Source organism: Ammoniphilus sp. YIM 78166 (assembly GCF_004522215.1).
Taxonomy (GTDB): Bacteria; Bacillota; Bacilli; order Aneurinibacillales; family RAOX-1; genus YIM-78166.
Genome location: NZ_SDLR01000005.1, coordinates 1 through 115,343, shown reverse-complemented (window position 1 = coordinate 115,343; position 115,343 = coordinate 1). Strand labels below are relative to the sequence as shown.

Annotated in this window: 103 protein-coding genes and 7 pseudogenes (1 of these 110 running past the window's edge); 88 read left to right on the top strand and 22 right to left on the bottom strand. The window is 43.3% G+C overall.

Annotated elements, in window-relative coordinates; all coding sequences use genetic code 11:
• From EIZ58_RS21710 to EIZ58_RS21700, 3 genes are all read left to right on the top strand, one after another.
• On the top strand, window positions 1-676 hold the 3' portion of the coding sequence (locus tag EIZ58_RS21710; RefSeq protein WP_134703031.1) for a PAS domain S-box protein. It extends 1,130 nt beyond the left edge of the window; only the last 676 of its 1,806 coding nucleotides appear in the window; its start codon lies beyond the left edge, outside the window; it ends in the stop codon at window positions 674-676.
• Window positions 673-2,052, top strand: coding sequence for a sigma-54-dependent transcriptional regulator (locus EIZ58_RS21705; protein WP_134703030.1), 1,380 nt, complete (start codon window positions 673-675; stop codon window positions 2,050-2,052). Before EIZ58_RS21710 ends, EIZ58_RS21705 begins: the two co-directional genes overlap by 4 nt.
• A gap of 155 nt (window positions 2,053-2,207) precedes the next feature.
• Window positions 2,208-3,527 (top strand): short-chain fatty acid transporter, encoded by a 1,320-nt coding sequence (locus tag EIZ58_RS21700; protein ID WP_134703029.1) that lies wholly within the window; start codon window positions 2,208-2,210, stop codon window positions 3,525-3,527.
• 226 nt (window positions 3,528-3,753) lie between these two features.
• Here the strand turns inward: EIZ58_RS21700 and EIZ58_RS21695 are convergent, their stop codons facing one another.
• On the bottom strand, window positions 3,754-4,236 hold the full coding sequence (locus tag EIZ58_RS21695) for a CHRD domain-containing protein (protein ID WP_134703028.1): 483 nt from the start codon (window positions 4,234-4,236) through the stop codon (window positions 3,754-3,756).
• Window positions 4,237-4,880: 644 nt separating this feature from the next.
• On the opposite strand from EIZ58_RS21695, the gene EIZ58_RS21690 reads away from it, so the two are divergent.
• Entirely contained in the window at window positions 4,881-5,576 is a 696-nt protein-coding gene (locus EIZ58_RS21690) for a hypothetical protein (protein ID WP_134703027.1), read from the top strand.
• Between the two features lie 104 nt (window positions 5,577-5,680).
• Here the strand turns inward: EIZ58_RS21690 and EIZ58_RS21685 are convergent, their stop codons facing one another.
• Window positions 5,681-7,012: a hypothetical protein gene (locus EIZ58_RS21685; RefSeq protein ID WP_134703026.1), complete on the bottom strand. Its 1,332-nt coding sequence runs from the start codon at window positions 7,010-7,012 to the stop codon at window positions 5,681-5,683.
• Between the two features lie 186 nt (window positions 7,013-7,198).
• Between EIZ58_RS21685 and EIZ58_RS21680 the strand changes: the two genes are divergently transcribed.
• A complete protein-coding gene (locus tag EIZ58_RS21680; protein WP_134703025.1) occupies window positions 7,199-7,753 on the top strand; it encodes a CBO0543 family protein in 555 nt (184 codons plus the stop codon).
• A gap of 155 nt (window positions 7,754-7,908) precedes the next feature.
• Here the strand turns inward: EIZ58_RS21680 and EIZ58_RS21675 are convergent, their stop codons facing one another.
• Both EIZ58_RS21675 and EIZ58_RS21670 read right to left on the bottom strand, forming a co-directional pair.
• Window positions 7,909-10,089 (bottom strand): ATP-binding protein, encoded by a 2,181-nt coding sequence (locus EIZ58_RS21675; protein ID WP_134703024.1) that lies wholly within the window; start codon window positions 10,087-10,089, stop codon window positions 7,909-7,911.
• The gene (locus EIZ58_RS21670) at window positions 10,067-10,765 is read right to left on the bottom strand and encodes a response regulator transcription factor (RefSeq protein WP_134703023.1); all 699 of its coding nucleotides are present in this window, start codon (window positions 10,763-10,765) and stop codon (window positions 10,067-10,069) included. Before EIZ58_RS21670 ends, EIZ58_RS21675 begins: the two co-directional genes overlap by 23 nt.
• A 290-nt stretch (window positions 10,766-11,055) precedes the next feature.
• On the opposite strand from EIZ58_RS21670, the gene EIZ58_RS21665 reads away from it, so the two are divergent.
• The 4 genes from EIZ58_RS21665 to EIZ58_RS21650 are packed head-to-tail and all read left to right on the top strand — an operon-like array spanning window position 11,056 to window position 15,127.
• Window positions 11,056-12,192, top strand: a complete 1,137-nt coding sequence (locus EIZ58_RS21665; RefSeq protein WP_205672296.1) for a glycoside hydrolase family 88 protein — start codon at window positions 11,056-11,058, stop codon at window positions 12,190-12,192.
• Window positions 12,193-12,210: 18 nt separating this feature from the next.
• Window positions 12,211-12,744, top strand: a complete 534-nt coding sequence (locus EIZ58_RS21660) for a TRAP transporter small permease (protein ID WP_370297776.1) — start codon at window positions 12,211-12,213, stop codon at window positions 12,742-12,744.
• The gene (locus EIZ58_RS21655; protein WP_134703022.1) at window positions 12,741-14,018 is read left to right on the top strand and encodes a TRAP transporter large permease; all 1,278 of its coding nucleotides are present in this window, start codon (window positions 12,741-12,743) and stop codon (window positions 14,016-14,018) included. The genes EIZ58_RS21660 and EIZ58_RS21655 overlap by 4 nt, the downstream gene beginning before the upstream one ends.
• Before the next feature lie 44 nt (window positions 14,019-14,062).
• Window positions 14,063-15,127, top strand: a complete 1,065-nt coding sequence (locus EIZ58_RS21650) for a TRAP transporter substrate-binding protein (RefSeq protein ID WP_134703021.1) — start codon at window positions 14,063-14,065, stop codon at window positions 15,125-15,127.
• Between the two features lie 42 nt (window positions 15,128-15,169).
• Here EIZ58_RS21650 and EIZ58_RS21645 read toward each other — a convergent pair whose 3' ends face one another.
• Window positions 15,170-16,210 carry a TRAP transporter substrate-binding protein gene (locus EIZ58_RS21645; protein ID WP_134703020.1) on the bottom strand — a complete coding sequence of 347 codons (1,041 nt, stop codon included), beginning with the start codon at window positions 16,208-16,210 and terminating at the stop codon, window positions 15,170-15,172.
• A gap of 265 nt (window positions 16,211-16,475) precedes the next feature.
• Here EIZ58_RS21645 and EIZ58_RS21640 point away from each other — a divergent pair, with 265 nt between their 5' ends.
• From EIZ58_RS21640 to EIZ58_RS21580, 14 genes and pseudogenes are all read left to right on the top strand, one after another.
• Window positions 16,476-17,591, top strand: coding sequence for an amidohydrolase family protein (locus EIZ58_RS21640; RefSeq protein WP_167577869.1), 1,116 nt, complete (start codon window positions 16,476-16,478; stop codon window positions 17,589-17,591).
• On the top strand, window positions 17,588-17,941 hold the full coding sequence (locus EIZ58_RS21635; RefSeq protein WP_134703018.1) for a Rieske (2Fe-2S) protein: 354 nt from the start codon (window positions 17,588-17,590) through the stop codon (window positions 17,939-17,941). The genes EIZ58_RS21640 and EIZ58_RS21635 overlap by 4 nt, the downstream gene beginning before the upstream one ends.
• Window positions 17,942-17,978: 37 nt before the next feature.
• A complete protein-coding gene (locus EIZ58_RS21630; protein ID WP_134703017.1) occupies window positions 17,979-19,157 on the top strand; it encodes an iron-containing alcohol dehydrogenase in 1,179 nt (392 codons plus the stop codon).
• Between the two features lie 23 nt (window positions 19,158-19,180).
• Window positions 19,181-20,632: an alpha-ketoglutaric semialdehyde dehydrogenase GucD gene (gene gucD / locus EIZ58_RS21625; protein WP_240689303.1), complete on the top strand. Its 1,452-nt coding sequence runs from the start codon at window positions 19,181-19,183 to the stop codon at window positions 20,630-20,632.
• 42 nt (window positions 20,633-20,674) lie between these two features.
• Window positions 20,675-21,799, top strand: coding sequence for an amidohydrolase family protein (locus EIZ58_RS21620; RefSeq protein WP_240689387.1), 1,125 nt, complete (start codon window positions 20,675-20,677; stop codon window positions 21,797-21,799).
• Window positions 21,799-22,170, top strand: coding sequence for a Rieske (2Fe-2S) protein (locus tag EIZ58_RS21615; RefSeq protein ID WP_134703014.1), 372 nt, complete (start codon window positions 21,799-21,801; stop codon window positions 22,168-22,170). The genes EIZ58_RS21620 and EIZ58_RS21615 overlap by 1 nt, the downstream gene beginning before the upstream one ends.
• Window positions 22,171-22,220: 50 nt before the next feature.
• The gene (locus EIZ58_RS33685) at window positions 22,221-22,364 is read left to right on the top strand and encodes a hypothetical protein (protein WP_167577868.1); all 144 of its coding nucleotides are present in this window, start codon (window positions 22,221-22,223) and stop codon (window positions 22,362-22,364) included.
• A complete protein-coding gene (locus EIZ58_RS21610; protein ID WP_134703013.1) occupies window positions 22,361-23,872 on the top strand; it encodes a sodium/proline symporter in 1,512 nt (503 codons plus the stop codon). Before EIZ58_RS33685 ends, EIZ58_RS21610 begins: the two co-directional genes overlap by 4 nt.
• Window positions 23,873-24,146: 274 nt before the next feature.
• Window positions 24,147-24,446 carry a hypothetical protein gene (locus EIZ58_RS35360; protein WP_240689302.1) on the top strand — a complete coding sequence of 100 codons (300 nt, stop codon included), beginning with the start codon at window positions 24,147-24,149 and terminating at the stop codon, window positions 24,444-24,446.
• A 655-nt stretch (window positions 24,447-25,101) separates the two neighbouring features.
• Entirely contained in the window at window positions 25,102-26,253 is a 1,152-nt protein-coding gene (locus tag EIZ58_RS21600) for a GNAT family N-acetyltransferase (protein WP_167577867.1), read from the top strand.
• An 825-nt stretch (window positions 26,254-27,078) separates the two neighbouring features.
• Window positions 27,079-27,340: pseudogene (locus EIZ58_RS21595) on the top strand (hypothetical protein); the annotation flags it as partial.
• Between the two features lie 14 nt (window positions 27,341-27,354).
• Complete coding sequence (locus EIZ58_RS21590) at window positions 27,355-27,837, top strand: SRPBCC family protein (RefSeq protein ID WP_134703011.1); 483 nt, start codon at window positions 27,355-27,357, stop codon at window positions 27,835-27,837.
• A gap of 86 nt (window positions 27,838-27,923) precedes the next feature.
• Window positions 27,924-28,349: an SRPBCC family protein gene (locus EIZ58_RS21585; protein WP_134703010.1), complete on the top strand. Its 426-nt coding sequence runs from the start codon at window positions 27,924-27,926 to the stop codon at window positions 28,347-28,349.
• 240 nt (window positions 28,350-28,589) lie between these two features.
• The gene (locus EIZ58_RS21580; RefSeq protein ID WP_134703009.1) at window positions 28,590-29,108 is read left to right on the top strand and encodes a GyrI-like domain-containing protein; all 519 of its coding nucleotides are present in this window, start codon (window positions 28,590-28,592) and stop codon (window positions 29,106-29,108) included.
• Window positions 29,109-29,884: 776 nt separating this feature from the next.
• On the opposite strand, the gene EIZ58_RS21575 is transcribed toward EIZ58_RS21580, so the two are convergent.
• Window positions 29,885-30,613, bottom strand: a complete 729-nt coding sequence (locus EIZ58_RS21575; protein WP_134703008.1) for a GntR family transcriptional regulator — start codon at window positions 30,611-30,613, stop codon at window positions 29,885-29,887.
• A gap of 478 nt (window positions 30,614-31,091) precedes the next feature.
• Between EIZ58_RS21575 and EIZ58_RS21570 the strand changes: the two genes are divergently transcribed.
• The 3 genes and pseudogenes from EIZ58_RS21570 to EIZ58_RS21560 form a co-directional block, all read left to right on the top strand.
• The gene (locus tag EIZ58_RS21570) at window positions 31,092-32,084 is read left to right on the top strand and encodes an N-acetylglucosamine kinase (RefSeq protein WP_134703007.1); all 993 of its coding nucleotides are present in this window, start codon (window positions 31,092-31,094) and stop codon (window positions 32,082-32,084) included.
• Window positions 32,071-33,402, top strand: coding sequence for a 6-phospho-beta-glucosidase (locus EIZ58_RS21565; protein ID WP_134703006.1), 1,332 nt, complete (start codon window positions 32,071-32,073; stop codon window positions 33,400-33,402). The genes EIZ58_RS21570 and EIZ58_RS21565 overlap by 14 nt, the downstream gene beginning before the upstream one ends.
• 28 nt (window positions 33,403-33,430) lie before the next feature.
• Window positions 33,431-33,523 (top strand): annotated as a pseudogene (locus EIZ58_RS21560) (DUF2975 domain-containing protein); the annotation flags it as partial.
• A gap of 45 nt (window positions 33,524-33,568) precedes the next feature.
• Here EIZ58_RS21560 and EIZ58_RS34915 read toward each other — a convergent pair.
• Complete coding sequence (locus EIZ58_RS34915) at window positions 33,569-33,697, bottom strand: hypothetical protein (protein WP_255438404.1); 129 nt, start codon at window positions 33,695-33,697, stop codon at window positions 33,569-33,571.
• Between the two features lie 32 nt (window positions 33,698-33,729).
• Window positions 33,730-33,927 carry a hypothetical protein gene (locus EIZ58_RS21555; protein WP_134703005.1) on the bottom strand — a complete coding sequence of 66 codons (198 nt, stop codon included), beginning with the start codon at window positions 33,925-33,927 and terminating at the stop codon, window positions 33,730-33,732.
• A 711-nt stretch (window positions 33,928-34,638) separates the two neighbouring features.
• Here EIZ58_RS21555 and EIZ58_RS21550 point away from each other — a divergent pair.
• The 11 genes and pseudogenes from EIZ58_RS21550 to EIZ58_RS33680 all read left to right on the top strand — a co-directional run bounded on the left by EIZ58_RS21550 (window position 34,639) and on the right by EIZ58_RS33680 (window position 42,401).
• On the top strand, window positions 34,639-35,760 hold the full coding sequence (locus EIZ58_RS21550; protein ID WP_134703004.1) for a GerAB/ArcD/ProY family transporter: 1,122 nt from the start codon (window positions 34,639-34,641) through the stop codon (window positions 35,758-35,760).
• Between the two features lie 464 nt (window positions 35,761-36,224).
• Complete coding sequence (locus EIZ58_RS21545) at window positions 36,225-36,659, top strand: MarR family winged helix-turn-helix transcriptional regulator (RefSeq protein WP_134703003.1); 435 nt, start codon at window positions 36,225-36,227, stop codon at window positions 36,657-36,659.
• A 205-nt stretch (window positions 36,660-36,864) separates the two neighbouring features.
• On the top strand, window positions 36,865-38,076 hold the full coding sequence (locus EIZ58_RS21540; RefSeq protein ID WP_134703002.1) for a Bcr/CflA family multidrug efflux MFS transporter: 1,212 nt from the start codon (window positions 36,865-36,867) through the stop codon (window positions 38,074-38,076).
• A 30-nt stretch (window positions 38,077-38,106) separates the two neighbouring features.
• The gene (locus EIZ58_RS21535; RefSeq protein WP_134703001.1) at window positions 38,107-38,931 is read left to right on the top strand and encodes an aldo/keto reductase; all 825 of its coding nucleotides are present in this window, start codon (window positions 38,107-38,109) and stop codon (window positions 38,929-38,931) included.
• Between the two features lie 294 nt (window positions 38,932-39,225).
• Window positions 39,226-39,576, top strand: coding sequence for a DUF2200 domain-containing protein (locus tag EIZ58_RS21530; RefSeq protein ID WP_134703000.1), 351 nt, complete (start codon window positions 39,226-39,228; stop codon window positions 39,574-39,576).
• 161 nt (window positions 39,577-39,737) lie between these two features.
• On the top strand, window positions 39,738-39,962 hold the full coding sequence (locus EIZ58_RS21525; protein WP_240689300.1) for an Rpn family recombination-promoting nuclease/putative transposase: 225 nt from the start codon (window positions 39,738-39,740) through the stop codon (window positions 39,960-39,962).
• 197 nt (window positions 39,963-40,159) lie between these two features.
• A pseudogene (locus tag EIZ58_RS21520) lies at window positions 40,160-40,456 on the top strand (GNAT family N-acetyltransferase); the annotation flags it as partial.
• 91 nt (window positions 40,457-40,547) lie between these two features.
• Complete coding sequence (locus tag EIZ58_RS21515; protein ID WP_240689383.1) at window positions 40,548-40,889, top strand: GNAT family N-acetyltransferase; 342 nt, start codon at window positions 40,548-40,550, stop codon at window positions 40,887-40,889.
• A gap of 74 nt (window positions 40,890-40,963) precedes the next feature.
• Window positions 40,964-41,713: a DUF6904 family protein gene (locus EIZ58_RS21510; protein WP_134702997.1), complete on the top strand. Its 750-nt coding sequence runs from the start codon at window positions 40,964-40,966 to the stop codon at window positions 41,711-41,713.
• 119 nt (window positions 41,714-41,832) lie between these two features.
• A pseudogene (locus tag EIZ58_RS21505) lies at window positions 41,833-42,192 on the top strand (nucleotide pyrophosphohydrolase).
• Window positions 42,189-42,401 carry a hypothetical protein gene (locus EIZ58_RS33680; RefSeq protein ID WP_167577866.1) on the top strand — a complete coding sequence of 71 codons (213 nt, stop codon included), beginning with the start codon at window positions 42,189-42,191 and terminating at the stop codon, window positions 42,399-42,401. Before EIZ58_RS21505 ends, EIZ58_RS33680 begins: the two are co-directional and overlap by 4 nt.
• 216 nt (window positions 42,402-42,617) lie before the next feature.
• On the opposite strand, the gene EIZ58_RS33675 is transcribed toward EIZ58_RS33680, so the two are convergent.
• A complete protein-coding gene (locus EIZ58_RS33675; protein ID WP_167577865.1) occupies window positions 42,618-43,853 on the bottom strand; it encodes an extracellular catalytic domain type 1 short-chain-length polyhydroxyalkanoate depolymerase in 1,236 nt (411 codons plus the stop codon).
• Between the two features lie 323 nt (window positions 43,854-44,176).
• On the opposite strand from EIZ58_RS33675, the gene EIZ58_RS21495 reads away from it, so the two are divergent.
• The 5 genes from EIZ58_RS21495 (at window position 44,177) to EIZ58_RS21475 (ending at window position 49,286) form a co-directional block, all read left to right on the top strand.
• On the top strand, window positions 44,177-45,238 hold the full coding sequence (locus tag EIZ58_RS21495; RefSeq protein ID WP_134702996.1) for an AAA family ATPase: 1,062 nt from the start codon (window positions 44,177-44,179) through the stop codon (window positions 45,236-45,238).
• 3 nt (window positions 45,239-45,241) lie between these two features.
• A complete protein-coding gene (locus EIZ58_RS21490; RefSeq protein WP_134702995.1) occupies window positions 45,242-47,038 on the top strand; it encodes a vWA domain-containing protein in 1,797 nt (598 codons plus the stop codon).
• Window positions 47,039-47,417: 379 nt separating this feature from the next.
• Window positions 47,418-48,215 (top strand): hypothetical protein, encoded by a 798-nt coding sequence (locus EIZ58_RS21485; protein ID WP_134702994.1) that lies wholly within the window; start codon window positions 47,418-47,420, stop codon window positions 48,213-48,215.
• A 4-nt stretch (window positions 48,216-48,219) separates the two neighbouring features.
• Window positions 48,220-48,600: a GntR family transcriptional regulator gene (locus EIZ58_RS21480; RefSeq protein ID WP_134702993.1), complete on the top strand. Its 381-nt coding sequence runs from the start codon at window positions 48,220-48,222 to the stop codon at window positions 48,598-48,600.
• Entirely contained in the window at window positions 48,597-49,286 is a 690-nt protein-coding gene (locus EIZ58_RS21475) for an ABC transporter ATP-binding protein (protein WP_134702992.1), read from the top strand. Before EIZ58_RS21480 ends, EIZ58_RS21475 begins: the two co-directional genes overlap by 4 nt.
• Before the next feature lie 221 nt (window positions 49,287-49,507).
• Here EIZ58_RS21475 and EIZ58_RS21470 read toward each other — a convergent pair whose 3' ends face one another.
• From EIZ58_RS21470 to EIZ58_RS34550, 3 genes are all read right to left on the bottom strand, one after another.
• Window positions 49,508-50,317, bottom strand: coding sequence for a WYL domain-containing protein (locus tag EIZ58_RS21470; protein WP_134702991.1), 810 nt, complete (start codon window positions 50,315-50,317; stop codon window positions 49,508-49,510).
• On the bottom strand, window positions 50,292-51,617 hold the full coding sequence (locus EIZ58_RS21465) for a helix-turn-helix transcriptional regulator (RefSeq protein ID WP_134702990.1): 1,326 nt from the start codon (window positions 51,615-51,617) through the stop codon (window positions 50,292-50,294). The genes EIZ58_RS21470 and EIZ58_RS21465 overlap by 26 nt, the downstream gene beginning before the upstream one ends.
• Window positions 51,618-51,692: 75 nt before the next feature.
• Window positions 51,693-51,965 carry a hypothetical protein gene (locus EIZ58_RS34550; RefSeq protein ID WP_240689402.1) on the bottom strand — a complete coding sequence of 91 codons (273 nt, stop codon included), beginning with the start codon at window positions 51,963-51,965 and terminating at the stop codon, window positions 51,693-51,695.
• Between EIZ58_RS34550 and EIZ58_RS21460 the strand changes: the two genes are divergently transcribed.
• Entirely contained in the window at window positions 51,846-53,201 is a 1,356-nt protein-coding gene (locus EIZ58_RS21460) for an RtcB family protein (RefSeq protein ID WP_240689382.1), read from the top strand. The two genes, EIZ58_RS34550 and EIZ58_RS21460, sit on opposite strands and share 120 nt — an antisense overlap.
• A 503-nt stretch (window positions 53,202-53,704) precedes the next feature.
• Window positions 53,705-54,814: a slipin family protein gene (locus EIZ58_RS21455; RefSeq protein WP_134703615.1), complete on the top strand. Its 1,110-nt coding sequence runs from the start codon at window positions 53,705-53,707 to the stop codon at window positions 54,812-54,814.
• A gap of 87 nt (window positions 54,815-54,901) precedes the next feature.
• On the opposite strand, the gene EIZ58_RS21450 is transcribed toward EIZ58_RS21455, so the two are convergent.
• The 3 genes from EIZ58_RS21450 to EIZ58_RS21440 form a co-directional block, all read right to left on the bottom strand.
• A complete protein-coding gene (locus tag EIZ58_RS21450; protein ID WP_134702988.1) occupies window positions 54,902-56,038 on the bottom strand; it encodes an acyltransferase in 1,137 nt (378 codons plus the stop codon).
• Window positions 56,039-56,077: 39 nt separating this feature from the next.
• A complete protein-coding gene (locus EIZ58_RS21445; RefSeq protein ID WP_134702987.1) occupies window positions 56,078-56,275 on the bottom strand; it encodes a hypothetical protein in 198 nt (65 codons plus the stop codon).
• A 124-nt stretch (window positions 56,276-56,399) separates the two neighbouring features.
• Complete coding sequence (locus tag EIZ58_RS21440) at window positions 56,400-56,747, bottom strand: hypothetical protein (RefSeq protein WP_134702986.1); 348 nt, start codon at window positions 56,745-56,747, stop codon at window positions 56,400-56,402.
• A 350-nt stretch (window positions 56,748-57,097) separates the two neighbouring features.
• Between EIZ58_RS21440 and EIZ58_RS21435 the strand changes: the two genes are divergently transcribed.
• The 18 genes and pseudogenes from EIZ58_RS21435 (at window position 57,098) to EIZ58_RS21350 (ending at window position 79,247) form a co-directional block, all read left to right on the top strand.
• Window positions 57,098-57,427, top strand: coding sequence for a nucleotide pyrophosphohydrolase (locus tag EIZ58_RS21435; RefSeq protein ID WP_134702985.1), 330 nt, complete (start codon window positions 57,098-57,100; stop codon window positions 57,425-57,427).
• A gap of 15 nt (window positions 57,428-57,442) precedes the next feature.
• On the top strand, window positions 57,443-59,386 hold the full coding sequence (locus EIZ58_RS21430) for a DUF2075 domain-containing protein (RefSeq protein WP_134702984.1): 1,944 nt from the start codon (window positions 57,443-57,445) through the stop codon (window positions 59,384-59,386).
• Window positions 59,387-59,496: 110 nt separating this feature from the next.
• Complete coding sequence (locus EIZ58_RS34545; RefSeq protein WP_134702983.1) at window positions 59,497-59,607, top strand: putative holin-like toxin; 111 nt, start codon at window positions 59,497-59,499, stop codon at window positions 59,605-59,607.
• 466 nt (window positions 59,608-60,073) lie between these two features.
• A complete protein-coding gene (locus EIZ58_RS21420; RefSeq protein WP_134703614.1) occupies window positions 60,074-60,445 on the top strand; it encodes an HIT family protein in 372 nt (123 codons plus the stop codon).
• A 93-nt stretch (window positions 60,446-60,538) separates the two neighbouring features.
• Window positions 60,539-62,977 carry a DEAD/DEAH box helicase family protein gene (locus tag EIZ58_RS21415; protein WP_134702982.1) on the top strand — a complete coding sequence of 813 codons (2,439 nt, stop codon included), beginning with the start codon at window positions 60,539-60,541 and terminating at the stop codon, window positions 62,975-62,977.
• Between the two features lie 38 nt (window positions 62,978-63,015).
• Window positions 63,016-63,792, top strand: coding sequence for an NERD domain-containing protein (locus EIZ58_RS21410; RefSeq protein ID WP_134702981.1), 777 nt, complete (start codon window positions 63,016-63,018; stop codon window positions 63,790-63,792).
• A gap of 77 nt (window positions 63,793-63,869) precedes the next feature.
• The gene (locus EIZ58_RS21405; RefSeq protein ID WP_240689298.1) at window positions 63,870-66,575 is read left to right on the top strand and encodes an MrcB family domain-containing protein; all 2,706 of its coding nucleotides are present in this window, start codon (window positions 63,870-63,872) and stop codon (window positions 66,573-66,575) included.
• Complete coding sequence (locus tag EIZ58_RS21400) at window positions 66,547-68,964, top strand: restriction endonuclease-like protein (RefSeq protein ID WP_134702980.1); 2,418 nt, start codon at window positions 66,547-66,549, stop codon at window positions 68,962-68,964. Before EIZ58_RS21405 ends, EIZ58_RS21400 begins: the two co-directional genes overlap by 29 nt.
• 552 nt (window positions 68,965-69,516) lie before the next feature.
• Window positions 69,517-71,391: a GmrSD restriction endonuclease domain-containing protein gene (locus tag EIZ58_RS21395; protein ID WP_240689296.1), complete on the top strand. Its 1,875-nt coding sequence runs from the start codon at window positions 69,517-69,519 to the stop codon at window positions 71,389-71,391.
• Between the two features lie 170 nt (window positions 71,392-71,561).
• Window positions 71,562-72,275, top strand: a complete 714-nt coding sequence (locus tag EIZ58_RS21390; protein WP_134702979.1) for a hypothetical protein — start codon at window positions 71,562-71,564, stop codon at window positions 72,273-72,275.
• Between the two features lie 201 nt (window positions 72,276-72,476).
• A complete protein-coding gene (locus EIZ58_RS21385) occupies window positions 72,477-73,829 on the top strand; it encodes a hypothetical protein (protein ID WP_134702978.1) in 1,353 nt (450 codons plus the stop codon).
• Between the two features lie 248 nt (window positions 73,830-74,077).
• A pseudogene (locus EIZ58_RS21380) lies at window positions 74,078-74,407 on the top strand (nuclease domain-containing protein); the annotation flags it as partial.
• Between the two features lie 94 nt (window positions 74,408-74,501).
• Window positions 74,502-75,479 (top strand): IS4 family transposase, encoded by a 978-nt coding sequence (locus tag EIZ58_RS21375; RefSeq protein ID WP_240689295.1) that lies wholly within the window; start codon window positions 74,502-74,504, stop codon window positions 75,477-75,479.
• Between the two features lie 1,654 nt (window positions 75,480-77,133).
• A pseudogene (locus EIZ58_RS34540) lies at window positions 77,134-77,241 on the top strand (helix-turn-helix transcriptional regulator); the annotation flags it as partial.
• A gap of 39 nt (window positions 77,242-77,280) precedes the next feature.
• Window positions 77,281-77,457, top strand: a pseudogene (locus EIZ58_RS21365) (PfkB family carbohydrate kinase); the annotation flags it as partial.
• A 167-nt stretch (window positions 77,458-77,624) separates the two neighbouring features.
• Complete coding sequence (locus EIZ58_RS21360) at window positions 77,625-78,257, top strand: hypothetical protein (RefSeq protein ID WP_134702976.1); 633 nt, start codon at window positions 77,625-77,627, stop codon at window positions 78,255-78,257.
• A 442-nt stretch (window positions 78,258-78,699) separates the two neighbouring features.
• Window positions 78,700-79,002, top strand: a complete 303-nt coding sequence (locus tag EIZ58_RS21355; protein WP_134702975.1) for a hypothetical protein — start codon at window positions 78,700-78,702, stop codon at window positions 79,000-79,002.
• Complete coding sequence (locus EIZ58_RS21350) at window positions 78,999-79,247, top strand: type II toxin-antitoxin system death-on-curing family toxin (protein ID WP_370297773.1); 249 nt, start codon at window positions 78,999-79,001, stop codon at window positions 79,245-79,247. Before EIZ58_RS21355 ends, EIZ58_RS21350 begins: the two co-directional genes overlap by 4 nt.
• Before the next feature lie 714 nt (window positions 79,248-79,961).
• Here EIZ58_RS21350 and EIZ58_RS21345 read toward each other — a convergent pair.
• Together EIZ58_RS21345 and EIZ58_RS21340 are read right to left on the bottom strand one after the other, a co-directional pair.
• Window positions 79,962-80,363, bottom strand: a complete 402-nt coding sequence (locus tag EIZ58_RS21345) for a type II toxin-antitoxin system HicB family antitoxin (RefSeq protein ID WP_134702974.1) — start codon at window positions 80,361-80,363, stop codon at window positions 79,962-79,964.
• A gap of 48 nt (window positions 80,364-80,411) precedes the next feature.
• Window positions 80,412-80,555: a type II toxin-antitoxin system HicA family toxin gene (locus tag EIZ58_RS21340; protein ID WP_134702973.1), complete on the bottom strand. Its 144-nt coding sequence runs from the start codon at window positions 80,553-80,555 to the stop codon at window positions 80,412-80,414.
• 701 nt (window positions 80,556-81,256) lie between these two features.
• Between EIZ58_RS21340 and EIZ58_RS33670 the strand changes: the two genes are divergently transcribed.
• From EIZ58_RS33670 to EIZ58_RS33660, 19 genes are all read left to right on the top strand, one after another.
• A complete protein-coding gene (locus EIZ58_RS33670; protein ID WP_167577863.1) occupies window positions 81,257-81,490 on the top strand; it encodes a VOC family protein in 234 nt (77 codons plus the stop codon).
• A gap of 798 nt (window positions 81,491-82,288) precedes the next feature.
• A complete protein-coding gene (locus EIZ58_RS21325; protein ID WP_134702971.1) occupies window positions 82,289-84,271 on the top strand; it encodes a sigma 54-interacting transcriptional regulator in 1,983 nt (660 codons plus the stop codon).
• A gap of 258 nt (window positions 84,272-84,529) precedes the next feature.
• Window positions 84,530-85,531 carry a TRAP transporter substrate-binding protein DctP gene (gene dctP, locus EIZ58_RS21320; RefSeq protein WP_134702970.1) on the top strand — a complete coding sequence of 334 codons (1,002 nt, stop codon included), beginning with the start codon at window positions 84,530-84,532 and terminating at the stop codon, window positions 85,529-85,531.
• A 97-nt stretch (window positions 85,532-85,628) separates the two neighbouring features.
• A complete protein-coding gene (locus tag EIZ58_RS21315; protein WP_134702969.1) occupies window positions 85,629-86,204 on the top strand; it encodes a TRAP transporter small permease in 576 nt (191 codons plus the stop codon).
• Window positions 86,205-86,238: 34 nt separating this feature from the next.
• Window positions 86,239-87,564 (top strand): TRAP transporter large permease, encoded by a 1,326-nt coding sequence (locus EIZ58_RS21310; protein WP_134702968.1) that lies wholly within the window; start codon window positions 86,239-86,241, stop codon window positions 87,562-87,564.
• Window positions 87,565-87,609: 45 nt separating this feature from the next.
• Window positions 87,610-89,109, top strand: a complete 1,500-nt coding sequence (locus EIZ58_RS21305) for an aldehyde dehydrogenase (protein ID WP_205672294.1) — start codon at window positions 87,610-87,612, stop codon at window positions 89,107-89,109.
• 30 nt (window positions 89,110-89,139) lie between these two features.
• Window positions 89,140-90,225 carry a zinc-binding dehydrogenase gene (locus EIZ58_RS21300; protein WP_134702967.1) on the top strand — a complete coding sequence of 362 codons (1,086 nt, stop codon included), beginning with the start codon at window positions 89,140-89,142 and terminating at the stop codon, window positions 90,223-90,225.
• An 88-nt stretch (window positions 90,226-90,313) separates the two neighbouring features.
• On the top strand, window positions 90,314-91,666 hold the full coding sequence (locus EIZ58_RS21295) for an MmgE/PrpD family protein (protein WP_167577862.1): 1,353 nt from the start codon (window positions 90,314-90,316) through the stop codon (window positions 91,664-91,666).
• Between the two features lie 267 nt (window positions 91,667-91,933).
• Window positions 91,934-92,698 carry a fumarylacetoacetate hydrolase family protein gene (locus EIZ58_RS21290; RefSeq protein WP_134702965.1) on the top strand — a complete coding sequence of 255 codons (765 nt, stop codon included), beginning with the start codon at window positions 91,934-91,936 and terminating at the stop codon, window positions 92,696-92,698.
• A 104-nt stretch (window positions 92,699-92,802) separates the two neighbouring features.
• Window positions 92,803-93,723, top strand: coding sequence for a hydroxymethylglutaryl-CoA lyase (locus tag EIZ58_RS21285; RefSeq protein ID WP_134702964.1), 921 nt, complete (start codon window positions 92,803-92,805; stop codon window positions 93,721-93,723).
• 25 nt (window positions 93,724-93,748) lie between these two features.
• Window positions 93,749-94,534, top strand: a complete 786-nt coding sequence (locus EIZ58_RS21280) for an enoyl-CoA hydratase/isomerase family protein (RefSeq protein ID WP_134702963.1) — start codon at window positions 93,749-93,751, stop codon at window positions 94,532-94,534.
• A gap of 30 nt (window positions 94,535-94,564) precedes the next feature.
• A complete protein-coding gene (locus tag EIZ58_RS21275; RefSeq protein ID WP_134702962.1) occupies window positions 94,565-95,722 on the top strand; it encodes an acyl-CoA dehydrogenase family protein in 1,158 nt (385 codons plus the stop codon).
• Between the two features lie 39 nt (window positions 95,723-95,761).
• Window positions 95,762-96,859, top strand: a complete 1,098-nt coding sequence (locus EIZ58_RS21270) for a CaiB/BaiF CoA transferase family protein (protein WP_134702961.1) — start codon at window positions 95,762-95,764, stop codon at window positions 96,857-96,859.
• A 128-nt stretch (window positions 96,860-96,987) separates the two neighbouring features.
• Window positions 96,988-99,057, top strand: a complete 2,070-nt coding sequence (locus EIZ58_RS21265) for a (Fe-S)-binding protein (protein WP_134702960.1) — start codon at window positions 96,988-96,990, stop codon at window positions 99,055-99,057.
• Window positions 99,058-99,086: 29 nt separating this feature from the next.
• Window positions 99,087-99,854, top strand: a complete 768-nt coding sequence (locus EIZ58_RS21260) for an electron transfer flavoprotein subunit beta/FixA family protein (RefSeq protein ID WP_134702959.1) — start codon at window positions 99,087-99,089, stop codon at window positions 99,852-99,854.
• A 29-nt stretch (window positions 99,855-99,883) separates the two neighbouring features.
• Window positions 99,884-100,858 carry an electron transfer flavoprotein subunit alpha/FixB family protein gene (locus tag EIZ58_RS21255; protein ID WP_134702958.1) on the top strand — a complete coding sequence of 325 codons (975 nt, stop codon included), beginning with the start codon at window positions 99,884-99,886 and terminating at the stop codon, window positions 100,856-100,858.
• A gap of 64 nt (window positions 100,859-100,922) precedes the next feature.
• Window positions 100,923-101,063 (top strand): hypothetical protein, encoded by a 141-nt coding sequence (locus EIZ58_RS33665; RefSeq protein WP_167577861.1) that lies wholly within the window; start codon window positions 100,923-100,925, stop codon window positions 101,061-101,063.
• Between the two features lie 35 nt (window positions 101,064-101,098).
• Window positions 101,099-101,587: a PaaI family thioesterase gene (locus EIZ58_RS21250; RefSeq protein WP_134702957.1), complete on the top strand. Its 489-nt coding sequence runs from the start codon at window positions 101,099-101,101 to the stop codon at window positions 101,585-101,587.
• Between the two features lie 408 nt (window positions 101,588-101,995).
• Window positions 101,996-102,160 carry a hypothetical protein gene (locus tag EIZ58_RS33660; RefSeq protein ID WP_167577860.1) on the top strand — a complete coding sequence of 55 codons (165 nt, stop codon included), beginning with the start codon at window positions 101,996-101,998 and terminating at the stop codon, window positions 102,158-102,160.
• An 11-nt stretch (window positions 102,161-102,171) separates the two neighbouring features.
• On the opposite strand, the gene EIZ58_RS21245 is transcribed toward EIZ58_RS33660, so the two are convergent.
• Window positions 102,172-102,960 carry a glycosyltransferase family 2 protein gene (locus EIZ58_RS21245; RefSeq protein WP_167577859.1) on the bottom strand — a complete coding sequence of 263 codons (789 nt, stop codon included), beginning with the start codon at window positions 102,958-102,960 and terminating at the stop codon, window positions 102,172-102,174.
• A complete protein-coding gene (locus EIZ58_RS21240; protein ID WP_167577858.1) occupies window positions 102,961-103,242 on the bottom strand; it encodes a glycosyltransferase family 2 protein in 282 nt (93 codons plus the stop codon).
• Window positions 103,243-103,629: 387 nt separating this feature from the next.
• Between EIZ58_RS21240 and EIZ58_RS21235 the strand changes: the two genes are divergently transcribed.
• Together EIZ58_RS21235 and EIZ58_RS34180 are read left to right on the top strand one after the other, a co-directional pair.
• Complete coding sequence (locus EIZ58_RS21235; protein WP_370297772.1) at window positions 103,630-104,190, top strand: reverse transcriptase domain-containing protein; 561 nt, start codon at window positions 103,630-103,632, stop codon at window positions 104,188-104,190.
• Window positions 104,166-104,438, top strand: coding sequence for a hypothetical protein (locus EIZ58_RS34180; RefSeq protein ID WP_205672292.1), 273 nt, complete (start codon window positions 104,166-104,168; stop codon window positions 104,436-104,438). The genes EIZ58_RS21235 and EIZ58_RS34180 overlap by 25 nt, the downstream gene beginning before the upstream one ends.
• Before the next feature lie 357 nt (window positions 104,439-104,795).
• Here the strand turns inward: EIZ58_RS34180 and EIZ58_RS21225 are convergent, their stop codons facing one another.
• A complete protein-coding gene (locus tag EIZ58_RS21225; protein WP_134702954.1) occupies window positions 104,796-106,241 on the bottom strand; it encodes an IS4 family transposase in 1,446 nt (481 codons plus the stop codon).
• A 489-nt stretch (window positions 106,242-106,730) separates the two neighbouring features.
• Between EIZ58_RS21225 and EIZ58_RS21220 the strand changes: the two genes are divergently transcribed.
• The 5 genes from EIZ58_RS21220 to EIZ58_RS35195 all read left to right on the top strand — a co-directional run bounded on the left by EIZ58_RS21220 (window position 106,731) and on the right by EIZ58_RS35195 (window position 110,979).
• Window positions 106,731-107,909, top strand: a complete 1,179-nt coding sequence (locus EIZ58_RS21220; protein WP_134702953.1) for an HlyD family secretion protein — start codon at window positions 106,731-106,733, stop codon at window positions 107,907-107,909.
• Window positions 107,906-108,658: an ABC transporter ATP-binding protein gene (locus EIZ58_RS21215; RefSeq protein ID WP_134702952.1), complete on the top strand. Its 753-nt coding sequence runs from the start codon at window positions 107,906-107,908 to the stop codon at window positions 108,656-108,658. Before EIZ58_RS21220 ends, EIZ58_RS21215 begins: the two co-directional genes overlap by 4 nt.
• On the top strand, window positions 108,655-109,815 hold the full coding sequence (locus tag EIZ58_RS21210; protein ID WP_240689294.1) for an ABC transporter permease: 1,161 nt from the start codon (window positions 108,655-108,657) through the stop codon (window positions 109,813-109,815). The genes EIZ58_RS21215 and EIZ58_RS21210 overlap by 4 nt, the downstream gene beginning before the upstream one ends.
• 16 nt (window positions 109,816-109,831) lie before the next feature.
• Window positions 109,832-110,497, top strand: coding sequence for a TetR/AcrR family transcriptional regulator (locus EIZ58_RS21205; RefSeq protein ID WP_134702951.1), 666 nt, complete (start codon window positions 109,832-109,834; stop codon window positions 110,495-110,497).
• 236 nt (window positions 110,498-110,733) lie between these two features.
• Entirely contained in the window at window positions 110,734-110,979 is a 246-nt protein-coding gene (locus tag EIZ58_RS35195) for an HTH domain-containing protein (protein WP_370297796.1), read from the top strand.
• A gap of 1,097 nt (window positions 110,980-112,076) precedes the next feature.
• On the opposite strand, the gene EIZ58_RS21190 is transcribed toward EIZ58_RS35195, so the two are convergent.
• Together EIZ58_RS21190 and EIZ58_RS21185 are read right to left on the bottom strand one after the other, a co-directional pair.
• Entirely contained in the window at window positions 112,077-112,766 is a 690-nt protein-coding gene (locus EIZ58_RS21190) for a BsuPI-related putative proteinase inhibitor (RefSeq protein WP_134702949.1), read from the bottom strand.
• Between the two features lie 724 nt (window positions 112,767-113,490).
• Window positions 113,491-114,597: a stalk domain-containing protein gene (locus EIZ58_RS21185; RefSeq protein WP_134702948.1), complete on the bottom strand. Its 1,107-nt coding sequence runs from the start codon at window positions 114,595-114,597 to the stop codon at window positions 113,491-113,493.
• Window positions 114,598-115,343: the final 746 nt, after the last annotated feature.

Here is a 115,343-nt window from a genome sequence, read left to right as displayed (position 1 = left end):
AGAGCGGATGCGCCGTGCCGATCAAATGAGAGCTCTAGGGGAGCTGGCAGCCGGGATGGCTCACGAAATTCGAAATCCTTTGACCTCCATTAAGGCTTTTAGCCAGATTGTAGAGGAAGGCCTCCAGGATCCAGATCCAGAGGCGAACCGGGAATATTTGTCAATTATTGCCAAAGAAGTGGATCGCATCAACCGTTTGGTGGAGCAACTGCTTCTTTTTGGGAAGCCGTCGATCCAACAGGAAAGTCCCGTCCGACTTATTGAGGTGTTTGAGCGATCCTGGCTGCTCATCGAGCACGATGCCCGAAAAAAGAGACTGGCGGTTCAAAGAGAGTGGGAAGCCGTGGTCATGCAAGCTGATTTTCACCTCCTGCAGCAAGTGGTGATCAACTTGCTCATGAATGCCGTTCAAGCCGCTGAACCGGGAGGAGACTTGATCCTGCGGATATTTCAAGTGAACGAAGTCCGAGGCTTTTCTGTGTTTAATACGGGTGGGCCTGTTCGAGACGACTGCTTTCAGCCTTTTGCCACGAGTCGGTCGGAGGGAACCGGATTGGGGCTTTCCGTCACGCAGCATATCGTTTCCCTTTACGGAGGGCGGATTTTCTTTGATAATCAAGAAAAAGGCGTTTTATTTCAAGTGGAATTTCCTATGAGAACGGAGGAGAGGGTGTGACCCGTTTATTAATTGTGGATGACGAGTTCCATGTGCGCAAAGCGTTAGGGACCGTGTTTAAGCGAGAGGGCTTCCTAGTGGAAGAAGCGACAAATGGAAGGGAAGCCTTAGGGTTCCTGAAGGATAACCCTGGCCAATATGAGCTGATGCTACTCGATCTTCATATGCCCGAGATGGGAGGGATGGAACTCTTGCGCACCGTCCGCGAGGCATTTCCTACCTTATTAGTTATCGTGTTCACAGCTTATAATACGGCGGAAACGACCATGGAAGCAATGCGCCTGGGAGCCTATGATTACATCGTGAAACCCTTTGATATCTCCCATATTAAAGAGATCGTCGCTAAGGCAAGAGAACGAAAACGCCTCATAGAAGAAGTGAAGGATTTGCGAAAGAGTGTCGCTGTTCAGCCGGATGGACTGGTGGGGCAATCTCGATCCATGCAGGAAATCTATAAGCTAATAGGAAAAGTGGCCGCTTCCTCAATCACTGTACTCATCGAAGGGGAAAGCGGCACGGGAAAAGAGTTATTAGCTAGACAAATCCATTTGAATAGTCCACGCGCGGCCCATCGTCTCGTGACGGTGAATTGTGGAGCGATTCCAGAGAACCTATTAGAAAGTGAATTGTTTGGCCATGAAAAAGGGGCTTTTACCGGTGCTGTGACTCGGAAATTGGGAAAAGCAGAATTAGCGGATCAAGGGACCTTGTTTCTCGATGAAGTGGGTGAAATGCCCTTGTCTCTTCAAGTGAAGCTGCTTCGTTTTCTACAAGAAAGAGAGATTGACCGCGTCGGCGGTGACCATACCGTGAAGGTCGACGTGCGCCTCATTGCTGCCACCAATCGAAATTTAAGAGAGATGGTAGAAGCCGGACAGTTTCGAGAGGATCTCTATTATCGACTTCATGTAGTGAACCTTCAGGTTCCTCCCCTGCGGGAGAGAATGGAAGATTTAGAAGAGCTTATTCAGCATTTTCTGAGTCGATATGCAAAAGAAATGGAAGTGGAGCTCCCTTACCTGGCACCGGAAACGTTGAAGCAGCTGCGCGCTTATACTTGGCCAGGGAATATCCGTGAACTGCAGAATGTGATTTGCCGCTCGATGATTATGGCTTCAGGGGACATTCTCTTACCTGAGCACCTGCCCGAATTAGGAGCGGTTCAACAGGCTGCAGCTAGTAGCCACGCGTTTACTTTACAAGAAACCTTTTCTTATGGATTTACCCTTCGAGAGGTGGTTGAGCGGGCTGAGATGCAGGCGATGCAATGGGCTCTTAGAGAAACGGAAGGAAACAAAGCTCAGGCCGCAAGACTTCTGCAAATGTCGCGGAAAGCCTTCGTGTATAAGTGTCAGGATTACGGCCTAGCCGATTAAGTGAGTAAATTTTACCCAGCTGCTGGCGAATCTTTACTCGGTTGAATGGCCTAAAGCTCTCCTATCAGTCTATAGAAAGGCTTTAAAGACCTTGGCATCCTTTTTGCTTTAGATAGATGGGAAATCATTTCTATCATCTAAATAGGAGGGAAACTATGTTTAGAGCCATGACTCAAGCCAGTGTCAGCCTGGTCAATCGTTTTTTGCCTGATCCGTTTTTATTTGCTGTCATTCTAACTGTCGTCGTGTTTGGATTTGGGCTGTTTGCAGGGAATACGCCGATCCAAATGGTTCAATTCTGGGGAGAAGACTTTTGGAATCTCTTAGCTTTCTCCATGCAAATGTTGCTGATACTCGTAACGGGATACACGCTGGCCAAGACGCCATTGTTCAGCCGACTTTTGCAAGCGATTGCTTCTACGGCTAAAACACCAGGTAGAGCCATCATCTTGACAACCGTTGTATCAGCCGCTGCGGCATGGTTAAACTGGGGCTTTGGTCTGGTCATTGGAGCGCTGCTTGCGCGCGAAATCGCCAAGAAAGTAGACGGGGTTGACTACCGCCTGTTAATCGCAAGCGCTTACAGTGGGTTTATCGTTTGGCACGGGGGCTTCTCCGGCTCCATTCCTTTAACCATTGCCACAGATAAGCATATCGTGGTCGATCTCATTGGGGTCATCCCAACCAGCCAGACGATTTTTTCGCCGATGAATTTGTTCATTCTTGCTGCTTTGTTCATCACATTGCCGATCGTGAATCGATTGATGATGCCGGAAAAAGGAAAGGCTTTTGTCTTCCGTGGTATCCAAGACGAGCCTGTGGAGAAAAAGGAGGTCGCAGCGGCAACTGCTCTAACGCCAGCTGATCGTCTTGAAAACAGCCGTCTCGTTTCGCAGATCATTTCAGTTATGGGCTTCGGCTTTATAGTCTATTACTTTGGAAAAAACGGCTTTAAATTAAATCTGGATATTGTCAATTTCGTCTTTTTGTTCTGCGGTATTTTGCTTCATGGCACTCCTCGCAAATTTCTCGATGCTGCCGCTGAAGCAGTAAAAGGAACCACAGGGATCGTGATTCAGTTTCCATTTTACGCTGGAATCATGGGGATGATGGTCTCTTCAGGCCTAGCCGCAAGCATGTCGCAATGGTTCGTCAGCATTTCCAATGCCACGACATTCCCGCTCCTGTCCTTCTGGGCTGCCGGATTAGTCAACATTTTCGTTCCTTCCGGCGGCGGACAATGGGCGGTTCAAGCCCCTATCATGATGCCTGCGGGAGCGGAGTTAGGTGTTGATGCAGCCAAAACAGCCATGGCCATCGCTTGGGGCGATGCCTGGACGAACATGATCCAGCCATTCTGGGCACTTCCTGCTCTTGCCATCGCAGGACTTGGCGCAAGAGACATCATGGGCTATTGCTTGATCGTGTTATTTGTCTCGGGAGCGGTGATTTCGTTAGGATTTTTGCTTTTTTAACTCGCAGAACGTCCACTGGCCTATGGAGAGTCAGTGGACGTTTTATTTCATTTCTAGGATAAACCACCCACTATATGACCCTTGCTCGGAGGAAGGGACTGTCCCCTTTTATTAGGTAAAGCACGGAGCGCTTTACCGATGGCGATCATAGAAAAATTGCCAATGAATGGCAGTTTTTTTACATTTATTCATTTTAAGCAGCTAGACCAGCTGCTTTAAGGGGTGGCTAACTCCCACACCCGCAAGCGCTGTATCCGCCACCGCCGCGTCTACGTCTGCGGTGTCTGCGGCGTTCATCGTCTTGGCGCAGATGCACAATCTGCCCCCTGATCTCTCCCGGGGGATTTTGTACCGTATGCACATTAACATACGCGTTTCCCCTCCTCATTTCACGGATTAGCGCAGCGAGAGACCGTCCTGCTAACGGCCCAACTAGATCAGCTCTTGTAATCGTACCGCGGACCACTCCGCGGCCAACCGTAACTCCCCTTTGAATGGGGCCAAACAGGAACACAACAACAGGACCGTTTTCCCCTCTTCTCCCGAGATGGATGTGGGCCTCCGTTGCTCTGCGGATATTTTCCACTTCCAGTATAAATCGAAGCCTCCTGCCATCTCGGCTTAATCGGAAGAAGCTTCTTCCTCTTGCAGCAGTAGCCACGGGAGGAACTTCTTCAGAACCTCTTAAGCGAGCAAAAAAGTTTTGCAAATAGATTTCCACCTTTCCATAAGATGGTATAATCTATTCTTTGAGATGAGAGGTGGAAATAATAGAATGGCCTAAAAACCTTACATTAGACTTTATTCCACTCGAAAATTGTATCTGATTCTATTTCGCCAAAAAAAGAGCATAGAGAACCCGATCTCTACACACTATACTCGCTTCGGGGATACCCCCTCAGGCAAGGGACTGTCCCTTTTTAAACGGCAAAGCGCTGAGCGCTTTACCGTTGGCAGTCTGAAGGAAGACCCGCTAGAGGCAAACCGCCTAGTAGTCGTGGTCATCCGAAACACCTACCGAACCCTCATTTCTCAGGTAGAGTCAACTATTCGTATGAAAAAAAATGAGTTTTTTAAGCCGGTAATGGGGTGGCGGAGGAGGGGGAGGAGTATAAGATCCTAGAATGTATGAACTACGGGATTTTGGTCTATATTTATGATAGGGAATAGATGTTCTATTCTTTTTGGTCATGTATGTCAGAATGGCAAAAAGCTTTATCTCCAGAAATGGAGGTAAAGCTTTTTGTTTTTTTGTATTCGGACCAAGCAGGGACTTATTACCTCTAGAATCTTCTTTTTAAATTAGGTAGTGTTTGGGGGAGCACGGATATTTTAGCGGAAAGGCGTTCCATTGTGAAACGAAATCCTTATTTCATTACCCTTGTTATTTTGCTGGTACTCGTCACGATTTTTTCTTTCTTTCAGCACCGATTGATCCGGGAGCAAAAACAACAGCTCACATGGTACCAGGACAAAAATGATTATACTTTTCTATATCTCCTAGAAGATACCCCCTCCCTTGTTTCATTGGCCGGACTGCTTGAGAAACTGAGCAAGGTAGATGAAAGGGACGAGAAAGCTTTTTGGGACCTGCTCTCCCACGCAAAGAATATGAATCAAGCCTGGGAACATCGTCTCTACAAGCTGATCCATTTAAGCGATGACAATTCCCAGCCCTTGAAGACCGAATACGGTATAAATCATCAGATCATGACTTCAGCCTTGCAGCAAGATCTCTGGCTACTAGCCTTTCGAGCGGACACAAGAAATGTCCTTTATGTTATGGGATACCAGTTCAAGGATAAGGCTTCTACGAATTTGGATAGTAAAACGAGAGAAACCTTGAAAGGGATCTCAGAACAATTACTGCTAATGGATCAAAGTATTCATGAATACCAACAATTGGCGGGAGGACGCTGGGGGGATGTGCACTTTCAGGAGGAGTTTAAACGCAGATTTTTGCAGGACATGAGGCCCTATCTTGAGACAATCAAAGACCTCTCTGAAAACTACCAGACCCATATTTCCACTAACCAAGGAAATCATTAGCGTGAGTGAAATGGTCCATCCCAAAAGAAGATGTAAAATTTGAAAGTAGCCCCTAACAATAAGGGGCTACTCTTTATCATTTATTATAGATTGCAGTCCTTAACCTAGTGAAAAAAAGTAAGGATAGCAATTCCAATCGTACACATACTGAGCAGAAACCATCCATTATCCCGAGTCCCGACTTCAATGCTTGTCCTCTTCACTAGCGTGCTTACCAATAGGTTGACGGGGTTCACTGGACTTAAAACTGAAGAAGTGGCCCATGCCAGCATAATGACCAGCGCTAAAATTTCTTTCGTTGTACCCATTAAAACGGGGTCCATTTGTGTCGCAAGTACGGTCACTACAACGACTTGATGTATCCCCATATAAGTTACGCCCACCATAGTGATCAGGATAAACAAAGCAAACAGTAAGAATGAATGCTGTGCTAAGTCTATCATGAATTTACTCAACCCATACCCAAAGCTTGTCCCCGTAAGGGATTGACCAAAAAAGCCAGCACTAATGTACATTATGATTTCATTGTTCATAATAGGAACAGAGTGATCTCGGTAATCCAGAAGATATTGCTTCAATGTTTTCCACTGATTGGAACATAAGGTCCATAACACAGGGAAAAGAATGGCTACAAAACTAACGAGTACAAGCATGGACCAATGGGTAATCATTTCAGCGATAATGGTTACAGCCATTAAGCAAAAGATAATCAAAGCCAGGAGCTTTATTCTTTGTCTGTGCTTAGGAGAGACGGGTTCTGCATCGGGTTTCGCTGTGCCAAACTTTTGCTTTTTAGCCCACAGACTAAACATGAGGTTCCCTAGGATTAAAAACAAAATCGCTAGCCCTAATCCATAAGGTACATAATCAGCAATCGACACCTGCAAATACAGCAAGGTAATCGCTACGGCAGCATAGTAAGGTGACCATAATATAGTGGATGAAAAACCAACCAGGTAAGCCTTGGACAAAAAAGTGGAGTTCAATTTTAATTTTTGAGCGAATTCATGAACAATGCGAATGGCGCCGATGTTGAGGATCGGACTTAAAAAGAAGAGGACGGTCGTAATTCCCAGAAACAGTTTTCTCGGTTGGTTCTCAAACTGTTTAAGATAAGACAAAATGGAATCAAAAAAACCACCCATCTTCAGTGGAATGGATAGCAACGGAACAAGAACAAGGAGGGTCAACAAGGGAAGATTGGCGGTAATGCCTTGTACAGCAGCTTCCACTCCGTCTCCTTTTAAAATCGTAAAAACCATTCCAGCCAAAAACATCAGGATGCTAAAAAACCGCGGCGTGCGCCGGGCAAGAGTAATGCTCCCTAAGAAAGCAATCGTGGCAAAGATGGCTAATGCATATTGTAAGACCTGTGAACCCACAAAATATTGAATTAAAAATAAACAACACATCGCAAGGATAAAATAACTACGCAACACAACCACCTCTTACTACAGATTGTATATTGTATACCTAGAAATTAACAAATATTCTTTGTTGAATTTGGTATGCAATATACTGATAGTTTACCGAATTTTATTTTATTTCGTCAATGAAATTATTTGATGTAAGCATAATAGTAACAGTGCAATGTATCTGAAAATAGGAAAAGGGTGAACCAGGTGGAAGTAGTATATGAGGAGTCTTTATTGCGAGTGAGAGAGTTGCAAGATCAACTGGTTCAACTTGATGTCGAGCGTTGGTCACTATATGCATTTCAAGCATGGAACTGGTGGCTGCTAGTCGTTTTTCTGATTGTTCCGTGGATCATCTGGATCAAGCTGGTTGATAAGAAGAGAGTTGTAGAAATTTTGCTTTTTGGTATGGTCATTATTTTGATTACGGTAAATCTAGACTCATTGGGAACTCACTTGGGTTTTTGGCTATATCCCGTGAAGCTTATTCCTATCATTCCTAAGTCGTTACCCTTCGATGCAAGTGTTGTCCCTGTTGCGTATATGCTTATTTACCAATACTTTCGCAGCTGGAAATCGTACACCCTAGCTCTGGTTGTTATGGCGATTGTGTATGCATTTTTCGGGGAGCCGTTAGCCCATTGGTTAGATCAAGCCCTTTATCTGAAATGGAGATACACATACTCTTTCTTCTTTTATATCGTAACGGGAATTGCTGTGAAGTGGGCGGTTGATAAATTGGTTAAGTTAGCGAAAGAGTAACCGACCAACGTATACTTGGTGGTCTATTCCAGAAGAGACAAGGTTCAAAGAACGGGTCAAAGATTCTGTGATATCGGAAGCGAGTTTATTTGGACAACTAAAATGCCCTATCATGTGATGTCCATGACATCATGAATAGGGCATTATATATGTTCTTAGCTGCCTTTAATGACTGCTCCTTCCTCACCCTCAGTCTCCATTTCATCCATTACGGGCAACCTTATGGTCATGGTCGTCCCTTGATCGATTTGACTCTCGACGAGGATGTCTCCGTGATGGGCATGAATGATCTTTTGCGCAATCGTAAGTCCCAATCCGCTTCCCATGGTTTTTTCGCTTTTGGCTCGCTGATCCCTGAAAAAGGGGGTAAAGATATTCTTGATGTTTTCTTCCGTAATCCCTATGCCTTGATCTTTAAATTGAATATAAATCTCTTGATCTTGCTGGAAGACTTTAATATCGACCATGATTTCTTCTTTATTTCTTGAATATTTGATGGCGTTTTCCAAAATATTGACGAAAGCTCGATTGATTTTCTTGCCATCCACAAAGAGCAAGGGGAGATCCGGTTCAATTTGCGAGTGGACGGTAATCTTTTGCTTTGGGGTATTTGCTATGACCATGTCCAAAGAGTGTTCCAGCAAAAATTCAATCGGGATCCATTCTTTTTCAAAGTGCATCTCATTGATGTCCATTGCGGTAATGTCAAACAAATCATTGACGAGCTGGATCATATGGTTAAGCCGAAGCGAAATCAGCTTCATGAATTCCCTTTTTTGTTCCTCGGACAGTTGATCATATTTCATCAGGACTTCATGGTAACCTTTGATGGAAGTTAAGGGCGTCTTGAGATCATGAGAAATCTGGATGATGAGCTCGGAACGGAGTTCTTCCGAATTCTTAAGCTTCTTATAGGTCTCCCTCAGCTGACTGTTCGCATCCTCCAACTCTTTCGTTCGCTCTAACACTTTATCTTCGAGCTGATCGGCTCGATCATGTAGTTCGTTGATTAACTGCTGGATCGTGCTGTTCATGAAATTAAATGTCTCGGTTAGCTTGCCGATTTCATCCTCTTGTTGAACAGGGATTTTCTTTCCAAGGTGTCCGCTTGCACTCTCCTTGAGAGCCACCGTTAACTGCTTGATTGGATTCGTAATAGTTTTCGAGAAACGATAGGAAAATATTACTAGCACGAATGTGCCAAGTACTAACAATAAAAATAGTTTTTGAGAAAAGGAAAGGATTTGCATCGATGTTTCTTTTTTTACATCATTAACGATAGGATCGATAATATCTGATTCCGGGACCGCAAAGCTTAAGATCCATCCGTTGTTTTTGATCGGCGTGGACAGCAAATAGATATTTCCTTCATCGAGCTTTACTTCCGATATTCCTTTCTTGGTGTTCAGCGCCGCATTTATTAATTCGGGCTTCTGGGCATCATCGGGATTGTTTCGCTGCCCACCGATGAAATGGCCCTGCTGGTCGATGATAAAGGCAAAGGCATGGGGTTCCTCAAAGCGAATGTCATTGAGTTTCATTTTGATATATTCGATCGGAAAATGGACTCCTACTACTCCTCTTAATTCCCCAGAGGGGAGATACACCGGGGCTGCTGCTGCGATGACCCAGTTCCAATGGGAAATATCCTGAAAAGGCTTCGTCCATTTTACGGTTCTGCTCGGGTTATGCTCCCTGTCTGCAATATGATAGAATTCATAGTCTTGCAATCGAATGTTTGGCGGAAGCTTATGGGTTGCCACCTCGAAATCGATATTCATGGCCGGATAAGTAAGCCAGGCCGATTCGGATAAAAAGAGGTAAGCGGCTTTTAGAATGGATTCGTTTTTAATCGTCTGTTTTAGCAAAGGCTCTAGCTCCTTTGCTTTTTTCAGATCTGTCATGATGGCAGAGGCATCGGCCGCACGGGAGCTGACAAAAAAATTGGCCTTATCATACCTATCGATGATATGCTGAGGTTCCCTTAAATACCCTTGAGTGCTTTTCACCAGTTGGATGTCGGGCTCGTGTGAGAACGTGTGATTCTCCTTCGAAAATACCATTTCCGCTTGCTTCTGAATTAATTTTAGATTATTTTCTACTTTTACTAATTCAAGGCTTACAGTTTGAGCTTCTTTTTCCAAATAGGAGAATTTCTGGGATAATACGCTGGCTTTGGTCTTCTCAATTTGTTGATGCATAATCTTCTCAGATAAATGTTCTACTTGGATCAGGCTGTAGACACCTAATAAGAGAAAAGGCAAGAACGACAGCAAGGTGGTGAAGAATAGGATTTTTAGAAAGAATGACTGTTTAATGGTTTTGATTACCGGCAAATTTATATCCCACCCCTCGTACCGTCACAATATATTTGGGGTTTAGCGGATCTTCTTCAATTTTTTTTCGCAGATTCGAAATGTGAACGATTACAGTCCTCTTCTCACTAAAGGAATCAATACTCCAAATTTTGTCCAAGAGCTGCTCCGGTGAGAACACTTGATTAGGGTGTTGAGCGAAAAAGGTGATCAGATCAAATTCTTTGGTCGTAAGGTCAATGATTTCTCCATTCCGGTACAATTCGCGGGAGGAAGTATCGATCACAATGTTGTCGAACGCAAGCTGACGGGAACTTGTTTTTTGCTTCTGAATAATTCGATTTCTTCGCAAGTGAGCGCGGATTCGAGCCAAAAGAACACTCGTGCTGAAGGGCTTCTCAATGTAATCATCCCCACCGAGACTAAATGCAAGTACCTTGTCGCTATCTTTATTGTTGCAGCTGATGAAAATAATAGGGGAAGAGGTCAAGAATCGAATTTGCTCGCATACTTGCATTCCGTTCATATCCGGAAGCATAATATCGAGCAATATGAGATCAGGAACTTTCTTCTTCACGCTGTCAATGGCGTCTTGGCCAGTGGACACTATAGAAAAGGGAATTCCCTCTTGCTCTAAACAAATGGAGAATAATCTTTGAATATCTCGATCATCTTCTACGATAAGTATTTCCTCCAATGCTATTCACCTTCTCTCGTTGAAATGGAATGGATAGAGAACCTTAACAGCGTATTTATAGTGTTTATTAAATAATTATAATAGTAAAACATTATTAATCAAGGATGAAGAAGAGAATTGTTTCTTTCTCTTCTTTTTCCTTTTTTAAACTTAATCAAAACTTGATCTAAACTTGACTGTAAATTTCCTAAAACTTTAAATAGTTGCATTACAATGAACCGCAAGACAAAGTTTAAACAGTGATTGAAAACGCTTAATATTTTGCATCCGGGATGCAGAGGAGTGAATCAATGGACAAGGAAAGAATGAAAGAGGCTTTTCAACAAATGCTTGAAGGAATAAAATGGACAGCTATGAGTGCGGGGAAGCAATTTCCGCATTATGCTGACGGAAAAACGGGAAAGTGGGTCTTTAGCCCAAACGGTGATTGGACGGGTGGGTATTGGTGCGGCATGAATTGGTTGGCTGCAGCCGCAACAAAGGATGTCCTGTACCACCAATGGGCCCAGAAATGGATTGGCCTCTTGGATGAGCGTGTACATTCCAGAACGGTATTCCGCGGGTTTTTATTCTATTATGGCGCTGTACTTGGAAGTATTCTGCTTAAAGATGAAAAGGCAAGAGATCTGGCCATTCGCGCAGCCAGGTCCGTATATTCGGCCTATGATGAGAAGGCTGGATTGATCCCGCTGGGGGAGGAGGCAGAAGAAGCGAGCAATGTTGGAAATGCGGAGGCGAATATTGATGGCGTTTGCGCAACTCCCTTATTGTTGTGGGCTTCCCGGGAAACAGGGGAGCGTTCCTTGGCTGAAGTTGCAATTCACCATGCCCTGCAGCATCTGAAACTATGTGTCCGCAAGGATGGATCCGTATGTCAATCAGCAACTTTTGATCCGTCAGGAAACCTGGTTAGGCGCTACACCCATAAAGGCTATAGTGAAGAAAGCACTTGGGCGCGTGCACAAGCTTGGGCCATGATGCATTACACAGTTGCTTATCAATGGGCTCCACAAGAAAAGAAACTATTGGAAATCTCGCTTCATGTTTCAGAATGGTGGATCAGCCATCTTCCGGAAGACGGTGTAGCCTTTTGGGATTTCGATGATCCTGAAATCCCCCATGCCAATCGCGATACCTCTGCCACCGCGATTGCAGCTGCTGCCTTGCTGAAGCTTAGCCATCTTGTAGGAGATGAGGAGAAAAGCGAGAGGTACAAAGCGGTTGCTCTTCAATCCATTGAACGGCTTGTTAGCCACTACCTTACTCCCACGTCGAAGGGAGACGGAAGGAGACCAGGTATGCTATTGGAAGGATGCTTTAACAAGAAATTAGGGGTGGCTCTGGAAAGTGAACTCATTTGGGGGGACTACTACCTCTTGGAGTGCTTAAGCCATTTGTTGGGGCATACAGAGCCTACCATGTTTTAGGATCGGGGAGGAGATTATGTGAAAAAAACAACTGTATTTTTGGGGAATTTGCTGAATGTGCTGATGGCGGTTTCCTTAGCGGTAATGGCCGTTCTTGTTTTTGGCAATGTAGTTCTTCGTTACTTGTTCAATTCAGGGATTACCTGGTCAGAAGAAATGGCACGCTTCTTGTTCGTTTGGATGGTATTCCTGGGGGCAATCGGTGCGCTGTCGGATCGCAATCATTTAAGTGTCGATATGGTGGTTAAAAGATTGTCACCGAAGATGAAAAAAGCAGCATACGTGATCACTCACGTCTTGATGCTTTATATCTTATGGCTTGTTTTGGATGGAAGCTGGAAAATGACGATGATGAGTCTCGGGACTAAAGCACCTGCAACGGGATTGCCTCAGGCCTTCATCTACGGAATCGGGATCGTGATGAGCGTCAGCATGTCTTTTATTATATTAAGGAATGTCTATCAAACGTTATTTCCGCGCACCGTGAAAGTTGAGGAAAAGGTGGTCACTGCGCCTTATCAGCAAGCAGCTCAAGGAGGAGGCTCGTCATGACATTAGGCGTTTTTTTAGGATCATTGCTCGGCGCCATGGCACTCGGAATGCCTATTGCATTCGCCTTATTGTTCAGCGGGGTCACCTTAATGTATTTTTTGGATTTGTTTGACAGCCAGATCATCGCGCAAAATCTGATTAGCGGTGCGGATAATTTCCCCCTCATTGCCATTCCCTTTTTCATCCTCGCTGGGGAATTGATGAATGCGGGAGGGATTTCCAAACGGATCGTAAATTTCGCGATGTCTCTTGTCGGACATATTCGAGGCGGGTTGGGCTATGTTGCCATCATGGCTGGTGTGCTCTTTGCCGGGCTCTCCGGTTCTGCGGTTGCCGATACGGCGGCACTTGGAGCGATTCTGATCCCCATGATGGTGAAGGCCGGTTATGACCGAAACCGTTCCACCGGCTTAATCGCAGCGGGAGGGATCATTGCGCCGATCATTCCTCCCAGCATCCCGATGATCATCTTCGGGGTGACCAGCGGAGTATCCATTACCAAGCTGTTTATGGCGGGGATTGTTCCGGGTCTTCTCATTGGTTTGGCATTAGTCATCGCTTGGACTATTGTCGTTCGAAAAGATAAGGTTCAAGTGTTCCCGAAGAAATCCGCAAAAGAAATGTGGGTAGCCACCAGACAGGCGGTATGGGCGCTTCTCTTGCCGGTCATCATCGTCGGCGGATTGCGGGGAGGGATTTTTACTCCAACGGAAGCCGCGGTTGTTGCCGTATTCTATGCCTTGTTTGTCGGGCTTGTTGTTTACCGTGAGCTCAAGATCCGTGAACTCTATCAGGTATTGGTAACTTCGGCGAAAACGACGAGTGTCGTGATGTTCCTAGCTGCAGCGGCCCTGGTTTCGGCTTGGCTTATTACGGTGGCAAACATTCCGGCAGCCATCACCGAAATGCTTGGACCACTGATGGAGAAACCATTGTTACTCTTGTTGGCCATCAATCTATTGGTATTTCTTGTAGGGATGGCCATGGATATCGTGCCTTCAATCCTAATTTTGACTCCCGTCCTCATGCCGATCATATTGGAGGCGGGAATTGATCCGATCTATTTCGGTGTGCTGTTCATATTGAATTGCTGCATTGGATTAATTACTCCACCGGTAGGGACGGTGCTCAATGTCGCTTGCGGAGTAGGAAAGATCGGTATGGAAGATGTGATCAAGGGAATATGGCCGTTCTTGCTGGTGGAAGTGTTAATTTTAATCTTGCTGATTCTGTTCCCTTCCATTGTGACGGTCCCGCTGGGCTGGCTGACGTAGTTTGGGAAGGCTGAATAAAAACCAAAAATTGAGGAGGAATAATCATGAAAAAATGGGCAAAAAACTTAACGATTAGTTTGGTGATCCCGAGCTTGCTTCTTCTTGGAGGATGCGGGGCCGGAAACAACGCGGGAAATGCCAGCGAAGCAGGGGCAAGCCAAGAAGCTGCCAACAGCATTCAAAAGAGGACGGTCAAAGCTGGAATTGTTCTGCAGCAAGATCACTCGACAGGCAAAGGCTTAAAAAAGTTTGCCGAGCTAGTGGAGCAAAAGAGCGGAGGCTTGATGAAGGTCCAGCCCTTCTATTCCGGCCAGCTCGGGGATGAGAAGAAGATGATCGAAGCCGCGCAAGCCGGCATGCAGGAGGTTGCAATCACGACAACTCCGCCCCTTCGGGCGAATATAAAGGAATTTGGCATCTTTGATTTGCCTTTCGTATTTTCTAACGTGGATGAAGGAGCGGCTGTTCTGGATGGTCCCGTCGGGCAAAAGCTTATCGACAAACTCCCGGATCAGAATCTAGTCGGACTCGCTTATTGGGAAAACGGTATGCGTAGCCTAACGAACAGTAAACACCCCGTCGCTTCAGTCAAGGATTTCCAGGGACTAAAGATTCGAACGCAGCAGAATGAGATCCATCTTGGTGCTTTCAAGGCACTGGGGTCCAATCCAATTCCAATGCCTTACACGGAAGTATTTACCGCAATGGAGAGCAAAACCATTGACGGAGCTGAAAATGCGCTGCCTGTCTTCGAATCGGATAAATATAATGAAGTTCAAGAGTACTTAAGCCTAACGGAACATCTCTACTCCTCCTTTATCGTTTTGGTGAGCAAGAAGTTCTGGGACCAGCTGTCACCAGAAGAACAAAAGATTATGGAAGAGGCGGCCGCAGAAGCTCGCGATTTCCAGCGCGAAACGAACCGGGCAGACGTGAACCAGTCGCTTGATAATTTAAAGGCAGCAGGAATGAAGGTCAATGAGATTTCACCGGAGGAAAAGAAGAACATGCAGGAAGCGGTTCAGCCGGTGGTTGATAAGTTTGCCAAGGATCTTGGCGAAGAGCTAGTCCGCGAAATGTATGATGAGGTAGAGAAGGTACGCAAGTAAGAATCAAGATTTACCAAAAGGGGTCGAGGACATTTCCTCGACCTATTTTCCCGTTTGCACGATCATATCCGATATTCCGTATTTTTCCCCTAGATAGCCCCTAACCGGCTTCACCGCTTCGGCCATTCTCGCCCTTTCTTTCTCGCTGACCATATGAATTTGGACCCCTTCGCTTTCCAGCTTTTTCATCTGTTCTCCTTCCAGCACAGGGTAATAATCCAAATAGTCCTTAGAGACTTCTAATGCCGTCTCTTGGATCACCTGGCGAATATCATCCGGAAGGGATTCCCAGAACATATTGTTGATGACAATGGCTTGGGTGATTAAAATATGCTGGGTTGTGGAAACATGCTTTGTTACCTTATAGAACTTGCCCGTATAACCCAGATCATAAGGGGCCTCCGCAGCCGCAACCACCTTGTTTTCTAATGCTACATAGACCTGTGGCCAGGCGAGGGGAAACGGATTGGCTCCGAGACCGTTGAATGCGTGGAAGTAGGCGTCCGATTCAGGGGAACGAATCTTCAGCCCATTCCAATCCTCCAGGGTGAGAATCGGATGTTCGGCTGAAAAAACGTTGCGAAAGCCTTCCGCAAACCAGGTAAGAACGCGGAGTCCCTTTTCATTCAAGAGATCATTATTCAGTTGCTTGCCAATCTCTCCATGCAACATGGAATAAGCGAACTCATTACTCTCCCAAAGATATGGCACATTCAGCAAATTAAAGCGAGGGGAGAGCCCTCCTAGAATGGGGGCAGAAATTTCCGACATCTGGATGGTTCCCGTGATTACGTTTTCATTGACATCCTGTTCCCCGCCCAGTTGGCCATCGGGGTATAGATCGATTTGTACTTTTCCATTCGTTCTTTCATGGACCAATTTGGCAAATTTTCGAATGGCCGTTCCGCTGCCGCTGCTATCGGACATGTGATGGGCAAATTTGATCGTAATCTTATCCGTTTCTTTCATTCCAGAAGTCTTCCTTGCATTGCCCTCATCGGGAGAGTCGGCTGAAAAATTGCATCCTGTGATTAGTAAAATCAAGCCTATCGCAATCCCTGCTAAAATCGTCACTCTATTCACGGAAAAATCTCCTCATTTCGCTAAAGATAGCGGTTTCAAATTTAGCAAAAAACAGTAAATGATAGCTATGAGCAATATTATAATAGTTGGAATCTAAAATCAAAAGAAAATTATTACAACTTAATCTATTCTTGATGTTCATTTAACCTGCTCTTTACCTGCCGATGATACTATTTATTCAAGCAACATCACAGTTTATATACAAATGAAACCGTTTTTAGAATGTTGTTATGTCCCAAATTCATCAAAGGAAAGGTCGGAAAATATGGAGTTATCGACAAAGAAATCTAAATCCGTGCTCAAACAAGGGGTGATCGATTGTGATTTCCACCAAACCCTTAAAAGCTTTGACGACTTGAAGCCTTATCTTCCCCGGGTCTGGTGGCCGCGATTAAGTGAGCCTGAGGCCACCTTGCCCATTACTATTTATAAACCCGTTCCTCTATCACGCCGGGATGCAGCGCCTGGGAAAGGACTTCCCCCGGGATCGGACCCCCAATTTGCCATAACGGATGCACTGGATCGCTACAATATATCCAAAGCGGTACTGACCGGGAGCTTGCTTACCGTGTCGGCGCACAACAATCCGGACTATGCGGCAGCGGTGGCCTCTGCGTTCAATGATTATACGTTTGACACCTGGCTTCCCACAGATGAGCGTTGGCTTGCTTCCATCCTCATTGCGACGCAAGACCCCATCCTGGCAGCGAAAGAAATTGATCGACTAGGCAAGCACCCGAGGGTGGTTCAGGCCATTTGTACAGTATCGTCGCGGGAACCTTTCGGGCAGCGCCGCTTTTATCCCATCTATGAAGCTTGCGTTCGCAATAATTTGGTTCTTGCCCTCCACGGCGGTGGCGAAGGAGATGGGATCAATCCACCGATTTCTGCCGTCGGTACGCCAACGACCAATTTTGAACGTCACAATATTTTGGCTATTCACCACATGTCCCAGCTGAACAGCATAGTTTGCGAGGGCGTGTTTGAGAGATTCCCAACCCTTAAAGTTGTTTTCGTTGAAGGCGGATTGGCATGGGTTCCGCATCTAATGTGGAGAATGGACAAGAATTTCCTCGGCATGCGCAAGGAAGTTCCGTGGCTGAAAAAGAAGCCAAGCGAATATATCATCGAGCATTGCCGCTTTACGACGCAGCCGATCGAAGAGCCGAACAATGAGGAACTTGTCCAGATGCTTCGCATGATGCGGGCGGAGAAAACGGTGATGTTTGCGACCGATTATCCGCACTGGGATAATGATACTCCGACCTTTGTGCTGAATAAACTACCGGAGGATTTGCGCACGCGAATCGGGTATGAAAACGCAGCTGAACTTTATCAGCTAAACAGCAGCCAGCTTGAAAAGGAAGGTGAACTCGTATGATAAAACACGAGGTAGCGGAAGTAGGAGAGATTGAAAAAGGAAGCTGCAAGATTATGAAAATCGAAGGACGAAGCATCGGCATCTATTTCGACGGCGAGAATTATCATGCCATCCGCAACGTGTGCCCACATGAACAAGCGGAGTTATGCAAAGGCAAATTTACCGGAACCACCTTGACCTCGAAGCCGCATGAATATATTTACGGCATGGAAGGGGAAATTCTCGTTTGTCCTTGGCACGGGTGGGAATTCGATGTTAAGACAGGCAAGTCGCTGGCGGATCCTGATCGGTATAGGGTAAAGATCTATGATGTATCTGTTGAAGATAACCGGATTCTAGTACACATCTAGTAGGTGAACAATTCAAAACGAGAGGATGTAATGCAAGATGTCATCATTGCCGTACAAGTATCTGATGCCGACGCGAGTGGAATGCGGGAAGGGTATTGCTGAAAAAACGGGGGAATTGATTCGAGATTTAGGCGCTTCCCGTGTACTAATCGTAACGGATAAAGGCGTGCGTGCTGCCAATCTATTAGGAGTAATTGAAAGATCTCTTCAGTCTGCCGGCTTGCCCTATGAAATTTTTGATGAGGTAGAGCCCAATCCATCCGCGCAAACGATTCGAAAAGGGACTCAAGCGTTGAAGCAGAATGAAAGCGATGCCGTACTTGCGGTTGGCGGCGGAAGCAGCATCGACACGGCCAAGGGAGTTGCCCTCATGGCGAAGAATCCTGGCGATATTCTGGAGTATGAAGGGGTAGGAAAAATCGAGGTTCCGCCGCTTCCGATCATTGCCATACCGACGACGGCTGGAACGGGAAGCGAAGTGACGAATTCCACTGTTGTGACGAATAAAGAGACTTCCTTCAAAACGGCAGTGATCAGTCCTTACTTGTTCCCGACACTGGCGATATTGGATCCGGCCCTAACGCTGAATCTTCCTCAGCCGATTACAGCGGCAACCGGTATGGATGCGTTAACCCATGCGATCGAATCTTATACATCCAAGGCTTCCAGCCCAATTAGCCAAGCCTTCGCTATCCATGCGATTAAAATGATTGGCGAAAATCTCATCCCTTCTTATTTCGTGGGAACGGATATCGAGCAGAGAGAAAATATGCTGGTCGCTTCCATGATGGCTGGGGTTGCTTTTGCCCAGTCCCGCTTGGGGAATGTGCATGCGATTTCCCATACATTTGGCGGCGTATTCAATGTTCCGCATGGCATCGCCAACGCAGCCCTGCTGCCTTTTGTCATGAAATTCAATCTTCCGGCATGTCCGGAACGGTTCAGGGATATTGCCGTTGCATTAGGAAAGGATGTTGCCGGGTTATCCCCGATGCAAGCAGCTGAAAAAGCCATCGAGGCCGTCCTGGAGATGAACCAGGCGATGCAAATCCCGAACAATATCAAAGATTTAGGAGTCTCCTTGGAGCTCCTGCCGAAATTGGTGGAAGACTCGATGAGAAGCGGAAATGTGCTTGTGAATCCACGACTGACCCGAGCAGCCGACATTCAGATGATTATTGAGAAAGCGTACGCTGGTAGTTTACAAGATTTATAAAGATAGTATGGGAGGGAAATCAATTGAAAACTTATAGGAACTATATTAATGGCGAGTGGGCAGCTGCTTCTACGAATGAAGTTATTGCGAGCGTGAATCCGGCCAACCGAAATGAGATCGTAGGCTATGTTCAGAAATCGGGAAAAGCGGAGCTGGATCAAGCGGTAGAAGCTGCCAAAAAGGCTCAGGTCTCGTGGAGAAAATTATCGGGATCAGCAAGGGGAGACTTGCTCTATCGAGCAGCCAACGTGCTCGAGAGCCGGTTGGATGAGATCGCGAAGACAATGACCGAGGAGATGGGCAAGACGTTTCCCGAAGCGAAGGGGGAAACAGCTAGAGGAATTGCCATCCTGCGTTACTATGCAGGGGAAGGCCTTCGGAAAAATGGAGACGTGATCCCTTCCACTGACAGCGAGGCTCTCCTGTTTACCACCCGTGTTCCCCTTGGTGTCGTCGGGCTGATTACTCCTTGGAATTTTCCCGTTGCGATTCCCATATGGAAAATGGCTCCTGCCCTCATTTATGGGAATACTGTGGTGTTAAAGCCTGCCCAAGAAACATCCGTAACGGCGGCGAAAGTTGTGGAATGCTTTGCCGAAGCCGGATTGCCGTCTGGAGTTCTTAACTTGGTTACGGGTACAGGGTCAGTGATAGGGCAAGGCATCATAGATCACCCTGGCATTAACGGTATTTCGTTTACCGGATCTGATCAGATTGGCAAGCAAGTGGCACTGGGAGCTGTAGCGAGAGGGGCAAAATTCCAGCTGGAAATGGGCGGGAAAAATCCAGTGATTGTGGCCAATGACGCGGACCTAGATCAAGCAGTGGATGCGACGATCAGCGGAGGACTGCGGTCTACAGGGCAAAAGTGTACGGCAACCAGCCGAGTCATCGTTCAAAGTGAAGTGTACGAGGAATTCAAGGCTAAGCTTCTCGCGAAGGTAAAAGAAATTAAGGTGGGCCATGGGTTGGATGCGGACACGTGGATGGGTCCTTGTGCAAGTGAAAGTCAATTGAAGACCGTACTATCCTATATTGAAAAAGGCGTTGCTGAAGGAGCCACTCTTCTTCACGGAGGTCAACGGGCGGAAGGATTCGGGTTGGAGCAAGGATTTTTTGTAGAGCCTGCGGTTTTCGAAGATGTAAATTCCAGCATGAGTATTGCTCAAGAAGAAATCTTCGGGCCAGTGCTTGCCCTGATTAAGGTAGATTCCATCGAACAGGCGCTGGAAATCGCGAATGATGTTCAATATGGCTTAAGTGCGTCGATTTTCACCCGAGATATAGGTAATATGCTTTCCTTTATACAAGATATGGACGCTGGGCTCGTGAGAGTCAATGCGGAAAGCGCAGGGGTGGAGTTGCAGGCTCCGTTCGGCGGCCTCAAGCAGTCGAGCTCCGGTTCCCGCGAGCAAGGGCAAGCTGCGATCGAGTTCTTTACCGCGATTAAGACCGTGTTCGTCAAAGGTTCCTAACGTGAGCTTATAATTCTACTAGAAGGAGTGATACTCGTGGAAATGACCGAAAGCAAGAAATCAGAGAAAAAGTCAAAGATGAAACGAAGCATTATCGATGTAGACATCCATAACTATACCCCATTGGATGAAATCAAGAACTATTTGCCCCGAGCGTATCGCGATCAGATCGATCTGTGGGGATGGAGGCTTCCAGGCTCATTGTATCTAAACGGAGGGATCCGAGTGGGCCAGATGGCCGACTCCATTCCTCCGGGCGGAGGCTTTCCCGGAAGCGACCTGGATTTTATGAGAGAACAATTATTAGATCCATTTGATATCGAGTACGGAATATTAACTGGCAGCGATTACTCAAGCCAAGCCACGCCTGATTTGGATTACGCGGCAGCGATGAGCCGGGCCATCAATGACTATACATTTGAGCATTGGCTAGCGAAGGACAGCAGGCTGAAAGGGTCCATATTTATTCCGAAGCAGGATCCCTTACAGTCAGCACAAGAGATCCGACGGGTGGGCTCCCATCCGGACATGGTTCAAGTAATCGTTTCGAGCGGAGCAGAAAAGCCGTACGGAAACCGGATGTATCATCCGATATACGAGGCTTGCGTGGAGCATAATCTGCCTTTTACCATTCATGTCCTGATGGAAGGAGTCGGCATTAATGGGCCTAACACCGGAGCCGGTTATGTTACTTACTACCCCGAATACCGGGCTAGCCGACCCATGGTGATGGCGGCGCACCTGGCAAGCTTTATCTATGAAGGCGTATTCGAAAAATTCCCGACACTAAAAGTGGTTCTTCAGGAGGCCGGCGTGTTCTGGCTAGCGCCATATTTATGGAAGATGGACGAAGATTGGAAAGCGTTGCGCTTCCAAACGCCATGGGTGAAGAAAAAGCCGAGTGAATATTTCCGAAGTAACGTGAGAGTGTCTTCCCAGCCATTGGAGCCCACGCCGAATCCAGAGATGTTCCGCCAAATGATGAATGCGGTTTATGCGGATGAGACACTCATGTTCTGCAGCGATTACCCGCATTGGGATTTTGATTCCCCGTTGTTGGCTTTTCCTAAATTAGAAGACTCTTTATGGGAAAAAATCTTCTATCAGAATGCAGCTGACTTGTATGGTTTTCCTTCAAGAGGAGTGGGAAAGGGAGGGGCGGTGTAATGTCCGGTTATTTAGTGGGAAAGGCATCCGAGATACCTGTAGGAGAGAAGAAGATCATTGAAGCGAACGGACGAAGCATCGGTGTTTACAACATCGGAGGAGAATTTTTTGCCATCCGCAACACTTGCCCGCATCAGGGTGCACCGCTTTGCAAAGGGATTAAGACTGCGTTCATTACCTCTAAGGGTCCTGGAAACTTTGATTACGAACGCGATGGAGAAATCGTGCGGTGCCCCTGGCACCAATGGGAATTCGACATTAAGACCGGGTGTATGGTCGTGGACCCGAAAATGAGGACGAAGAGTTATGAAGTGACCGTGGAACGATACGATGTCTCCATTGAAGAAAATAACGTCTATGTTCACCTTTAACCAGATATGTACTCAAAAATAAAAACGGTTTAGGAAAGGAGGAGTGATGGATGAATTTTGGAATTTTCTTTTCATTATTATTAGTGCCCTTGCTCATACTCGCGCTTGCTTATTACTGTTTCATCGTCACCCGAGAGGATGAGGAGGAATCCTACGTCAGCATAGGAGACAGAGAGGAGGTTGAAGTGCAATGAGTACGAGTTGGATAGCGATAAGCGTCATCGTCTGCTATTTAGTTGGGCTGCTAGTGATTGCTTTTACCAGTTCCAAAAAAAGTGCGGGAGGCTTGGACGACTTTTTCTTAGCCGGCAGGAGCTTAAACAAATGGACGGTTGCCCTGTCAGCGGTGAGTTCCGGACGAAGCGCTTGGCTCGTTCTTGGCGTTACGGGCACGGCTTATGCGACAGGTCTTAATGCTATGTGGTCGATTGCCGGATACATTACGGTTGAAGTTCTCATGTTCTTCTTTGTCGCCAGACGCTTCAGGAACTATAGCGAAAAGATGGGGAGCATTACGGTTCCCGACATTTTGGAATCACGCTTTCAAGATAAAACCAATATATTAAGGCTTGTCAGCGCGTGTATTATTATCTTCTTTATGGTTGCCTATGTTGGAAGTCAGTTGGTAGCCGGCGGGACTGCGTTTTCCGCAAGCATGGGCGTGTCTTCCTCCACAGGAATGTTGATAACCGCAATTATTTTATTGGTTTACACGATGTTGGGCGGATTCCATGCCGTCAGTAAAACGGATGTGTTGCAAGCGGGTTTCATGTTTACCTCCTTAGTAGTATTACCTATCATCGCCATTTTTGGTTTAGGCGGCTTCGGCCCGATTCTTGAAACGATGAATGCTCAGCAAGCGGGCTTCATCGATCCGTTCACGTTTGGTTTTGGCGCCATCATGGGTTTGCTGGGAATTGGTTTTGGAAGTCCTGGAAATCCTCATATCCTTGTCCGTTACATGTCGCTTAAAAATGTCAAGGAAATGAGACAAGCGGCATTCATTGCCACGGTTTGGAACGTTGTGATGGGGTGGGGGGCCATCATGATCGGATTGGCAGGACGCGTTTATTTCCCGAATATCGAAGCTCTTCCCAATGCAAACAAAGAAGCCTTGTTCACCACGCTAGGAGCCGAAATCCTGCATCCGTTCTTCTTGGGCATCTTGCTCGTTGCGATCTTAGCGGCGATTATGTCCAGTGCGGACAGCCAACTTCTAGTCGGGGCAAGTGCGGTTGTAAGAGATATCTATGATAAATTAATCGGCAAAGGAAAAGAAATTCCTCCAAAGAAGCTCGTTCTTTACAGTCGCTTGTCCATTTGCGCCATTATGCTCTTATCGATTTGGCTTGCCTTCTCCGCTCAGGAATTCGTATTTTGGATGGTGCTGTTTGCTTTCGGAGGGTTAGGGGCTTGTTTTGGACCGGCTCTCTTGCTTACCCTCTATTGGAAAGGTGTCAGCAAGGCCGGGGTACTGTTCGGAATGATTACAGGATTAGTTACGGTTATTCTTGTCAAAAAACAACCCGAGTGGACCTTTACCTTCTTGCCTGATGTAAAAGCATTGGTGGGAAAAATTCTATTCGGCATCACTTATGAAGCCGTTCCCGGTTTCCTTGTTGCTTTAATCGTGACCGTTGTTGTCAGTTTATTCACGGAAAAGCCAAAGAACGCTGAGGAGTTACTCAACAGCATTAAATAAGGATGTAAGAATATAAGGCGTGTCATAAGACCTAAAAAATAGACCTAAAAAAGGCAACTGTCACTACAGTTGCCTTTTTCTCTATTTATATTTGCATAAAGAGTTTCGTTTTAGTTAGGAATAAATAAGAGAGAACGATGCTTTTTGCCAACCTGTTGTTGCATATGAGGAAGGATAGGCTGGGTGCGTTTTAAAGTTTAAGTACTGCTTGCCTTGATCGTACAATTCCTTCCGGAATGGATTCAGTCTCTGCTTGGCCATAGGTAAGTCGGATATGACCGGTTGGGGAACCGAGCAAGCCGCCTGGGACAAAGTTAACCTCATTTCTCATAGACTCTTTGAGCAGTCGATATTATATATCCTCAATTCCCATAAGTTTAGAATCGCCAATATGGATCGGGGACCCGTGCATATTGGGGTATTTAGCCGTAATTTCTACAGCTGCCTGTTCATTGAAATGCCCACTCTTGTCCTCGCTGAGGGGATGAAACCAAGAATCTATCAGGGGTTAGCCTATTCTTCCGTTAATACCGCTACGGCCAACTATCGGAGAATGAACAAAGGTTTACATTAAGGGGATGGACCATATCGTTAATATCGAACTTTTTATTGTCTTGAATAGTTATTTCATTATAAATAGGGGAGATAGGGAAATGTAAGATAGGGGCTACGTAAACCCTCCATGGAAAGACTCGGTTTTTCCTACTACTCTTTAGATAAGACAATAAGCTATGAACCATGAATATATCTTGTCAGATAGATGCTGAATCAGTTTTACAAGCTCCTGTCTTTTTTCAGTCGCTCCTATTGTTATCACCTTCTTAACCGTCAACGGCAAAGGCTTCGCACCTTACCTTATGATGAGGGACAGTCCTTCAGTTGAGTAAAGCACGATAGTGCTTTACGATCGCGTTTAATATACCTGAGAGTAGGAAAAGGGGGAACCAGGTGGAAGTAGTATATGAGGAGTCTTTATCGCGAATGAGAGAGTTGCAAGGTCAAGCTTATTCCTATCATTCCTAAGGCGTTACCTGTCCCTGGTTGTTATAGCGGTTATGTCTTCATTTTTCGGGGAGACGTTAGCTCATTGGTTCGATCAAGCCCTTTATCATGGAGATATACATACTCTTTCTTCTTTTATATCATAACGGAGGAGTTCCTTAAGCGGTCTAGAATAAAGAAAGTACAGGACGGTTTAAAGCGATCAATGGATGAAAGGAAAAACAACAATGATTAGAAAATTAGAAGATCAGGACATAGAGCAAAGCTTAGCGTTTTCTCAATATGCTTTTCAATATCATCTGAGCCCTGAGCAAGCGGTGGAAAGAAGGGAAAGAGCGAAGCTTCATGAAATTTGGGGAGAATTTGAGGGGGAGCAATTAATTTCAAAGCTTCATATTTTGCCTCTGAAGATCTACATAGCCCATAAGAGCTTTAGCATGGGAGGGGTTGCCGGAGTGGCGACTTGGCCGGAACATCGGAGAAAAGGGAGCGTCAGTCGGCTGATTAGGCAGGCCCTGGTTTCCATGAAAGAAACCGGACATTCAATCAGTCTGCTTCATCCCTTTAGCTTTGCCTTTTATCGTAGGTATGGGTGGGAATGGTTTGTTTCCTATAAGACTTATAAGCTTGACGCAGCCCATCTGACCTTGTTGACTCGTACAAAGGGAAGAGTAGAAAGGCTAACGGACAGGAGCGGCACAAGCCTCTTGCAAGAGATGTATCAGCGGTTTGCCTTGGGCTATTCCGGCATGCTGGATCGGTCGCTGGACTGGTGGGACTATCATGTCAAGCCATTCAGCTACCAAGTAGGGGTGTATCGCAACAGCGAGGATCAACCTAGGGGGTATGTGCTCTATCAGGTCAAGGATCGTGTGCTGGAGGTGGAAGAATATATCTTTTTAAACGAAGAGGCTAGAATAGGGATGTGGAATTTCTTGTGTCAGCACGATTCTATGGTGGATCAGATCAAAATGAGGGTGGCGGAGGATGACCGTTTGCCTTATCTGTTGGCTAATCCGAAATTCCAGCAGGAAGTCACCCCTTATTTTATGGCTCGAATCGTAGATGTAGAGGTGTTTTTGCGTCATTATCCTCTGGCAAAGCAAGCGGGGTCTGTTTCCATTCAAGTAGAGGACCCATGGGCCAAGTGGAATGAAGGTATCTATGAAATCCAAGATGGACAGGTGTCAAGGATTCATGCCACACACGCGAAGGCAGCCTTAACTTGTGACATTAGTACCCTAACCGCCATCTTTCTTGGAGTGCAAAGCGCGAGCTTTTTCTATGAGTTAGGTAGGCTGAAAGGGGAGAGCGCCGATGTAATCGAGCTGGAGCGCCTCATTCCGAAGCAAGCGACCGCTCTCTTTGACTTCTTCTAGCATCCAAACTTAGGCGGATAACGTGTAAGCTTTTGCCCCTTCTTAGGTAGTAAATTGCTGAATATTTAAGAGAGAGTATAAGCAGACCCGTTACCTAGGGTGTGAAAGAGGGGGAAGGGTATTAGATTTTAGCATTGCCCTTCTCACATTTATGACCAAAAAGGAATTGACCACCTATGAGCCAAAAACTCCGTGGTCTATTTCTTTCTAAACTGAGCAGCCCCCAGATTGGGGCACGTCTGTTGTACCTGACCGATATTTTGCTAGCTACGGGAATACCCCCTTAGGTAGGGGACAGTCCCCTTTTATAAGGTAAAGCGCGGAGCGCTTTACCGTTGGCGAGTAAAATTTCGCTTAGTGTACGTTTTCCGAGTTTTGTCGGCCGTATCCGTTAATTACTTGAAAGCACCATTCCACTTCAATTTTCGAGCGCTTTCGATGAAGAACGCTGAGCTGTTTATGCAGCTCATTTTTTAATAAACGGGCAGCAGGATAACAGAATTAAGTTCAAGAATTTATGAAGATGGATGGAAATGTTGAAAAGAGGTAGTAAAAATATGGGATGACCTTTCTGTTTTCCTGGATCAGATACAGAACACTGAGTCGTTCTCAGTAATAAATATTGTTTATTCGTTCAAAAACCTCAACAAGTCTTATTAGGTTCAGGTTTAATTGTACCAAGAGTACACAAGTAAAATGGATTTGATCTAACTTCTCTCGAATGGCAAACTACTTTTGATCTTTTACATCAAGTTAGAGCATTGCTTGATAAAGAATATTAGTTAGATGGTTACAATGAAGTGGGTATGATTATAAAGGAAGGTTATGCAGGAACTGAAAGCGCTCGGCAAGGAACGAATTAAAAAGACTTACATAAGCAATGGTGCACACGAGCCGCTTTCTGACGTGGCTACAGGCGAAATGAAGCCACTCGCAAGCCGAGGAGCTTAGAATGTCGGCAGGCTGGAGTTGTTACTGCTGGTTTTTGGGTAATCGCCTGGACAGTGAATTTAGCGCAAGCAAGATTACCAGTATGCTTGATGAGGTGGAAAATACGATTCACGATTCTCCTGATCGAACTAAATCCTAAGGAGGTATTGCATGTTAGCGGTTGTACAGCAGGTACAGAATGGATATGTTGCTCGGTTCGAGCGTAATCTAAAGCACACAGTTGAGAAAATATGGTCTTCGTTGACGGAGAATGATAAGTTGGAGAAGTGGTTCTCTGAGTTACAGATCGACGACCTCCGAGAAGGAGGAATAATTAAGTTTGACATGCAGGATGGTACATTTGAGGAACTTGAAATTATAGAGCTTAAACCAAACTCCGTTTTGGAATATACATGGGGCGAAGACCGTGTTCGTTTTGAGCTATATCCTGAGTCCGATGGAAGTCGCTTAGTCTTAATTGAAAAGATTAATAAGATAACAAACCATACTTCAAAGGATCTTGCCGGCTGGCATGTATGTTTGGATGTCATTAACGTATTGTTGGATGGAAGGGCAATACAATCACGTGAAAACGAATGGAAAATATGGCATGAGAAATATGAACAGCTTCTCGAGAACTTCCCTAAAGACTAGGTCAAAAAATATATCCGATAGACCTCAGGTTCATCGTTTTGCGCAAAAACATATAATAGGACATGATAGACTACCGGGAGGTATAAATGAAGAAGCTCCTTGTTGAAAAATCAATTGAAATCAATGCTCCGGCTGCGAAGGTTTGGCAAGTTTTGACGAATCCGGCTCTCAGCAAACAGTGGATCGAGCAATTTTGGCCTGGTTTCGGTGCACTGGAATCTGATTGGAAAGTCGGCAGCGCCATGTATTGGAAAACCGCCGAGGGAACTATCGACATCGAGGGGAAGATTCTCGGGATCGAGCCGGTGAAAATGATCCGTTACAGCTTCACGATGCCGCAAGACATTGTCATACTCACGCTCGATGAACGAAACAGAAACACCGTATTGTCCGTTGTGCACGGTGATTTTGCGGAAAAACCGGATGGTGAAGAGTGTTACCTCGGTGCGCTTGCGGGCTGGGATATGAACTTGCCGAAAATCAAAGAGCTCACGGAGAGGCTAAACATTTGAAAGCCGTCGGACTGTCGACCACTTTCTAAGTAGTAATGTAATTAGGCTTTTCTTGGCTCTGCCCAAAAAATAGATTTTGTTAAAGTGGACAAATATGATGTTTTTCTTCTTCACCCATCCTGAGCGGGTGGTCGCTCGGTCGATGTTAGTGGAATTACTCTAAGGATTCGCGGTGAATTTGAATGCGATTTATGAACATAACGGGAGATACAATGCTTTGGTATCAGAGTGATGCAAATAATGGAAAGATTTTTTCAAGTAAATCTGGAAGGAGCAGAACAGAGGAAATATCAGATTGTTAAAAGAGATGCTTTCCAAGCCGTTGGTGTAAAACGTGAATGTTCTTGTGGCGCGGAGGCAGGAGCTCAAGGTATTCCAGAACTTTGGGATGAAGTAAATAATAATGGAACAGCGAACATGTTAGTTGAATTAATGAATGGAGAATTTAAAGGTTTATTAGGGATTACTGACAATTATGACGCAGAGAAAAACACGATTGATTACTGGATTGCTGCAGAACATATTGGAGAGTTGCTAAATGGTTTATCGATCATTCAATTTCCCGCATCCAAATGGGTCGTTTTTGAAGTGTATGGACCAACCCCAATCGCAATGCCTAAGGCTTGGAAACAAATTTTTTCCGAATGGATTCCGTCAAATAGGTATGACGTGGCTGAAATACCAGCCATAGAAGCCTATATTGATCCTGATCCACATCGTGCCGATTCATCGAATCAAATCTGGCTTGCAGTAAAATAAGATCTTGGTACTAAAACCTCGAGATCACTATGGCTTGAGAAACAAGAGTTCCTTGATGACAGGAGGCTGCCAGATCAATGGCACCTGCTGAACTATCGGGCAGTTTAACGAAACAGTACCAATGAATATTAGAAGATGTGGATGTTTGGAGTACGAGATTGTGATACATCGAGTTGATTTTAAATAGTGGTAAAAAGTCCACTTATCCGAAAAAATAAGAGGAAAAAAAGCAAAATAAGTGGAGAATCAACAACTAATGCTTGAAAACATCAAATAAATATGGCTTTCAGAGCAAATAGTTGGAGTTTTTCCACCTATATGATGAGGTTTCTATTTAATTTTTAATCATAGGTGGAGAATTTCCATCTATTCATCCTTGGTTTTATTACATGTCTACCATCAGTGTACTTTTGCCAATTATTGTCTTTAAAAATACCCTGTAGGGGGTATATTAATTTTAGTCATTTATTAAACGACGGGAATCGATAGTTCAATAACACAGATAAAATTAAAGCAGGGCTTCTTCCAACATAACAGTTGAGAGAAGTCCTGCTTTTGTGATTTAAACTGCGAAGTTTGATGTGATTATAGTGGTGAAAACACCTTGAAAACGGACTTGAAAATCGGTTGTGTATACCATTGCTTGCACCTCTAAATGGAACCCGTTACTCTTAAGCAGCCCTCTTTGTTGTTTTATCCCGTAGGTTTACATGCATAAACCTCTAAGTTCACGACAGAAATTTTCCAGTGGTTACTTTTAGGGTCCATAGTCCCAATTAATGATAATAATGTTCCATTGCAAATTTAATTTGTTCGCCACGGGTAATACCGATGGAATATTCTATCGGCTGATCATCCTTGTCATAGGTTGTTGATTTTAATAGAAGGGATGGCGAGCCTGCAGGGACATGAAGCAGCTTGCTCATGGCCTCATCAATTAAGAAGGGTTCAACGGATTCGACTGAACGGTGTATATTCACTCCATATTTGGTCCGAAGAAGCTGAAATAAAGAGCCGGAACAATCCTTTTGCTGGAGTCCGGGTGCCACTTTCCAGGGGACGAAGGACGTTAGCAACTGCAGCGGTTCTTCATTGGCAAAGCGCAATCTCTCTAATTTAAACACGGGATCCTTTTCATCTATTTGCAATATTCCAGAAATTGGAAGGGGAGCAGGGATGACTTCAAAATGGATTACCTTCGATTTGGGATATAAGCCAATATCTTTTATTTGTTCAGAGAAGCTTTTACTAATGGTACTGAATGTGTGCTGGATTTTGGGTTGTGCTACAAAGGTGCCTTTACCCTGAATTCTCTGTACTCGGCCCTCTAATTCCAATCGTTGCAAAGCTAGCCGTATTGTCGTCCTGCTTACGCCCAGCTTTGTGCATAATTCATGTTCCGTAGGCAGTTTATCCCCTATCTCCAGCTTGTTCGAGTGAATCATTTCTAAAATTTTTTCCTTAACGAGATAATATAGGGGTATTCCAGGACCTTCTTTTGTCATACAATTCCTCCGGTTGGGTAACTAATTGGTTGTAACAACACTCGGATTGTGTACCCAATTTTGATACAAGTTAGAATAATATTACCACTATGTATCGAATATAGCTAGGTAATGTTGAAGGTATAGTAATCATTGGAGGATGTTATTGTAATAACAAATTCAAGATGTGTTGAATTATGATGTTTTTATAGGTTTTTTTATTTTTATTGACTTCGTATACAATTGTAGTTACAATTCAGTTAATGTTATAACATATTTAAAAAATAAGGGAGATTAGTAGTGAGGTTACTACCATTTTCCTCTAGGCTCACCAAAGCTATGAGCTCTACTCTGATAAGTGTTTTGACAGCGTTTTCTCTTGTGGGCTGCGGTGACGATTTGGGAGTTTATCGGAAAGACCGCAGTGCCCATAGCTTTATTTTTTTACCGCTATAACTTAGGCGGGATATACAACTGGAGGAGTAAAGGAGGAATCTGCATGAGATACATTATGGGAGTTGATGCAGGGGGGAGCAAAACCTACACCGTCATCACCGATGAACAGGGGAATACGCTTGGGGAAGGCCTTTCAGCAGGAGGGAATCATGAGGTCTTTGGACTTGAAAAAGCGCTAACCCATGTGAAGGAATCGATCGAACAAGCCTTGGCAAAGGCTCAACTGAGGTACGTTGACATATCGTTCGTCCAATACGGGTTTGCAGGGGCGGACAGGGAATCGGACTTTCTCATTCTTCAACCCGCATTATTCAACCTTTTTCCTTTTGGGTCCTGGAATCTTGTCTGCGATGCCTTGGTGGGTTTGAGATTAGGCAGTCCGAGTCATACGGGTGTCGTTCTGATCTGCGGAAGCGGTACGAATGCAGTGGGCAGGAGCAAGGAGGGCAAGGTGGTACAAACTGGGGGGCAGGGTTACTTATATGGAGATGCGGCAGGCGGAAAAAAGATGGCACTGGAGACGTTCCGATCTGCCGTTAGATCGTGGGACTACCGGGAAATTCCATCTGTTTTAACGGACCTCGTGCCGAAGTTCTTTGAATTTAAAAATATGGAAGAAATGCTCAACCACTTTTTGGATCGGGAAGTGAAAGAGGTTCCAGGCCAATTAACGTTGATTTTGCATGAAGCCGCAGACTTAGGGGATGAATTGGCCATTCGCATTCTCCGTAATACAGGGTATGAATTGGGGATTTCGGCAAATTCAGTCATTAAAAGGTTAGGCCTATCCAGTGAGGAGGATATTCCCGTTGTTTTGATCGGGAGCGTTTTGCAACAGGGAAAGAACCCTTATCTCCTGGGAACCATGCGGGAGACGATTTTACAAGAAAATAAAAAGGCTCATTTGGTTACACCAAGTGTGGAGCCTGTTTATGGGGCGATCCTGCTTGGGATGGATCATCTGAAGATTCCAGTAGGGCCGGAGATATATAGGAAATTTGATCTTTACGGAGGGGTAGCGGGTGAGAAAAGGTAGCCTTAAAATTGCGGTTATTGGCGGTGGATCTTCTTATACTCCCGAGCTGATAGAGGGTTTTATAAAACGATTCCATGAGTTGCCTGTTAGTGACCTGTATTTGGTAGATATTGAGGCTGGCAAACAAAAATTGGAGATTGTCGGGGCTCTAGCCAAACGAATGATAGAAAAGGCCAATGTGCCGATTAACTTGCATTTAACCCTAAATCGCCGGGAAGCCATTGAAAATGCCGACTTTGTTACAACTCAAATGCGAGTGGGTTTACTGGATGCCCGTGCGCGTGATGAGAGAATTCCCTTGCGCTATCAATGCATTGGCCAAGAAACGACTGGTGCGGGCGGGTTTGCCAAGGCGCTTCGGACCATTCCGGTCATTCTGGATATCTGCAAAGATATCGAGGAATTGGCTCCTAATGCCTATATGATCAATTTTACAAATCCCGCGGGTATCGTGACGGAGGCTGTCATCAAGCATTCACAGGTGAAAACAATAGGCCTTTGCAATCTTCCGATCGGAACCAAAATGCAAATGGCTTCGTTAATGGATACCGAAGTATCGAAAGTCGAAATTGAAATGGTCGGCATTAACCATCTCAACTGGACTACACAGATTTATGTGGACGGGAAGAACGTAAAGGATGAAATCCTACAAAAAGTTAGCGAAACCAAGGGAATAACGGTGAAAAATATACCCGATTTTGGTTGGAATCTCGATTTCCTTACATCTTTAGGGGCTCTTCCTTGCAGTTATCATCGCTATTATTATATGAAGGAAAAAATGCTAGAGGAGCAATTGGAGTCCTTAAAGGCCAAAGGGACGAGGGCGGAAGCCGTAAAAAAGGTAGAGGAAGAGCTGTTCGAGCTGTATCAGAATGAACAGCTTGCCGAAAAACCCGCTCAGCTGGAGAAACGGGGGGGTGCCTATTACTCTGAAGCTGCGGTTAACCTCATGGCCTCCATTTATAATGATAGGAAAGATATCCAGACGGTGAATGTAAAAAACAATGGAGTCATTACTTGCCTGCCGGATGACGTCTCTATTGAAGTAAACTGCATCATTGATTCGAACGGGGCTCATCCTGTGGCCATCCAAACACCGCTTCCCCCGCAAATTCGTGGATTATTGCAAGTCGTGAAAGCCTACGAGGAATTGACGGTGACCGCAGCCGCAAAAGGGGATTATCACGCTGCATTGCAAGCTTTATCGATCCACCCGTTAGTCGGTTCGGCAAACATGGCAAAAAAGCTGCTAGACGATATCCTTGAAGAAAATCGGGAATATTTGCCGCAGTTCTCGGCTGTTTTAGGGGAAATTTAAGACGTGAATATTCGAATATTTGAGAACTATGAAACGGGCAACAACACTCTTTTTGAAGATGGCTGTTATTCTTATAGAAATACCAATGCTCGCTTTGTGCATATTTTTAGTGCCTAAGATTAAAGCAAATCATTCTGTATTACCACCATATGAATACAAAAACTCCTCATCCTTCTTTCGGAAATGAGGACTTTTTGTATTCTTCCATTAAATTTTGAATTAATGTTTGTAATCCATCTTCTGTTTTAACCATATCTAAAAATTCCTTGAGGGTGTCTGGCAGTAAGGAATTCAATGGATGCCCCCTCCTTACACATACTGTCTTGATTATATTTTCCTTAACGCTACTCTCCCTTTGGGTGTAATTTCATATTCATTCTTTCCAACTTCATTTATGTATCCACTTGATCTTAAAAATGTTAATCGCTCATCGATCCGTGTATCTTCGAGTGCATCGGCTAAGGTAATGGTATCCAAGATTTCATGCTGATTTAATAGATATAAAATCATTTTGGCTAAAATCATATAATATTACTCCTATAAACATACTTGGAATTAGGTTTGAATTGATTATACACTAAGGATTCATATATGAAAAGATTAAAAAGATACAATCGAATTACAGTAAGTAAGTATGAATCGTGAAATTCATAGTTCCGTATAACTCCAAAAACAGCACCTTCTTTATTGATCTCATCGATCAGTGGAATGTTGCTGTACGGATGATAAAAAACCATGGGTTTGGAATTTTATCATTATTTAAAGAATTACATGTCTACCATGAGTGAACTTTTGCTGATTAATGTCTATGAAAATACCCGGTAGGGGGTATGCATGGTTTAGTCATTATTCCGCTATGGGAATCGATAGCGCAGAAAGGCTGCATCAGCAGTCTTTTTTTATTTAGGTAATGGAAAAGCACAATTCGATTAAAACCACCTTATACTTGGTAATCCTATTAGTGAACAATACAACGAAAGGTAAAAGTTGGACTGTGAACATTTAATTTTTGAAAAAGCACAGAAAATTAAAAAATAAAAGGATGACCAGAATGGTAATGTTGGTTGAAAAATTACTCGGTTATATTCCTCCGGGTCTTTTTCCTTAATGTATGGGCTTTTTCTCCCTTTGCTATTGTTAGGTATAGCTATATACGGAAAAATGGCACAAAGTTAACGGACAACAAGCCGAATACTAAGATGATATTCGGATATGGGGTAAAAGGGGCTGTAGGATTTGCAAAAAGAATATATTGATAAATATCAATTATTTGCCTTGATTATTATATTTCAAATAGGAAGTACCACCTTATTTGCTTTGGGGATTGATGCCAAACAAGATGCTTGGATGGTAATTTTAATCGCTCTTGGCGCTGGGTTAGGTTTAACTTGGCTTTATACTGAAATACAGAAACATTTTCCTCATCAAAATTTAATGGAAATTTTAGTTTCTGTTTTAGGAAAATGGATCGCAATCCCATTTATTATCTTGTATGCGATCTTTTTTTTCTATATCTCAACCTTCATTTTGTATGAATTTGCCCAATTTATGATAATAAATTTTTTTCAGGAAACACCCATTCAAGCAATCCTACTTATTACCATATCGCTTGTGATGTACTGTCTGTTCTTAGGGATTGAAGCCAAGGCTCGTTCTAGCCAAATCGTTTTCCCCTACCTTATGTTTTTTATATTGTCCATTTACTTTCTTTCTTTGATTTCAGGTATTGGGAAAATTGAACAATTATCGCCAACTTTAGAAAATGGAATCATGCCCATTATGAAAGCAACACCTTCAGTAATTACTTTTCCTTTTGGGGAAATGATTGTATTTCTCATGTATTGGTGCTATGTAAACAATAAGCAAGAAATCCGGAGGATATCTTTATTGGCAGTTGGTATTTCAGGGATACTTTTAACCATTTCGCTGGGTTTTATGATAGCTGTATTAGGGGTTCATGGAGCTGCTACGGCACAATTTCCACTTTTCAAGATAATACAAAAAATTAATATAGGGGACTTCATTCAAAGATTGGATGCCATTGGAGGAGCAATTCTTTTTATCGGTGGCTTTTATAAAATGACCTTATATTTCAATGCCTCCCGACTAGCAGTGGAAACACTTATAAACAAAAAAAATCAAAAATGGTTGATGGTCTTAATGGGCGTTTTATGGTATTGGTTCATCCTTGTGTATTTTCCTACTTTCTCTTTTTATCGTGAGGTAGCGATCAACGTAATTAACCCATATCTTATGCTCCCATATCAGTTCATACTTCCATTCTTGCTCCTAATGATTATCAAATTAAAGATAAAACTACAACAAAAGCAAGGGCGTAATATCCATGTTAGATCTTAAAACATTAAATCAAGCGGGAATCACTCCAACTATCCTAGTTTTTGGTGGACTGTTATGTGCCGTCCTTCTCTGTTTCGTTTTGATTTATTTCCTCTGTTTGCTACTTGTTAAACGTATTAAAAAAAACGAATCATAATAATCTTTGTGAAATTTCCAATAGTTGCATTGGCTATTTTTATTTTATTGAGTTATGGAGTCAGCTGCCTATTGAATCAGACATATCAGTCAATTAAGGAAGGACATTGAACATATGGATTCCATTAAAATAAGTTTAATATTAGTGTGGTTCCCCCTTAGCGCTTCTGACCATGTACGATCATCGAACGATTCATGTTCAAAAGTAGGGGAGCAAGGTCCCGTTTGACTCTTGAAATGTTTACTTGTTACTATAGAGTAGGAAACCAATGAATGAGCAGGGATAAAGCATTGCGAGAGTTAACTTGTGCCTAGAATAGGTGGGACGAATGGAATCAAACCAAAATAAACAATTGATAACGAATTGGATATCATTAACCCATATTCAAATGAAAATCACGAATAAATTAGAAATCATACTTCAAGAAAATCATCAATTATCATTAAACGAATTCTACGTGCTTTTATTTTTATCTGAAGCCCCGGAAAAAAAATTAAAGTTACAACAATTACAGAGTATGGTGGGGCTTAGTCAAAGTGCTATGTCAAGACTGGTCAGTCGATTTGAAGCAAAAGGCTGTGGAACATTAAAGCGATATGTTTGCGGAGACGATCGAAGGGCCATCTACACTTCCTTAACAGCTGAGGGAGAGGAAAAGCTTAAAAAGGCGACCGTTACGGTTCATGAAACCCTTGAAAAGGCTTTTTCTCAAGATATGATTCATAAAGAACTGCAGCGATTATTTGACCAATTAAGACCATGATGGGGTAACAGGACTTAAAACGCTCCGTATGTTATCGTTGACGAAGTGTTTTGTCATATGCTAATTTATATGCATGCACATACATTTAAGAGTTAAGTGCTTTTTCCTTCTTTAGTTAAACTGCCTGCGCCTATATGAGTGTAAAATCAAGCAAGCTCTTAACATCCTAATGGAAAATGATTGTTGATAGAAAGGCGAGAAATACTTGAATAAATTAGCCGGGAAGAAACGATTACAACTTGCTTTACTCTTAGGTTCACTGGGACTCTTAGGTCCTTTCACCATTGATATGTATTTACCTGCATTCCCTACTATCGTAAAGGAATACCATACTACTGCTTCTTTAGTCCAGATTAGTTTAACGACGTGCCTTTTAGGATTGGGATTAGGCCAACTGATTATTGGACCCATGAGTGATGTTCAAGGACGCCGTAAGCCCATGAGGATTTTCCTCATCCTGTATTTAATCGCTTCTGTTATTTGTGCGTTTGCCCCCAATATTTACACCTTTATTGGGGCTCGTTTTCTACAAGGTTTTGCAGCAGCAGGTGGCCTTGTTATATCTAGAGCCATTGTTCGCGATCTATACAGTGGAAGGGAACTCACCAAGTTCTTTGCTTTATTGATGTTGGTGGGGAACCTTGGGCCGATTGTGGCACCAATTGCTGGAGGTATAGTATTGGCGTTTACCAATTGGTCAGGAGTTTTTCTTGTTCTAGCTTGTATAGGTATTATTTTGTATTTCATTGTTTCATCTAAACTGGAAGAAACGTTACCAGAGGAAAAACGCGTCCCAAGTAATTTTTCACAAATAATGAAGAATTTTGGCACTTTGTTAAAAGATCGCCAGTTCATGGGATATGCGCTTACTCAAGGTTTCATCATTGCAGGTATCTTTGCTTATGTTTCGGGTATTCCTTTCGTCTATCAGAATATTTATGGGGTAACGCCCCAGGTGTTCAGTCTATTATTTGGATTGAATGGAGTTGCCTTAATCATTGGAACTCAGGTGGTTGGCCGCTTTACAGGTGTCATAGCTGAGAGAACCTTCTTAAAGATTGGGTTATTGATTTCGAATCTAGCAGGTGCTGTTTTACTAGTGGCTCTATTATTAAAAGCACCGCTTATAGCAGTCGTGATTCCCATCTTCTTTTTTGTTATGTCGATAGGAATCATTGCTTCAACTTCTTTTTCTTTAGCAATGGAAACACAAGGACATATTGCCGGTAGTGCTTCTGCACTATTAGGACTCCTGCCCTTTGTATTAGGGTCATTAACGGCTCCACTCGTAGGATTAGCCGGAGAATATTCTGCCATTCCCATGGCAATGATTATTTTATTAGCAAGCTTAATGGCTTTCCTTTCTTATTATGGATTAGTAGGAAAATCTTCTTTAAGGGTTCAAGTTTCAAAATAATATCTCGAATAATAAAAGGAGAATTGGACGATGAATTTGGTTACGCTGAATAATGGTTTAAAAATGCCACAGCTTGGATTTGGTGTATGGCAGGTTGCAGATGATCAAGCCGCACAAGCCGTTGCTACTGCCATTAAAGTTGGCTACAGATCGATTGATACGGCGATGATCTATAAGAATGAAAAGGGCGTTGGGCAGGCTATTGCTGAATCATCTGTTCCTCGTAATGAGTTATTTATTACAACAAAAGTTTGGAATAGTGATCAAGGGTTTGAAAATACGTTACGTGCATTTGACGAGAGCTTGGAAAGATTAGGTCTTGATTATGTTGATATATATTTGATCCACTGGCCTACTCCGCAATTTGACCAGTATATCGAAACCTATAAAGCGTTAGAAAAGCTTTATCATGATGGCCGAGTAAAAGCAATTGGGGTTTGTAACTTTGAAATTGAACACTTAGAGCGACTTTTAAAAGAATGTGAAGTGGTACCCGTATTGAATCAGATTGAGTGTCATCCCTACCTTGCTCAAAACGAGTTAAAAGATTTTTGTTCAAAACATAATATCTTCGTAGAAGCTTGGAGTCCTCTTGACCAGGGAGGAGAGGTGTTGCAAGACGAAGTCATTCAAAAGATTGCTATGTCACATAGCAGAACGCCAGCTCAAGTGGTGCTGCGCTGGCATTTACAAAATAACACCATCGTCATACCGAAATCTGTAACACCATCAAGAATTGAAGAAAACTATCATGTATTTGATTTCGAATTAACTTCAAATGAAATGAACGAGATAAATCAACTGAATCGTAATCGACGTAAAGGTCCACATCCTAGTGAGATGAATGTTCGATAAAAATAACACAAGGATCCTAACCCATTCTAGCTTTCCGTTGGAATGGGTTTTTTCAATGATGGAATATTTTTCTTTAACGGATGTAAGATTAATTGATTAAATTTGTTTGATCATTCATTCATACAGTAAAGAAAATGTTAGAATGAAATACAAACTGAAGACGAACACCCAAATGTAAAGAGTTTGCAAACCAAAACGGGGGAGATGAAAGCTACTCCCGATGGATACAAATATGATTACCGATTAGAATTCTTCGTAGTGAGTCCTCAATAGAAGAGTAGGAGTTGTTAATGTATGACTAAACATAAGATCTATACCATGAGTGTCGCAAGTGTCTATCCACATTATGTTACGAAGGCAACAAGAAAAGGACGGACGAAAACAGAAGTAGATGAGATCATCCGTTGGTTGACAGGCTATAGCCAGGAAGAGTTCGAAGCACAACTGGAAAATGAGACAGACTTTGAGACTTTCTTTGCGAAGGCTCCCCAACTAAATCCTTTACGAACTTTGATTAAAGGAGTGGTATGCGGTGTCCGAGTTGAAGACATTGAGGAACCCACGATGCAGGAAATTCGCTATTTGGATAAGCTGATCGATGAGTTAGCAAAGGGAAAAGAGATGGAGAAGATTTTGCGGAAGTAGCAGAAAGTCCACTCCCAGCGAGCAGCTGATTACATCCTTGGGGTAACAATCCAGGAAACCGAATAAAAACGGCCCGCGCTTGTTAAGCACGGGTTTTATCATGGTATTAGAAGTTTCATATGGTGAGGCCATCTTGCATCTTTTGTAGTTCGATGAATTTGTTGACAGATGCTTTAGAGATTCATTTCATGGAGCTGCCTAAGTTGTTAATTAAATGGCGAAATGGGGAAGTGAATCCACGGGAAAATCGTTTGGTACGTTGGTTATTATTACTTGAAGCCTCTGAAAATGAGGAAATCACGCAAATATTGGAGGAGATCGCTATGCAAGAAGATCAAACCCTAAAATTCACTTGTGTGTGGTTCACATTAAATGTCATGAAATAAATGCTAGGATATAATACACATTATTTATCTAGTTATTTGTGGATATTGAATGATACACAAATTTCGTTGTGTATCATTCGTAAAAATCGTGCTGATCGACGATATACCACTAAACGGTTCATTCAACCGGATATAGGAGCCGATTAAGCCGACTCGAGATCGTGTAAACTGCTGCTTTTGTTAAATTAGAATATCAGGACATAGAGCAAAGCTTAGCGCTTTCTCAATATGCTTTTCAATATCAGCTGAGCCCAGAGCAAGCGGTGGAAAGAAGGGAACGAGCGAAGCTTCATGAGATTTGGGGAGAATATGAGGGGGAGCAATTAATTTCTAAGCTTCATATTTTGCCACTGAAGATATACATAGCCCATAAGAGCTTTAGCATGGGTGGGGTTGCCGGAGTTGCGACTTGGCCGGAGCACCGGAGAAAAGGGAGCGCCAGTCTGCTGATTAGGCAGGCCCTGGTTTCAATGAAAGAAACCGGACATTCATAAGCTTGACGCAGCACATCTTACTCTGCTGACTAGGACAAAGGGAAGAGTAGAAAGGCTAACGGACAGGAGCGGCACAAGCCTCTTGCAAGAGATGTATCAGCGGTTTGCCTCGAGCTATTGCGGTATGCTGGATCGGTCGCTGGACTGGTGGGACTATCATGTCAAGCCATTCAACTATAAAGTAGGGGTTTATCGCAACAGTGAGGACAACCCTAGGGGGTATGTGCTTTATCAGTTCAAGGATCGTATGCTAGAGGTGGAAGAATATATCATTTTAGACGAAGAGGCTAGAATAGGGTTGTGGAATTTCTTGTGTCAGCACGATTCTATGGTGGATCAGATTAAAATGAGGGTTGCGGAGGATGACCGTTTGCCTTATCTGCTGGCTAATCCGAATGGTGAGGAACCGCGTCAACCATCTTCCCGGAAGTAACATTCAGGTAAAGATCGAATTACTGTTGGCTATACTAGGCAAGAAACCTGTGGTTAAAGAAGGGATCTGAGAAAATGATTTTTGCTAAAAATACCCCGAATAATATGGGCATAGCTGTCTATGGGGATTATTTGGATATTGAAGAACTCTACGAAGCGCTCCATGCGATAGTGGGAGAAGAGGAAGAATACCCCGCATACGAAACAGCTCGCTTAAGAGTGCTGGGCGTTTGCTATGACATGCGCCATGCGTTGATGGGAAACCGAGAAATGGAGTTTGTGGAGAATGGGTTGGATGATGAAAAAAAGAAATGGCTGGGAGTTATCGCTCCTGACAAAAATATATACTTAAAATTTCATGTCTTTTGGCCCGAAATGCTGTTTGTATTGATGGCACTCAATGATTTTGTAAAGCTTTATGCTCGGAAGAATGCAAAAAAGAGTTATGATGTCATGGTAGACAAGCGTAATATATGGGACCCTTCCATTGCCATGGTGAGAGTGTTCCAGTCATCGGTCATAAAATGTATTAAAGAGACCGTTTCCGATGCTTCCTTTCCCCGCATGATGAATCTGATGAATAAGGACTATACGTGGTTTGATCATTATGCGACGCAATATGTTGACATCCTGAACTGCAGGTTTATGGACATGGACAAAGATAAACGAATCAAGAGTATACCTACCATGGCAAAAAGGTTAGCGGAGTTTGGGGATGAATATCAGCAAGTCAAAAACCATGTTTTCGTTGTTGCGAGGGAGTATAATTGTCCGATATCTGCGATAAGGCCAAATGTGGAATATCCCGAGGAATTTGAGTGGTAAAGAGCAGCCAGTAGGAAGCATGTCACCCCCCCTTTTTATCCTTATTACTTTATTCCTAAGGTGAGAATACATTCCAGAGATTGTATAATAGATCAAAACATACCCCTGGAGGAAAACCTGTGCAAGAACTCATCCATGAATTATTAGCCTTTCGAAAAGAAAGAGACTGGGAACAATTCCACACTCCCAAGGATCTTGCGATCTCGATCTCACTAGAAGCGAGTTAATTGCTAGAGAACTTTCAGTGGAAGGATAGCCAAACAGCGGTGGAACAGAACCTTCCCAAGATCAAAGAGGAGCTCGCGGACGTTCTCATCTATGCGTTATACCTCGCTCATGATTTAGATATCAATATTCAGGAAGCGATCGAAGAAAAGATCGAGAAAAACAAGCAAAAATACCCGGTGGGTAAAGCCTTCGGATCCAATAAGAAATACAACGAGCTTTTAAAGGGAAGGGTCGGCCATGATTGTATATGAAGTCAACGAAAAATCAGGGATGTTTCAAAACCTGGGAGAAAACCAAACCAAAGAAGTCATTGAAGCAGCATGTGAGGTTAAAAGATACCGGTAGTCTAGCTGACATTCAGAAGTACGCCAAACAAAACGGGGCCGTCATTAACATCATGAATTTAGGCGTGTTCACATTAACGGACATACATGACCAAAAAGAAATAGACCACCCGTGAGCTGACAACTCTGTGGTCTATTTCTTCCTAAACTGAGCCGCCCCCAAATTGGGGAACGTCTGTTGTACGTGACCGGTAGTGTTCGAGCACTGTCGGTCTCTTTTTTATTGTTGTGACTAGTTAATTATATTATACCTTGGAGATAGGGAGGATGTAAAATAGAGGGTCGCATCAAATCCCCTTTTCATTCTTTTTCCTCACGCAGTCTCGTGATATTTACTTAAAAAATTTCCATATATGCTCGGTTGCTTTTGGACCGAGGAGATCGGTATAAGAACCTTCATCACTTCCACCAGACCATTTATGCTCTAGCCCTTCGATCATCCGAAGTTGGACTAAGGGGTATCCACTTTTATCTTTATAGATATATTCTTTATATTCTCGTCCATTTTCCTGCGCTTGGATAGGATTTTGAAAACTAATAGGCACTCGTCCGTGACCACCTTCAATGCGAAAATTCGTTTGTGCCCATTGGATAAACACCTGATCCCCGTTGATTCGACGTACGATGCTATCATCGGTACCCTGCAAAATAAGGACAGGCATGGTTCTTTTCCCTACTTCTTTAAATGCCTTCTTCATTTCCTCAAATGCCTTGTCACCACATGCAAAGGGATCTTCGACACCCTTTTCCATCACAGAAACAGCATCGTGAAAAATATGTTTAAGATCAGCTTTGTTACGTGGCTTCGCTGCATGGTAGGGTACACCAGAACAGATTGCGATCTTACTAAATCTATCGGGATAGGTGGCTCCGAGAATGCCCGCCATGGCCGCACCAGCCGAGAAACCTGCAGCATACGTCTTTTTCTCATCAATATGAATATGATATTCGTTATTTAAAAAGCTTTTTACTTGGTGGATGATTTCAATGATGATTTGAGGTTGTCCTTTTTCACGATGCTGATTTTCATCAAAAAACCAATTCCAGCAATCGGTTGAGTTTAATTCCTCATAATAGTCCCTAAAAAACGGATTCATCTTTAAATGCTGACTTACCCAATCTAACGAATTCGGATAGGACTGTAGAACATTCTTTTTTAACATCGATCCATTTAGCTGAATAGAATCCCTTAACAACCTTACCTGTAAAGGAGTTAGGAAATAAAAAAGATAAGGATTAAAAAGCAATGTCCTAAAAACAAACCAATCCGCAACATTACTCATCTCAGGGTATAGGACAATAAAATTTTCTTTTTCTGCTAGTTCGTTCATTTGCGTTCCTTTTGCAAACGACTCTGGAGTTTGGCCACAACCATGAAGCATAATGACCAGAGGGACAGGCTTTTCACGAGAGTGGGTTCGTATACCTTTAGGTATGTAAAGTCTGTAGCTGAAAATATCAATATCGTGATTAAAAATGGTTTGAGAATACCCTTCTAAGTCCAGCGTCACATACAAAAATTCCGGGAATTCTTTTTGCGAATGGTCGATGAGTATGGATTGAGGCATGCGAAGAATTCTCCTCCTTCTACTGATAAATTCCATTAATATGGCCGGTCTATTAATCAACCAAATATTAACATAATTAGGGAAATTGTTAAAGAATTTTGGCTTTATACATGAAAAGTTAAGTATGAGATTAGAAAGCAAAAAGCTTTACCTCCTGTCTTGGAAAATAAAGTTTTTTGCGAGATCATGCCGCGCATCGTATGCGAAGGTATCCTGTGCATGCCGGATCGGAAAGAATCCGTTTGTCTCCTATTTTCTGAAGAGGATGGTAAAATGATAGTTGTTAATAGATAAAATGAAGCCTATTACTCGGAGGAAAAGGAATGAATAGTGCTGTATCAGTAACCCAAAAGCAATTGACGGAATTGCTGTTAAATACGGCTGTGATTCGACCCGTGTTCATTTGGGGGGCACCTGGAATCGGAAAATCCTCTCTCGTTGAGCAATTTGCAGCGCAGGTGGGTCTGCCCTGCGTCTCTCTGCTGGGAAGTCAGCTTGCTCCGGAAGATATCCTAGGTGTTCCGCAAATTGTTGACGGAACGAGCCGCTTTTGCCCACCGGGCATGATTGCCCGAAAAGAACCTTATTGTCTGTTTCTAGATGAATTGAATGCCTGTTCCCACGAGGTGCAGAAGTCTTTCTACAGTCTCATTCATGAAAGAAGAATCGGGGAATATCAGCTTCCCGAGGGCTCCATTGTCATTGGCGCAGGAAACCGGGCGCAGGATAGTGCGATCGTCAAACCGCTGTCTTCTGCACTGATCAACCGGATGTTTCATGTCCAACTGCGGGTTTCTTTTCAAGAATGGCTGAATTGGGCTTTTGAAAACGGCCTTCATCCGCTGGTGCTGGAATATTTGCAGGTACGCCCGGATCATTTATGGAGCCAGCCCCCTAAAACGGAGGAACCCTTTTCCACCCCCCGGTCCTGGCATATGCTAAGCGATGCCCTCTATGAATTCGGGGAGAATCTCACGCACGAGTGGGTCGGTATCCTGGCCCACGGCAGTTTGACTCCGCATCATGCATCGCAATTTAAAGCTTTTCATAAGCAGCTGAGCGGAAGATACCAATTGAATAAAATCATTGAGGGGGAAATGTCTTTCCCTCATGCCCCGGAAGACCGGGATGTTTTGTATTTCTTATCCCAATCGTTCCGAGCACAAATCATCAAAGAATTGCCGGCTCAAAAACAAGAGGTGACGGATGCCCATAAGCGGTTCGCCCACCGCGCCAAAGCTCTGATTAAGGAGTTAAGCTCCATCAGTCTGGAAATGGCGCAAATGGTGGTGGCCAAGCATGGGGAAGGGAATGCGCTACCGGATTGGTTCATGGTGGAAATCGTGCGCGATCTGCCCCGATTGGTGGATAGGAAGGAAGCCTAGCCCATGAGCAAAAGAAAAAAGCCTGAATTGGATATCGCGTTGAAAAATTACTCGGAAGCGCTGCAGATGTTGCATCAGCATCCGATGTTTGCCCCGTTGGCTTTGCATGCCCGTTTTTACCGGCAAGACAGCCAAATATGTCCCGACGACGGCTGGGCCGTTGTTACCCGGCAGGGGGCCATTCATGTTCACCCCACTCGACGCGGTGAAGTGAGCGAATGGATGTACGTGCTGGCTCACTGTCTTTTGCATCTCGGGTTTGGTCATTTTCAGGCCAAAGAAAACAAGGTGGCATGGAATACCGCGTGTGACTGTTTCATAGCCAAATTTCTTTCCGACATGAAATGGGGGACTCCTCCCAAGGAATTGAGCGGCATGCTCGATTTTCGTTCCAAAAGTGAGGAGGATTTGTATCTTCAGTTTTCTGAACGCGGGATTCCGGAGCCTCTGCGTCACTGGGGAGTAGGAGGCTCGCAAGGAGATTTGGTGTTCTCCGACAAATACCATTATTGGAACCGAGATGTGGATTGGGAAGCCTGCCTGGGAAAAGGGCTGTCGATGGCAGTGACCAGTGCGGTCAAAGTGGCTGCTGGTTATACGGCTTTTTTGGGGGAGGAAACGCACGAATTAACCCCTGCTGCAAAAGCCCGAAATTGGTTCATCGACCATTATCCTCTGCTGGGGTCTCTTGCAGCTAGCTTTAAGCTCATCGAAGACCCGGCGATCTGTGCCCGGTTGGACATCTCCGTTGCCGCGATTGATATCGAAGACCGGGAAATTTATATGAACCCGGCCTCCGGATTGGATGAGCACGAATGCAAATTCGTCATTGCCCACGAGCTGCTGCACGCCGGACTACGGCACCATGAACGCTGCCAGGGAAGAGATCCCTATCTGTGGAATGTGGCCTGTGATTATGTAATCAACGGCTGGCTGGTGGAGATAGGAATAGGTGAGTTTCCCAAAGTCGGAGGGCTGATGGATCCAGAGCTCAAAGGGTTGTCCACGGAAGCCATTTATGACCGGATCGTTACCGACATAAGAACCTATCGCAAGCTTTATACGCTGCGGGGGATCGGGTTGGGGGATATGCTGGATAAAGGGAATCCGGGTTTCTGGGAAGTGGGGGAAGGGACGACATTGGATGATTTTTTCCGGAATTGCCTGACCCAAGGGTTGATTTATCATCAGGAGCAGAACCGCGGGTTTATCCCCGCAGGCCTCATCGAGGAAATCCGGGCACTGGGCCAGCCACCGATCAAGTGGGATGTGGAGTTGGCGAGGTGGTTTGACCACTATTTTGCCCCGCTGGAACAAAACCGAACCTACGCGAGGGCGAGCCGACGGCAGTCCTCCACACCCGACATCCCCCGGCCAAGATGGGTTCCCAGCGGAGCGTCGGATGACGGAAGGACGTTCGGCGTGGTCCTAGATACATCAGGTTCGATGGATAAAAAAATACTGGCCAAAGCTCTCGGTGCAATCTCCAGCTATAGCCTTTCGCGGGATGTTCCGGCTGTTCGTGTGGTGTTCTGTGACGCCGCCGCTTATGATGAAGGATACCTGGCGCCGGAGGTGATTGCCGACAAGGTTAGGATCAAAGGGCGTGGGGGAACCATTCTCCAGCCGGGAATAGACCTGCTGGAAAACGCAGAAGATTTTCCAAAAAAGGGGCCTCTTCTCATTATTACAGATGGGTATTGCGAGAGGTTGAGATTGAAACGGGATCATGCCTTTCTGCTGCCGAAAGGGCGCCATCTACCGTTTATCCCAAAAGGGCCGGTGTTTTATCTGGATTAAAAAGTTATTTGTCCTGCTGATGAAGTGGGGAATAATTAAGAAGCAGAGAAAAGCTAAATAGTTTTTCCCTGCTTCCTAGAATCTACTTCAACAATTTATCTAATATATTTTCAGATCTACCAAATATAATTTGAAACCATCACGTAACAAGAGCTTAGAACCTCTACAGTCAATTTCATTAACCTTTATTCCATGTCCCGTTGTAAGTCATAAAAAACATCAAGGGTGTATTTTTTACTTCCGAGGAATTTGTTGAACATACTTGTACCTCCTAAAAATAAGTTAGCGAGTCCAATGTCCCAGCTTATTCCAATTGCGCGCATCTACTGTATTGGTGTACTATTAACCCCATACAATTTTTAGTAGGGGGTTTTCCGTAATGACCGCATGGTTAAGTCTAACCAAAAAAGAGCTGCGATTAGGAATGCTAGCCTTTCTACTCCCTTTGATCGCCTTTCTTCTTACTACAAGTGTTGCTTATTACATCGGCTCTCAGTATGGGTACCAGTGGGAAGCTGTTCTCGGTGTATCTATTTTTATTTCGGGTTTTCAAGCGTTTTACCTAGTGTATTACCTGTTTTTTAGCTTGCGATCGGAAAGAAAAAAACTCCATTTATGGCTGCATAATCCCATGACAGGTTCCTCGCTATTATCATCGAAGGTGGTTGCTGGACTTATTTCCATGTTCATCACGCAGGCGATCATTGGAATTACCTTACTTCTGGCATTACATTTATCAGTCAATATCCCCAAACCAGTACCCTGGTCAATCATAATAGATTTCGGACTGTTTAGCGCAATTCAGCTTTTCCTAGTTGCCATTAGCATGGCTAGTTGGTTTTTGTTTTACTGGGGAATCTATAGGATCATCGCTAGCAAACTGGGTACATTTTTAAGTATTCTATCCACGTTTATCATTGTCATTGCAACAAGAACATTATATAGCTGGCTTTTAGAGTCTCCCCTATATGAACGGCTTACAATGTGGGGTGCCTTTGAAGCCACGAGCATGATGGAAGCCATGAATTTTATTCAACGCTTGGAATATAGCCCAGAAATGATGATGGATACCGAACCATTCAGCCTCTATTTGGGTACCTATGTCATGGAAGGAGCAATGGTTCTTTTACTCTTCTTCGCTGCTTGTTGGATATTGGACCGAAAAGTTGAGGTGTAAAGAAATGACAGAATTTCATTCATCACACCCTATTTATCTTCAACTGGCAGAACGCATTAACGAGCAGATTCTGCGCGGTGAAAGGAAGCCAGGTGACAAACTTCCATCCGTACGGGAGATGGCTATTCAGGTGAAAGTAAATCAAAACACGGTACAACGAACCTACCGAGAATTAGAAGGAATTGGAACGGTAGAGACGAGACGAGGGCAAGGCACGTTTGTCACGGAAAATACAGGCATATTAAACCAAATGAGAGAACGGCTTAAACAGGAGAAAATCTCACAATTTGTCCAAGGCATGCAGGCCATGGGGTTCTCAAACCAAGAAATTGAAAACGGACTCCAAATATTTTTGCGTCACAATGAAGGGGATGCCAAACCATGATCAAGCTTAATCAGGTAACCAAGAAATTTATGACCAAGGTTGCACTCGATGATGTTAATCTTGAGCTGACGAGGGGGAAAATCGTTGGGCTCGTCGGAGAAAACGGTAGTGGAAAATCAACGACATTAAAATTAATAGCGGGTCTCATTCAACCATCTAAAGGGAGTGTTACCGTAAACGGGGTCAGAGTCGATCGCCGTATCGCCAAGCAAGTTTCCTATTTATCGGAGTCGGATGAATACTACGGATTTTACAATGTCGGTCAAACGATTGATTTCTATGCATCACAGTTTCCGGATTTTAATAAAGAGAAAGCGGAAGAAATCCGCACATTCATGAAATTGGATCCGAACGCTAAGCTAAAAAACCTTTCCAAAGGAAACCGCGGACGGTTAAAAATGGTACTTACCCTTGCACGGGAAGTCCCTGTCATTTTAATGGATGAACCTCTTTCCGGGCTCGATCCGATGGTTCGTGATTCCATTGTAAAGGGATTAATTGAATTCATTGATCTTGAGAATCAAATTGTGCTGATTACAACTCATGAAATCAAGGAAGTTGAAACGATTCTTGATGAAGTGATTGCGATCAAGGACGGCCATATTATTGGACATCATAACGTGGAATGGCTGCGCAGTGAACAAAACATGGGGATCGTTGAATGGATGACCAAAATCTATCAATAATCTCCCACGGAAAAAAGCATCTTTTTATAAGCTGCTTTTTTTGGTTAACCACTATCTTCGCTCTCAGGAAGTTAAGTAAAGACTCATGACGGGTTCTTTTACTTGGTAGAAATAATAGGGGAACAAAAAAATAGTAACGCTAGATCCTTTTATGAAGTGGATGTCAAGGACGGTAGCTTGCGTCCTTGACATCCGGATTGCAGGGAAAGGATACAAAAAACTTATTGGTTTTCTCCATACCTTGCAAGCGCTTTGGTTGAGCTTTCCAGCATGCGACTTCGCAAGTATTCACCCTCGATAATCTTCACCCTTTGCCCCAGAAAGCGAACTTTGGATAAAACATATTCGGCCTCGTTGCCTTGAAACGTAATCCGAATGAGGTATCGATCTGATGCGTCATCATATTCCACTTCCTTCTCGAAGCAGGAGAAGGCATATAAGATCCGGGATAATTCACGGTTATACCGCCTCACGACCTCTATCGTCGCCGTTCGCTTCCGCTGTTCCAGCAGATTTTTTATATGCGCTTGAACCCGTTCGATCCGCTCAGGCGGAAGGGGGTGGGAGAGAAGTGCGAATGAATCGATTTGATTCAATCTCGTGGAGAGAAGTGCTTTATAATGAAGGTGATACCAAAGTAAATACCATTCCCGCTTTACCATGGAATACTCAAGCTTATATGGGAAAGCGGGCTCGCGCTCTTTTACACGCCCGTCCTTTAATTTGGTTGTTAACTGAAGTCCTGTTTGATTGGCGATGATCTGACGCAAGGCTCGAAGATGCGGGTGAAAAGGCTGTTTTTCGGCGCTGCGGGCTTTCTCGATAAAAGCAGCCGAAAGATCAACCACTTCCTCTGTTTCAAGAGCGGCTACCAGCTTAGAATATAGTGCAGGCGAAAGGGCCTCGGATGCGACAGGGAGTTCGATCATCGACTTCAACCAAGCTCTCTCTTGAGATGTGGTTGTGGATGTCCCCGAATCCTCTAGCCGCGACAAGATTTGATAGTTAAAGATCTTCTCGAACAGATTCATAATAGGAATAAATCCCCTTCCATTCTGCGATCATGTCATTCCGGAATTCACGAGGCTCAAGGACCTCGCAGCTCGAGCCGAAGCTTCGGATCCACGGTCGAATTTCGGTCGTACCGTTCACGACGATCTCATATACGAACGAGTCCTCATTTTCCTCGATAATAGAACCCCATTGGCCTTGCAGCCGTACGCGCTCTTTTATAAAATTGGCTTTCCCCGGCTCAGGGTGGAAGAAGCGGACACGTACGGTAACCGGATTTCCCGTGTCGATGAGCCAGCTGTGCTCAAGTGCTCGGTCCAACTCGGCAACCTTTTGTGCAAAGAACTCCTCCGGTACGACCTCGTCTTCTTCAATCTGTGTGATTCCTTCGACGCGGTATTTGCGGATTCCAAATCGTCCATCGAATCCAATTAAATACCAACGACCGTATTGATGATCATAGATGACCTTCAGCGGCAGCGTGAGAGCTGTTTTTCCTTCCATTTCGCGGGCAAACAGAGGGTTCGTATTTTTGGAGGCGTAAGCCTTCTTCGTCTTCGGTGAAAAGTAAAGAAAACGTATCTTCCGACGCTCCTCAATGGCTTTCAAGAAGGTGAAGAGATGCGCCTCGTCCAAAATACGTGAGTAGTAATGATATTTATATAAGAAAGGCTCGACAAGCGTCTCCTTATCGTTTCGGCGTTGAATCTGTTTCTTCAGTCCATCTCGAAGCAAATAACCAATAACGGAAGGGACTTGCGTGTTAGCCATAATGTCCACAAAGTCGTAAAGCTCCAACAATTCCTCGTTGGTTAAATCGCGTACGAGATCGTTATGTACCCGGTAGCGGTATGGCCTTGGTCCCGGCTCCTTCCGGATTACGCCGACTTGCTCCAAATATTTCAAATCGGAGCGTATCGTTTTCTCGTCCGGCAGTGCAGCCGCTGGATCGAGGTGTTCGCTGCATACATCCAACAATTCTAAAGCCGTATGGGGGCGTTCATTCATGGCCGCTAGCAACAATGAAATCCGAACACTCTCCGATTCCTTCATCGACTTCGCGCGGTACAGAAATAATAGAATCGGATCCGTCGAATCGTAGTAACTAAACCGCAGAGTGTCTGCGAACTGTTTGCGTTCCGTGTCCGCAATGTACTGGTAAGCCGCTTCAATAACCTCCTTCAGCCGCCGAAGCGTCTTATCGAAGGTATGCACGGAGATACCGAGTCGTTCCGCGTATTGTTGACGGCTGTAGGCCCCGCTCGTTAAGACGAGCATCCGCAGAAACTGTATTTCTTTATCAAAGCTTTCCTTGGCCATCGTACAACCTCGCCTTTATCATATCTTTCTTTATATTTTATCAGACGAATGGAGCCCTAGAACATGGGAAACATTTCATTCGGTCGTAATACTTTCACCATGTTCGTTTACTGCCGGATGAGCGAAGATAGAACTAAGCCACAAGGAAACGGAGGCAAGCGAAACATGAAACGATTGGAAAAGAAACACGGGAACAACCATTACGAGATAGAACTTGAGCATGGCGCATTGCATGTATTCGCGAATGCTGAGGTCAAGGAAAGCTTTGAAGACAAGGTGTTTGAGATGGCGGACAATAATCTGCGGATCCCCCGCAATCAGTATATGAGCTACACACCGGATGCACATGTCGGCATCGGTACCTGCATCGGCACGACCGCTGTATGGAACATGAAGGACGGCTTTGTCTCGCCGTCGATCGTAGGAGTAGACATTGGCTGCGGCATGCGGGTGCATACGACGCAGCTTCATAAACGGGATCTACAGGATAAAGGTGTAAGGCGGCAATTGATCCAAGCCATTGAAAAATACGTTCCCACGAACGAGCGGACGAACACGCATTATGAGGACATCGACATCATGGACGTGGTACGAAGCGGCTTGAAGGGATTGCCGGAGCGTTACGTCCCGAATGAGCGCTGGCTTACGCACGTGGAAGAATCCACGTTCACGTTCAGCCACGGCTACCTCGAGAAGCTGCCAGAAAATATTCGCAAGTATGCACACGGTCAACTAGGCACGCTTGGCGGCGGGAACCATTTTATTGAAATCCAGTATTTAGAGATCGAGGAAGAAGCGAAAGACGTTGCGGCGTCCTGGGGATTATTTGACGGGCAAGTCGTCGTCATGATTCACTCCGGTTCCCGGGCGTGGGGGGCGAAGCTCGGTCAAACGTATACGAAGATATTCCGCGAAGCGATGTACAGCTGGGGTGTTACCAATCCGGATCGCAACCTGTTGTACGCCCCGATCGGTAGTGATGTCGGGCAGACGTATCTTCATTTAATGTACTCGGCTCTCAACTTTGCGGTCAGCAACCGGCACATGATTGCTTTCGGGGTGCAGCAAGGCTTCCGTGATGTGTTCGGTGGAGAGACGGAGCTGCCCGTCCTATACGATCTCATGCACAACTACGCTCTGAAGGAGTTTCACCGGAACGAACCCATGCTTGTTCACCGGAAGGGCGCGACGCGGGCGCTTTCGCCTGGGCACTTCTTAAACGCGGCGGTTTACAAAGAGAGCGGACATCCGGCACTGATCCCGGGATCGATGGGGACCTCATCCTATATCATGCGAGGACGGGCGGAGGGTGAGAAAAATTTCTACTCCATCTGTCATGGCGCGGGTCGGGCTCGTTCCCGGAAAGCAACGAAGGAACTGGTTACCGTCGATCAGTTTGAAGCATCAATGAAGGTCGGAACCGACGAGGAGATCTTGGTCAATCATCGCTCGCTGAAGACGATCTTGGATGAATGTCCGCAGGCTTACAAAGATGTGGATCTCATCATTGACAGTATTGTAGGCGCCTCCTTGGCGGATGTGATAGCCAAATGCAAACCGATGGCCGCAATCAAAGGAGTATAACACCCTTTCTATTTGGGTTGGTGGTAGACGTCGATTGACGTTTTATCATAGATTATGATTCTTATTCGGACGGCTGTAACGAGGCTGGGATTTCTGTAACGTCCCACAGTGCCGCGCATCATATGCGACGGTATCCTGTGCATGCCGGATCGGAAAGAATCCGTGAAGGGGTTCGATTCCCCAATCGCTAGGGCGCGATTTCTGGTAGAACACTCGACTTTTAATCGAGGACATCAGTACGAAGAGGCCAAAGGATGGAATCCCTGGCGGCTAGGATAAGCGCACTGCGGTAAGGCTTTGCAATCCGTGGATATCGAACGGAGTCTCTAGTAAATCCCGCTTGGATGAGAAGAGATGGAATTGTGGCTGCAGTTCGGCCATATCCTCCTCTTGGACATTAAAGCAGGAGAAATCGCACGACACTCCGTTCTTAAACGAGATTCCGCCGGAATCGCAGCGGGATTCCAAACCTAAGGTTCTATGAAATGAGGGGGGCTAAGATGATGTTTCGAAAAGTAACGATTCGAGCTGACGAGCGCGGTTTGCTCTTTCATAAAGGCAGTTATGTGAAAATGTTGATTCCTGGAACGTATCGATTCATGCTGTGGTCACAAGATACGGTAATTGTGTTAAATATTGCGAAGCCTTTTGAAGTAGAAGGTAAGGACTTACAGCTGTTCCTCCATGATGATGAATTGTTGAAGCAACTCGATATTGTCCGGATCCAAGACCATGAATACGTCCTGCATTACGAGGACGGGAAGTTCGTGCAACTGCTTAAAGCGGGTATCTACGCCTTCTGGAACGTACTAAAGAAGCACACCTATTTACGTGTGGACATCAGACAACCTGAATTGCCGGCTGAGGTGGATCGTTCCATTCTGCAGAAGCTTACAGCACACGTCCAATCTTTTGAAATCGAAAGCTTTGAATCCGGGGTTTTGTATTATAACCACGTGATGCAACGGGAGCTCGCTCCGGGAAAGTATTACTTCTGGAAAGGACCGACTTCGGTGTCGGTGAAAACCATTGACTTGCGTCAGCAACAGATGGAGCTTCTAGGTCAAGAAATGATGACCGACGACAAAGTTACGCTGCGGCTGAACTTTGTATGCCAGTATAAAATCATGCAACCGTTGCGCGCATTAGAAATAAAGTCGTTCGATGAGCAAATCCATATCCAGCTGCAGCTCATCCTGAGGGAATACATCGGGGCTCTCAAGCTTGACGAGCTGCTGAAACGAAAGCAGGAAATTGCTTCGTTTGTTTTGTCTCGATTGCTTGAGAAGGGTGAGGAGTACGGGGTACAGTTCATAGGTGCGGGCATTAAAGATGTTATTCTGCCGGGAGATATGAAGGAAATTCTGAATACGGTGCTGTTCGCGGAGAAAAAGGCGCAGGCGAACCTGATCACCCGTCGGGAGGAAACGGCTTCAACCCGGAGCCTGCTCAATACGGCAAAGCTGATGGACGAGAACCAGACGTTGTTTCGATTAAAAGAGCTTGAGTTTCTCGAGAAAATATGTGAAAAAATCGGCTCGATCTCACTCTCGGGCGGCGGCGATTTGCTAGAGAGACTGAACTCTCTGCTAGGAGAGAAGAGAGCAGGGTAAAAGACGGCTGCAAAAGGTGTTCCGCCAGGGTCATTAGGAAAACTAAACCCACCATGAAAAGCCATGGTGGGTTTTTGGGCAACTGAATTAAGCACGCCGTGGTTCAATCGTTGTGGATGCCAGTGATTTCAGAGGTTTATGGTTAGGTTTTGTTCCTCCCAGCCAACTCGCCTTCGGTACCCGGTTGATCAAATAGATCCCTAATGAGCTAGACAGCAGTGTAGCCGTCCAGAGATAGAGGATTCCGGACGTTCCTAACCAAAGGGAAGCCGCATTGATTTGCTGGTCGAAAAGGACAAGAAGACTTAGGCACAACGGATGCAAAAGATAAAGAAGGAAGGATTGGCCTGCAATCTGTTCGATGCCTCGCGTGATGGCCAACTCCCATCGGGCCCGCCGCTCCCCATCAAGAACATGGAGCAATGTGAAGAAGAGAAGGAAGCTGGCCACGGAATAGAACATCGTACTGGGTTTGACAGAATGGGCATAGGTTTCAGTCACATACCCGTCAACAAGATGGAGAGCCAAAGCTCCGACCCATACAAGGGATAAGCAGAGGATCAGCCGATTCTTTTTATTCATGTCTATCATCTTCTGATAGTTTTGCGCCACATATAAACCAAACACAAAGTAAAAAATCCAATTCAGGGCTAGTGTCGTATAGGCAATTTTGATCGAAGGAAGCGTGAACCACCCTATCTGGTGAAAATAAATGGCATGGGCCGCTGCAGCCTGAATGAAAAACGAGGCGATCAGGAGTCTCTTCGGATACCAAGTGATCCATCGATAAAAAAAGGGAAACACCGCATACAATTGAATCATGATTAATACAAAATAAAGATGGACGTAGCCAGTTCCGGTCAGCAAGTGCAGCCCAATGTTTGGGGTGACCTCGATGAAAGCGCCCAGCGCCCCATTCGTTAGCCAATCCTGGCGATGATCAAAGATTGAATAGATGAGAGTCCACAGAAGATAGGGGACGGCAACTTTGCTAAAGCGGTGCTTAAAGAAATAGAAATAACTCGGCGACGGCTTTCTTTTTTCTAAATAGTATAGAATGAACCCAGAAATCATAACAAAGATCGGGGAGCCAAAACGAAACACCTGGTTGAGGATAAAAGCAAAGCCGTTGGTTAAAACCTGGCCGGAAGTGACATGGATCGTGATAATGGACAGGGCCGCAAAAGCACGGAGGATACTCAATTGTAGGATACGTGATTTCATTGTGTTAACCTCATCGGATCGGAAGTTTCCGCAGATCTCTTAAGAAATAGCTATTTGTTTCAATTCATTAATTCTTTTATTGATCAAATGAACCTGCTTATATAAAATCATCCGCACTTCCCAGCTAACATCTCCCATCAATTCGTTTTTGATCGTTTCCTTTTTGTTAATCAACCATTTAATATCATCTATCGAACCCACTTTATAATTAAATTGATGGATATCAAATAACAACATGGTTTAATTCCTCCTTGGAAAATATTTTTTCATACAAAAGAAATGGACGTTATGAATGGAAAACCCACCACGGTGGTACCATGATGGGTTTGTATGTCTTGGAGGTTAGGTAGGTATTTAATGGTTATGGCCCTGTCGTACCAGAAGGATCGGTTCCTTCGGTTTGTTCGGATGGATTGATCGTTTCTTGCTCACCACCTGTAACAGCTTCACTGCCATCGGTTTCCGCGTCATGACTCATCGTGGAGTCTGGAGCCGATTCGTCTGAACCGCCCATCGAAGGATCAGTTGTTCCGTTATCCATTCCATCTCCAGCTTCCCCTTCCACCGGAGGAGGAGCCATGTCTACTCCTTGCTGCTGGGTCGAGGAGGGAAGCACTGGCTCTGTCCCTTCTTCTCCGGAAGAGCAAGCAACAAGCCCCCCTAGAATCAACAGAGCTGACATCGGAATAACGATTATCCTTCTTTTCATTTTCATTCTCCCTTCAACACGTGTTTTCATTTGCATTATCAATATATCCAGAAAATGTAACCACACTATGTCCAAATGGAGTAAATTCTTTTAAACGTTTATGAAAGGATTATGTCCGGCTCAGTAGTTATATTGAACGCTTCGGGGATACCCCCCAGGTAGGGGACGCTTTGCCGTTTAGCGAGTCTGCTCTAACCTTTAGCGGATCCCAGTCATCCAGATGTGTTATCACTAAGGAATTGTCGTGTACTGAGAGAAGAACGGATGATAACGGATAAAGGTAGATTTTAGAAAAATATAACTTACTCCTGTATAATAGATCTCATAACAACACCTCTGGAGGAAAACCTGTGCAGGAACTCATTCATGAATTATTAGCCTTTCGCAAAGAAAGAAACTGGGAGCAATTCCACACTCCCAAGGATCTTGCGATCTCGATCTCACTAGAAGCGAGTGAATTGCTAGAGAACTTCCAGTGGAAGGATAGCCAAACCGCAATCGAACAGAACCTTCCACAGATTAAAGAAGAACTAGCCGATGTCCTAATTTATTCGTTATACCTTGCTCATGATTTGGATATCGATATCCAGGAAGCGATCCAAAGCAAGATCGAAAAGAATAAGCAGAAGTATCCCGTGGGGAAAGCCTTCGGATCGAATAAAAAATACACTGAGCTCTAAAGGGAAGGTTCGGCCATGATTGTATATGAAGCAACAAAAACGGAGTTTTTGGAAGATGTGTTTCATGATGAACTGGTCAACAATATCGTCCGGAACTACAACACGAAAATAGGCCGTATTAACGAAAGAGAAGTTCGGGCTTGGGACACTTCGATGCAATATATGTACCGGGTGTTAGGGGATGAAGCCATTCCCCAAGATTCGGGAGTGGCGATTGAGTTTCGTATTCCCCATACCTCGAAGCGAGTCGACTTTCTGATTTCCGGTAAAGACGAACAGAAAAATAACGTAGTCATCGTGGAACTCAAGCAATGGGGGACGGTGGAAGCCGTTCGGGGAAAAGAAGCCATTGTTAAGACGGCGATGAATCGCGGAAAAATGGAGACGACGCATCCTTCCTATCAAGCGTGGTCCTATGCGTCTTTAATACGAGACTATAACGAAAATGCGCAAAACGAGGACATGGCTTTTTATCCTTGTGCCTACCTTCATAACTATCTAGATCAAGGGGAAGAGGATCCTTTAACTGATCCGATGTATGAGTATTACTTGGAACAGGCGCCTGTCTTTGTAAAGGGACAAGCGAAGGATCTGCGTGATTTCATTAAGCGCTACATAAAGATAGGGGATAACAAAGAAAACCTCTATAAAATAGAGAGTGGACGTATCCGTCCGTCTAAATCCTTGCAGGATGCGTTGAATCGCATGCTGCAAGGAAATAAAGAGTTTGTCATGATCGATGACCAGAAAGTGGTCTATGAGGAGGCTCGCCTCATGGCGCGAGAAGCCTTGCGAACCCACACGAAGCAGGTCTTGATCGTACAAGGAGGTCCGGGGACGGGTAAATCCGTTTTAGCAGTAAATCTTCTCGTCGAACTCACTAAACAAAATATGGTCTGTCAGTACGTCACTAAAAATGCAGCCCCTCGAAACGTGTACGCAACGAAGCTGAAGCAAGACTTTCGCAAGGGACATATTGATAACCTGTTTAAGGGGTCTGGCAGCTACATCAACGCTATTCGCGACGAGTTTGATGCCCTCATCGTGGACGAAGCCCATCGTCTCAATGAGAAGTCGGGGATGTTTCAAAACCTAGGAGAAAACCAAACGAAGGAGATTATCGAAGCGGCAAAGCTTTCCATCTTCTTTATCGATGAGCGACAGCGGGTCACTTTAAAAGATGCCGGCAGTCTAGCCGACATTCAAAAGTACGCGAAACAACATGGTGCCGTCATTAACATCATGAACCTGGACTCCCAGTTCCGCTGTAATGGATCCGACGGATACCTCGCTTGGCTGGATGATGTGCTGCAAATCCGTCCTACTGCGAATACCGACTGGATCGGGAGCCACTATGATTTTCGAGTGTATGATGATCCAAACGAACTCCGAAGAGAAATCCAAAAACGGAATCTCAAGAACAATAAGTCTCGCATGGTGGCCGGCTATTGCTGGGATTGGCTCAAAGAAGGAAAGAACAATCCCAACGTGTATGACATCGTGCTTCCAGATTATCAATTTAAGATGAGCTGGAATCTCGCAAACTCTGAAACCTGGGCCATTGACGAACAATCGGTTCAGGAAGTTGGTTGTATTCATACATGCCAAGGACTTGAATTTGATTACGTTGGCGTCATTATTGGTGATGATATGCGTTATGTAAATGGGCAGGTGATCACCGACCCTACGAAAAGGGCCAAAACCGACTCTTCTTTGAAAGGTCTGAAAAAACTCCAGAAAGAAGATCTGGTAGAGGCTCATCGCCTAGCAGACGAGATCATCCGCAACACCTATCGAACCCTCATGACCCGCGGGCAAAAAGGCTGCTTTGTGTTTTGTACCGATCCGGCTCTGGCTGAGTATTTAAGAGAGAGATTTGGTAGAAGCAGCTATCAGTATAAGCAGAATGAGTTTTTTAAGCCGTTACCCATGGTGGCGGAAGAGGGGGAGGAGTATTAACAAACAAAACGTATGTTTGCTTCTGTGACATCATGATATAATAAACAAGTACAATAGAATCGGCTCCTCATGGGTGGTCGGCTCATCCCTGTTAGAAAGGGGGTGAGAAAATGGTGTCAGTATACGATGCAATAGATTTAGCATTGAACTTAGGCATGTTCACATTAACATTCGTTGGTGTCGTCATTGCCATTCTGACATACATGACCAAAAAGAAATAGACCACCCGTGAGCTGACAACTCGGTGGTCTATTCCTTCAGCATTGAGCCGACCCCTGTTGGGGAACGTCTGTTGTACGTGACCGGTAGTGTTACAGCACTGTCGGTCTCTTTTTTATTGTTGTAACTTGTTAATTATATTATACCTTGGAGACAGGGAGATGTAAAATATAGTGATTTAATAGTTCAGTATGAGGGTATTGAATCCTGATCAGTGACACCTATCGAACAATTGGCTTAACTACTGCGATTATCTATACTCTGGCAGAGGATCACGACTTTTCAATCGAGGAGTTAGAAGTGTTTCGAAAGGAGAAAACGGAAAAAGGGGAGGCTTCCAGGTAAGATTGTTTTTAATTAAGGTGGAGGAAGACAAGAATTAGTTGTTTGAGCGTTCCTACAGCGGTATTATTATTAAAATAAAGTACGAAAACGAAACATCAATATAATCCAATGGAGTGTTAAATGATGACTTGTCCTTTTTGTGAACTGCCTGAGGAACTAATCGTAATGGAAAATGAATGGGCTAAAGCTTTCTATGACAAATTCCCTGTTCAAAAAGGTCATCTACTCATAGTACCTAAACGTCATGCAGCAGCTTATTTTGATGCCACAGATGAGGAAATTCTTGCTATACACCAGTTAATCCGGCAAGGGAAAAAGATGCTGGATGATCTTCATCAACCGGATGGTTTCAACATTGGCGTGAATGTGGGAGAGTATGGGGGGCAAACCGTGATGCATCTTCATTTTCATTTGATCCCCCGCTATAAGGGGGATATTGACGACCCTCGTGGGGGAATACGGAAGGCGATTCCGAATCTGGTACCTTATCCCTAGAAAAACTTAAAAAATGACGGAAGCCTGACCCATTCGGTCAGGCTTTTGCTATACTAAAGAGAGTTAATAATTGGGAATCGCTTGAGGTGGAGAATGACAAGAATAAAATTGATAACGGAGAATTTACTAGAAGATTTAGTTCAAGCCATGGAACAAGCTTCTTCTATTTACTTCATCACTTCCTTTGTAATGGAATCTGGAGTTCGCCTCCTAGAAGGTCGATTAAAGCAAGCTATCCTTCGTGGAGCTGAGGTAAAAATACTCGCTGGAGACTATTTGTTTGTCACGCAGCCGGAAGGTCTTCGTAGATTGATAGATATCGATGATTCTATTGAAGTGAGATTATGGCGCAGTAAAGGAATCTCCTTTCATCCGAAGGCTTATCTTATGCATGCTGAAAATGGTGAAGGTTTGCTTATCGTAGGTTCTTCGAATCTATCTCGTTCCGCTCTTTCTTATGGGGTGGAATGGAATTTAGCTATGCAAGCTGGTGCGGAACCGGTTACGTTTGATGCGGCTCTCGATCAATTTATGAAAGCATACTTGGCTGATCAAACGATCCCCGTAAACAGGGAAACTCTTTTCCATTACGAAAAGGAATACGAAGTCTATCATCAACAGCATCCTGAACTGTTTCGAACGTGGACCGAGCGGGAAGCAAGGGAAATCATGTTTTCAGGAAAAGCGGATAAGGAACCTACGGAGATCCGAGAAATGACAAGCGGTTATCTGTCGCTAACACCTCGGCCTGCTCAGAAGGAAGCTTTAGAGGAACTGGAAAAAACCTTGGATGAAGGCTACCAAAGCGCGATGGTAGTTATGGCCACTGGATTGGGAAAGACTTACCTTGCTGCGTTCTTTGCGCAGCGGTTTCATCGTGTATTATTTGTGGCTCATCGAGAGGAAATTCTCTTTCAAGCCCAAAAATCATTTCAACACGTGATGCCCAATCGAACGGTTGGGATCTATAACGGAAGTCGCAAAGAGGGAGAAGCGGATTTCGTGTTTGCCTCCATATATACATTAGGGATGAAGCAGCATAGGGAAAGCTTTGCTCCCAAAGCCTTTGATCTCATTGTTATCGATGAATTTCATCACGCTGCTGCCCCGACCTATCAGAGGATTCTGGATTACTTTGAGCCTTCCTTCTTGCTTGGCATTACGGCGACACCGGACCGGATGGATGGGAAGGACGTCTATGCGATTTGCAGAGGAAATGTGGCCTATCAGCTTCATTTTATCGAAGCGATTCAACGGGGCTGGCTTTCCCCTTTCCACTATTTTGGCATCTATGATGAAACCGACTACTCCCAGATCAGCTGGTTGGGAAATCGTTATGCGGAAGAAGAGCTCTTAACCGTCCAATTAAGAGAAGACATGGCGGAGAACATTTTCTCAGCTTGGAAAAAGCATAAACAAACCCGGACTTTAGGCTTTTGCTCGTCCATTCGGCAGGCTAATTTCTTGGCTGATTATTTTCAAAGAAAAGGAGTTCAGGCTTTAAGTCTCCACTCTAAGACAGTAGAGATGAGCCGTGGAGAGGCCTTACGTCGACTGGAACAAGGGAGTTTGGAGATTATTTTTACCGTCGATTTATTCAATGAAGGGGTAGATATCCCAAGCGTCGATACGCTGCTCTTTACCAGACCGACCGAATCCCTCACCATCTTTACCCAACAGATTGGCCGAGGCCTTCGACTATATGAAGGAAAAGACCATTGTACCATCATTGATTTAATCGGAAACTATCGAAATGTGGATGTGAAACTTGGATTATTTCATACCCAGACCGATTCAGTGGTGGACAAACCTTCCAGACAAGCTTTTGTAGAACCGGTTATTCCTGATTCATGTCATTGGGAAATGGACATCCAAACGATCAATCTATTAAAAGAATTGGCCAAGAAAAAACAGCCGCGGAAAGAGAAACTGCGAGAGGCTTATTTTGAATTAAAGCAAGAGCTGGGCAGGCGCCCCACTTATTTGGAGCTTCATTTGCATGGAAATGTGGATGCAAAAGGGTACAGACAGGAATTTAAATCATATCCGGGATTCCTTTATTGGGCTGGTGAATTACCTGAGCAACAGAAGGAAGCGTTTATGCGAATGGAGCCTTGGCTCAGAGAAGTAGAAAGCACAGGGATGGCCAAGAGCTATAAGATGGTTGTGCTTTTATATATGTTGGAAAAAGGGGTGGATCATTGGATGAAACCAATCACAGCAGAAGAAGCAGCAGCATTCTTCCACCGCTACCTGACAGAAAAAGAATACCGGAAGAGGATCGACTTCTCCGATAAGAAAACCAAGGCCTTGTGGGAGTATGATAAAGAAGATGTAGCCAATCTCATTGCCGATATGCCCATGACGAAGTGGAGCGGCAGCTCGAAGGGATTGGTTAGCTTTAAGGATGGGATCTTCAAATTTGAGTTTGATATTGCGCCTGAAGATCAGGAATTGGCTTACCGGTGGACAAAGGAGATCTGTGAGTATCGGCTTCATGAGCATTTTGAGAGGAAGGGTAGGGCACACTAGTTTTACCTTAAATCTACCATTAAAGAAGGAGAATATAAATGACTCTGTATTTTATTATATTAATTGCTTTTAGTATATTTAGCTTTATACTTAGAAGCCCAAAAGTTAAGGGCTACATTGGGGAGAAAAAAGTTCAAAAGAAACTCAAAAGCCTAGATCCGAATCAATATATTTCTGTACACGATATCATGATCCAGATATCAGAAGGGAAGACCAGTCAAATTGATCACATTATTCTGTCATCCTACGGCATCTTTGTGATTGAAACTAAAAATTATCAAGGATGGATCTTTGGGAAGGACCAACAACAGTACTGGACACAGACGATATATAAAAGAAAAGAAAAACTTTTTAACCCCGTCTGGCAAAACAAGGGTCATATCAAAGCGTTACAGGATCTCCTCTCCGATTTTCCTACTGTACCTTATCATTCGATCATCGTATTTGGCGATCAAGCGACACTGAAAGTAGAGTCAAACACCCATGTGATTTATGCTTCACAACTCGTTTCTACTATCCTAAAGTATCAGCAAGTGGTTTTAAACCAACAGGATATTCATACCATCCAACAACGAATTTTAAGAGCGGATCAAACCGATAGAAAAATGAGAAAAGAACATGTTACTTCTATCCACCAAAACATGAAGGTGAAAACTTTAAAGGTGGCCGAACTCATTTGCCCTCGATGCGAGGGGGAGTTAGTAGAAAGAACGGGAAAATACGGTATTTTTCATGGTTGTTCTAATTATCCGAAATGCCGCTACGTTGTAAAGGAACGAAAAGTCGTTGGGATCGGGTCTTATAAAAGAAAATAGTAATAACTTAGCCTGACAATACCTGTCAGGCTTTTGCTATACTATTAGTAACATTTTCCTACCACAGGAGGAACAGCATGGCTTTACCACTTTCACTAGCAGGCATTTTTAAAAATAGACAAAAATCATATAAGATGGTGCTCATCTTGTCCGTACTTGAGGAAATGTGGACTTCTGAGACCCAAATCCCTCTTCATCGGATAGCAGATCGGTTTGTTTCGTTTTACTTAGATAGGGAAAACCAAGGGCTTCCAATAGATGAGGCACCTAAAAACATGGCGAGCAGTTGGAGGGAGATGACAACTACTAGAGTAATCAATCTACTCCAGACCCCTATCCAAGCCTTATCCTCGGTACTCATAACAGACTCTCAAAAAAGCTGGATCGGTTTTCGGCCGGATGTATTGGAAGAACTCAGTACAAGTGTTCGAAAAGAGCTCAAACAATATGCCTTGGATGAGATTGAGGCTTATTTTGGTCAATCGAAATCTTTTTCTTTAAGAGATCATTTAACCTACATCCTATCTCATTATTTACAAGCCAAAACAGAAACGTTTAAAGAGCATCCCTTAGGCATAAGAGTAAGGCAGCAGATTCCACAGGATCTGCAATCCTTGTCTTTTATCGATCAGAACTATAAGGTTCAGGGGTCAGTAGGCCAAGGGAACTGGGCTACAATTCCCTGGATCGCGATTATGGACAAACGGATCACGGAATCGACGCAGTATGGAGAATATATTGTCTATCTTTTCTCAGAGGATATGAGTTCCGTTTATCTAACTTTAGCTCAAGGCGTGACTGTTCCGCTCAAGGATAAAGGGAAAAAAGAAGGCTACGATTACTTAGAACAAAAAGTCCGTGAAATGAGAGATTTATTATCACTAGAGTCGTTTCAAAAAGATGACAATATTCACTTGACTTCAAGCGGAATCGGACGTGATTACCAGGTATCTACCGTTGCTTATATTCGGTATTTCCTTGAACACATGCCCGAGGAAGATCGACTCATTTCGGATTTAAGAGAATTGATGGAAAACTACCGACTCTATGCTGAGGGTAGTCAAAAACAGGTGGGGGCCCAACCCGTTAGCTTTAAGTATACGATGGCTTACCTTCATTATATCCAGGGCATCCTTCACTATTTAGGTAGTCAATCGCCCAGGATGGTTGATATGGATGAATTGGTTTCTCAGCAAGCTCTTATTCTTAAAAAGGGTGATGAGGTCAAGCATCCCAAACAACGAATCCAGCATATTGGAAGAGCCATCGAGGAATTGGGACTGATTCAAATTGAAAAGTCTTCTTATTTATTAACTGAACTAGGACAGCAATACTGCCATTCTTATCAGGATAGTTCAGACATATGGAACCTGACGCCTAACCAAAAGGGGATTCTACAAAATCAGATACAAACTACTAGCCAAGATTCAAGTAATTTAAGAAGGGTTATCCTCTTGGCAACCAACATCGCTAAGGAGCTGCAGCAATTTACCCAAAACGAATTTCAAGCCCGATTTATTCCTGCTATGGAGCTGGATGCAGAATGGGGAGACGTCACCCAAGCGAATAGGGCAAAGTTTATGCTGAATTGGCTTCAAGAAATAGGATACATAGAAAAAGTAGACAATTTATATATCTATCTTTATAAAGAGGATGTAGAAGCAATGGAACATGTGGTAAAAGTCGATGAACAGTTGTCCCTTATCAAATCCTTTATCCTGCAAAAAGGATTCTACTATCCAGATAACATGATAGAAAACTTCTACCTATCCCTCAAGACGAAGCCTTTTGTAATTTTAGCGGGGATCTCAGGGACAGGAAAGACAAAGCTGGTTAAGCTATTTGCCGAAGCTCTGGGTGCCAAGATGGAACTTATTCCGGTTCGCCCAGACTGGAGTGATCCTACGGATCTTCTTGGTTATCGCGATTTATCAGGTCACTTTCGAGAAGGAAGGTTAACCCGAGTCCTGTTGGATGCCTTACAGCCACATAATAAGAATCAAATCTATTTTATTTGTCTGGACGAGATGAACTTAGCCCGTGTCGAGCATTATTTTAGTGATATTTTAAGCGTCATGGAAACCGAGAGATGGGAAGGAAGACGTATTCTCACAGATTCCCTACTATCAGGTGAAGAGAACTTGGGCAGCGTCTATATCCCTGATAATGTGTACTTGATTGGAACCGTTAATATGGATGAGACCACGCATCCCTTTAGTAAAAAGGTCTTGGACCGGGCACAAGCGATTGAATTTAACTATATTAATCTCAATTCTTTTCCTGGTGATGTTATAGAAATGAATGAACAAAGACCGATGAGAGTGGCAAATTCTTTTCTTAAACGAGAGTATCTCACGCTTCAAGATGCGTATTCAAATTATCCAGAGCTCATCAAGCGTACAACAGAGAGACTAGTAAAAATGAACAATATTCTAGAAAAGATTCATGCCCATGTTGGATTTAGGGTGCGAGATTCGATCTGTTTTTATATGGTTTATAATGAACAATTCGGTTTAATGAGCGAAAAAGAAGCCTTTGACCTACAATGGCTGCAAAAAATACTTCCTCGTATTCAAGGGAGTAGTTCTTCAGTAAAAAGAGTGTTGATCGAATTTATGCAGCTGGCAACGGGACAACGAACCAACATTGAGGAAATGTTGAGTGACTCTTCCGAGCTTTTCAACGTGAAGCCTGATGCTCCGTTTCCGCTTAGTGCCCGAAAAATCGCCTATATGCTTCGGAGGTTTGAGGAAGATGGATTCACTTCATTCTGGCTATCTTAAACAGGAAACCGAGCTCCTGAAGATCGAAACAAATCTCTTTGATTTGTACATCCAAGGCAAGCCGTTTCATCCAACCGTTGAGTCGTTACAGCTTCATCGTGATAAAGCGCAGGAATGGGTGGAGGCGAGATGCGAAGTAGTTAAGGCTGGTTATCCCATTGAGCTAGAGAGGATCCAGCTTTTCTCTCCTATTCATTATCAATTAGTAGAACTTGGTGATGAGAGAATCCTCCCGTGCTTTTATGAAAATCAATCCTATCAGCTCGTTATCCAACGTAAGAGTGAGAAACTCATTGGTTTCCACCATGACAATGTGCTGCTGCGTCAAGCGATCAAACCCTTGGGAAAAGACCTTCTCACCGGAGTCCTAAATTTTCAAAATGAAGTCGGTTATACGGAGCTCATCATCCTTGTGGAAGGCCAAAGAGCCCTTGAAATCCGATTGGAAATATTCCCTTCCAAGATGGATTATAAGAAGGACTACCAATTAATCCTCCAAGACGTTAATGAGCAGATCTATAACTTGTCCTTTGATTTTCTTCGAAAAACCTATCAACTAACTGGCTTGAAGGAAACTAGAAACCAAAGTTTAACTGAGTTTCTGGCTATCTTAAAGCAGCTCTTTCAACAATTGGTCCATTCAGTTGAGAGACTTCAAATAGCGCCCCATCATCGGTTAGCTTCTGAAACAAGATGGGTGGGGGCCGATCGTGTAAAACGGGCAGGAAAAGAAAATGTAGCAGCACTGGCTAAGAAGCCTCATTTACTTGTTCCGAATCAACAATATGGATTGTTCAATATCAATGGACAAGGCTATTCTCCAACCAAGTTGATCGAGATGAAAAGAAGGATAGACTTCGACACCCACGAGAATCGTTTTGTACGATGGGTACTTGAGAGAATAGAGATGAAATTGAAACAAATCCAGCAGCGGCTCAACGATAAGCATCGAACCCAGGATCCCCTTTTACATAATCAAATTGAACAGATGCGAGGACAAATTCGAAGGCTATTACGGTTTGACTTTCTTTCGGATTTAGGTGAGATGAAGCAGATGTCAGTTACCCTTGTATTACAAATGGCACCCGGCTATCGAGATATTTATCGGAGTTACTTGATCTTGATGAAGGGTCTGTCTATTCAAGGGGACTTATTCCGCTTGTCCATGAAGGATATTGCTCAGTTATATGAATATTGGTGCTTCCTGAAGATTCATAGTTTATTAAAGGAAAAATATGAGTTGTTGAAGCAGGACATCATTCGGGTTCACCGCCATGGTTTATTTATTACCTTAGATAAATCGAAAAAAGCTAGCGTTACCTACCGAAATCCTCATAATGGAGAGACCTTTACTCTGTTTTATAATGCCCTGCCGTCCGAAGATAGTCGAGACTTTCCTACGCTTCCTCAGAGGCCAGACAATGTACTCACACTGAAAAAACAAGATTCAGATGTGGTATATAAATATGTCTTCGATGCCAAGTATCGATTAAACCCTGCCTACCAAGGGACGCCATACTTTGAACGATATCAGTCACCGGGCCCAGAGGAAGATGACATCAACACCATGCATCGCTACCGGGATGCCATCGTCTATCAGGAGGGGCGATCCGGGGAGTATGAGAGAAGTATGTTTGGTGCGTATGTCTTGTTTCCTTATCCTGATGAAGAAAAATTTGAGGAACATCAATTCTATGGAAGTATAAAGAAGGTAAACATCGGAGCGTTACCATTCCTACCAAACTCAACTAGGCTAATGGAACGGTTTCTAGATGAGCTGATCTTAGATAGTCCTGAAAAAGCCTATGAGAGAGCGACAAGACCTCGTGGAACGAAGGAGTACTACCAGGATAAATTAAGTGGGAAGAACGTGTTGATTGGGTCATTGCGAGATAAGGAACAACTTGGTATCTGTTTAGACAATCGAATCTATTATATGCCTCTCAAGAATCTAATGGACAAGCAGCATATGCTAAGCAATCTTGAGTTTATTGGGTTGTGTCAATCGAGACGTTTATTTGGTGAACAAAATTCTGGTATTCATAGGGTGGGGAGAGTAGAGAGTTGGCAGGTGGTTCGTCGTGGGGAGATCTATGAAAGACCGGCGAGAAGGGGAACAGATGGTGAACTCTATGTTCGATTTACTATTGGTAAGTGGGAAGAGAGAAAAGAGCCGATTGAGTTAGGGGGATATGGTGTGTACACGTTTCTCTTAACATCGAAGTATATGCTAGACCGTGCAAGGGAGATTGCGGAGTTAAGGTTAGAAACGGAAGAAGATTTAATAGAATGGCGGGAGAAGAGAAGACGAGGGAAGGTGAAGGTGGAGTTGGATCGGGAGGAAGTGGATTTGGCGGGGAGGGTGTTGAGGGTTAATGTGGTGGATTGAGATAGATTAAGGATTAATAGGGGAGAACCGTACCATAAGTAAATGAGGTTTAAAAGAGCTGTGTCTTTGGTTAAAGACACAGCCTGTTTTTTATCGATTATTTTAGTATCGCTTAATTTCCAAGACATTATGAAACCTTCTTTAGAACCAAAAGTTGTTTCTTAATCATAATTTTCTTATTTAAATTGTTATTAATATTTCTCTATCTTCTTTTTATGGTTGCAATTACACAATAATTAATATAGTATCTTCAATTATTAATCGAATGGATTTATTAGATATCTTTGTAACTTCCTCTGTCTATTGTACATCATCTCAATAATATCTTATTGTTTATAGGTTTTTTAGATTTGCCCTACTTTTTAAACAGGCAAAGAATCCAACATTCCAAATCATTAATAATTATATTTGTTTAAATGAGTTATCTATAAAAGTAAACAATCGAAAAAATATCTGAGTTTTGTTAAAATAAATCATAATGGAAGCATTTTCTATATAGGAAAGTTTAAGTGAATTAACAATAGATATATTTTTTGATGGGATTGGTGTGAATTGGATAAAAAAATTATTATTACAAACCGTGCAATATCGCCTTTAGAAAAAATAGCATATAAAAATCTAAGGGACTATGATGGTGGCGAGTATCAAGTTAAGCATTCTGTGGAAATCTCTAAAATTGTATTTGAAAATAATATAGTACATAATTACACTCCGGTTGAACTTGGTATAACCCAGGAACAGATAGATGAATATGTACTACATGCACAAATAATTAATATTAAACATTCGGATTTTAAGCCAGGTATCTTTGCTGAAAGAAATTCCTATGAGTCATCTTTTGCTAAAAAAGTATATTTTGATTCTGAACTTGAATTTATTGTAAATCTATTTATATCTCATCATAATATCCATGCATTCGAAGATGGTAATAAGAGAACTGCTTTAAATTTATTTATAGATTTTATAGATAAATTAGCAAATATGTATATTTATAATATTTTAATTGTTCAAGATGCACAAATATTATATTTAGAAAAAAAAATTACAGAAGATCAATTTAAAAAAATCTTATACTTTGAAGTGAGGAAAAAAATGTTTAAAACAAATATAAAGTGTAATTTAGAGCACCTAATACCGAGAAGTAATGTTGAAGATAATAATAACAGTTCTATTTCTCAATCAGATAGAAGAAGTAGTTTTAATTTAACAGAATTAGAGAAAGGTCAGTTTTTTTATGAACAGTTGCGAAAGCCAATTTTTCAACGAGATACAAATCAATGGACTGTAGAAAGATTAGAAAAGCTAATTTTAACATTTTTAGATGACGGATTAATTCCAGCTATTATTTTATGGGAAGACTTAGATGGTTCTATATATGTTATAGATGGAGCACATAGAATTAGTTCATTAATAGCTTGGGTAAACTCAGATTATGGTAAAGAAAATGAACTGAATGATAGTAATCATACTGCTATTGAGGAATATATTAATAATAAAATTGGCAGTTATGAAGAAATTAAACGTTCTAGAGACGAGAAGTATAAAGCCGAAAAACAAATAATTGCTAAGAGGTCTATTGCTGTTCAATGGGTTACGGGGGATTATAGTAAGGTAAAAGAATCGTTTATTAGGATAAATGAACAAGGGGTAGTAATTACTGAAGACGAAAAAGAGCTGATTGAGAATGATCAACTACCAACTTCAATTTTAAGTAGGGCGATTCTGGGGCATGGTTTAGGCCAAATTTCCAATAGTCAAAATGAAAAAACTAAAGAAATATTTAATCGTTTCTTTAAACCATTTTTATCTTATGAGTTAAATAATTATCCTTTAGCAGGTTCAATAAATGAAGATTTTGTGATATCTAAAATATATAATGTAGTGAAAATAATTGATAATGGAGAAAAACTTGATGTACTTAGTTTAACAGATAAAGTATTAGGACTTTTAAAATATGTTCAAGATTATCTTAATATTTCACAAAAAATTTATTTTTATGGAGCAACTAAAAAGCATAAAACGAATTCTTTTTATGGGTTTATTAGATTTTCATTATTGTTAAATGAAGATGAAAATTTAAATCGCCTTTTTATTGAAAACAGAAAGATTTTTGAGGAATATTTAGTAGAGAACGAAGGACACATTCAAGTAATAGCAAGAAAAAAACGCCAAGCTAAAAGAGCGTATGAAGAAATAGCTAAATATTATCAATATTTACTTTTAGCATGTACATCAAATAATTTTGAAGAGATAGAAAGCGAGTTCTCATATTTGGATTTTGGAAAGAGAAAATATTTAACGAAGAAAGAACAAAACATTCGGGAAAATTATGAAGAATTTATATCAGTTGTTCCTCGTTGTTTAGAATGTCAGGGATTCATCGATGGCGATCTGACGACTGAGAAGAAACACAATTGCTGTGATTAATTTTAAATGTTAAGAAGATAAAACCTCATTTACATAAGTTACGGTGAACCGTACCACAAGTGATGGTAAAGCAAAAAGTTGAGATTATTATTAACAAAGAAATTATATATAAAATATTACTGGAATAGCCCTTATAATGAAATGGAATTTGTGAAGAAGGAGCTAACTTAATGGATTCAGGGGAAAGCATAGTATTACCTCAAGATGTAGAAAAAAGGATAATTGAGACCGAATTAGATGTGGATAACATAATACAAAAGGCTGCAGTTTTTCAAAAAACAAAATTAACAGGGAATATTTCTTTTCGTTTTGAACAGAAAGCAGATAAGGATATTTTAGATGATTTTGAAATGGCGCAATCAGTCTGTTTTGTACTTAAATATGAATATTTACCCATTCTAGAACGGGTAGAAATACTTGAACATAATGGGAAGTATTATATTGGAAATATGGAGTCTGTAAGACATGTAATAAATGAGTATAGATCAATTATTGCTAACCAAAGAGATTCAATATATTATACAAGGATTCATAAGTTATGCAGGGAGAAATTAATTAATAATGATGCTTCAATTGGACTGAAAGTTACTGTATTGCACGAAAAGGAAGGAGACATTACCCAAGAGTTCGTAAGATATTTGGATGAACGAAATAAATCCATTAGATTCTTACTTGAAAATAGTGAATTTGACTATTTATATAATGGAATTTTACAACATTCAGATCACAAATATACTTCTCGTTTTTGGGATGATTATTATTCTGGGAAAATAAATCATATTTTTATAAAACATTCTTACATTTTAGGATATATTAAGGAATATTTATATTGGCATTATAAAATAATCAACAGTTTAACATTTCCAAAGATCGGGCCTATATAGATAGACATGGAGGAGCTAGAGATACTGCTTCTCTTTTTGCTTTTATTGAAGTGATGGATTAAATAGAGCTTTACTTAAAGTTGATTTTAGACAAAAAAATAACCTACTGGCAGTCTTTTTATTTGTCTAAAAAATTGAAGGGAAATAAATAAATTGTTATAATTTGTAAGATATACAAGGAATATCTGAGGGGGAAGTGTATTGGCCAAAAAGAAACATAAAAAAAAGAATAATAATAAACCAAGAATTAAAGATAACTATAGTATTAAAGAGATGGAAACAAACATTAGAGGAATGCAAGGTTTACAAGAATTGTTTGCGATTGCTGAACAATTTGGTTTAGGTACTTCCGTTAACCAAGAGTTATTTAAGGATGTACCGACTTTAAGTAAAAAGTTTAAGGAACTTACTCATACAGTTGATAGGTTTAATCATTTCTTCACTAAAAAAGGCTGGATAGCGTTTGAAACACTTAACCATGAGTTAATGAAAAAGTGCGTAAAACTTGCTGAAGAAGGAAAACCAGATGATGCTGAACGGGAATTGATTGGCTTTTTTACGGAGAGGGAAAATGTTAACTTCCTTGCAGCTCGCCTAAAGAATATCGAAGAATTTAAACCACGCAGAGATTTACTCATAAACGCATTAGACGATCATTTTAGTGGTAGATACTACGCAAGTGTACCGCTATTTTTAATGCTTATAGATGGCTTTGTTAACGAATTTGAAAGTTATGGTTTCTTTGCAGAAAAGGTAGACCTTAACGTTTGGGATACAATCGCAGCTCACGAAAGTGGGATAGGTACAGTAGCAAAAATATTCGGTAAGAGCCGAAAAAAAACTACAAATGAAGAAATTACTTTACCTTATAGAAACGGTATATTACACGGGAGAGATTTAGGCTACGGCAACATTCAAGTTTCCGCAAAAGCATTAGCTACGTTGTTATCTTTAGCGGATTGGGCTAGAAGTATAAAAGAGGGGAAAAAAGGTATTACGAAAGAATATAAACCGCCTACAATAGAAGAAACAACCGAACAGTTAGCAAAATCGTTGGAGTTATGGGAAGAAAGTAGACGGCAAAGGGAGTTTATGGAAGACTGGAAACCCCGTAAAATAACAGTAGGGAAAGATATACCTGCCAACGGTAGTTTAACTGAATACGGTGACGATACTCCTGAAAAATCCGTTATGCAATATCTTAGTTATATAGGAGCTGGCAATTATGGCAATCTTGCCAATATGACTACGAATTATGATAAGGATTTAACAGTAGGTAAGTTAGCAGGTAGGTTGCGCGAAATATTTAAAGATAAAAAATTAGTTAGTTACGAGTTGGTAAACGTAACAGATAACGCACCTGCTATAAGTGAAATTGAAACAAAGCTAGTATTCGATTATAACGGTGAGCAAATAGAGGATAATCGTAAATTTAGGCTAATTTATGTTGATGAGAACTATGATCCTGTTGCCCGTGGGTACAAGAAAGCAAATTGGAAGGTAATGTTAGATTACTACAATATTGAGTACCTAGAATTCTTGGGGAATAGCTGAACAAAAGAACTGCGATGTTCAGCCCAGCTTATCGAATAATCGTTACCAAATAGCAAAAATTGTTCCTATCAAAGAATTAGCTATCCATTAAGGATAGCTAATTTCTTCTATTGGACTTTAAGTGAATAATTGTTATAACCTTGTGCCAAATCAGTGCTCACTTCGGGGATACCCCCTCAGGTAGGGGACTGGCCCCTTTTACAAGGTAAAGCGCGGAGCGCTTTGCCGTTGGCGAACACTTTCCTACGCTTCCTCAGAGGCCAGACAATGTTTTCACACTGAAAAAACAAGATTCAGATGTGGTATATAAATATGTTTTCGATGCCAAGTATAGGCTAAATCCGGCCTACCAAGGGACACCCTATTACGAAAGGTATCATTCACCGGGCCCGGAGGAAGATGACATCAACACGATGCATCGTTACCGTGATGCCATTGTCTATCAGGAGGGCCGGACCGGGGAATATGAGAGAAGTATGTTTGGTGCTTATGCTCACTTCGGGGATACCCCCTCAGGTAGGGGACTGACCCAGTGGCCTTGCACGACTTTAAATAAATCCCATATTTTCAAAATCTAGTATTTACACACAAGAAAAAAACTCCTATTGTAGAAGTTGTTGACCTTGTTTTGTTCCCTTAAACAAACAAGTCTTCTACAAAGGAGTTTTCCCATTGAATAGTAAAAGTATAGGTCGAGAAATGCTCATTTGTCAATGCTTATCCCTTCTCCCAACAGAAGATTTTGACTGCCCTTTAATAGATTATGGAAAGTATAAGCTTACGACCAAGTCTTTATTGAAAGTTTTTGTAGCTGCCCAATTAGATCAGTGGAGTTCTTATGCACATATGGAAGAAAAATTAAGAGCCTATCCTAAACTTTGTAAAGAGATTGGGATGGAAAAAATCAGTGGCTCTCAATTATGTCGGCGCATCAATGAACTACCCACCGAGTGGATTCAGAAGCTCTTTGTTCGAGTGGTCGCCATCATAAACCAGCTAACAGAAGATAAGAAAGGACTTCCAGGTGGAATTGGTCGCCTGAATATTGTGGACTCTACTGAAATTAGATTACCAAAACAACTCTGCGACTGGGCATACATTTCAAAAGACCATCATGCAGTAAAAATACACACAAGATTAGTTGTGGTTTCACCAGACGTAGCCTACCCGGATAAGATCATTCCTTCCACAGGAACGGTGAGTGACTATGAGAGTTCAAGTTTCCTCGTCGAAGAAGCGGACGCCACGTATGTCATGGATCGAGGGTATCCTTCAAAAGACAATCTCATGGAATGGCAGCGGAAGAACATCTCCTTTGTCGTTCGAATCTCCAAAAACCTTCGGTTAATTACATTAGAGAACCATCCAACTACTCATCCATCTGTTATACAAGATGCCAAAGTAAGGTATGGTTTATCTAAAACACCCGTAAGGTATGTTGAATTTAAGGACGAAAAAGATCAAACCTTTAGAATCCTAACGACAAGATTTGATCTTACAGACGTACAAATCATGGAGATTTATCGAAATCGGTGGATGATCGAATTATTCTTCAAATGGGTGAAACAACATCTAAAGCTAACCAAGATTTGGAGTACAAAGCCACAAGGGATCTGGAATCAAATGTTTCTAGCTCTTATCGCCTTCTGACTCTCAACTATCCTAAAATTGATCACCAAGTCGACAGAAACACCTTGGGTATTCTTTAGGATATTGCAAACGTATTTGTTTCTTCCTGGTAAGAAGCTATTAACCGAACTTAACAGAAAGAAGAAAAAATCAAAGGGAAGACAAAAGGTCCCTATACCATTAGAAAAGGAAAAACCATGGTTCGGAACTGTCGCTTTGGTAAAAGAATTAACTTACAAAACAAAGAGAAGGAATGAGAACAAAATAGGGAATTACTAAAAACCTCATAAAAGTAAAAAAAAGGGAACAAGGTCATTTTGATACCTTACTCTCCTTTTTTCAATATAGTACAAAGTGCAAATGTAAATTTTTTGAACTTGTTCCAGTTGGTAACATTCATGCAAGGCCACTGGGACTGTCCCTCTGTTGAGTAAAGCAAGAAAGTACTTTACGATAACCTCCATTAGAGGAGTGGTCAATCGAAACCGGTTTTGACTGGAGACTGGTTTTGGTTGAGGTGATTCCCCTTAATGGGGAGAGGGGAGGGGTGCTATAGCATAAAAACAAAAAACCTCTCCGCAGGGGAAAGGTTCTGTTTCTGGATAAGAACTGGTATCCATTAAGAACTGGTTTTAGTAGTAAGAGGTTCTCTTTAATTGAGAGATCTATCCTAGACGAGGAGAAAGGAGTAAGTCTATGCTCTGCTAACTCGTATAAAATGGTAAAATATAACTACACCATTTAGAGGAGGGTTTTGATGCTTTGGATGAACGTAGATAAGCCAACAAAAAGATGCACACTTCACCTTTCTCAGTGCCGATTTGTAAAGGGAAAAAAAGAAACCACCTATAAAGGGGATGGTGAGATCAAAAGAGACGGTGGATGGTTATCTTTTCAAAGTTTAGAAGGTGCCGTGGAACATTATGAATCTAGGTATTCGAATTACGACCTTATCAATTGTTCGTGTTCGTAGGAGGTTGGGATCCTTGTCCACATTAAGAGAAAGAATACTTGAATTGTTAAAAGAAATGAACGTTCTTACAGATCGAGAAGTAACAACGAACTACTAGGTTCACCTGCCCCACAACTAGAGGTTAATCAGTATGCAGGTCATTAGCTGCCAATGGGTTCTTATCTCGAAAAAAGAGACCATACGGCTTGATTGGTAATTTTAAGCTAGAACATTAGAATGACCGAAAAAAGAACCTCCAAAGGTTCATATAAATCAAGAAAACAATATGAGTGCACTGTCAACGATTTGGCCAGTCAAGGGTCGGTAACCAAGGTAGCGTGGGAGCGGGCAAGAGGCATTGACATTGACGCAACCAAAGAAAATAAGAGGTAGATCATCGAAGTAAAAGTTCCAGGATCTCTTCAGCCAATGAGGGTGAACTACTTCCTTTCTGTATTAGGAGAGACGCTTCAAAGAAGGGACGACGAAACCGCTAAGTATAGCATGGCCCTGCCTGACTTGGAGCAGTGCCCGCTTCGGGGTATACCCGCTCAGGTAGAATGTCTGACCCCAGCCGAAAGTAGTCGAAAGGGCTTGTGTATAGGCTCTATTCTCCCACGACCTGCCACCTGCAGTTTTTTTTTTCTTTTCCACACAAAAAAGGATCCCCCACCCTCCCTCTAGAATTTTTCCGTTATTTGGTAATAGGAAAGAGTACCTCCCTTGTCAGAAAAACTCATCCGCCTTCTAAGAATCATATCTCTTATACAATCCAACCCGGGTATCCTAGCTAGGGAACGGGCTGAACGCTGCGAGACAACGGAAAGGAGTCAGCTATTATGAAGCAGGGCAGGTCCGGCATCCACCTGCGCATCCAGTCAAAGAGTGGATACCACCGCAGCCGGCGATGCGTTTAATGCCGGGATAGGGGTAGCATGGGCGGAAGGCTCCGGGTTTGAAAAGGCTATTGATTATGCTCAGAGGGTAGTATCTCTAGCGGTAACGAAACGCGGCGCGCAGCCTCCTTACCGTTTCGAAGCCAAATAAACGTTTAACTCAGAGAATGGCTCCATACGGAGATTCATCCCACAGTTGTTTCGTGGTGACGAGCACAAAGTGGGATTACAGCGGCGCTGAAAAGTCGTGGGTGAAACTTCTTCCATTCCTGGAACGTCTATACAAGAGGTATCATTAATTACGATAGGAGAATGGTAATGAAGAACTTTCTGAGACCCATTATCACGGGATTCCTTCTCATGTTTACGCTGGGTTGTCAGCAACAACCCAATCCAGAGCACGTGGCAACCATCGCGCCAGCCTCCCTGTCTGATGAAACGAAGCGCATTATAACGGGCTTAATGCTTGATCAGGTAAAGGTATTAGATGTCGACAAAAATACCGAGCTGGTAACGACGATGTATGCATTTGTAGAAAGGTTTGAAAAAGGGGTCAAACAAGAGCAAGAACTGGATATGGGGATGGAAATTAGAAAAAAAAGTCAGTTGCTGTTTGCTTATGATTGGAAAGAACAAGAAGATGAAAAAGAGCATTGGCTTCGCATGAGGGCATCCGTAATCGATGGAGGGAGTATCGGCGCCACCGAAAAAGACGTCATTTTCAAGGGCTCTCGTGGAGGGAGTGTCACCCATCAGCTCAGTATGTCTAAACCAATAAAGCTTAATCAACCGCTCACGGTCATGGCCGTTTTAGAGGACAACAAACAGGGTATCATCTTTCGAGAACAGCTCGTCACTCAGTATGACGAAACGGGTGAGCTTCCTTCAGAATTCCTTGAGTATGACCGAGTCATCCTCTTCCGGGTGAAGCTGATGGAGGGCAGGTCCTAGACCACGATACAAGCCCGCCATTTCAATGGGAGGAAGACAGCCGCAATTAAACAAAACGAATGAAACGAGGAGCTTTCTGTTCGTAATCGTAAAGCGCTTCGCGCTTTACTTTGCGACAAGGAACTGTCCCTCACTCCACGTGAAGCTGTTAAAGGGTAATCGTTATTTATGAATACTCTTTTCATTTATTTGATCCGCTAACGGTAAAGTGTGGAGTAGTTTGCCGTTGACTGTCACAACCAAATTTATTGGTAGTATAGCTTGATGACATTGAGGTCAGACCCCTACCTGGGGGGTATCCCAGAAGCCGGCATGAACCGTACTACTCACACTGTCATCAAGTGTTTTCCCTCAATCTACGTTAGATCATTCAGTTCATTCCTTGAGAGTAAAGTATAAATTAGTATGATTGTTTATATGAAATGGAGGTGTGTTAGTAGAAATGACAAAAAAGGTTGTACGTAAAGAAAAGCCAATCCAGATTGGCAAAGAACAGCTCCACTATCTTGTAGACAGACTCTCTGAACACGATATACTGTTAGCGTACAACATGCTCCGTCGAATGGTGGCCAGCCCTGGAGTTGACTTTGTCGCTGAGGACCGTCTTTCAACACCCAGTATGATGGATGAAAAGAAAAACCATAACTCGAATGACAGACTATTTGAGGATCCTGCCTTAGATCAGGCCTTCGATTATGTGCTAGATAACTATGAAGAAACGATTAAGAATTTGGTTAAGAGATGAGATATCTTACGGAAAGTGAAATCGAAAAGATAAATCGTCGTCTCATTGAATTATATAGTCCTGGAGAAATGATTGGCGTCAAAAGTCGAAATGAATTAAACTCTGCAGTGATGCGACCCCAGCAGTCCGTTTTCGGAGAGGATGCTTATGCAGATCTATTCAGTAAGGCTGCAGCCTTGTTTGAATCCCTCGGCCAGAATCATCCTTTTCAGAACGCTAAAAACGAACTGCTTTTACTGCCCTAGTCGTGTTTCTCCAGATGAATGGCAAAAAGCTCGTCATGACTCAGCCAAAGGCAGAAGATTTCACTGTTCACATGGTAAACAAACAATATGCATTCGATACTCTTGTTGATATCATTCGAAATCATTGCGTCTAGCAACTTCCCTTACTTTTGGGAGCATTTTTTATTTCTCCGTTATGTCGCCACTGCCAAAAACTCAAAGAAAATACGCTTCCCCAGACTTAACCTCAGTTGACCTCTAACGAAAGGAAGTTCGTGAACAGAACGAATCCGTGATTTTCTGTATTTCAACAAGCCTGATGGCAAGACACTATAGCTTGATGTACCTGCTTCATCTGCTTCCGTGAAAACTCAAATGGATGCTGTTGTTACTATTGGTCAGTTGTTTGACATCGCATCCATCATGGATGTAGCAGCAGAATGAGGAACAATCCCTCATCATAAAGTAACGTGTGGAGCACTTTGCTGTTGACGAACAGGGCATGCAAAAATAATAGAAGGTAGGCTTTAGTGGATAGCGTCTTCACATACTTATCTTGCTAGAGTATTTCCACTTATTGTATAAACTTATAAAAGAGGACTGTCCCTCTTTCCGTTAAATAATGCAGGAATTCGGAAATCGCTTCCGCTTACCTGGGAATATGGGACTACCGAAGATATGCATCTTGGAATCAGTAACCAACCTTGTATAGGCAAATTCTTTGCCCTAAGAAGATTAATCCTTCACTCCAAGATACTTCTTCAAAGCATCCTGTAGTATATGGGAAAAATTTACGTTGTTTTCTTGGGCTAAATCATCAAGCCACTTTGGAATGGTCAATGTTTTCTTTACGGCTTTGTTTTCCATTTCGTGACGAAATGGAGGCATCCATACTTCTACGAGTAATACGGCCTGATTATTTTCTGTTGCAATGAGTTTGAATTTTGAAGGTTCTGGAATCGACTCGCCTTCTTGCTCCATACCGTATAGGTGAAGAGCCATTGCTTCCTTAGCCTTTCTTAGTACTTCTTCTTCCGAGTCTCCGTAGGTCAGGCATCCTGGCAGATCCGGAAACTCTACAGAGATTCCATCCTCGGCATACGCCAATAATGCGGGAAAAATGTATCGATCCTTCATATAAACAACCCTCCAGTGTTACTATAAATTGACATTCTTGAAAAAAATCTATCCCTGAATTCCAGGTTGTTTTAAGATACTTCTCTGTGTTCTAAGGGGAAAGTCCTTTTGGGGATGAGGGATGGTAACTAGTCCAGGCTTCGTTGGGTGTTTGAACTGGTAGTGATCACCTTTTACCCGAACTAGCTTCATTAGTTCACTGAAGAATATGCCTTCATTTGTCCGCTCCTTCTTATATTATACATATTAACACGTATAATTACACGTATTCAAAATAAATAACGAAGATTGTAGTTAGGGAGAATCTTTCGTTGGATTGGGAATGTGAGAAAATATGATGAGCTAAAATGAGAGATTGTTTAGCGGAGCGCAGGGAAGATGCTAATGGGGCGAGGGCGAGGCCCGTAATCGAAAAGTTTTACTAGAAGTTAGAATGGAAATGCTGACTGGACCTGTTCTATCAAAGCATAATGGATAACCTCCTATTTTTGTACATTCATTTTAAACGCAAAAAAGTAGGGGAAGAAGATACATTTTAGTATTTGTCTGAATTTATTCTTAAAAGCTAAAAACCCTATCCATCATATTGTGTTGGGTAGGGTTATATTTGTTTATTCAGTTAGGGTCTCCACCAGCTAAGTCACCTTCTGCCATCCATGAATCGCTTGCGTCATCTCGGCAATCGAGGAGGTCAAGGCTTCCATCTTACTTTCAACCCTTACTTGCTTCGGGGGATACCCCCTCAGGTAGGTCTGACCCCTTTTACAAGGTAAAGTGCGGAGCGCTTTGCCGTTGGCGAACACTGCAGGACCATTCGCAGGTATTGTGGGAATGATCCTCGCTATCCTGATCTATGCCGTGGGGAAAGTAATTGTTACGCATATTTACCGCTTGTGGAAAGTGAACCCCTATTGGCGGGATGGAGATCCTTCCACTTAACTTACCAATGCTTTCTTTATTTCGAGGAGTCTCCGGAGGTTGAAGTGGACCTCGTCTGCGGTCCATCCATCGAGAGTTCTGAAGGGCTCGTTAATCATTTGGCTTTCCGTGTCACGAACATCGAGGAGGAGTTAAAGCGCCTAGAGCATTTAGGGGCAGACCATGAAATTAAAAAAGAGTCTCTTTAGACGAACAACTGACATCTCTTGTGGATCTATTAAAAAAGATCAAGGATATTGACTGGCAGGGCGTAGCGAACCAAATCAGCGATATCGCCCAGAAGGCGAACGCATGGCTGGCGAAATAATCTCTTGAGTCCATCCCTTCTGCTTAGTCCTAGGATATAAGAAACTCCCCAATCTTGACCACAGTTTCTCCACTCTTGATCGAACAAATAGTATTTCACTGATAGATTCACTTATGTTTACACTTAATAAATTAAGTTGTATAATTCAAAATGTATATAATTTACCAAAAACAAAAAAGATGAAGAAGATACAATGAATAATTGTTAATTAGTAAAGCGATATTTTGTTGAAGGTGGCGGGTGAACCCATATTTGCGTGGAAGAAACAGGGAACCTAAACGGAAGACACTCTTATTTATCCAAGGTTTTAACCAATGTAGATTGGTTTGGAATAAACTAGTTCATTCTATTCTTGAAAACGAATTTCATTTGGTATCATTCGATGACCGCCCTTATGGATTGTCGCAGTAACCCAAGGGGTGTCTTTTAAATTCGTGCACATCGAGAATTGATGTAACTTATGCAACTACGGAATCAGAAAAGGAAGTATCCTTTTTTCCGGTCGAAATTATTTTTCTGATAGTGTAAGTAAATGTCTGTATGTGCTAGAGAAGTTTGTTCAACTTTGCACATTTTGCGAACGAACCAAAGATCCAATTGTATTGCTCCCTCATGCACCTAGGTTAAAAAATCACTAACCCATAGAAAATGATGAAAAGATTGATAAGGAGGAATCAACTTGTCAACGGTTATTTTCACATCACCTTATAATGAAATTACGGTCATGGCTTCAGAAGTATCTAAACAAATCAATCTGGAAATGACGATCCTTGAGTCCGCATTAAATGAGGCTGTAGATCTCGTCAGACCCTTTATTCAGAAAGATGTTCATACCATCCTGATTAGCAGAGGGGCTACGGCAAAACTTTTAGAAAAAGAATTTCCCAGCGTGAAGCTGATTAAGGCAGAGGCAACGGAATTCGACGTCATACGGGTTCTGAATGAAGCGAAGATGACGGGGAAAAAAAAGATTGGATTGCTGTGGTCCAAAGAAGAGGAAATGAGATTTAAATTGGACCACCTCAACGAAATCTTAGAAATGAGTGTGAGGTATTATTTTTATGAGGATACGCTTGACTTTGACTATCAAGTGGATCGTGCAAAATATGACGGAATAGAGCTTATGATCGGCGGAGGCATACGTGGCCAAAAGATGTGTGCGGAACGAGGAATGAAGCATATTTCTTTAATTCCTGGCATAACGACGATTGAACAGGCTTTAATAAGAGTCTCTGATATTCTATACACCAGAGCGAAGGAAAAAGAGACATCTGAATTTATTAGAACCGTTATTGATCTTTCTCATGAGGGAATCATAGCCGTGAATGAACGGAATCAGATCGTAGTGTTCAATCCCAAGGCTGCTCAGTTATTTGGCATTCAGGCTTCTCAAATCTTAAATATGTCCTTGACGGATAAGGATATCTTACCCACACTGGCAAAGCTGTTCAGTGGCCCCGCGAACAATATGGAAGAAATACATGAAATATCCGGCAGCAAGTTTTTGGTCAACCGAGCTTCTTACATGGTTACGGGAGAGAAAAAAGGAATCATTGTTACGTTTCGGGATGTGACTCAGATTCAAGAGTCCGAACAGCGAATCCGGCGTGAATTATATTCCAAGGGATTAGTGGCCAAATATACGTTTGATGATATCCTGCACAGCAGTGCATCCATGGAAAGATTAATTGAAAAAGCAAAAAAATATTCTCATGTTGACTGCAATGCTCTAATTATCGGTGAAAGCGGGACTGGAAAAGAACTGATGGCACAAAGCCTTCATAACGCACATCCGATGAGAAAAAATGGACCATTTGTCGCCGTTAACTGTGCTGCGTTAACGGATACGCTGCTTGAAAGTGAACTATTTGGATATGAACCAGGAATGTTCACAGGAGGACAAAAACAGGGGAAACCAGGATTGTTTGAGGTGGCTCATGGGGGGACCATTTTCCTTGATGAGATTGGAAAGGTTTCTATGGATCTTCAGGATAAGCTGCTTCGGGTCATTCAGGAAAGAGAGATCCGTCGGATTGGAGGACAGCGCAATATTCCTATCGATGTGAGGGTCATTGCTGCCGTCAATGATGATATTCATGATTTAATTAAGAAAGAGAAGTTTAGAGCAGACCTGTACTATCGATTGGAAGTTTTAGTTTTAGCCATCCCCCCCTTAAGGGAGAGAAAAGAGGATATACCACTCCTGGTTTCTTATATGGTCAGAAAATATTCGATGAAGTATGGAAAATATAATATTCCGCTAGATACTTCCGTTATAAATCAGCTATGCTCGTTTGATTGGCCTGGGAACCTGAGGCAGCTGGAGAATATGATCGAGCGATGCTTAATCATGGCAGATCATTCGGATCCATTTTCCGAAATATTAAGAGAAATATTAGAAGATGAATTCGGAAGGACTTATTTAAAACACTCTAGTTACTTGAAAAGCGACCAAACCCAATCCCTGAATGTAAAAACCAGAGTGGACCAGTCAAATTTAAATTATGATGATCCCCATATACTGAAAGTGTCTATCGGGACAATGGAAGAAATGCAGCGCAATTTAGTAAGACAGATGATGGAAAAGATGGATTATACAAAAACCGAATTAGCACTCAAATTAGGTGTTAGTAGAACTACATTATGGAAATATCTCCGATGATCAAAATTTAAACAACGTTTGGGTGTCCGTTCAGATATTAAACATTGAAGTGTTTAATATCTGAACGGACTAGGGAAATCTCGTGAATAATTATTGGCATAGAAATTGCTTTAATATTGGTGTGAGAAGACGACATCGATGTTGAGAATGACAGCGCTTGCGAATTTAAAAGATCACGTTAGAAAGGGGTTGTAAATGAGGCGTTGAATTCTGCACTCGTCTTAAAAGCTGATTAACAATATAAAGGGGATTGAAAAAATGAAAACAAAGAAAGTAATGAGTCGGGTCATCCTTTCTATTGTGCTGTTGATCGCTCTTGCTGCATGCAATCAACAAACGGGCACATCCGTATCTGATAGCAGCAATAAAGATGAGGTGTTCACTTTAAATCTTGCCTCTTCCATTGATGGAGGCCATATTCAAATGCAAGGGATTCCGATATTTAAAGAAAAAGTAGAATCCTATAGTGATGGCAGATTAAAGATCAATTATATTGGCGGGCCTGAAGCCATTCCAGGTTTTAAGCAGGGAGAGGCTGTTCGATCAGGCGCAATTGATATTTCCTGGATCTATGGTTCCTATTATGCTGAACTTGTCCCTGAGGTTCTAGTCGCCAACTTTACCGAACTGACTTATGAGGAAGAGTTAAAACGGGGGAGCTTTGATTACTTAAATGAATTGCATAAGGATATCAATGCCTTAATCTTAGGACGAACTCTCCCCTTTAAGTATAAGTTGTATTTAAAGGATGAAGTCAAATCAGCACAAGATTTATCAGGCAAAAGAATTCGAGGTACAGCGACTTATGTCCCGACTCTTGAGGCATTCGGAGCGGAGGCCATAGCGATGGAAGCAGGGGAGATCTATACCTCCTTAGAAAAAGGATTAATTAATGGCTTAGCCTTTGCCGAGCTTGGCATCACAAGCAGCGGTCTGGAAAGCCAAATCAAATACGAAATAGCACCTGCTTTTAATACATTAGATGGACTTGTCTTGATGAACTTGGATAAATTCAACCGATTGCCAAAGGATCTTCAAGATATATTGAAAAAAGCAGCCATTGATACGTATTACGAGACAGAAGGTGCGACCAAAGAATTCATTGAAAAAGAAAAAGAAGTTCTCAAAAATGCTGGAGTTCAGGTCGTGACATTATCTAATGCAGAGGAATTCATTGAAACGGCTCGTGAAGCCTCCTGGAAATGGTTGGGGAATAAGGTGAAGGATCCGGAAAAGCTAGCCGAATATTTTAGGAAATAAGGAAATACAGGGTTGATAACCCCAGGATGCAGGCTTTCATTCTGGGGTAGTAATCGTCACAGTAAGGAGAAGAGAAAGGGAAAAAGGGGGTAAATGAGTGGGAGAAGATCGTCTGTTTCATAAAGCGTTGCATTCTATGAATAGAATTCTAACTTTTTGTGAGTGGTTTTTATTAGTTTTCGCTTGCGTTAGTCTTTTTCTCATTGTTTTCGTTGTTTTTTACGGTGTTATAGGAAGAGAACTTTTAAGCCTTCCTGTTTTATGGACCAATGATGCTGCCGCTTACTTGATGGTTTATTTGACATTTTTCTCTATCCCCTGGATTCTTCAAGCTGGTGGACATGTTAAGATTGATATTTTAATTTCTTCTTTGAACAAAGGAAAAATAAAATATCTTAACTTGATGATTTATACCATCTGTACAATGGTTATGGCTATCTTTTTTTGGTACAGCCTAAACATTACAATCGATAGCTTTCAAAGAGGGACGGTCAAACTGGATTCCATTCCATGGCCGGAGTATCTGTTGATGGTGCCCATACCAATTGGAAGTTTTTTACTTTGTGTGCGCTTCTTTTTTTATCTCATTGAAATTTTATCCAGAATGGATAACGACATTCAAAAATTAACGATATTAGCGTCTTCTGAAAGGCATGAGGTTAATCGCAAATAACAGGAGTGGCTAATCTGATGGAGGTGACGCTAGAGTGTTAGAATGGTGGATTGTATTAATTCTCTTTTTTGTTTCTTTAATCACGCTTATCTTTTGTGGGATGCCGGTAGCCTTTTCATTTTTATCCGTGAATCTTATGATCGCCTCGATTGTGATTGGGTTTGATAGTGGTATTAAGACCTTAGTATTCAGCGCTTACCAATCCATCTCAAGTTTTTCACTTACGCCAATACCACTGTTTGTCCTAATGGGAGAATTATTATTTCACTCAGGGTTAGTGATGAAAGTATTAGATGTTCTTTCTAAGCTGATGGGAAGGATCCCAAGTCGGTTAAGCATTTTGACCATCGTAACGGGAACGATGTTTTCAGCATTAAGCGGTTCCGCTACGGCTAATTCAGCCATGCTAGGGTCTGCTTTAGCCCCTGAGATGCGGCAAAGGGGTTATCATCTCAATATGATCGTGGGTCCTATTCTAGGAGCTGGAGCCTTAGCCGCGATTATTCCGCCAAGTGGGAATGCGATTCTTATGGGTAGTATAGGAAGAATTTCAATAGGGGATTTGCTGATTGCTTGTGTTATTCCCGGATTAATTATTTCCATTCTGCTTATTGCTTACTTTTTAATTATTGGAAAAATGAATCCCTCATTAGCACCTGCATATGAAATGGAAGAATCCGATCGAAATGATCGTTTGCGCTCATTTTTCATGTATGTCTTTCCCTTGTTGCTTTTAATTGTCGGCGTTCTCGGGATGATCTTCTCAGGATTTACTACACCTACAGAAGCTGCGGCAATTGGAGCGCTAGGGTCATTAATGCTGCCTATTTGCTATGGCAGGTTAAATAGAACCGTTTTGAAAAAATCAGCCATAGGGACGGTTAAAGTAAGTGGGATGATTTTGCTCATTCTTGCGGCATCCGCTGGTTTTAGTCAATTGTTAGCCTTTACTGGCGCAACACGAGGCTTGGTGGAATTTACGATGTCAATGGAGACTCCGCCTATTCTCACGATCATTGTCATGCTGCTTATCGTTCTTATTCTGGGAACCTTTATTGATCCGATCTCGATCATGATGATTACCATTCCATTATATCTACCGATCGTCACGGCACTAGAATTTGATCTTGTTTGGTTTGGAGTACTCATGCTCATTTGTCTGGACCTGGGCAATATAACTCCGCCTTTCGGATTGCTGCTCTTTGTCATCAAGGGGGTACTGCCTGAAAAGGTTTCGATGAAAGAAATTTATAAAGGAGTCATAGCGGTTCTCGTTTTGAATCTGGTGGCTGTAATCTTGATTCTCGTATTTCCGGAAATTGTCCTTTGGTTACCTTCCATCTCAGGCTCAAACGGTTAATCATATGATATTGGTTGCGATCAAATAAAAAGGAGTTGTAAAAACATGGAAAATAATAATGGTGTTAAACGCTATCAAATGTATATTGGAGGCCAATTTATAGATCCTCATGATGATTCATACATCGAATCGGTTAATCCAGCCTCTGGAGAACTATGGGCCCTTATCCCTAAAGGTGAAAAAGAAGATGTCGATCGAGCTTTTCAAGCGGCGCGACAATGCTTTGAATCAGACGAGTGGCGGGGCATATCTCCTACCCAACGCGGAAAATTACTGCGAAAGCTAGCGCAAGCCATTGCAGATCAAGCGGAACATCTAGCAAGAATGGAGACACAAGATAATGGCAAGCTATATCGGGAAATGCTGGCTCAGATGAAGATTATTCCTGCTTGGTATGAATATTTTGCAGGCTTGGCAGACAAGGTTGAAGGGAGCGTCATTCCGCTAGACAGGCAAAGTGTTTTCAATTATACATTGCGGGAGCCCCTAGGAGTGATTGCTTGCATTACGCCTTGGAATTCGCCGCTTCTGCTTGCCACGTGGAAAATGGCCCCTGCATTGGCTGCGGGGAATACTATTGTGCTTAAGCCATCGGAATTCACTTCGGCATCATCCCTGGAATTTGCCAAAATCTTTGATGAGGTCGGTTTTCCACCTGGGACACTAAACGTAGTTACAGGATACGGGCATACGGTTGGAGACCTTATTTCTAAGCATCCAATGGCAAGCAAGGTGGCCTTTACGGGCGGCACGGAAACAGGACGTAAAGTGGCGATGAATGCGGCTTCCCATTTAGCTAGTGTCACATTGGAATTAGGGGGAAAAAGTCCCAATATCGTGTTTGCTGATGCTGATCTTGATGCGGCAGAAGCAGGAGTCATCGCTGGTATTTTCGCCGCCAGCGGGCAAACGTGTATTGCCGGTTCCCGTTTATTTGTTGAAAGCTCCATTGCGGATCGATTCATTACTAGACTTGCAAACCGCGCGAAAGAGATTCGCCTGGGAGATCCCATGCAACCAGATACTCAAATGGGTCCTGCAGCCACACCTGGCCAATTAAAAAAGATCGAAGAATATGTCGATATCGCAAAAAATGAGGGGGCACGTGTGCTGGTAGGCGGAGAAAGACCTTCACATCCCGAGCTGGCGAATGGATTATATTACTACCCTACCATCCTAACAGACGTGAACAACTCCATGAGAATCTGCCAGGAAGAAGTATTCGGTCCCGTATTAAGTGTTATTCCCTTCGATAGTGAGGAAGAAGTCGTAAAAATGGCCAATGATACTGAATTCGGACTCGGAGCAGGGATATGGACAAATGACCTGAAAAGAAGCCATAGGATGGCGCGGGTCTTGGAAGCGGGGACGGTTTGGATCAATACCTACCGTGCTTCCGCTCCCAATTCTCCTTTTGGCGGCTATAAAAATAGCGGAATAGGCCGTGAAAGCGGACTAGAAGCGATTTATGATTTTATGCAGACGAAAAGCGTATGGGTGGAGCTTTCGGATGAGATTCGGGATCCTTTTTCCATTCGAACCTAGTTATATCAAATCAGATGAGGAGGTTTTACTATGAAAGGGAAGGTAGCGGTGATGGTTGAGCCGTTAAAGCTTGAATATCAGCAATATGATTTGCCGTCTCCAGAGAAAGAGGCCCTATTACTAAAGATTATAAGAACCAATGTTTGCGGATCGGAACTGCATATTTGGCACGGAGATCATCCCGTAAAAAAAGATGGCATTCTGGGCCATGAAATGGTAGGGAAAATTGAAAAAATGGGTGAGGGCGTTACCAAGGATCATGCTGGCAGACCCATTCGTGTTGGTGACCGTGTAGCCGTGACCTATTTTCAGGTATGCAGAAGGTGCAATTCCTGTGTGAATGGAGAATTCGCCTTATGTGAAAACACCTATGAGTATTTTAATAAGCAGCCAGAAGAATCTCCCCATTTTCATGGGGCTTTCTCCACACACTATTATGTGCACCCGAATCAATTTTTTTACAAAGTACCTGATAACATTCCAGATTCCGTTGCAGCAAGTGCGAACTGCGCGATTTCTCAGGTGTTGTATGGAATAGACAAAGCTCAGCTGAAAGTGAATGAAACCATCGTGATTCAAGGGGCTGGCGGATTGGGTCTATATGCTGCAGCCATTGCTAAGGAAAGCGGAGCTAAAGTGATTATCATCGATGGGGTGGAGGCCCGATTAAAACAGGCGAAAAAGTTTGGTGCTGATTATCTAATCAACTTGCACGACTATGATACGGTAGAAAAAAGGAGTGCTCTAATAAAAGAGATCACGAATGGAAGCGGTGCAGATGTCGGTATGGAGGTCTCAGGCGTTCCCGATGCTTTTAGTGAAGGAATTCATCATATTCGGCCAGGCGGAAGATATATATCGGTTGGAAATATCATCATAGGTGCGTTTACGGCCTTTGATCCTGGTTTATTGACGAGAAAATCCATTACTATCTATCCAGTCAATCGTTATCAGCCATGGTTCTTAAATAAAGCGTTGGAATTTTTATCAAGTAATATCAATAAGTATCCATTTGCAGAATTGGTCGATGCGCATTTCGGGTTTGAAGAAATTGAAGCCGCTCTAAACAAGTCCTACAGAAGAGAAGTGACAAGAGCCTCTATCGTAATGGATTAGCGCATAGGCTGGAAGGAAGCAGGTTGAAAGCAAGGGGATGTACGTCAAACCCTTGCTTTTTTTAAAATCCATTAAAGGAGTGATGAAAGTGACGTTAGCTTGGGATGTGGCGAAGTTTGCGATTCAAGATGCAGTGGGATGGATCAGTGAGCAGCACAATGAGCGTGCAATTGAGCATATATTGGATACTCTTGGCTCGGCACTAGCAGGGAATATAGATCCTGTGGCTTCGATATTACTCAACTATACAGCAGACGTAGAGGAGAGGGGATCCTATACGATTCTTGGGAATTCCACTTCTACTACATTATTAAATGCTGCCTTTGTCAATGGTGTTCTATGCCATGCTCTGGATTATGACGACTCCTCTTGGCGCTTAATAGGGCACCCCAGTGCGGTAGTTCTTCCAGCGGTACTTGCTGCTGCGGAAAAAATGGATGTTAGTGGACCTGAACTTCTGAGGGCATATCTAATTGGAACGGAAGTTTCGTGCAAAATCGGAGTGGCAGCCGAGCCTGAACTTTATCAATCAGGATGGCATGCTACAAGTGTTATCGGTGTCATCGGTGCGACAGCAGGAGTAGGTTATCTGTTGGGATTGAATATCGACCAAATGACGCATGCTTTAGGAATTGCTGCCTCCTCGGCTAGCGGCTTGCGACAAAATTTTGGCTCGATGACTAAACCGTTCCATGCCGGAATAGCGGCTAGAAATGGAGCGAACGCCGCCTTCCTAGCAAAACATGGCTTTACCTCTAATAAGGAAGCGTTGGATGGAAGAATAGGTTTTTTCACTACCTTTTCTAATAAAAAAGCCTTTATGGATGAGCGCCTTGGAGAGCACTTTGACATTCTATTGCCAGGATTTTTTATTAAACCCTATCCGTCTTGCGCAGCGACTCATACCGCGATTGATAACATGCTATCCCTTCTGAGGGCACATGCATTTCAAGCGAACCAAGTCGAGAGTATTTATGCTGGATGCGGTCCTGTTGGTCCGGTTATGCTCGTTCATAATCGCCCCAAAACGGGAGCTGAAGGAAAGTTCAGCATGCCATTTGTTCTCGCGGCGGCTATTGTGGATGGTGAAGTGGGATTGGATACCTTTACAGAAGAAAAAATTCACCATCCCGTCATACAAGATCTCATGAATAAGGTTGAGTTTCGAATAGATGAGCAATTTGAATCTAGCAGCATGGAAGAAGCCCCCTCTCTTATTAAGGTAAGAATGAAGGACGGTCGGGTTTTGGAGAAGAAAAGAGAGTTAGCCAAAGGCAGTCCGGAATACCCCTTAAGCCGTGAGGAATTAATCGGAAAGTACCGGAATTGTGCTTCTCGAGTTCTCAGCCAGGAGCGTGTTGAACGAAGCCTAGAAAAGATCCTATCGTTGGATCGTTTGCAGAATATCTCATCACTGATGAGAGAGTTGAAGAAGGGATAAGTGAGGGGGCATGAAGCCTCCTCTTTTTTGTTCATTTTTTAAACTACTTCTGGACTATTATGAGTTTGTTTAAATATTAAACATCCATTGTTCAAAAAGTATACAAAATCTTATGGAGCAATGTGAAACTTAATTGGCATTAAAATTGCAATATCATAATGGTAATTAAGGAAAGTCATTTACATAAAGCTATCCTTTCGCAAGGTTATCAGGGAAAGCTGCTCTTATAACCGCAAAACCAAATGAAAAGAAAAGGGGAATTGGAAAATGATCGTTAGGTTTGAGTATCAAGGCCATGTTCATCACGGGCTACTGGAAGAAGGTCAAATCACAGGAATTGAGGGTGATATTTTTAATGAATATTATGCTACTCAAACTAGGATTCCTTTGTCCGAGGTTAAGCTATTGGCTCCCGTTCAACCTTCGAAAATTGTTTGTGTGGGGTTAAATTATATCGATCATGCAAGAGAAGTGAATTTGGAAATCCCGAAGGCACCATTGTTCTTCCTGAAGCCATCCACAACGGTAGTCGGACCTGAGGATCGCGTTGTATATCCGACACAGAGTCAACGTGTCGATTATGAAGCGGAATTAGGGATTGTGATCAAGAAAAAAACCTATCAAGTTAGTGAACAGGAGGCATCAGATTATATTCTAGGCTACACATGCGCCAATGATGTCACGGCTAGAGACATCCAGTTTGCAGACGGTCAATGGACAAGGGGAAAATCATTCGATACGTTTTGTCCGATCGGACCTGGCATTGTCCCCAATCTTGATCCTAGTAATCTAGAAATCAAGTTGATGTTAAACGGTGAGGTGAAACAGATCTCCCATACAAGCAATCTTATCTTTTCTGTTCCTTATCTTGTTCATTATATCAGTCAGGTCATGACTCTGCTGCCGGGTGACGTGATTATCACGGGTACTCCTGCAGGAATTGGACCTATGGATATCGGTGATGAGGTATGCGTTTATATCGAAGAAATTGGCGAACTGAAAAATTATATTGCTAGCACGGAGTCCAGATAAGGGCGAAAGTTTCTGCAAGAAACTCCACGAGAAATTTATTTCGAGATAGCCATGATAAATTCTACTTGTGAGAGCGGAAAAAAGAAAAAGGGTGGGGAAGTGTAATGCCTGAAAATCGAGTATGGATTACCGATGTTTGTCCTAGAGATGGGTTTCAAATAGAGCCCGAGTTCGTTTCAACCGAAATAAAAGTGAAAGTGATTGATGCTTTGTCAGCTGCTGGTTCAGCGGCAATTGAAGTCACTTCCTTTGTTCATCCGAAAGCCGTCCCACAAATGGCTGATGCCGAGGAAGTCATGTTGAACATTAAAAGAAATCCAGGCACAAGCTATGAGGTCCTTATACCCAATTTGCGAGGTGCCGAACGAGCATTGAGAACCAACCCTAACCAACTAAATTTAGTGGTCTCTGCAAGCGAGAGCCATAATCGATCCAATCTTCGCAGAGGAACCTTTGATACGTTAAATGATTTTGTAGAAGTACCTAAATTGGCCTCCAGTGCTGGAGTTCTGGTTCAGGGAGGTGTCGCTACGGCCTTTGGCTGTCCGTTTGAAGGAGAGGTTCCTGTATCTCGAGTACTTGACGTCATTCACAGGTATCTGGAAATGGGGGTCGATACGATTAAGCTGGCTGATACCACCGGGATGGCTAATCCCGAGCAGGTGCGGAACATGATTCGCGAGGTCAAAAATAGGTGGCCTGAACTGAGGATTCATTTGCATTTCCATAATACACGCGGGATGGGACTTGCCAATGTTTATGCTGCGTATTTAGAAGGAGTTCGTCATTTTGATGCTTCGTTGGGTGGGATTGGCGGTTGTCCCTTTGCCCCAGGAGCGTCTGGAAATATTTGCACAGAAGACACTGTGAATATGTTTCATGACATGAAGATCGTGACGGGAGTGGATCTCGACCAACTATTGGCTGCAAGCGGACGTTTGGAAAAGCAGCTTGGTCATTCGGTTCCGAGCCAAGTGCTAAAGGCGGGGAAAACGCTTGACTTACATTCTCAGCCACAATTTTAATAAATTTCGGAAAGTGAGGGATAGCATGAGGGGATTATTAGAGGAAAGATTGGATCAGGGGCGTATTGTTCTGCTGACATTAAATCGTCCAGAGGTCATGAACTCGATCAATACGGAGTTGGGCTACGAGCTAAGAGATACATTGGATCGCTTAAATGAAGATCCAACCGCCCGAGTCATTGTTTTTACCGGTTCAGGGGAGAGGTCCTTCTGCACGGGAGGGGATTTGAAGGAACGAAATGGTATGACGGATGAGCAATGGCTTAAACAACATCGGCTTTTTCAAGAAGTATTTCGTAAGATTCGTCAATCATCCAGGCCAGTTATTACAGCAGTGAATGGTTATGCTTTAGGCGGAGGATGCGAGCTTGCTTTTAGCGGAGATATCATTTATGCATCTAATTCCGCAAAGTTTGGTTTGCCGGAAGTGACCAGAGGCATTATCCCTGGGGTTGGAGGAACTCAGACCATCGGGAGATTTCTTCCCCGAGGAGTGGCCTTAGAGATGCTCCTTACAGGCAAGTCGATGACGGCAGAAGAGGCTTATAAATATGGCATGGTAAACAAACTCGTTGAGCCAGGCCATTTAATAGAAGAAACCATCAACACTGCACGCGTGATTGCCCAAAATTCTCCTTTAGCTGTCCGTATGGCAAAGAAAGCCTTTCGTCGGGGAATCGATCTTCCTTTGGAAGAAGGGGTTGAGTATGCACTTGAATGCTACAACCGTACAGTTTCACACTCCGATCGGCTTGAAGGTGTGCGCGCTTACAACGAGAAAAGATTGCCTAATTTCCAAGATATTAGCTAATCCAAACTATTATTTTTAGGAGGAGAACATATGAAAACAACAGAAAGTGAAATTCAGATCATTCGCGAAAGTATTCGCGCTTTATGTAGAAGGTTCCCTGATGCTTACTGGAGAGAGAAGGATGAAAAAAAGCTATATCCAGAAGAGTTTATTGATGAGTTAACCAAGGAAGGATGGTTAGCTGTACTGATTCCCGAGGAATATGGCGGTGCAGGACTAGGCATGTTGGAAGCAGGGATTATTTTGGAGGAAATCAACCGGTCTGGTTGCAATGCCGCTGCGGGCCATGCCCAGATGTATACGATGGGAGCGCTGCTTACTCACGGAAACAAAGAACAAAAGGATCGATGGCTTCCCAAAATTGCTTCAGGCGAAATTCGCTTACAAGCGTTTGGCATCACCGAACCGACAGCCGGATCTGACACGACTAGCATCACCACATTTGCCGAAAGAAAAGGTGATAAGTATATCCTGAAAGGTCAAAAAATTTGGACTTCTCGGGTTCAACATTCCGATTTAATGATGGTCTTAGCACGGACGACGCCTAAAGATAAGGTGGCAAAGAAGACGGATGGACTCAGCTTGTTTATTCTCGATCTGCGGGAAAATGTGGGAAGGGTCGATGTTCGCCCTATTGATACCATGATTAACCATGAAACCAATGAGGTCTTCTTTGAGGGAGCGGAGATCCCTGTTGAAAATCTGATTGGCGAAGAAGGAAAAGGGTTTAAGTATTTGCTTAGCGGAGTCAACGCTGAACGAATCCTGATCGCTTCAGAATGTATTGGTGACGGATTATATTTTGTGGATAAAGCTGTGAACTATGCGAATGAAAGAGTAGTCTTTGGGCGTCCAATTGGACAGAATCAAGGGGTTCAATTCCCGATCTCACAGGCCTACATGGATATTCAAGCTGCCATCTTAATGCGTAATCTGGCCGCAAATAAATTTGATGAAGGAGATACTCGTGGACCCGAAGCCAACATGGCGAAGTACCTTTGCTCGGAGGCATCCTGGAAGGCGGCTAACGTGGCGATGAATACGTATGGCGGATTTGGTTTTGCTACGGAATATAACATTGAACGAAAGTTCCGTGAAGCCCGTCTCCCGTTAGTGGCTCCGATCGCCAATAATTTGGTTGTCAGCTACGTGGGTCAGCACGTCTTAGGACTTCCTCGTTCCTATTAAGAGGTAAAATTCAAACCGGACAAAAGTATAGGAGGAAACATGTGGCCTTTAGAAGGAATTCGAGTCGTAGATCTTACCCAAAATGTGGCAGGCCCTTATGCGGGCATGATTCTTGCTGACTTCGGAGCATCGGTGACAAAGGTGGAGCCTCCAGGAGGGGATGCAACCCGTTCCTGGGGACCCCCCTTCTGGGAAAATGCAAGTCCTACCTTTTTAGCCATGAATCGAAATAAGTCGCAAAAATATATTGATATCAAAACACAAGAAGGAAAAAAGGAGCTAGATGAGCTGCTAACGGAAGCGGACGTGTTGTTAGTCAGCAGCAGACCGGGAGCAATGGAGCGTCTGGGACTGGATTACGAATGTCTAGCCGAGAAATATCCTCGTTTGATTTATGGGGAAGTGACGGCATTCGGCAACCATGGACCTAGACGAATGGAACCGGGCTATGATCCCCTCATGCAGGCAATGGGAGGCATCATGAGTGTAACGGGACATGAAGGGCAGGCACCGGTAAGAGTAGGGACATCCATCATCGACATGACCACAGGCATGTGGCTTGCCATTGGAGTATTTGGGGCTTTGCATTTACGTCAACAGACAGGAAAAGGACAGCGAATCACAAGTTCTTTGTATGAAACATCGATTGCCTGGATGTCCTATCATATTCCATCCTACTGGGGTACGGGAGAGTCTCCTCAGCGATGGGGATCAGGGCCGGCCATGATCATGCCGTATGAGGCGTTTCCGACGAAGGATAAGTGGCTCGTGATCGCGGCTGGAAACGATGGTCTATTCCAAAAGCTTTGTTCCGTCCTTGGTCATGATGAATGGATCACCGACCCGCGATTTATGAACAATGCAGAACGTGTGAGAAACCGAAACGAGCTAAGAAGCCTGATTTGTGAAATGACGCAGAAGGAGGATTCAGCTTACTGGATTTCTAAGCTTGGCGAAAGGGGAATTCCTTCTGCTCCTGTACTTAACGTCGAGGAAATGATGAAGGAGCCGCAATTGGAAGCGAGTGGCATTATCCAATCTATTTCCCATCCGCAAATTCCAGATTTCAAATCGGTAGCACTGCCTATTCGGATGAATGATGAGCGTCCGCCGTTGAGAATTCCCCCTCCACTGTAATTTTACTACCTTTCATAGAAGGTGAGGGGAGAGCTGGATGGATCTGTTTTCAGCTTCAGCTAATGCAGGAGCTGAAACAGTCTTTATGAGTTTATGCAAGAGAAATAAATGAAGGGGATGGAAAGAGAGTGTTAGGGTTCATTAACTTTTTAGCTTTTCTAGCTATTACTGGATATGCCGTCTACTTGTTTGTCCATCTAGTATACAGCAGATATTTGTTTGTGAAGCTGGGTAAGAAAGCGGCTTTTGAGCCCAGCCTCAAAGAACGGATCTATGCTGTGCTCGTGAATGGGTTGGGTCAGCGTAAATTGTTTAAAGACAAGAAAAGCGGTTATATGCATCTCATTTTGTTTTATGGCTTTTTTATCATCCAAATCGGACTTATTGAAATTACTATCAAGGGATTTATAAAAGGTTATGAATTCCCTTTCGGCGAAGCGCACAAATATTTCAGCTTCTTGCAAGAGTGGACGACGTTCCTTATGCTGTCCGCCGTGATTTATGGCTTTTACCGCCGTTATGGCGAGAAACTGAAGCGACTGCAGTGGAAGCGTGATGGCAAAGCCGCCTTTGTCTACATTGCGCTCGCCACCCTTACTCTATCGATTCTACTTCTGCTGGGCTTCGAAAAGGTAATGCTCGGTCACCACCCCGATTTCATCTATGCACCATTCTCAGGAGTCATTGCGTTCGCGTTCTCCGGCATCAGTACAACGGCAGGGACAGTATGGTTTTACGCATTTTGGTGGGTGCACATGCTGACGGTATTCTCCTTCATGGTATTTGTCCCGCAGTCGAAGCAGGCACATGAGCTATTCGCTATGTTCAATATCTTTTTTAAGAAAGTCGGACCTGTTGGCAAATTGAGAAAGATCGATTTCGATGATGAAGAAGCCGAGGAATACGGCGTAGGAAAAATAGAGAATTTTACCCAGATGCAATTGATCGATCTGTACGCCTGTGCGGAGTGCGGACGATGTACGAATATGTGTCCCGCATCAGGGACCGGTAAGACCTTATCTCCGATGGATCTCATCGTTAAAATGAGGGATCATTTGACGGATAAAGGAGCGGTTGTTACCTCCCGAAACCCTTGGGTACCAGGCTTTGCGTTTAAAAATACCAGGGCAAACCAATTGGCGATGCAGGCAGCTTCACAGGAGGTGGCAGCCGCTATTGCATTGCCAAGCCTAATTGGAGACGTGATTACCGAAGAAGAGATCTGGGCTTGTACGACTTGCCGCAACTGTGAGGATCAATGCCCTGTTGCCAATGAACATGTGGATAAGATCGTGGATATGCGCCGTTACTTGGTGTTAACCGAAGGGAACATGCCGCACGAGGCGACTCGCTACTTCCAAAATATTGAACGTCAAAGCAATCCCTGGGGCATCAATCGGAAGGAACGCATCAAGTGGCGCGAAGGCCGAGAAGATATTGTGGTGCCTACCGTCGATGAAGTGGAAGATTTTGAGTATCTGTTCTTTGTTGGTTCCATGGGATCTTTTGATAATCGCAGTCAAAAAATCTCCCAATCCTTTGCTAAGATCTTGAATCTAGCGGGTGTTAAGTTTGCGATCTTAGGAAACGAAGAGCGTAATTCAGGAGATACGGCTCGCCGTATGGGCAATGAATTTTTATTCCAGCAGTTATGTCAAGAAAATATAGCTAGTTTCCAGGCTTATAATGTAAAAAAAATCGTGACCATCTGTCCACATACCTACAACACCTTTAAGCATGAATATCCGGAATTTGGTTTACATGCAGAAGTGTATCACCATACCGAACTCATCTTCAAGCTGATCCAGGAAGGCCGCATCAAGCCTACCTATGAAGTGCAAGAAGCTATTGCCTATCATGATTCCTGCTATATTGGCCGCTATAACAACATTTACGATATTCCACGTCAGATATTACAATTCATTCCGGGTGTCAACGTGTTGGAAATGGAGAGAAACAAGCAGGATGCGATGTGTTGCGGAGCTGGTGGAGGGAATATGTGGATGGAAGAAACCCAAGGAAAGCGAGTCAATATAGAAAGAACAGAACAGGCCCTTCGTCTGGGTCCAACGACAATCGGAAGCAACTGTCCGTATTGCTTGACAATGCTAAGTGATGGAACAAAGGCGAAGGAAGTGGAGAATCAAGTTAAAACGTTGGATATTGCGGAAATTGTAGAGAGATCCCTTGTATCCTAATGAAGATAGCAAATAGGAGGAGGTTTAATATGAATATATTAGTCCTATTGAAACAGACCTTTGATACGGAAGAGAAGATTGTCATTCAAAATGGGAAAATCAGTGAGGATGGCGTGAACTTTATTATTAATCCTTATGATGAGTATGCGGTCGAAGAAGCTGTGAAGATCAAAGAGGAACTGGGAGCCGAAGTCACGGTCTTGACAGCAGGGCCTTCCCGAGCGGAAAGTGCTCTGCGGACCGCCCTTGCCATGGGTGTGGATAAAGGGATATTAATTGAACTTGAGGAAAGCGGGGCGGATGAGTACACGGTTGCAAAAATGATTACTGCAGCGATCGAAGGAAAAGAGTTTGACTTGATTCTAGGGGGGAACATGGCTGTTGACTCCGGAGCAGGTCAGGTAGCCATTCGTGTAGCCGAGGAGCTTGGCATCCCTCATTTATCGGCTATTACTAAGCTTTTACTAGAAGGCACGAAGGCAACCGTTGAACGAGATGTTGAAGGCGATGCTGAGTTGGTGGAGGTGAACCTGCCATTTTTAGCAACGACCCAGCAAGGGTTAAACGAACCTCGGTACCCTTCCTTACCTGGAATCATGAAGGCTAAGAAAAAAACTTTGGAACGTTTGAGTATGGATGATTTAAATTTATCACCTGATGATTTAAAGGGAAAAACGGAGGTGAGGGATCAATATCTTCCATCGAAGAAAGAGGCTGGAAAGATATTGAATGGAGAACTAGCCGAACAGGTAACGGAATTAATTCAATTATTACGCAGTGAAGCGAAGGTTGTCTAAGTTATTTTTGAATAAGGGAGATGAGAAAGGTGACGAAAAGGGTTCTTGTACTGGCAGAGTTTAAGGAAGGCAAGTTAAGGAATGTAACGTTTGAGGCATTGACAGTAGCTCAACAGTTGGCAGATGGGGGAGAAGTGACAGCGGCATTATTAGGGTCGAGCGAGGCCGCCTTCACTAAAGAACTCAGCAAGTATGGGGCAAGCAAAATCTATACCGTTGACCATGAGGCTCTTAGCGTTTATTCAGCAGATGCTTATACCCAAGCCCTTTGCCAGCTTATTGAGGAAGTTCAGGCCGATGTCATTTTAATGGGTCACACCGCCATCGGCAAGGATGCCGCAACGAGAGTGGCTGCTAGATTGGGACAGGGCCTCATTTCTGATTGCATAGCCGTAAATCTGGAAGATGATGAGCTGATTTTTACTCGTCCGATTTATTCTGGGAAGGCTTTTCAAAATAAAACAATTAGTGACGGAAAAGTCTTTGCTACCTTGCGTCCGAACAACTTTGAAATGATAGAAAAACCGGTTCAGGCTGAAGTTATATCTATTCAACCCGTGATTCAAGACATAAGGACGGTGATTAAGGAGATCGTTAAAAAAACAGCAGCCGGAGTTGATCTTAGTGAAGCCAAAATCATTGTCTCTGGCGGCCGCGGAGTAAAAAGCGAAAATGGATTTAAGCCTCTATATGAATTAGCGGAAATATTGGGTGCAGCTGTCGGATCCTCACGCGGAGCGTGTGATGCTGGATATTGTGATTATTCGCTGCAGATTGGCCAAACCGGTAAAGTTGTCACTCCTGATCTATATATAGCTTGTGGGATTTCGGGAGCCATTCAGCATTTGGCTGGAATGTCGAATTCCAAAATCATTGTGGCCATTAATAAAGATCCTGAAGCTCCGATCTTTCAAGTGGCGGACTATGGGATTGTAGGGGATTTATTTGAGGTCGTTCCTTTGTTGACTGCTGAATTTAAAGAGCTCCTTTTGGTTCAGCAGTAGAATACATGAGACAGCCTATATAATCAGTTAATAAGAAGGATTGCTAAATAGGATGTATTACATTATGTACAATCTAACAGAAGAGATCATTCATAACGATATTGATCAGGTGGCCCATTTTCTTCTACAAGGGTGGAGGTTAAATGGTTACACAGATCATGATCAATTAGCTTACTCTCTTTTGTATGAGTGCAAGTATTATTAAACTTATTAAACGTGGCGAAGGATGTAGAAAAGAACATGAGAAATCTTAAAAGAGAAAGGATCATTGAAAATATTATTCAGCAATTGCAAGATCTAGAGCAAGATCAGTTAGAAACCGTGCAGCAGGCTATCCTTTCTATAAGTCCACAGAACCCCTCAAGACTTCATAGCTTAGGAAAACTCTTAGGTTTTTCATGGAACGAAGACAAGGAAGAAATGATCATGGAGTTAGGGCCTTTTAATGCAAATATTTATGGAGTTGCTCAAGGGGGAGCTTTGTATACCTTTGCTGATGTGGCCATTGGTTTCAAAATACTAAATCAACTAAAAGAAAAACAGAAGGTATTCACCTTAGAAATGAAAATGAATTTTATTAAGAAGGGTTCGGGAAGCAAGTTAATTGCCCAGACGGAAATCCTTCATTGGGGGAGAAAAACGATTATAGGGCAATGCCGGATTTTCGATGAATCGAAAGATATCATAGCCCAATCCTTAGGAACATTTTATCTTGAAGAAGAAAAGTGAGGCTAACGGAAGGAGGGAAAGTGATAACTTTCGTGCCAGGCCTCTGGGGTCTTTCATCATTATTAATTCCATCCACTTTTCTAGTTATTGCTGTCAAATGATAAAAAGTAAGGCCTCCCTTGAGTCTGATGCCAGGAGGTCTTACTTTAGTAGGTTTGAGCCGATCCACGAATGGGAATCTGATATATGCTGTAATTCTTAGCTGCCTTTACCCGGATTCTTTCCGATTTCATGGCAGAGGCTCTTCTACTCACTTCGGGGGATACCCCCTCAGGTAGGGGTCTGACCCCTTTTACAAGGTAAAGTGCGGAGCGCTTTGCCGTCGGCGTTCAGTTACCCAACCGAGCTAACCGGAAATGAAGAGCTTGCAAAATGATAGCTTCGGCATTATGAAAGAGGGACCTGCAAATGGCAGGTCCCTCTTTGTTGTGTGGTGGAAGCTCTACTCGTTCCCATCAGTCTTGCATTATCAGCATCGCGGCACCCGAGGTATTGCTGCCCATCCTTCGGCTTATCGGATTAGAAGCAAAAAAAGGAAATGTTCCTTACAACGGGAGGCGTAAACACCCATAACGGATCAACATCTATCCATCTACGTGATTTTTCATTTCTTTTAATGAATAAAATGTTCCTCTCCAAATAATGCCTCCTCTAATGTAGGTTAAGATACAGGATCGGACAACGACAAAAAGAAATAGTAGAACAGATATCGGCATGAACAATAAATCCCAATCCAGCCCATAGGATAGCTTATTCATATAAATGTAAAATAAAAAATAAGCAATCAATACAGAGAGCAAGGTTAACCCAAAAATCCAACCGGTCGTGAGAAATAGAGCAACGAAAGGGTAAAAATATAAGGTTAGAAACGCAAGGATAAAAACGACGAGAATGAAACTGGAAAATTCCAGAGCGGCAAAGATATTCTTTTCGAATCCCTTTATGGCAGCTCTAAAATTAGGATACCATTCGACAGAAATTAACTCTTTACCGACCGCGAACCTCTGCTTTTGTCTTGTTTCTTTAATTCGTTTCCCCAAATGCACATCATCAACTGGATGCATCGGCATAGCTTCATGGGTCCCAATTTTCTCATAGGCTTTTCGGGAAAGGAGGTTAAATGCCCCAATACCCATCCCATCTTTATGGTGAAGGTCGTTATTGGGTTTCCATGGTGGCTTATAAAAAAATGCTCCGAACAAAGAAAATCGAAGAAACAGCTTTATCCAAATCCCTTTAATAATAAAGTGTGGGAGAAGAGTCAAGTGATCAACCTGCTGATTCTGAATAAATGATATAGCTGAACGAATACTGTACGGATGGAAATCAATGTCCGCATCAGTAAATAATAGGTATTCACCATCGGATATCAACTACCCTTGATACAATGCATGATTCTTTCCCATCCATCCAATAGGGAGAGAGCAGACATGAATTGCTTTTATCCGTGGATCACCAGTGAATCCATTAATCATTTCTTGGGTGTGATCTACCGATCGGTCATTCACTAGGATGATTTCTAGATTGGAATAATGTTGTTTTAATAGAGAGTAAATGGTTTTCTGAATATGATCTCCTTCATCTTTAGCAGCAATGATGACCGAAACAAGCGGTTCATGACCAACCTTTTCTTTTTGAATGTCAACTCTAGGCATTCTGGGCAAATGGTAGATATGATATCCAAGGCTTAGAATCCAAAAACACATAATTAACACAGTAAGTATAGAAAGAAACATCGCGTGCCTCCCGTCTTAAAAACTACATCCAAAAATCGATGGAAAATGTACTGTGATCCTCTTCAGCTCCTTGTTTATTTACTATATAGGTTTAATGCATTTTATTCAAAGACAAACATTGGACGCTTCTTTAAAGAGTAAGAAAATATATAAAAAAAGACTGGGAATTTCCAAAAAAGGGAAAAAGGGAATTTATTGATCATGAGGATATTCGTTCACTACGAGTGGCGGACCCCAACATTTTGTGTCTCATCACGCGTTTTCACAAGGCGGGCGTCATAGAGAACGGAGAATACTCTACGACCAATGAAGGGACTCCGCAAGGTGGACCTGTGGTTTGAGAAAGCCGTACGCAAAAGCTGCAAGGGAAAAGCATACATGGTGAGATACGCGGATGACTTTGTCTGCTGTTTTCAATATGAAGAGGACGTTAAAGCTTTCTACCAGGCGCTACTTACAAGACTTCGAAAATTTAACCTCGAAATAGCGGAGGAAAAGACGAAGATCATTTGCATACGCCAGGAAAGGGACAAGAACGATCCTCCAAATACGGACTCATTCGACTTTCTGCTCGCTTTGGGGATACCCCCTCTTCCCCGGGGTCGAAGCCCTTGGCACGTTACACAATGTTATGACACGGCAACTCGGGAGATCCTATGCGCTCTTCACACAGAGGGAGTATGGCTACCCAAGCGATACAAAGCAAGGATGCCAAACGGTGGTAGGAAGTCGGATCATCGCATAGTACCCATGAAGTGGGGTAATGCCCATGGAGGGAAGGCGTATGACGCATTATCGATCTTGTTAAGGAAACATTTCACACACGCAGAGGTGTATCACAAATGCAAACGAAATTGGCAAGAATAGCAGAAGTCGCTAGAGCGAAATCGAACGAAGTGTTTACCGCGCTCGCGCATTTTATTAATGAAGAAATGCTCAAACAATGTCACCGCGAAATGGCAAGAAAGAAAGCGGCTGGGGTAGATCAGATGACCAAGGAGGAATACGAAGCCAACCTCGAAGGAAATATAGCTGACTTGCTCACAAGGATGAAGAAGCAAGCGTACTACAAACCATTACCAGTACGTCGTGCCTATATTCCTAAGGCAGGATAAGATGAGACCGCTCGGTATTCCAGCTTACGAAGATAAGCTAGTCCAGAGTGCACTTAGTAAAATTCTGGAGGCTATCTACGAACAGGATTTTCTACCGTGGTCATTCGGTTTTCGACCTCATCGAAGTGTCCATGATGCTCTGAAGATCCTTGAACACATCTTGGATAGACAACCCATCCACTATGCCCGCTTCGGTGATACCCCCTCAGGTAAGGGACTGACCCCATATCCATCAAGTTATCATTAAACAATTTTTCAATTCTGTCAGGATGTCATCTTCTTCACATAATTTTAGGTTCAATGTATAATTTTGAGCATACCCAAACAAGCCTTAGGTAGGCTTGTTTTTTTCTGTTACTACGCAGCGATTTTGGACTCTTTATGTCTATGCTCATATACTATACCCAATATGTCAAAAACCGTTTTCTTCGTATAACGATGGGATTTTCGAGCATTCTTTTCAATCATTGAGGAGATCTTAAGCAAGACATCCTTGATTTTTTCGGTTCCCTCACTTCTTAGAGCACTATCTATTAAGTTAAAGTACTGCTTCATGATGTCCATCGACTTTAATTCACTGATCTCTAGTTTCTTTCTGCGAAGTAGCATTTCCCTCATTTTATATATGAGAGAAGAACTCAGTAGAATCGCTAGAAGGGTTCCATAGAGGTGACATAGAAATCGTTCCTCTTTCAACGGTTTTGCTTTATGAATATGAAAGATGGATTTCCATGTTTTAAACACGATCTCAATTTGCCAACGTAAGGAGTATAGATCATAGATCTCTTCCTTAGGTACTACATCTTGAGGAATATTCGTGATAAAAGCATGCAGAGCGTCTAACTGTTTGGTCTCATCGGAATAAGATTTTGTTTTCGTACGCTCTTTTTTGGATCGCATGAGCTGGCGCTTCTTTAGCTGTTCATCCGTTAATTTATAGAGAATGAGCCTGGCCTCCAACTTCTTTTCACGGCCAATTAAGGCTTCCGGAATTTCTTTTACTTCTCCCGGTTTCATGGAATCCATCATTTGTTTCAAATTAATGGGATTATACAAGGAAGATTTTTTGACTCGTCCATCTAATAAATATTGAACTTCTCCCGAGTTTCGGGTGAAGACGTAAGTCTTAGGCTTGATTCGGCTAATAAAGTAAGCTCCAAGTTGATCCATTTGGATGAAATCGTCAATTTTAAAATAACCAAGATCACGTAAACAAAGGTCATTTTTTTCAACTCTTTTTGCTTGTAAGGTACCTAACTCACAGTCTGAAGTTTTTCCGCTTTCAACATCAACGAGTAAATACTCACCACTGATCAGATCGTACTCCAACTGAATTTTCATTCCTGCTTTGTCCGGGGTACAGTTTGTTGCAGGATAAGAGGAAGCATAATAAGCTGGAAGCCCAAAAGCAGTGGCGTCTAAGATTCGAATGCGAGAAAAATAATGGTAGGGCTTACTCAGAGAAATAGCTGACGAAAGTTTATTTTTGCATAATGTTGCAAAAAGGGTTCGAATAAAATTGACCAATGCATTGGTAAATCGTTGATTAAGTCCTTCTGTACTTAGGGAGACATCGAAGTGAGCATCGAGTACACTACATAAATTTGTCAATGATTTAGAAGACGCCTCATCACCTAGGTAAACACATAATGAAATGAGATCTTCTGCTTTTATCTTTCGCTTTCGTTTAATTACTCCAAGATTTCTTGCTAAATGCTCTAATTGAGTAGGGGAAAATTGACGATACAACTCTGTAGCCAACAGTCTCAATTCTTCATTAATAGAAATTGGAATAGGTTTCATAGTAGACCCTTCCTTTCATAGAAAAATAGTTTCCCTATAAAAAGAATAGCCCATTTTTTAGACTTTGAGATTACTTATTCCTTAACTTGATGGATATGGACTGACCCCAATCATAAGGTAAAGCACGAAAGTGCCTTGCCGATAGCGATTACTTTCAAAATGTGCCATCATTATTACTCTTGCATGGCGCTGGCAATATAAATAGACAATAAAAATTCCGCTCTGCTAAGGTCGGCAAGAGGGAAGGTTTTCCGGGCAACTTGTGGAATTAATGGGCATAACTGATCAATCTGAGTCGGATATCCAGTAGCGAATTACAGAAATCCAACATCAATTCCGTGCAGTAGTCGATCAAGAGTTCTATGTGTAAACCTCCTCCTAGTAAGGTTTATTTTTTTTCACTTATTGTTCGGTTTACGTGCTAGGCAATCCTGCATATAATGTAAGTGAGTAATCACTCATTTTTGAGGACTGGGAGGGAAGAGATGGATGGCGCGGTGGAAACCATGGGCTCTTATTATATGTGTTATCGGTTTAGTAGGCTGCAGTTCAAGCGAAACGGACCTGTATTCAGGTACGATCGAAGGAGTCGAGGTGCCGGTTCTAACTGAGATTGGGGGTTCCCTTGACAAAATCGAAGTCGAAGAGGGGCAAAGAGTGAAGAAAGGGGATGTTCTTGCTGCATTGGATCCACGGCTACTGGAGCAGCAGGTTCGTGAAGCAGAGGCTCATTTGCTGTCTGCCCAGGCCCAACTGGAAGGCGCGAAAGCAGGGACACGATCCCGGGAGCTGTCGAAAGCTGCTTCCCAGATCGAGCAAGTGGAAGCGCAAATTCGTCACCTACAGACCCAACAGGATAGGTTTCAGGCAGCCATCGTGCAGCGGGAAGCCATGCTTGCCCAAGTGCAGGCGCAGTGGAAGGGCGCTGTATCGACATTAAGATATCAGGAAAAGAGACTGAAGGATGTTGAAACGCTAGCCGAACAAGGGGCAGAAGCGCAAGAACGTGTGGAGTTGCAGCGCGAAGCCGTACACCAGGCTTCTATAGCGGTAGAAAGCCTACAATCCCAGGTGGATGCCCATCAAGCCCAATTAGCCATTGCGAACAAGGAAAAGGAGGCGTTGGGACCGCAAATCCAATCGGTGAATGCCCAATTGAAGGCGGCGGATGCCCAGTTCGGCCTTTTGCAGGAAGGGGTTACAGTCCATACCCTCAAACAGCTCGAAGCGCAAAAGGCCATGGCAGAAGCCAAGCTTGAGCAAGCCAGGCTGCAGAGGGAAAAAGCCGTAGTGGTTTCACCAGTAAATGGGGTGATAGCTAGGCGAAATGTTTCTGTAGGGGAGATTGTCAAACCGTCCTATCAGCTGTTTACCTTATTCGAGCGAGATCGGCTTCAACTAACCGTGTACGTACCCGAGAACAAGCTGAATCTCGTTCAGGTTGGGCAAATTGCGGAGGTAGCCGTTGATGCTTACCCTAATCAGTTATTTAAAGGAAGAGTGAAACACATTGCGGAGAACGCCGAATTTACCCCGAAAAATGTGCAAACCGCGGAAGAGCGGACCAAAATGGTATTTGCGGTTACGCTGGTCATGGAAGAGGGGCTCGATAAACTAAAGCCAGGCATGCCGGCAGATGTGAGCTGGAACAGGGGGAAGAAGCCATGACGAAGCGGGAGCTTGCGATTGAGTGCAGGGATTTATCAAAAAAGTTCGGAGACCATATGGCTGTTGATCAAATTAGCCTCTCGATCCCGAAAGGGGCTATCTATGGATTTCTTGGACCCAACGGATCAGGCAAGTCAACAACGATCCGGATGATCTGCGGGCTCATGACCCCTACATCAGGCCAAGGCAGGGTGCTCGACTATGACATTGTCAAAGATACGGAGATCATTAAGCACCAAATTGGCTATATGTCGCAAAGATTTAGTCTTTATGAAGATCTTACCGTTCGAGAAAATCTAGACTTTTACGCGGGGATTTATGGCCTCGGAGGGCAATTAGCTGAAGATCGAAAACAGGAGCTCATTAGAATGGCAGGGCTTGAAGGAAGGGAAAACCAGCTTGCCTCCTCCTTGTCTGGAGGCTGGAAGCAGAGATTAGCCTTGTCCTGTGCGTTGCTCCATGAACCGGATATCCTGATTTTAGATGAACCGACGGCTGGCGTTGACCCGGTTTCTCGCAGAATTTTCTGGAGCGTTATTCGCACCCTTGCTGTTAAAGGGATTAGTATTCTAGTCAGCACTCATTATATGGACGAAGCCGAGACCTGCGACCGGATTGGCTTTATCTTTTTTGGCAAGCTGCTCGTCGAGGGGACACCTCAGGATTTAAAGGAGAAGTATGGGCTTTCGAGTTTAGAAGAGGTATTTGTCTATTTGGTTCAGCAAGAAGAGAGGAGTCAATCGCGATGAAAACGGAGCGTAGGTTTCAAACCGGGTTCAGCTTCTTGCGCATGACCGCTATCATGCGCAAGGAAATCGTTCAGATTCGCCGGGATCCACCTTCCCTCGCAATAGCCCTGGTGATGCCGATCATGATGCTTTTTCTGTTCGGATATGCGGTCAATACTGATGTTGACCACTTGCCCATGGCAGTGTGGGATCAAGATCGAAGTCAGCACAGCCGTGAGATCATTCAGCATTTTGTAAATACCGAGTTCTATGATTTTGTCTATCAAGCGGAGGGTTATCGGGAGTTGCAAGCCTTAATGGATGAAGGCAAGATTAAAGTGGCTTTGATCATTCCCTCAGCCTATGCAACAAGTCTAGATATGGGAAAAGAAGTAAAGCTGCAGCTGCTGGTGGATGGGGCAGATCCGAATGCAGCTCGCACAGCCTTGTCCAACGCTCAGCTGATTGTTCAGCATCAGTCCACCTCCATTCAAATGCAAAAACTTGAAAAGCAGGGGATGGGAGCCATGGAACGTCCGCTTTCTCTTGAACCGAGAGTTTTATATAATCCCAATATGGAGAGCTTGGTTTTTAATATTCCTGCTTTGATCGGTCTTATTATGCAAAACGTGACCGCAATCCTTACGGCCTTCTCCCTCGTGCGGGAAAAGGAACGAGGCACGATGGAACAGTTGGCTGTGACGCCGATCCGGCCGACGGAGCTCATTCTCGGCAAGCTCCTGCCTTATGTGGGAATTGGCCTGTTCTCCTTTAGTATTGTTCTTCTCACTGGGATTGCCTGGTTTGGTGTCCCAGTTAAAGGGAGCATCCCGTTGCTCATCCTGTTAAGCGGCTTGTTTCTCATTACTACTTTGGCCATCGGCATGCTCATTTCAACCGTTGCCAAGACGCAGCTGCAAGCTATGCAATTGGCTTTCGCTATTATTCTTCCTAGTGTCCTGCTGTCCGGTTTTATGTTTCCGCGTGATACCATGCCAACCATCATCCAATGGATGGGTGGAGCCATTCCATTAACTTATTTCTTGGAAATCTTGCGCGGGATCTTTCTGAAGGGAGTCGGGCTGGAGCAGCTGTGGCAGGAAACGATGATCCTATCCGTGTTTACGGTGTTTATCTGTACCTTGGCGGTTGTGAAATTTAGGAAAACAATGGATTAAGCTGGAGGAGTTTCTTATGAAAGAAGAAGACTATTTTGATGATATTATGCAAAAATTCCTGGATGAGCTAAAAGACGAAGACAAATTGACGGATAAACAGCGGAGGATTATGGAAGCCTCGATTAAGCTGTTTTCCGAAAAAGGGTTTCACGCCGCATCCACCAGTGAAATAGCGAAAGAAGCGGGTGTTGCGGAGGGGACGATCTTCCGTCATTTCAAAACCAAAAAGGATATTCTCATTAGTCTTGTCGCGCCCTTGGTCACACGATTTGCTGCGCCGCTGATTTTAAGAGATGTTAAGAAAATCATGGAGAGCGGTCTGCCTATGGATCAGCTGCTCAAGTGGCTGTACCAAAATCGACTCTCCCTCCTCGAGAAAAATTGGGAAAGAATACGACTCATCCTACAGGAAATCCAATTTCAACCTGAACTCAGGGAAATCATCGTGGATAATCTCATTCGTGTCGTCCGCGATTGGGCAGAGGTATTTATCGCCCAAAAAATCAGGGAAGGCGAACTGCGGCAGCTCCCCCCTTTAGCCATCACTCGGTCCATGGTATCCATGATAATCGGCTATGTATTTTTTAAATATATCCTCTTCCCGGAAGAGGGGATGCAGCTTGACGACGAGAAGGAGATTGAAACCATGGTCGATATATTGCTGAACGGGATTTTAGCTTAGCAATTCAAGCCATGGCGACAAAGCCTGGGTTTAATGATCGCCAACGGCAAAGTGCTCCGCACTTTACCTTGCCCGCTTCGGGGTATACCCCCTCAGGTAGGGGTCTGACCCCAGTCGAAAGTAGTCGAATGGGCTTGGTCTAGACTCTATTCTCCCCACGACCTGCCACCCGCAGGTCTTTTTCTTTTCCACACAAAAAAGGTTCCCTAACTCTCCCTCTAGAATCTTTCTATTATCTGGTAATAGAAAGGAGTACCTCCCTTATCAGAAAAACTCATCCGCCTTCTAAGAATCATTTCTCTTATACAATCCAACCCCGCGGCATCCTAGCTAGGGAACTGGCTGAACGCTGCGAGACAACGGAAAGGACAATCTATCGTGATCTCGAGAACTTAAGTGGGTCATTTATTCCTGTCACGAACCTAGGACATAGTAAAGGCTATGAATACACGGGGAATTTTTCAATGTATCCCATCGCTTAGAACGATCAAGAAGCGTTGGCTTTTTCACTGCTACCTTCCATTTTGAACACAGCCCACTCTCTTGTTCCGCCAGGCTTTGATACGACTTATGAGAAGGTGATGGCTACCCACCAAAAGGAAAAGCGGAGAAGTCTGGATATCCTGCCGGGCTAGGGGTAGCATGGGCGGAAGGCTCCGGGTTTGAAAAGACTATTGATTTTGCTCAGAGGGTAGCAACTCTAGCGGTAACGATACGCGGTGCACAGCCCCCCTTACCGTTACGAAGCCAAATAAACGTTTAACTCAGTGAATGGCTTCATACGGAGACTCATCACAAAGTGGGATTACAGCGGCGCTGAAAAGTCGTGGGTGAAACTTCTTCCATTCCTGGAACGTATATACAAGAGGTATCATTAATANTATTAGATGTCGACAAAAATACCGAGCTGGTAACGACGATGTATGCATTTGTAGAAAGGTTTGAAAAAGGGGTCAAACAAGAGCAAGAACTGGATATGGGGATGGAAATTAGAAAAAAAAGTCAGTTGCTGTTTGCTTATGATTGGAAAGAGCAAGAAGATGAAAAAGAGCATTGGCTTCGCATGAGGGCATCCGTAATCGATGGAGGGAGTATCGGTGCCACCGAAAAAGACGTCATTTTCAAGGGCCCTCGTGGAGGGAGTGTCACCCATCAGCTCAGTATGTCTAAACCAATAAAGCTTAATCAACCGCTCACGGTCATGGCCGTTTTAGAGGACAACGAACAGGGTATCATCTTTCGAGAACAGCTCGTCACTCAGTATGACGAAACGGGTGAGCTTCCTTCAGAATTTCTTGAGTATGACCGAGTCATCCTCTTCCGGGTGAAGTTGATGGAGGGCAGGTCCTAGACCACGATACAAGCCCGCCATTTCAATGGGAGGAAGACAGTCGCAATTAAACAAAACGAATGAAACGAGGAGCTTTCTGTTGTTCGTCTACAGCAAAGTGCTCACTTCGGGGATACCCCCTTAGGTAGGGGACTGACCCCTCTTACAAGGTAAAGCGCGGAGCGCTTTGCCGTTGGCGAACATGGATAGGGTTTCTATTTAAAGCCAGAGGACGAACCCCAATCCTAACTACTTCAAGGTGAAGCGGTAGGTTTGTTTCGCTTGCTCTTCGTTTGAAGTGATCCAAAATTCCAGGGTGTATTCACCCTTAGGTAAGACCTCAGTCTTGTCCGTTAGGATCCATTCTTCCCCTTGCTTTAAGGTCTCCTCTCCTAATGCCTGTATGAAAAGTTTGTCTGCCGCGTAGATTTTCACCACGTCACCCTTAGCATTTCGAATGTTATAGTCAAATCGCTGTCCGCTAGCAAAAGTTAGAGTTATTTCTTGTTCGGTTTGATTTTTGACAACAAATTTGAAATCAATACTTCCATCTTTATTTGCTACATGTGAAATCTTGGATTCTAATGAGCCAGCGACAATACCCGTTGGAGGCTGCTTATCATTTTTAAAGTTGATTACGCGGTTGTACCCATCCCAATCCACTTGATAACCAAAAGACTCCGCTGCTAAGCGAACAGGAACATAGGTCGTACCTTCATAAATCATCGTGGTTGGAACGTGCTTCTTCCCATTAAAATATTGTCCTGATTTTTCATCAATCCCATGACCTTCGAGTAGCTTCCCGTTTACATTCAGACGAATGGGATCCAAGCTAACTTGAATCGAGCTTAATGAAGAAGCCGCAAGAACCGCTCCCGTTGTTCCTAGAACACCAATAACCATCCCCAAGGCAACTAATTTCATAGCTGTTTTCTTCATAGTAACCACCTTTTCATTGTTCTTATTTACTCTGACGTGAAGAGAAAAGGAAAGGTTGCAAGTACGAGGATGCTAAAGGTGGACTCTATTGATGGGATATGGTGCTGCTTTAAGAAGGCTAGGATCTTTTACTCCCTCTTGCAAGGTATAGCGCCGAGTGCTTTACTGTTGGAAATCTACTGCTACCAACCTTCCCGCTTATATAAATCCACCCGCCTGTTAGTAAGGTAATCGAGCACACCTTTTGATCGTTCAATATCCTCAAGGTTCAGTTCAATTACAGAAGTTACTTCATTGTTGCCTGCTTTTGAACGTCAAGGGCAAAGTGCTGTGCACTTTACCTGGGTGAGGGACTGTCCCTCAGTTGAGTGAAGCACGAAAGTGCTTTGCGATAAGTTTACATGGCGTCATAAATAGCTGAGGAAAAAGAAATAAATTACCTTAATTACAATAAAAGGAACAAGGCCAACTCTTATTCGAGTTAGGCCTTTTTAGTCATTAATCTCAAAGTCCAATTGGAAAAATTCATTAGGTGTATTTTATTGTGTAGCTAATCTTTGGGGGAACTATTCATTATCAGCTTATTTGCAAGACTAGTGGGCTAAGGGGCTTGTCTCATTAGGAGAAAAAAGCGATTTTCACTCGATTTTGAAGCTATTTCGGGGTTAAGAGAATAGACTTTTTGTCTCCAAGGCGATGCGTAGTTTCCGCTTCCATTTTTCTATCAACGCAGTGATCTCCTATATCCTGCTTCAACAGCTTCCTTTTCTGTACAAAACATTTCTTCAGCTTCAGTTCTTTCGTAATATTGCCCCTCAGGAACGTGGTATATTTTTTCCCCAGTTGAGCTAAGATTACCTTTTATTTTTGGATCCGGACAATTCGGGGATACCACTAGCCCACTATCTGGTGATGGCTGTTGGCTATCATCTTCAGTTGGTGGCGGTGGAGTATTTGTAACACCCCATAGACCGCGTTTGGCATTCTTTGCATCCGCCTGAAGGTGAGTAAAAAGGTCAACCCAGCGTACATTAGGAGGGAAAGTTGCTATTTGGGCATATCCTTGTGCTACCAGTTCAGCATTAAAAAAAGTACCGTTAGTTAAGGATACATATCCAAGTAAGCGGTCATACCGATCTCGCTCTCCGACATCAAATTCAATCAGCACTTGTTTACCCTCTAGTTGGGCTTTTGTAAAATTAGAAGCCTCCTTTCCGTATGCCTCTACCCCCTTGTCAGGGTGAACGGTCTCCGGAGTATCTATACCAATCAGCCGGATTTTTTCAGTTTTCCCCTTCCAATTTACCTCCAATGTATCTCCGTCAACGACTCGAGTAACGGTAAGCATTTGCTTGGCTACCGAACTAATCGTTATGACCCTGCTTAAGCCATTCCAACCTACCGTGGATCCCATAGCTTCACTTACAAAACGTAAAGGGACCAATGTTCTGCCATTAATAATCACCGCAGGTTCATCCAACATAATCGCTTGATTATTCTTAAAGGCTGTTTTCTGACCAATTGTTAATCGGATTGCTGTACTCCCCTTAGCAGCTGTAACTGTTCGGGTTTGTCCATTCCAATCGACTGTGGCCCCAAGCGATTCAAATATAGCACGCAATGGAACTAAGGTACGGCCATTAACAATAGTGGGTGCGACTTCAAAAGTAAGTCTTTTTCCATCTAAATATACTGATATTTGGGACGCTTGCGATAGAATGTTTACCTTATTGTCCCTATTCTCCGACAAAGGGTTTAATAACTGGCCACAGCTTGTTTGAATAATAACCAAGAATACCAACAAGAAGATCCAATATACTCTCTTTTTCATGTTGTTCCCTTCTTTCTTGTTCTATAGGGTTAGTATCACCCAAGAAAGGCAATCATGATCCCAGTTACCTACAAATGCCATAAGGATGAGTACATAAGCAAGGCAGAAAAATGAAATATTTTTACCTATTCTAAAGTTAGACTCTACCGATTTACTCACAGCTGATCTCGTTTACGGAAACCCAGAGTGGGCAGAACAAATTGCCGAACGAATGGAGGGTTCCGGACCTTTGTCGGGCATTATTAATGTAGGGATCTCGCAGGTGTGAGCCATGGGGGTGGCAAAGCACTTCCTGCTTTACCTTATTAATGGGGACTGTCCGTGTGTCCGAGCAAGGGCGTGTCATATAGGGGGTGCGAATCCCACCCAGAAAGGTTGAGCCGATCACTGGTAGTTAGTCTTGGAGCCTGGACGGTAACGTCTAGGTTTAAGCGTAGGTAAACAGGTAGTGGGCCGTAAGCCAGAGAGCTGAATGGAGATAGAGCCCTGAAATTCCTAATCGGGAAGGCTGATGTGTTGTACTGTACAGAAAGCAACATCATGTTCGACGATATAGGCTAGACGAACATGGCTTCCCCGTGCTTGCTTCGGGGATACCCCCTCAGGTAGGGACTGTCCCTCATTCCGTTAAAACGTAAAGCACTAAAGTGAAGCCCTCTCAAAGCGACATAATCCAATAATACACAAATAAACCTATCCATCATTACAAGAGGGCACTGAAAAACTTGCGTTTTTAGAAATATAAG

Excerpts from the sequence above, each read along its gene's own strand:
- EIZ58_RS21430 (WP_134702984.1), top strand. The coding sequence starts at position 57,443 with ATGATTGTATATGAAGCAACAAAAACGGAGTTTTTGGAAGATGTGTTT.
- EIZ58_RS21585 (WP_134703010.1), top strand. The coding sequence starts at position 27,924 with ATGAAGAAGCTCCTTGTTGAAAAATCAATTGAAATCAATGCTCCGGCT.
- EIZ58_RS21630 (WP_134703017.1), top strand. The coding sequence starts at position 17,979 with ATGTCATCATTGCCGTACAAGTATCTGATGCCGACGCGAGTGGAATGC.
- EIZ58_RS21405 (WP_240689298.1), top strand. The coding sequence starts at position 63,870 with ATGGCTTTACCACTTTCACTAGCAGGCATTTTTAAAAATAGACAAAAA.
- EIZ58_RS21575 (WP_134703008.1), bottom strand. The coding sequence starts at position 30,613 with ATGACAAAAGAAGGTCCTGGAATACCCCTATATTATCTCGTTAAGGAA.
- EIZ58_RS33660 (WP_167577860.1), top strand. The coding sequence starts at position 101,996 with ATGGCAGGTCCCTCTTTGTTGTGTGGTGGAAGCTCTACTCGTTCCCAT.
- EIZ58_RS21190 (WP_134702949.1), bottom strand. The coding sequence starts at position 112,766 with ATGAAGAAAACAGCTATGAAATTAGTTGCCTTGGGGATGGTTATTGGT.
- EIZ58_RS21515 (WP_240689383.1), top strand. The coding sequence starts at position 40,548 with ATGTATCAGCGGTTTGCCTCGAGCTATTGCGGTATGCTGGATCGGTCG.
- EIZ58_RS21480 (WP_134702993.1), top strand. The coding sequence starts at position 48,220 with ATGACAGAATTTCATTCATCACACCCTATTTATCTTCAACTGGCAGAA.
- EIZ58_RS21610 (WP_134703013.1), top strand. The coding sequence starts at position 22,361 with ATGAGTACGAGTTGGATAGCGATAAGCGTCATCGTCTGCTATTTAGTT.
- EIZ58_RS21345 (WP_134702974.1), bottom strand. The coding sequence starts at position 80,363 with ATGAAGGATCGATACATTTTTCCCGCATTATTGGCGTATGCCGAGGAT.
- EIZ58_RS21665 (WP_205672296.1), top strand. The coding sequence starts at position 11,056 with ATGGACAAGGAAAGAATGAAAGAGGCTTTTCAACAAATGCTTGAAGGA.
- EIZ58_RS21555 (WP_134703005.1), bottom strand. The coding sequence starts at position 33,927 with ATGATTTTAGCCAAAATGATTTTATATCTATTAAATCAGCATGAAATC.
- EIZ58_RS21590 (WP_134703011.1), top strand. The coding sequence starts at position 27,355 with ATGTTAGCGGTTGTACAGCAGGTACAGAATGGATATGTTGCTCGGTTC.
- EIZ58_RS21400 (WP_134702980.1), top strand. The coding sequence starts at position 66,547 with ATGGATTCACTTCATTCTGGCTATCTTAAACAGGAAACCGAGCTCCTG.
- EIZ58_RS21495 (WP_134702996.1), top strand. The coding sequence starts at position 44,177 with ATGAATAGTGCTGTATCAGTAACCCAAAAGCAATTGACGGAATTGCTG.
- EIZ58_RS33685 (WP_167577868.1), top strand. The coding sequence starts at position 22,221 with ATGAATTTTGGAATTTTCTTTTCATTATTATTAGTGCCCTTGCTCATA.
- EIZ58_RS34545 (WP_134702983.1), top strand. The coding sequence starts at position 59,497 with ATGGTGTCAGTATACGATGCAATAGATTTAGCATTGAACTTAGGCATG.
- EIZ58_RS21305 (WP_205672294.1), top strand. The coding sequence starts at position 87,610 with ATGGAAAATAATAATGGTGTTAAACGCTATCAAATGTATATTGGAGGC.
- EIZ58_RS21450 (WP_134702988.1), bottom strand. The coding sequence starts at position 56,038 with ATGAAATCACGTATCCTACAATTGAGTATCCTCCGTGCTTTTGCGGCC.
- EIZ58_RS21185 (WP_134702948.1), bottom strand. The coding sequence starts at position 114,597 with ATGAAAAAGAGAGTATATTGGATCTTCTTGTTGGTATTCTTGGTTATT.
- EIZ58_RS21530 (WP_134703000.1), top strand. The coding sequence starts at position 39,226 with ATGACTAAACATAAGATCTATACCATGAGTGTCGCAAGTGTCTATCCA.
- EIZ58_RS21470 (WP_134702991.1), bottom strand. The coding sequence starts at position 50,317 with ATGAATCTGTTCGAGAAGATCTTTAACTATCAAATCTTGTCGCGGCTA.
- EIZ58_RS21270 (WP_134702961.1), top strand. The coding sequence starts at position 95,762 with ATGTGGCCTTTAGAAGGAATTCGAGTCGTAGATCTTACCCAAAATGTG.
- EIZ58_RS21240 (WP_167577858.1), bottom strand. The coding sequence starts at position 103,242 with ATGCCTAGAGTTGACATTCAAAAAGAAAAGGTTGGTCATGAACCGCTT.
- EIZ58_RS21465 (WP_134702990.1), bottom strand. The coding sequence starts at position 51,617 with ATGGCCAAGGAAAGCTTTGATAAAGAAATACAGTTTCTGCGGATGCTC.
- EIZ58_RS21215 (WP_134702952.1), top strand. The coding sequence starts at position 107,906 with ATGACGAAGCGGGAGCTTGCGATTGAGTGCAGGGATTTATCAAAAAAG.
- EIZ58_RS21570 (WP_134703007.1), top strand. The coding sequence starts at position 31,092 with ATGAGATACATTATGGGAGTTGATGCAGGGGGGAGCAAAACCTACACC.
- EIZ58_RS21350 (WP_370297773.1), top strand. The coding sequence starts at position 78,999 with ATGAGATATCTTACGGAAAGTGAAATCGAAAAGATAAATCGTCGTCTC.
- EIZ58_RS21420 (WP_134703614.1), top strand. The coding sequence starts at position 60,074 with ATGACTTGTCCTTTTTGTGAACTGCCTGAGGAACTAATCGTAATGGAA.
- EIZ58_RS21640 (WP_167577869.1), top strand. The coding sequence starts at position 16,476 with ATGGAGTTATCGACAAAGAAATCTAAATCCGTGCTCAAACAAGGGGTG.
- EIZ58_RS35360 (WP_240689302.1), top strand. The coding sequence starts at position 24,147 with ATGACCGGTTGGGGAACCGAGCAAGCCGCCTGGGACAAAGTTAACCTC.
- EIZ58_RS21655 (WP_134703022.1), top strand. The coding sequence starts at position 12,741 with ATGACATTAGGCGTTTTTTTAGGATCATTGCTCGGCGCCATGGCACTC.
- EIZ58_RS21340 (WP_134702973.1), bottom strand. The coding sequence starts at position 80,555 with ATGAAGCTAGTTCGGGTAAAAGGTGATCACTACCAGTTCAAACACCCA.
- EIZ58_RS21275 (WP_134702962.1), top strand. The coding sequence starts at position 94,565 with ATGAAAACAACAGAAAGTGAAATTCAGATCATTCGCGAAAGTATTCGC.
- EIZ58_RS21260 (WP_134702959.1), top strand. The coding sequence starts at position 99,087 with ATGAATATATTAGTCCTATTGAAACAGACCTTTGATACGGAAGAGAAG.
- EIZ58_RS34550 (WP_240689402.1), bottom strand. The coding sequence starts at position 51,965 with ATGTGCATCCGGTGTGTAGCTCATATACTGATTGCGGGGGATCCGCAG.
- EIZ58_RS21280 (WP_134702963.1), top strand. The coding sequence starts at position 93,749 with ATGAGGGGATTATTAGAGGAAAGATTGGATCAGGGGCGTATTGTTCTG.
- EIZ58_RS21415 (WP_134702982.1), top strand. The coding sequence starts at position 60,539 with ATGACAAGAATAAAATTGATAACGGAGAATTTACTAGAAGATTTAGTT.
- EIZ58_RS21635 (WP_134703018.1), top strand. The coding sequence starts at position 17,588 with ATGATAAAACACGAGGTAGCGGAAGTAGGAGAGATTGAAAAAGGAAGC.
- EIZ58_RS21650 (WP_134703021.1), top strand. The coding sequence starts at position 14,063 with ATGAAAAAATGGGCAAAAAACTTAACGATTAGTTTGGTGATCCCGAGC.
- EIZ58_RS21455 (WP_134703615.1), top strand. The coding sequence starts at position 53,705 with ATGTTTCGAAAAGTAACGATTCGAGCTGACGAGCGCGGTTTGCTCTTT.
- EIZ58_RS21445 (WP_134702987.1), bottom strand. The coding sequence starts at position 56,275 with ATGTTGTTATTTGATATCCATCAATTTAATTATAAAGTGGGTTCGATA.
- EIZ58_RS21475 (WP_134702992.1), top strand. The coding sequence starts at position 48,597 with ATGATCAAGCTTAATCAGGTAACCAAGAAATTTATGACCAAGGTTGCA.
- EIZ58_RS33665 (WP_167577861.1), top strand. The coding sequence starts at position 100,923 with ATGTACAATCTAACAGAAGAGATCATTCATAACGATATTGATCAGGTG.
- EIZ58_RS21545 (WP_134703003.1), top strand. The coding sequence starts at position 36,225 with ATGGAATCAAACCAAAATAAACAATTGATAACGAATTGGATATCATTA.
- EIZ58_RS21535 (WP_134703001.1), top strand. The coding sequence starts at position 38,107 with ATGAATTTGGTTACGCTGAATAATGGTTTAAAAATGCCACAGCTTGGA.
- EIZ58_RS21700 (WP_134703029.1), top strand. The coding sequence starts at position 2,208 with ATGTTTAGAGCCATGACTCAAGCCAGTGTCAGCCTGGTCAATCGTTTT.
- EIZ58_RS34180 (WP_205672292.1), top strand. The coding sequence starts at position 104,166 with ATGCAAACGAAATTGGCAAGAATAGCAGAAGTCGCTAGAGCGAAATCG.
- EIZ58_RS21210 (WP_240689294.1), top strand. The coding sequence starts at position 108,655 with ATGAAAACGGAGCGTAGGTTTCAAACCGGGTTCAGCTTCTTGCGCATG.
- EIZ58_RS21225 (WP_134702954.1), bottom strand. The coding sequence starts at position 106,241 with ATGAAACCTATTCCAATTTCTATTAATGAAGAATTGAGACTGTTGGCT.
- dctP (WP_134702970.1), top strand. The coding sequence starts at position 84,530 with ATGAAAACAAAGAAAGTAATGAGTCGGGTCATCCTTTCTATTGTGCTG.
- EIZ58_RS33675 (WP_167577865.1), bottom strand. The coding sequence starts at position 43,853 with ATGCCTCAATCCATACTCATCGACCATTCGCAAAAAGAATTCCCGGAA.
- EIZ58_RS21580 (WP_134703009.1), top strand. The coding sequence starts at position 28,590 with ATGGAAAGATTTTTTCAAGTAAATCTGGAAGGAGCAGAACAGAGGAAA.
- EIZ58_RS21205 (WP_134702951.1), top strand. The coding sequence starts at position 109,832 with ATGAAAGAAGAAGACTATTTTGATGATATTATGCAAAAATTCCTGGAT.
- EIZ58_RS21485 (WP_134702994.1), top strand. The coding sequence starts at position 47,418 with ATGACCGCATGGTTAAGTCTAACCAAAAAAGAGCTGCGATTAGGAATG.
- EIZ58_RS21235 (WP_370297772.1), top strand. The coding sequence starts at position 103,630 with ATGAAGGGACTCCGCAAGGTGGACCTGTGGTTTGAGAAAGCCGTACGC.
- EIZ58_RS21600 (WP_167577867.1), top strand. The coding sequence starts at position 25,102 with ATGATTAGAAAATTAGAAGATCAGGACATAGAGCAAAGCTTAGCGTTT.
- EIZ58_RS33680 (WP_167577866.1), top strand. The coding sequence starts at position 42,189 with ATGAAGTCAACGAAAAATCAGGGATGTTTCAAAACCTGGGAGAAAACC.
- EIZ58_RS21390 (WP_134702979.1), top strand. The coding sequence starts at position 71,562 with ATGGATTCAGGGGAAAGCATAGTATTACCTCAAGATGTAGAAAAAAGG.
- EIZ58_RS21510 (WP_134702997.1), top strand. The coding sequence starts at position 40,964 with ATGATTTTTGCTAAAAATACCCCGAATAATATGGGCATAGCTGTCTAT.
- EIZ58_RS21490 (WP_134702995.1), top strand. The coding sequence starts at position 45,242 with ATGAGCAAAAGAAAAAAGCCTGAATTGGATATCGCGTTGAAAAATTAC.
- EIZ58_RS21300 (WP_134702967.1), top strand. The coding sequence starts at position 89,140 with ATGAAAGGGAAGGTAGCGGTGATGGTTGAGCCGTTAAAGCTTGAATAT.
- EIZ58_RS21440 (WP_134702986.1), bottom strand. The coding sequence starts at position 56,747 with ATGAAAAGAAGGATAATCGTTATTCCGATGTCAGCTCTGTTGATTCTA.
- EIZ58_RS21250 (WP_134702957.1), top strand. The coding sequence starts at position 101,099 with ATGAGAAATCTTAAAAGAGAAAGGATCATTGAAAATATTATTCAGCAA.
- EIZ58_RS21620 (WP_240689387.1), top strand. The coding sequence starts at position 20,675 with ATGACCGAAAGCAAGAAATCAGAGAAAAAGTCAAAGATGAAACGAAGC.
- EIZ58_RS21615 (WP_134703014.1), top strand. The coding sequence starts at position 21,799 with ATGTCCGGTTATTTAGTGGGAAAGGCATCCGAGATACCTGTAGGAGAG.
- EIZ58_RS21290 (WP_134702965.1), top strand. The coding sequence starts at position 91,934 with ATGATCGTTAGGTTTGAGTATCAAGGCCATGTTCATCACGGGCTACTG.
- EIZ58_RS21355 (WP_134702975.1), top strand. The coding sequence starts at position 78,700 with ATGACAAAAAAGGTTGTACGTAAAGAAAAGCCAATCCAGATTGGCAAA.
- EIZ58_RS21220 (WP_134702953.1), top strand. The coding sequence starts at position 106,731 with ATGGCGCGGTGGAAACCATGGGCTCTTATTATATGTGTTATCGGTTTA.
- EIZ58_RS21360 (WP_134702976.1), top strand. The coding sequence starts at position 77,625 with ATGAAGAACTTTCTGAGACCCATTATCACGGGATTCCTTCTCATGTTT.
- EIZ58_RS21285 (WP_134702964.1), top strand. The coding sequence starts at position 92,803 with ATGCCTGAAAATCGAGTATGGATTACCGATGTTTGTCCTAGAGATGGG.
- EIZ58_RS21410 (WP_134702981.1), top strand. The coding sequence starts at position 63,016 with ATGACTCTGTATTTTATTATATTAATTGCTTTTAGTATATTTAGCTTT.